This window comes from Vibrio sp. SCSIO 43086 (assembly GCF_051132235.1).
GTDB lineage: Bacteria > Pseudomonadota > Gammaproteobacteria > Enterobacterales > Vibrionaceae > Vibrio > Vibrio diabolicus.
Map to the genome: position 1 here is coordinate 344,864 of NZ_CP072677.1, position 115,343 is coordinate 460,206.

Sequence of the window (115,343 nt, forward strand, 5' to 3'; positions counted from 1 at the left end):
CAGAGCTAAAAGACAAAGATCCAGGTGACATTCGCGTACCTGTTATCGGTGGTCACTCTGGCGTAACGATCTTACCTCTACTGTCTCAAGTGGAAGGCGTTGAGTTTACAGCTGAAGAAGTAGAAGCATTAACGAAACGTATTCAAAACGCAGGTACCGAAGTTGTAGAAGCGAAAGCGGGTGGTGGTAGTGCAACACTATCAATGGGCCAAGCTGCATGTCGCTTTGGTCTGTCTCTAGTTCGTGCTCTTCAAGGTGAAGAAGGCGTAGTTGAATGTGCATACGTTGAAGGCGACGGTGAACATGCGACTTACTTCGCACAGCCTGTGAAACTGGGTAAAGAAGGCGTAGAAGAAGTACTAAGCTACGGCAAACTCAGCGACTACGAAAAGTCTGCACTAGACGGTATGCTAGAAACACTAAATGGCGACATCAACATTGGTGTTGAATTCGCAAAGTAATCTAGAAAGCTCGAATAAGAAGAAAGCCGATCAAAATGATCGGCTTTTTTGATCTTTGGCTTCTCTGCTTCGTAAAATTACTTGATCAAAACAACGTGGTGAAGGAGAAGATGATGGAAGCAAGTCGAATCCGTAAAGGCATGGTTGTTGAGTGCCAGCAGGGCGTAGGTACGATATTGGTGGTCGACCGTGAAGCAGAGACGGTACTGTTGTCGAAACAAGGCTCTGATCAGCAGATTGCGGTTAGCTTTGATGAAATAGAAGATGACCCACAACTGCATGGCGGTAGTGACAGATATTACTAGCGCCTATCACGGCATTAGGTATCAGATACAAAAAAGGAAGAGCTTACTCTTCCTTTTTGTTTTAAGTCTTGCGTTATGGGTTGCTATGATTACTTCGTGCGTTGTACCGCGACATGAGCCAGAGTAATAAGCGCTTGCTTGTATTCAGATTCCGGCAATACTGATAGTTCTTCGATCGCTTTGTCTGCTTCTTCTAGTGCTTTTTGCGTCGTGTACTCCAGAGAGCCGGCCTCTTTCATCACCGCGAGAATTTCTTCTAAGCGATCCATGCCATTGGCCTTCTCAATTGCTTCGCGAATCATGAGGGCATTGTCTGGCGTGGTATTACGCATAGCGTGAAGTAGAGGCAAAGTTGGCTTGCCTTCAGCCAAATCATCCCCCACATTTTTACCCATGTCTTCGCCATCAGAGGTGTAATCCATGACGTCATCAATAAGCTGAAACGCAGTACCCAAATACTTACCGTAATTTTGCATTGCGATTTCAACATGCTCAGGAGCATCGTTTAAGATTGCGCCAATTTGAGTTGCAGACTCAAATAAGCGTGCCGTCTTAGAGTAGATGACTTGCATGTAGCTTTCTTCTGTCGTGTCAGGATCGTTACAGTTCATCAACTGCTGAACTTCACCTTCGGCGATCACGTTTACGGCGTTGCTCATTAGCTTAAGGATCTTCATGGATCCTAGCTCCGTCATCATTTGGAATGAGCGAGTATAGATAAAGTCCCCAACTAACACGCTAGCAGCATTGCCAAATGCAGCATTCGCAGTTGCTTTACCGCGGCGCATGTCTGATTCGTCGACCACGTCATCATGCAGCAAAGTCGCTGTATGGATGAACTCAATAAACGCAGCTGCCATTGTATGACCGTTGCCTTGGTAACCAAGTGCGCGGGCTGACAGTATCGCTAAAAGCGGTCTCAGACGTTTGCCTCCACCACTCACGATATAAAAACCGAGCTGGTTGATTAAAGAGACATCAGAATTAAGTTGGGCTTGAATTGTTTCATTCACTTTTGCCATGTCATCGGCAGTAAGCGCTTGGATAGTTTTAAAATCCATCGTATATCCGGCTGAAGTTAGACCCTGCAAGGCTTATTCGATTTATATAATTGTCGAATAATACACTAAAAAACGTTGATTAATACATTACTAAAGGGCATGATTGCCGCACTTTTCTTTGGCGATTAGCTTTTCGCCAATTTTTTCAAAATATGGCTTGTCATAGGAGCATCTATTCTGTAGAATCTGCGCCCTATTGATGATTAGTTTAGCGCACACCCTCAAGAAAGGCTGTGCGGAAAAAGCGGAGTAAAATATGTACGCTGTTTTCCAATCTGGTGGTAAACAACACCGTGTAAGCGAAGGTCAAACTCTTCGTTTAGAGAAATTAGACGTTGAAACTGGTGCAACTGTAGAATTTGATAAAGTTCTTCTTGTTGCTAACGGCGAAGACATCAAAGTTGGTGCTCCTCTTGTAGAGGGCGGCAAAATTGTTGCTGAAGTTGTACAACACGGTCGTGGCGATAAAGTTAAAATCGTTAAGTTCCGTCGTCGTAAGCACTCTCGTAAGCAACAGGGTCACCGTCAGTGGTTCACTGAAGTGAAGATCACTGGTATCAACGCTTAATCTATTAGGAGAGTTTAACAATGGCACACAAAAAAGCTGGTGGTTCTACTCGTAACGGCCGCGATTCAGAAAGCAAACGTCTAGGTGTTAAGCGTTTCGGTGGTGAATCTGTACTTGCAGGTAACATCATCGTTCGTCAACGTGGTACTAAGTTCCACGCTGGTAACAACGTAGGTATCGGTAAAGACCACACTCTATTCGCTCTTACTGAAGGTAAAGTGAAGTTCGAAGTGAAAGGTCCTAAGAACCGTAAGTTTGTAAGCATCGAAGCTGAGTAATTAGGTTTTTACCAAGTTACTTAATAGCTTTAAGCTGAATTCAAAAGCCCTGCCGAATCGGCGGGGTTTTTTATTTATGGCAGTCGACATATCGAAGTTTCTCGTTTCCACCTTATTTGTGGGCTGGGAGCTTAGATCTGTCATCTGCTAAAATTGTCAGATGACAAAGTAGATTTAATCCACGCACGAAGTAGTCGGAGTAAAAGATGAAGTTCGTAGATGAAGCGGTAGTAAAAGTTCAGGCTGGCGACGGCGGTAGCGGCGTTGTGAGTTTCTGGCGTGAAAAGTTCATCACTAAAGGTGGCCCTGATGGCGGTGATGGTGGCGACGGTGGTGATGTTTATATCCAAGCCGATGAAAACCTTAACACTCTGATTGATTATCGTTTCCAGCGCTTCTACGAAGCGGAGCGTGGTGAGAATGGCCGCGGCGGTAACTGTACTGGTAAACGTGGTAAAGACATTGTTCTTCGTGTACCTGTAGGTACGCGCGCAGTGGATATCCACACAAATGAAATCGTGGCAGAAGTTGCTGAACACGGTAAGAAAGTGATGATCGCAAAAGGCGGTTGGCACGGTCTAGGTAACACGCGTTTCAAATCTTCAGTAAACCGCGCGCCTCGTCAAAGAACATTAGGCACAAAAGGTGAAGTACGTGAAATTCGCCTTGAGCTATTGCTTCTTGCTGACGTTGGTATGCTTGGTCTACCTAATGCAGGTAAATCAACCTTTATCCGCGCAGTCTCAGCAGCAAAACCAAAAGTCGCTGATTACCCATTCACGACGTTGATCCCAAGCTTGGGCGTAGTGAGTGTCGTACCAGAGAAAAGCTTTGTTGTTGCAGACATTCCAGGTCTTATCGAAGGTGCAGCAGATGGCGCTGGTCTTGGTATTCGATTCTTGAAGCACTTAGAGCGTTGCCGAGTGTTGCTGCACATGATCGATATTATGCCAATTGATCAGTCTGATCCGGTGCAAAATGCATTAACGATCATTGATGAGCTAGAGCAATACAGTGAAAAACTGGCAAGCAAGCCACGCTGGTTGGTATTCAACAAAGTTGATTTAATGCCTGAAGAAGAAGCGAATGAGAAGATCCAAGAAATCTTAGACGCACTAGGCTGGGAAGACGAGTACTTTAAGATCTCGGCGATCAACCGCAACGGCACTAAAGAGCTTTGTTACAAACTGGCTGACTTTATGGATAATCTACCTCGCGAAGAGGAAGAAGTGGCTGAAGAAGATAAAGTTAACTTCATGTGGGATGACTACCATAAAGATGCGATGGCGGGGAAAGACGTTATCACTGAAGATGACGACGACGATTGGGATGACTGGGACGATGAAGAAGATGACGGTCACGTTGTCTACGTTCGTGACTAATCAGAACAGTCAAACAATGCCTGTTTGTCTATAATTCATTAAGCCGCAATTTATTTATTGCGGCTTTTTTTGTATCTAAATCATATTTAGATGGTGTGATTTACGGCACAATAGCCGATACGTCGTGATTTTTGAGGGCTAGTTTGGACCTCTCGCGTATGAATGAGCAACACCCTAAAAGGAATTAGACTGATTTATGACTCTAGAAACCGTACCGTCTGGAGAGTTGGCGGTATCCACTCAACGATCTATTTCTCGCCTTGTTGCCCAAGCCGGGCAAATGCTACTCGCTCATGGTGCTGAAAGTACTCTGGTGAGCGATATTATGCGCCGTATTGGCCTTGCTTGTGGGGTTAATGAAGTTGCGGTTGCGCTATCAGCCAATGCACTGGTTGTCACGACGGTAATGGATGGACACTGCATCACCACCACCCGAAGTTGTGCCGATCGTGGCATTAATATGCGCGTTATTACGCAAATTCAACGTATCTGCATCATGATGGAGCGTGGGCTGCTCGATGCAACCATGGCGCAGAAAAAGCTGAACGCCATCAGTCCAGAGCGTTATAACCGCTGGTTGGTGGTGTTTATGATTGGCTTGTCATGTGCGGCATTCAGTCATCTGGCAGGTGGTGATTTGGGGGTATTTGTTATGACCTTTTTAGCATCAGCTGGTGGCATGATCGTTCGCCAAGAAATTGGTCATCGTCACTTTAACCCTTTACTGAACTTTGCAGCGACCGCCTTTGTCACCACCTTAATTTCTGCGCAAGCGGAAATCTACCAAATCGGCAATCTGCCCACTGTTGCAATGGCATCGTCGGTATTAATGCTCGTACCGGGTTTCCCGTTGATTAACTCGGTGGCAGACATGCTGAAAGGGCACATTAACATGGGTATTGCCCGGTTTGTGATGGCCAGCTTACTGACGTTGGCGACGTGTTTGGGCATCGTTGCTGCGATGAGCGTTACTGGAATTTGGGGGTGGGCAATCTAATGAGTTTGTTTGATTTGATGCTTGGACTGCTGAATGACATGTTTTTCGCTGCGATTCCCGCAGTTGGATTTGCACTGGTTTTTAACGTGCCACAAAGAGCTTTAGTGTATTGCGCTGTTGGCGGCGCGATTGGACACGGCAGCCGTTATTTGATGATGCAGTTTGGTATTCCCATTGAATGGGCGACCTTTTTTGCCGCGACGCTAGTTGGGATGATCGGGGTATACTGGTCTCGCCGCTTTCTCGCGCACCCAAAAGTGTTCACTGTGGCAGCTTTGATCCCGATGGTACCTGGCGTGTTTGCTTACAAAGCAATGATAGCCATGGTTGAGATCAACCATATTGGTTATTCACCTGAGCTCGTTGCAACTTGTATGGAGAACTTTCTTAAGGCCATGTTTATTATTGCAGGCTTAGCTGTTGGTCTTGCTATTCCAGGGCTGTTATTCTATCGCCGCAGACCAATTGTATAAGGACCTAACATGATCATTAGTATGATTGCCGCGATGGCCGACAATCGCATCATTGGCAAAGACAATCAAATGCCTTGGCATCTTCCCGCCGATTTCGCTTGGTTTAAGCGTTGTACCATGGGAAAACCAGTTGTGATGGGACGCAAAACCTATGAGTCTATTGGTCGCCCTTTACCTGGTCGCTTGAATATTGTTATCAGCCGTGATGAGACACTAAAGATCGAAGGCGTCACTACCGTAACATCGATTGAGCAAGCTTTGGACGTGGCTGGTGACGTGGAAGAAGTGATGATCATTGGTGGTGGTGCGATTTACGCAGCTTGTCTGCCGATGGCCAATAAACTGTATGTAACACACATTGAAGCCGCGATTGATGGTGATACTCAGTTCCCAGACTGGGGAGATCAATTTAAGGAAACCTACTCAGAAACGTATCAAGCGGATGAGAAGAACGCCTACAACATGCGCTTTACTGTGTTAGAAAAGTAATTCGAGATTAAAACAGCGTAGTTAATACGGTAATGCCGTTCGTATAACAGCGAGCGGCCATCCCGGCCTGCCATCATCCTGAAAGCGACGGAGGAGCGTGATTCAGGATCTTCTATACGAGTACTTTGTTGTCAAAGGTATCTCTATCTACCCGCAGCGTGCGGATATTAGATTCCTAGTCTCGCTAAGGCTCGCTGGAATGACCCTACAGGAGATGTTAGGTGACAGGCATTCTCCCTACGATGGATTATCGACTATTATTCCGTGTTTAACTTAACGCATCCTGAGTAAAGATTTTCTTATCGTCCCAACGGATCATGGTTAGGCTTCCGCCCCAAACACAGCCAGTATCCAGACCGATGATCTCTTCGTCTACATGGCCTTGTAGTGCAGCCCAGTGACCAAATAACACCGTTTTATTGAGGTGAACGCGCTGAGGTACATCAAACCATGGAATAAGTTCGTTACCGGAAACTTGTTGTGGTGGTAGTTTACAATCCATATCCAAACGACCATCGGGGAAGCAAAAGCGCATCCGCGTAAAAGCATTGATAATATAACGGTATCGGTCCAAACCCTGTAGAGAGTCATGCCAGGAATCAGGTTGATTACTGTACATGTTTTTTAAGAGCCAAGGCAGCTCTTCACTTTGGATGATGCGTTCAACTTCGCGGGCACATTTTCTTGCGGTTTTTAGATTCCACTGTGGTGATATCCCAGCGTGACACATCACGAACTCGTCATGCTCGGCCATAAGAGGTTGCTGAGCTAGCCATGCCAATAGCTCTTCTTTATCGGGTGCCGTGAAAATAGGTGCGGTCCTATCTTTGTCTTTGACCTTTTTTATCCCGTGAGCAACGGCGAGCAGGTGAAGGTCGTGATTACCAAGCACCACGGTTGCGCTTTTGCCAAGCGACTTCACAAAGCGTAAAGTTTCTAGTGATTTAGGCCCTCTGGCGACCAAATCACCAGCGAGCCACAGTTGGTCTTTTTTCGCAGAGAAAGAGACTTGTTCTAGTAGTCGCTGCAATTCATCAAAACAGCCTTGAATATCACCAACAATATAGGTAGCCACTGAATCTCCAATTTACTAATTTAAAACATTTGGAACAGCAAGACGAAATGGTTCAATTTCGGTGATGAACTCCTGTCCTTTTTCATCCAGCATTTTGTAGTGCCCTTGCATAACGCCGACAGGGGTTTCTAACGCGGTTCCGCTACTGTACGTGTATTCATCATTGCTTGGAATAAAAGGTTGTTGACCCACCACACCATCACCTTCAACCGTCATTTGCTTGCCATTCGAGTCTGTGATTAACCAGCGACGGCTCACTAACTGCACGGTTTGTTGGCTAAGGTTTTTGATGGTGATGATATAGGCGAAAACGTAGCGTTGTAGCTCAGGATTGGACTGTTCTTCGATGTATTTGGTGTGAACTTGAATTTTGATGCAAGGTTGAATGACGTCCATGTGCACTCCTCAGAAACGTAATATCCCAATAATAATAAGCCAAACCGGCAAGGGTTTGGCTCATTGTTTGAGTTCTTAGTGCTGCGGGTTATCCGCAAGCCAGTTCGCCATCGCGACGAATTGTTCTAGCGTCAGGTTCTCTGGACGCATGCTTGGATTAACACCTAGCTCTTCTAGTACTTCTGTGCTTAACAACGATTTGTAGCAGTTACGAACTGTTTTACGACGTTGGTTAAAGCCTTCACGACAAACGCGATCCAGCAAACGCAGATCTTTCGCAGGGCATGGTAGCTCTTCATATGGCACTAAACGAACAACGGCAGAGTCCACTTTCGGTGGTGGAACGAATGCCGTTGGCGGTACTTCCAGTACTGGTACCACTTTACAGTAGTACTGAGCCATTACCGTTAAACGGCCGTAAGCTTTGCTGCCAGGGCCGGCGGCTAAGCGGTTTACCACTTCTTTTTGCAGCATAAAGTGCATGTCTTGAATATCTTTATGGAATTCAAAAAGGTGGAACATCAATGGTGTAGAGATGTTGTACGGCAAGTTACCGAAAATGCGTAGCTTGTTGTTTGGCTTCACTAATTGAGTGAAGTCAAAACGCATAGCGTCACCCTCATGGATGGTCAACTTATCCGCCAGTTCAGGGTGAGTACGTAGGCGTTCCGCCAGATCGCGGTCCAGTTCGATGACCGTGAATTTATCCACTTCACGACCTACCGGCTCAGTGATTGCACCAAGACCAGGACCGATTTCAACCAGGTTTTGACCTGGTTTTGGGTTAATCGCTGATACGATTCCATCAATAATGTATGGATCGTTCAGGAAGTTTTGACCAAAACGTTTACGCGCTTTGTGTCCTAAATGGACATCATTTCTCATTGTTTCTTCTCTACCAAATCTATCGCATGCGTGAGCGCTGTTCGGAAACTCCCTGTATCCGCTTGACCTGTCCCTGCCAGATCTAATGCAGTACCGTGATCCACCGATGTTCTAATAAAAGGTAGACCAAGAGTAATGTTTACTGAACGACCAAAGCCTTTGTATTTTAATACTGGCAACACTTGGTCGTGGTACATGCCTAAAACAGCATCAGCATCATTTAAATATTTTTCATTGAAAATGGTATCTGCCGGCAAAGGACCGATCAGGTTGATACCTTTTTCTTGTCGAATCTTTTCCAGTGTCGGAGTGATGGTTTCGATCTCTTCACGACCTAAGCAGCCATCTTCACCAGCATGAGGGTTAAGCCCGCAAACGTAAATGTTTGGTTGGGCGATAGCAAACTTTTCTACAAGGTCTTTATGAAGAATATCGATGATTTTTTCTAATCGCTCTTCGGTGACCGCTTTGGACACATACGCTAAAGGAATATGTGTTGTGACCAGCGCCACGCGTAGTCCTTCCGTTGCTAGCATCATGACGACTAGCGGCGTTTTTGACTTCTCGGCGAAAAACTCAGTATGACCACTGAATGCAACACCTGCGCGATTAATCACCCCCTTATGAACAGGGCCGGTGACAATAGCATCAAATTCATCATTCATACAGCCTAAAGCGGCTCTTTCTAGCGTTTTTAGTACATAGTGACCATTCACTTCGTTGAGCTCGCCTGCGACCGCAGGTTCCGATATTTGGATATGATCAACGATAAGCGTGCCTGCTTTTTGTGCTTTAGGCGCTTCTTCTGGATTGTAATCAGACAGTTGGACTTCAATGCCAAGCTGCTTGGCTCTGTCCATCAGCATATTTTTATCGGCGCAGACGACAATTTGGTGTGCCCAATCTTCCTTCGATAAGGCAAGCACTAAGTCTGGGCCGATACCCGCAGGTTCCCCTGCGGTTACGACAATTCTACGAATTGTATTAGTTGTCATTGTTGTCATCCACGATTTCAACAAACGCACTTGCGCGTAGCTCTTGCATCCATGCGCCCGCTTCTTCATTAAATTTACGGTTAAATAGAATACGGTAAGCCTTATTCTTCATCGCTGAGTCAGTGCGGTCAACTTGGCGACGATCCAACACTTCAACGATATGCCAGCCGTGAACGGTTTTGAACGGTTCGCTGATTGAGCCAACAGGCAGAGTTTCTACTTGGTGTTTAAATTCTGGCACGTACAGATCTGGCGTTTGATAACCTAGCTCGCCGTCTTGCGCTGCCGAGCCAGGGTCTTGGCTGTACTGCGTTGCCAATTGAGCGAAAGTGGCTTCGCCGGCTTTGATGCGGCGTACAAACTCATTCAGTTGCTTCTTCGCCCCTTCATCACTCAGAATCACGGTTGGTTTAATCAAAATATGACGCGCATTTACTTCCGTTACCGCAACCGTTTCTAAGCCTTTTACATCTTCAATTTTTAGGATGTGGAAACCGACGCCACTGCGGAATGGGCCAATGATGCTGCCTTTGTTTTGCATTTTGATCTGATCGGCAAAGATGGTTGGCATCTCTTCTTTACGCATCCAACCCCAGTCACCACCTTGTAAAGCTTTAGGACCTTTTGAGTAGGTGTAGGCCATCTCCGTAAAGTCTGCACCTTCGTTTAGCTTTTTCGCTAGCGCTTTTGCTTCTGCTTCTACAGCAGACTTTTCTTTGTCATCAGAGAAGCGCAGTTGAATGTGTCCAATTTTGTATTGAACGGTCGCATTGGTTTCTTGTGATAGTTGCTCAGCAAGGCTGTCGACTTCTGCTGGAAGGATATTAATACGGCGACGAACCAGTGCATTACGGGCTTCTGAAGCGGCGATTTCCTTACGAATTTGTTCGCGGAATTCTGGGTAACTCAAGCCTTCACTTTCTACAGAAGCGGCGAGTTGTTCTACAGATTGTTCATTATTACGTGCGATCTCCGCAATCGCTTGGTTTAAGCGGTTATCGTCAATACGCACACCGATACGGTCTGCTTCTTGGCCTTGCAACGTGTCAATAATCAGCTTTTCAACAACTTGTTCTTTTAACACGCTAGCAGAAGGTAAGCTCTTTCCGCTTTGACGTGCGTTGGCTTGCAGCGTTTTCATCGCTGTTTCGATGTCGCTTTGTAGAATTACACCGTCATTCACGATGACCGCAACCTTATCGATCTCTACTGGTGCTGCAACCGCTCCGCAAGAGAGTAGGGTCGTGAATAAGATTGATTTCCAAATTTTCATTTAAAATTCCGTCAGTATTTTTTGAATAGGCGTCTTATCCATTTAAGACGCCTATTTCGATTAATTGTTCAGATAGAATGGGCGGCCGTACTTAATCGCGTTGTCAGAACCATCCAGTTCTTTGACTGCAGTGTCTTCACGCTGATTGGTCGCAAAGCCTTGAATACCGAAGTTAACGCTAAAGTTATTTTCGTATTCAGGTGATGCGCCAGTGCTGCCGATAGTTTGGTTTTCCCAACCAAGCAATTGGTTGGCGTAAGTCACACCAATGTACCAACAGTCAGACTGGTAACGCAGGCTCGCTAGCCATTCTAGGTCCGCATTTTCATTTAGGTCGTAGTAGTATTGACCACTTGCAGACCAGTTCGGGTTGAACTCGTAGGCCGCTACAATACCTGCTTGTGAAATGCCTTTACGAGTAATTGTGTCTAGGTTTTCGAGAATGATCGTATCTTCGATGTATTCACGCGTGACGTAACGATAGTTACCCTGAATAAAGCCACCGTTAAATTGGTACTCTAAGGTACTGTTCGCCAACTGCATGGAGCTCAAATCGATATCGTATTGAATTCCACCGTGATAGAACAAGTAATCGTTGTAGTTGAAATCAGCTTCAATCGCCCATGATGAGTAGTTGGTGGTCTCATCCGGAAGATTTGGGCTGTTGCTCAGTTTGGTCTTTTTATCGAAGTAGTAAATCTGACCAAATGAAACGTTAAGACGCTCTTTATAGTCATCATCAAAGAAGCGAGTACTCGCACCGTAGCTTAACTGGTTCGCAGAGGCGATTTTATCAATGCCACTGTACTTACGACTGCGGAATAGCCCGTAGTAGTCGGTTTGTAGCAAGGTGGTATCGTAGTTGTAGATATTGGTTTGATCTTCTTCAGGTACGTACAAGTACTGCAGCTGAGGTTCCAGTGTTTGTGTGTAGCCCTTGATCCAACTCGTGTCTCGCTCTAAGTAAAGTTGCGCATGCGTACGGAACTCGGGGATAACACGAGAAACTTCGTCATCTAACTGGTTTTGCAAATTTACATCTGTCAGACCCGTTAAGTCTTGAGAGTAGTACGTGGAAAGCACGCGAGCTTCCGTTGTCCACGTTGCCCATGAATTTGAAAGCGGCAATGTAAGCCCTGGTTCAATATGAACACGGGTCGCATTTGGTCGCGCAGCATCGCTCGTATCGAAGCGGCTCACTTGGCTCTTCACGTCAAAGTTGAGGTAATCTCCCCACAATGGCGTGTAGTAGTTCAAGTCTAACTGAGGAAGCAGGCGATAAGGGCGGTTCTCTTCTTTCAATAAGATTTGGAAGTCGCGAACGGTTAACGAGGCATCCCAGAAATCAGAACGATATTGTACTTGTCCTTCTTGAACCAGTTGACCATCTTCACGGTTACCAATATCGGAGTCGAGATCGAGGAAGTAATCAATATCACTCACTTTTGAGTAATCGACTTTGACTATCCACTGTTTATTGATAATACCGTCGTGTTTAACTTGGTAGCCCCAACGAGACTCGTCTTGATATTTGCGATCGCTATTGAGGTATTCGCCTTTGATTTCACCATTCCCCCAACCATCCGTTAGGTAGCGGAAATCAGTATCGAGTTTTGTTCCGCGCTGCTGCATGTAGAGCGTGGTGAGCGTCATGTCATATTGAGGTGCGATGTTCCAATAGAATGGCACCTCGACTTCCATACCATCGCTAGAACCATAAGATAAAGAAGGGAAGAGGAAACCCGTTTTACGCGTATCTCCAATTGGCATGGTTAGATACGGCACATAGAAAACAGGAACGTCTAACACTTCAAATCGAGGATGGTGCAGCGTCGCCGTCTCTTCATCTTGGTCAACGTCAATACCTGATGCCACTAAACGCCATGAATTGTCGCCTTGAGGACATGATGTAATAGAACCATCTTCGAGTTCATAAACCGACTGACCTGTACGCGCGATGTATGCTGCTGTGCCTCGACCTTGTTGGCAAAGGAACTGATAATCGGTGTTCTCCAGTGAAAACGTGTCTTGGTTGATGTCATTAGTAACACGATCAGATCGAGCTTTGACTTGGCCGTCATTGAAAGTCACGTTGCCTTCGGCAACCACGACGTTATCTTGTTGGTGCAGCGTTACGCTATCTGCGGTGATTTTCTTCTGGCCTTGGGTGACTTGTACATTACCTGAGTACTGAGCTTTGTCACCATTGATGGCTTGCAGGGTGTCAGCTTCTACCACTACTGGGGTATTAAGAGCGTCCTCCTCGCCACTGGTATCGACCAAACATTGATCTGTGGCGGGCATTTCCTGCACACTATCATGGATATTCGCTTCAGCTTGAGTGGTGGGTACAAACAAGGCGGTGCTGATAGAGGCCGCTAAACATGTGCGGGAGAAATGTTGCATTGAATTGAACTTTCCTGTGTCACTACTACTCGATGGCTATAGGGCTTGTTGTACCCTAGCGTAATAGCCAAATGAATCAACTATAGTCGCATTTATCCCAGCGTATTGATTCACTGTGGCATAATGACGACAAAATAGCTGCAAAGATAAGCAGGCGAAATGGCCTAGCCGAAATAAAACTAATTCCATTATCATAAAGGAAATCGTTGCATCCGGCACTATAAGACCGCCGTCGTCGATAAAAATTCATTGATAGAGAACACATAATGCATATTTTTGGCAAAATTCTGGGTGCCTTTTTTGGCTTGTTACTTGGCGGGCCGCTAGGTTTACTCTTTGGCTTATTTATTGGCCATCAATTCGATAAAGCACGTCGCTTGAGTCAAGCCGGGTTCTCTACTGGCGGCTTTGGAAAAGGGCCGAGCCAAGCTCAGCGCCAAGAAGAATTTTTTAAAGCGGCGTTTGCGGTAATGGGACATGTGGCAAAAGCGAAAGGCCAAGTCACCAAAGAGGAAATCCAACTTGCTTCTGCCATGATGGATCGCATGAATTTGCATGGCGAACAGCGCCGCGCTGCGCAAGATGCGTTTCGTGAAGGTAAAGACAGTGACTTTCCGTTAGAAGACGTTCTTGTTCGTGTGAAAATTTCGACAGCAGGCCGCTTTGACTTGTTGCAATTTTTCCTTGAATTACAAATCTCGGCGGCCTTTGCAGATGGCTCAATCCACCCGAGTGAACGAAATGTACTACACAAGATTGCACGTGGTTTGGGTTTCTCTTCTGAGCAATTAGAGCGTCGCTTGCAAATGCAAGAAGCCGCATTCCGTTTCCAAAGCCAAGGTGGTTTTCATGGTCAGCATCAAGGCCAATCTTCTGGTGGTAGCTGGCAACAAGCTTCACAAGCGGATCAACTGGCTGACGCGTACAAAATTCTGGATGTGTCTTCAGATGCCGACAGTAAAACCGTCAAGCGTGCTTATCGTAAACTGATGAACGAGCATCACCCAGACAAATTGATGGCTAAAGGTCTACCACCAGAGATGATGAACGTAGCGAAAGAAAAATCTCAAGAGATTCAAAACGCTTACGATCTGATTAAAAAGGTCAAAGGCTTTAAGTGATTTTGTCAAAATCTAGAAAGTAAAAAGGGCACTTGGTGCCCTTTTTAGCTTTTGGGTTACGGGTGACCAAAAGCGTTGCAAGCTGAACGGTGGCGATAAATTAGTCAGTTTGATTCAAACTCCAATCGTATTCGTACTTCACTTTTCCAGAGAAGTCTTTGTACTGTGGCGCGTACTTCGCGATGTGGTTGAAGACTTGTTTTTCTCCACCAAAGTCCGCTGCAAACCAATCATAAATGGAAGACAGCTGTGCCGTGTTTCCTTGAATGGATACGCCTTTGTTGCTGTTAATAAACGTTCTGGCAGCACTTTCAAGTAAGGCTTCAGTGTTTTCGGCAGTGAATGCTTGAGCTTGTAGGTTAGGGCATCCCAAACTTGCACAATTTACGGCGTAGTGCGTTCTTGGGTCATTCCAAATTGGACGCAAAATTCGATGTTCAATATCGTTTAAAGTTAGATCCTTCCCGTTGACCACGACCACATCGTCTCCCCAAGGCCCAAAGCTAAATAAACCACCTAGCTTGGTGATGGATTCGACGGGATAGTTATCCAAAATAAGATCTACCGTGATGGCGTTGTAAAGGTTCACCCAATAGGCGTATTGCTCTGCTTGGTTGTACTGCAATGGATCGAGTTTTACCAGTCGTCGGATGTACTGCTTTAACTTCGCTTTGTCGGAAGCCGTGACTTTGCTATAGCGGAACAAAGTATTCTCACCTTGTTCAACCAAGTAATTGTCTAACAGTTGTTGCCATTCCTGGTGCGAAATGTGTGTTTGGTTGGCCTGATTCGATTGTTGCCAATACGGCCACAAGTCAGATTTAGGAGCAGCGAACGCTGAGAAAGAAACCAGAGCACACAATAGCAATAACAGACGCTTCATAGAGATACCTTTGAATGAGATATTGTTGATAGTGTAGACCTGCATAAGGCGAAGTTTCTTTCTTGAGGCAATGAAAATAAAAGAAAAAAGGCTGACATAAGCCAACCTTTTTTTGTTTAAATTGCGATTTTAATTAGCTTAAGAAGCTTGGGATATTCGCTTCGTACTCAGCAATCTTATCTTCGTGCTGAAGGGTTAGGCCAATGTTGTCCAAACCGTTTAGTAAGCAGTGACGACGGAACGAATCGATTTCAAAACCATATTCTTTGCCGTTGGCGCGAACCACATTCGCTTCTAGGTCCACTTCCACTTCTGCGCCTTCGTTGGCCTCAACGAACTGGAAGATTTCATCCACTTCTTGCTCAGTCAAACGAACTGGCACCATTTGGTTGTTGATCGAGTTGCCGTAAAAAATATCGGCAAAGCTAGGTGCGATCATCGCTTTTATGCCGTAATCCGCTAGCGCCCACGGTGCGTGTTCGCGAGATGAGCCACAACCGAAGTTTTCACGTGCCAGCAAGATGGAAGCGCCCTGGTAGCGTGGGGCGTTCATCACGAACTCTGGATTTGGCTGTTCGCCAGCATCATCTAGAAAGCGCCAGTCATGGAACAAGTGTTTACCAAAGCCTAGGCGAGACACCTTTTGTAGGAACTGTTTTGGAATGATGGCATCAGTATCAACGTTCGCTGCATCTAGAGGAACAACTAAGCCTGTATGTTGTTTAAAGCCTGACATTTGTTTGCTCCTTAGTCTAGTTCACGAATATCTACAAAGTGACCAGCAATTGCTGCTGCCGCTGCCATCGCAGGGCTCACTAGGTGGGTACGGCCATCACGACCTTGGCGGCCTTCAAAGTTACGGTTTGAAGTAGACGCACAACGTTCATGTGGACCCAAACGGTCGTTGTTCATTGCTAGACACATCGAGCAACCTGGTAGGCGCCACTCAAAGCCCGCCTCTTTAAAGATGACATCTAGGCCTTCTGCTTCCGCTTGCGCTTTTACTTGCTCAGAGCCAGGAACGATAAGCGCTTGAACGTGAGACGCGACTTTGCGACCTTTCGCGACTTCCGCCGCTGCGCGCATGTCTTCGATACGTGAGTTAGTACAAGAGCCAACGAAGACTTTATCGACGTTGTAATCAGACAATGACTTGCCTGCTTCTAGACCCATGTAAGCCAGAGCTTTTTCTGCCGATGCTTTTTCTACTGGGTCGGCAAAACTTTCTGGGGCTGGGATTGGTTGGTCTACCGCGATAACTTGTCCTGGGTTAGTACCCCAAGTGACTTGTGGTTTGATATCCGCTGCGTTTAGTGTCACGACCGCATCAAACTGGGCATCATCGTCAGTTTTTAATGTCTTCCAATATTCTACAGCGGCATCAAAATCCGCACCTTGAGGTGAGAACTTACGGCCTTTGATGTATTCGAATGTAGTTTCATCTGGCGCAATCAAACCGGCTTTTGCACCTAACTCAATCGCCATATTACATACGGTCATGCGACCTTCCATTGAAAGGTCAGTGATCGCTTCACCACAGAATTCAACTACGTAGCCTGTACCGCCTGCTGCTGTCGTTTCACCGATGATTGCTAGCACAATGTCTTTCGCAGTAATGCCCGGAGCTACTTTGCCTTTCACTTCGATCTTCATCGTTTTAGCACGCGCTTGTTTTAGCGTTTGAGTTGCTAATACGTGCTCAACTTCAGAGGTACCAATACCAAATGCTAGCGAGCCAAATGCACCGTGTGTAGCCGTGTGCGAGTCACCACAAACAATGGTCATGCCCGGTAGGGTAATACCAAGCTCTGGGCCCATGACGTGCACAATACCTTGGTATTTGTGGTTGATGTCGTAAAGCGTAACGCCAAACTCTTCACAGTTTTTCGATAGCGTTTCCATCTGGATACGTGCCATCTCACCGGATGCGTTAATGTCTTTGGTGGTGGTCGAAACGTTGTGGTCCATAGTGGCAAAAGTTTTGCTGACCTGACGCACTTTACGACCTTTTTCACGCAAGCCATCAAAAGCCTGCGGAGACGTTACTTCATGTACCAAGTGACGGTCGATGTACAAGATAGGGTTTTCCCCTTCTGCTGCGACGGCAACGTGTGCGTCGTAGACTTTTTCGTATAGTGTTTTGCCCATTGTTTGCTTCCTTTCCTCGTTATCCTTGTTGCTTTGTTTTAGCACCAATGACTTAGAGGTAAGTCATTGGTGGATAGAGGATTTAGTATTTATTATGAATCTGTTCTGTATTACGAGTTTAAGATGTACTCAGCAATCTTATCGCCCATTTCAGACGTTGAGAGTGCCGGGTTGTCGCCTGCAAGGTCGCCTGTTAGCTCGCCAGCTGAAAGTGCTTTCGACACCGATGTTTCAATGTCTTGTGCTGCGGCTTCTTCGCCAAGGCTATAACGTAGCATCAGTGCTGCTGATAGGATCTGAGCCACAGGGTTAGCAATGTTCTTACCTGCGATATCTGGTGCACTGCCACCTGCTGGTTCGTACAGACCGAACTTACTTTCGTTAAGGCTTGCTGAAGGCAGCATACCCATTGAGCCAGTGATCATTGCGCACTCATCAGAAATGATGTCGCCGAAGATGTTTGAACATAGCATGACGTCGAACTGTGCTGGGTCTTTGATAAGCTGCATGGTTGCGTTGTCGATGTACATGTGTGATAGCTCGACATCTGGGTAATCTTTCGCGATTTCTTCGACCACTTCACGCCATAAGATTGAACTTTGTAGAACGTTCGCTTTATCGATAGAGCAGACTTTCTTGCGACGCAAACGAGCAGATTCAAAGGCGATTTTTGCAATACGTTCGATCTCAAATCGGTGGTACACCTCAGTATCAAACGCTTTTTCTGTCGCGCCTTCGCCTTCACGGCCTTTTGGTTGACCGAAATAGATACCACCAGTCAGTTCACGGACCACAACGATGTCAAAACCACGGCCTGAGATGTCAGCACGAAGTGGTGAGAAAGCTTCCAGGCCTGCGTGGATTTGCGCTGGGCGTAGGTTACAAAACAGTTGGAAGTGTTTGCGTAGTGGTAGTAGGGCACCGCGTTCAGGTTGGTCATTTGGTGGCAAGTGTTCCCACTTCGGACCGCCAACTGAACCGAATAGGACTGCATCAGACTCTTCACACGCTTTTACTGTGCTTTCTGGAAGTGGAGAGCCGTGATTATCGATCGCGATGCCGCCTACATCATGCTCGTCACGCTCAAACGCAATACCGTGCTTCTTTTCGATAGCATCCAATACCTTGTGTGCTTGCGCCATTACTTCCGGGCCGATGCCGTCACCTGGTAGGACGGCAATTTTGTATGATTTGTCTGTCATGTTAATCCTTTAAGTTTTCTAATTTTGAGCTTAATTATTTCAACGAGCGTGTTCTTTCCTGAGCCATGTAGCTCGGTTGTTATTACACAGTCGCAATCTTTTTCTGCTTCATTTCTTCGATTTTGTCTGCACGGTGGATGCTATTAATAACGTGCAATAGTGCTTGACCGGAAGCCTCAACGATATCGGTAGAAACGCCCGTGCCGTGGTATTTACGACCTTTGTAGTTGGCAATGATGTCAGCTTGACCCAAACCATCTTCACCTTCGCCTTTCGCGGTTAGGTCGAATTTATCCAGTACGATGTCGTAGCCTGTCACGCGGTAGATACACTGGTATAGCGCATCAACTGGGCCATTACCGACTGCCGCTTCACACATTTCTTCATCGCCACATTGCATTTTGATGCTGGTGGTGGCCATTACGCTGCCCGATTGCACGCTTAGGTAGTTCAGTTTGTAGAAGTCATCTTCTTCACGCAGGTTCGAGAAGTGCATTAGGGCCTCTAGATCGTAATCGAACACTTGGCCTTTGCGGTCGGCAAGTTTCAAGAAGTCCGCGTATAGAGCGTCTAGGTTGTACTCGTCCTCGTTGTATCCCATGGTGTCCATGTGGCTCTTCACGGCTGCGCGACCACTACGGCTGGTTAGGTTTAGTGCTTGGTTTTTAAGGCCAATCGACTCAGGGGTCATGATTTCGTAGGTATTCTTATTCTTTAACATGCCATCCTGATGGATACCTGAAGAGTGGCTAAAGGCATTTGCGCCCACAATCGCTTTGTTGCTCTGAATTGGCATGTTGCATAACTGGCTCACCAATTTACTGGTGCGGTGAATTTCATCATGTTTAATGCCAGTGTGAACCCCCAAGAACTCTTGACGCGTCTTGATGATCATTGCGATCTCTTCAAGAGAACAGTTACCTGCTCGCTCACCAATGCCATTGATGGTGCCTTCTATCTGACGTGCGCCGGCTTGAACGGCGGCAATAGAGTTGGCAACTGACATCCCCAAGTCGTCGTGACAGTGAACGGAGATGATCGCTTTATCAATGTTTGGAACGCGGTTGAAAAGGGTTTGAATAATGCCACCAAACTCGCTTGGTACTGTGTAGCCAACGGTATCTGGAATGTTGATTGTGCTCGCACCTGCATTGATGGCAGCTTCTACCATGCGACATAGGTTGTCGATAGGAGTACGACCTGCATCTTCACAAGAAAACTCGACATCATCGGTGTAGTTACGCGCATGTTTAACGGCGTTGACCGCCATTTCAAGTACATCGTCGTAGCTGCGGCGTAGTTTGTCTTCTACGTGAATGGTGGAAGTGGCTAAAAACGTGTGAATACGGAATTGGTCGGCCACTTTTAATGCTTCAGCGGCGGCATCAATATCTTTCGCAACGGCACGCGAAAGGGCACAAACTCGACTGTTTTTGATGTTTTTTGCAATGGTTTGTACCGACTCGAAATCACCAGGTGAAGAGATTGGGAAGCCAGCTTCGATAACATCAACGCCGAGTCTTTCCAGCGCATAGGCAATCTGCAGTTTTTCTTTAACCGTCAAGCTTGCTGACAACGCTTGCTCGCCATCACGCAATGTGGTGTCGAATATAATGACCTGATCGTTCATGTTTGCTTCCTTCCTGATTTCTGCACTTTCGTGCAAGTTAATCGTTTACTTCCAGTATTTAGATATAAAAAAACCCGCATTCTCATGCGGGTTCTTAGAAATTGGTGTGGTTATTTTTCTTCCACAGCCTACCCGCGCGAACTGGTCACGATCAGGAGGAGGCTAAGCAGAATAGAAAAATGAGCTGACATAGTTGTTAAGCTTTCCACATAATTAAGTTAACAAATTAGTACCGCACTCCATGGAGCGCGTCAACCCTAAAGTCGATTTTTTATTCATATCGGATGAGTCTTTTCATTTACTCGAGAAAAATGATGCGCTAAGTGAAACTGCATGGTGCGATAGAAACGTGCTAGAAGAGGCATGTTCTCATCAAGTTTGCGACGTTTCATTATCAAAACAAGCATTGGGATTGCGACTTGTCACACAAAGGTCCGAATTGTTTGGCAAAAGTTTTGAATGACCATTTATAGTAGTGCAGTTGCACTAGGTAAAAAGAAGGGGTAAGGAATAATGAGGTTAGCAAAACAATTTGGACGTTCAGCCGCAGTATTTACTCTGGTCAGCTTATCGGGTTGTCAGCTGTTTCAATCTCAAACCTATATGGCAGAGATTTCCCCTGTTGCTATTAATGATCACTCGCAGAGCGTCATGGTTATCAATGATCAAATGGATCGATTCTTGAGCTACGAGGGACGTGAATCGTTTTTGAATCAAATGCTCGTTGCTCTTGAGTCGGACAGTCGAGATAAATTTAAAGGCAAAGATCCGGAAACCTATTCGTGGTGGAAGATCCGAGTGCAACCTAGTGAGAAACAACAAGCGGAAGTCTTCCGACCAACAGCTGACGGTGTGGATACCTCAAACCCAGTAGAGTTTATGGATGTCTCTTACCGCTCTAAGACCACATTAAACCTACGCTCCAAACCGAGTCTTGAAGGGGCAAAGCTTGGCGTATTATCGAAAGGGGAGGTCTTTAATGTGCTAGCAAAAGTGGTTGATCAACCTTGGTTTCTCGTTGAACAGAAAGGAGTGATAAAAGGTTATGTCCATAAGGATTATGCGCGCAGTAATGTGATAAATCGTGACATTTTATCTACTCAGCCTAACCCTCTACTAGAGCCTAACTCGAGTAAAACGGAGCAAACGAGTATAGAGCATGAACTGTCGGGAAACTATACTTGCCGCTCACTGAGCTATGAGCTTACAAAAGATGGCGACATGACGACGGGCTCTTTGCGCGCCTGCCGCAAGAAGAGAAAAGTCTGGTATATAGACACCCCTCAACCGCAACCATCAAACCCTTCTTAATGTTCTATTTTTATGGTTATGCCCAATAGATAGATTATTGGGCACACTCTAATTTGGCATTTGTCATTAATTGTCCAAACTCCCGTCATGCAGTTGTCACCTAAACCTCCTACTTTTCACACAACGGCGTTGTCAAAGTAAGGAAAGGCCACATGCGAACCATAGAGACAATTACACAGCCAATTGCAACCATTGCTAAGTTTGATTTAGCGCTCTCTAGTGTTTGTCTTAAGCACCGTTTTAATCAGCAAGTTGCCAACATCAGCAAAGGAGTCTCCCACAGTGGTGACGGACATCTGTACTTGGTGCTAGGTTTATTAGCTTGGTATTTAGATAAAGAGCAGGGAGTCTGGTTTTTACTGGCGGGTTTACTTGCTTTTGCTATCGAGTTGCCAATTTATTGGACACTGAAAAACAGTTTTAAGCGTCGTCGCCCTGAAGAACTCAGTGCACTCCTTCCTGCTTTTATTACCCCATCAGATCGCTATAGCCTTCCTTCAGGGCATACCGCCGCAGCGTTCGTGATGGCGACGCTGATTGAGCACTTCTATCCGAGTTTAGGTATTGCAGCATTCTTTTGGGCAAGTTTAATCGGAACTGCGCGAATCTTATTGGGGGTGCACTTTTTTACCGATGTCATCATTGGTGCACTGCTAGGTAGCCTTTGTGGTGGATTAGCGATTGCGATGCTGGGAGGCTAATTGATGAAAATCTTATACGGTGTTCAAGGTACAGGAAACGGACATATTGCGCGTGCGAGGGCGATGAGTCATGCGTTTAAAGAGCACGATGTTGAGGTCGATTTTTTGTTTTCTGGACGAGCGCCTGAAAAGTACTTTTCAATGGAAGCGTTTGGCGATTATCAGACTCGCCGAGGCTTCACCTTTATCACTGAAAAAGGCTCAGTGAACTATGCGAAAACAGCATTGAGTAACAATTTAGTGCAATTTTGCAAAGAAGTTAAACAGCTTGATTTGTCGTCCTATGATCTCGTGCTCAATGATTTCGAGCCTGTTACGGCATGGGCGGCAAAACAACAAAATAAGCCGTCGATTGGTATCAGTCACCAAAATGCTTTCCGTTATCCAGTGCCGTTAAAGGGAGCGAGTTGGTTAGACAAATCCGTCATTGAATACTTTGCGCCTTCTCAACACCACCTCGGTTTGCATTGGCATCATTTTGACCAGCCTTTGTTGCCGCCAATTGTACATACCGTCGATAGCCAAGCGGAAAATGACGATTTTGTTTTGGTTTACCTACCGTTCGAATCCATTGAAGACATCTCGGATTTACTGTTCCATTTTAACCAGCAAGCGTTCATCTGTTATCACCCCGATGTGATCGAATGTGAGCAAGTGGAAAACATAGAATTACGCCCTTTATGCCACAGCAACTTTCAGCATCATTTGCATCGGTGTAGTGGTGTCATTGCCAATGGTGGATTTGAGCTCCCTTCGGAAGCTCTGTCTCTAGGGAAAAAATTATTGCTTAAGCCACTCGCAGGTCAGTTTGAGCAACAAAGCAATGTCGCGACCTTAGAAGACTTAGGACTTGCGATGTCGATGGAGAGCTTAGACATTTCCGCAGTACGCCAGTGGCTAAAGGAGCAGCAAGCCGAAAGTGTGAAATATCCAGATGTTGCTCAGGCCATTGTTCATTGGGTATTGCAAGGCGCGTGGGATTCACAAGCGGAGTTATCCAAACAGTTGTGGGAGCAAGTTGATTTCCCAAGTTACGTGTCGAACATTTAAGTACGTTGTTCTAAGTATATTATTCCTTCCTATTTTTGACACGATTTTGTTGCAGCCTTTCAATCTAGAAGGCTGCATTTTTATTCTTTCTCTTTCATTTCTATTCAATGTGTATTTGCTGATAATTTGACTGATAAGTGCAAATTTCACTCAGAGATATAGTCGTCATCTGTTGGTTTACCCTCGACTAATAACTAGGATAAATGCATGCGTGTGGTGACCATCCGTCTCATCAATTTGCTAAATACTTCCTCAAAGAATGCGCTTTTACGTGTTTTATAGTTTTTTATGTTTTTATCAAGCTATTGTTATTTAAAGGGTAAATACCTAATCGGCTAAAATTTACTGATTAAATATCAATCTAGTTGCGAAACCGCAATCGATTAGTTGATAGTACAGTTCGAGCCGGAAGTATCCGGACAGCAAATATAATAAAAAGTTAGGTTATCTATTCGTAAAATGATTCGAATCCAGCCGCCGTCTTTTGTGCGAGATGGGATTCTATTCGTTATGAATTTAATGAACAAAGTTGACGATTACAAAAGAGGCGCACTCAATGTTAGAGAAGAAAGATGCGATGAGCGCAATTGCTAGCTACCGTATGGAAAGCACTTTGCGTGGTGTAGATTTAAACCTACTGACTGTATTTGATGCTGTGATGCAAGAGCAAAATATTACTCGTGCAGCACATAACTTAGGCATGTCTCAGCCGGCAGTAAGTAATGCCGTGGCACGCCTAAAAGTGATGTTTAACGACGAGCTGTTTATGCGTCAGGGCCGTGGTATTCAGCCAACGCAACGTGCTCGTCAATTGTTTGGTCCAATTCGCCAAGCATTACAGCTGATTCGTAATGAACTTCCTAGCTCCGTATTCCAACCAGAATCTTCGACTCGCTTATTTAAGCTGGCGATTTGCAGTCCTTGTGACATGCGTTTTGCTCCGAAGATCATGGCAAAAGTGAATCAACAAGCACCAAACGTTCAGCTTCACCTAGATGCAGAATTTGACCGTCTGTTGTCTGAGCGTATGCGCTATCAAGAAATTGATTTCGTGATCGATTATGCTCGCTTTGATGAGCAAGGTTTCTCAAGTACTGAAATCTTCAAAGATGAATTAGTGGTTATCGCGTCAAAAACACACCCACGCATTCAAGGTGGTGTAACGGCCGAGCAACTGCTTAACGAAAAACATGCGAAGTTATCGAAAGTGCACGGTCAACGCAGCTTCTCAGAACAAGCATATCGTGAACTGGATTGCCAAGCCGCGTACGAAGGCTCTAGTCTAAGCAACCTACTATATGTGGTAGGTCAATCTGAGCTTGTGACTATCGCGCCACGTTGGATGGCAGAAAATGCGGTAAACAGCGATCAGCTGCAAATTCTAGACTTCCCATTTGCAAACAAGGAAATCAGCGGCTTCTTAAGCTGGCATGAATCAAGTGAAAAAGATAAAGGCCACATTTGGCTGCGCGATCAACTGATGATCACTTGTGGTGAAGTGGTTGCCGCAAAATAAGATGACGTTTGGTCTTATCGGTTAAGACCATATTGGTAATCATCAATTTTTACAATTCATTGGTCCCCGAGAGATTTTTGTCTCTCGGGGCTTTTTGTTTTAGCAATCAACAATCGAAACAGTAAGTTAAATAGAGTAATCATTCAGCAGTTTTGGGTATGTTCGCGACGTATAAGTGATAGTTGTCTCTTATTAGTGATAAGTTTGATACTGGTCAGTTGCGTTTTAGCAAGCCGTGAGTACACTTGTTCGCTCAATTAGCTTACGCCTGTAAGCCAAAAGGTAAGTAAAAGAATGGCCAAGTTAGATTTTCATATCGTTAAACGTATTCGTGAACAAATTGCGAACGGTGGTACACGCGTTGCGCTCAAGCATAAAGTGGGTGAGGAATGGCAAGGTATTACGTGGACGCAATTTGGTCAGCAAGTTGATGCTTTATCACTTGCACTTTTGGCTCAGGGATTAGGAGTCCAAGATAAAATCGGCATTTTCTCGAACAACATGCCGCAATGGACGATTGCTGATATTGCAGCGCTACAACTACGCGGCGTAACAGTACCTATTTACCCAACCAATACCGCCGCTCAGTCGGCGTACATCATTGACAACGCAGACGTCAAAGTGCTGTTTGTTGGTGAGCAGCCACAATTTGACGCAGCAGTGAGCATTTTCGACCAGTGCGAGCAGTTAGAGCTCATTGTTGCAATGTCTGATGATATCGAACTTGGCGAGCATGATTTCGTTATCTCTTGGCAAGCATTTGTCGCCAAAGGCGATACTACATACCAAGTTGAATTGGACGCACGTTTAGAGCAAGCAAAGGAAGATGATCTACTCACGCTGATTTACACCTCTGGTACCACAGGTCAACCGAAAGGTGTAATGCTAGATTACGCAAACATTGCGGCGCAATTGGAAGGGCACGATCAACGCTTGAGCCTTTCTCAAAGTGATGTGTCACTGTGTTTCCTTCCGCTGTCACACGTATTTGAACGCGCTTGGACCTTTTATGTATTGTACAAAGGGGCGACCAACTGCTATTTGCAAGACACCATGCAGGTACGTGATGCACTGAGCCAAGTGCAACCTACCGTGATGTGTGCCGTGCCGCGCTTCTATGAGAAGATCTTCTCTGCGATTCACGAGAAAGTGTCTCGCGCGCCAATTCATCGCAAGATCATGTTTACTTGGGCTGTGAACATGGGCGCAAAAATGGCCGCTTGTCATCAAGAAAAACGTCAGCCATCGCTCATGCTGCGCAAGTCATATGCCCTGGCGGATAAATTGGTTCTGAGCAAGCTGCGAGCGTTACTTGGTGGACAAATCAACTTTATGCCGTGTGGCGGTGCAAAGTTAGATGAAACCATAGGCCGATTCTTCCACGCGATTGGTATCAATGTGAAGTTAGGTTACGGCATGACTGAAACCACGGCGACAGTATCGTGTTGGGATGATAAGTGCTTTAACCCAGACTCTATTGGTATGTCGATGCCTGGCGCGCAAGTGAAGATCGGTGAGAACAACGAGATTCTGGTGCGTGGTCCAATGGTGATGCGTGGCTATTACAAAATGCCAGAAGAGACCGAAAAGACCTTTGATGAGCACGGTTTCCTAAAAACTGGCGATGCGGGTTACATTGATGAAAATGGCAACCTGTTCATCACTGATCGTATCAAAGAGTTGATGAAAACCTCTGGCGGTAAATACATCGCTCCACAAATGATTGAAGGGGCGATTGGTAAAGACCACTTCATCGAGCAAATCGCGGTTATCGCGGACACGCGTAAGTTTGTCTCGGCGCTGATTGTGCCGTGTTTTGATTCTCTTGAAGAGTATGCGAAAGAGCTGAATATCAAGTATCACGATCGCGTTGAATTGATTAAGCATCACCAAGTGGTCGAAATGCTTGAGAAGCGTGTTAACGATCTCCAAAAAGAGTTGGCAAAGTTTGAACAGGTGAAGAAGTTTAAACTGTTACCAAGAGCTTTCTCTATGGATGATGGTGAGTTAACGCCAACTCAAAAACTGCGTCGTAAAGTCATCAATGACAAATACCAAGATGAAATTGAAGAAATGTATAAGGAAAAGTCAGAGAAAAAGTAACTTAAGCTGACTTAGATTTTATATTGATGAAAAAATCCCCAGTGATGTGATTGCGCATTACTGGGGATTTTTGTTTGTGTTGATTCTTTCTATTTTGCGCACCAAATACAGCTATTTAGCACCCTATACTTAAAAGGTTCTGAAATAATGTTCTTTTTTTGAACGTTAAATTTTTAGGTTGTACTGTGAAATGAGGTATGTGTGGCTGCTATTCCTACTAACATTCTAATTACTAGCATCTTGTTCAAAAAGTAGACCAATCTCTCATTAGACCCGTTGATAATAAAACGTTACATTTGTTGGGTAACCTTGCGGGATGTTATGACGAACGCAAGACATAGCCGAAAACGTGGAAGTATTTCGATTAGGCTACGAATAAGACCTAGACTATGTAAAACCAGACCAATCCGTTGACCTTACGGTGAGGAAACTGGCTAAGGAGAGCAATTATGACAGCAATGTTGTCAGGCGCAGAGATGGTGGTTCAATCTCTGATAGAAGAGCACGTAGAGCAGATCTTTGGCTACCCAGGTGGCTCCGTTTTGGATATCTACGATGCACTGCATGCCAAAACCGATCAAATCAAACACGTACTTGTAAGGCATGAGCAAGCCGCCACTCATATGGCAGATGGTTACGCTCGCGCTACCGGTAAACCGGGTGTCGTACTGGTATGTTCAGGTCCGGGCGCGACCAATACCATTACTGGTATTGCCACGGCTTATATGGACTCCATCCCAATGATCGTTATTTCGGGTAACGTACCTAATAGCCTAATTGGTAATGATGCTTTCCAAGAATGTGACATCGTTGGTGTCTCTCGCCCAGTGGTCAAACACAGCTTTTTAGTGAAAAAAGCGGAAGATATTCCTGAAACGATCAAGAAAGCGTTTTATATCGCGACCACAGGTCGACCTGGTCCAGTAGTGATTGACTTGCCGAAAGATGTAATGAATCCGCAAATCAAACTGCCTTACCAATACCCAGAAACGCTTTCAATGCGTTCTTACAAGCCGACGACGTCGGGTCATAAAGGCCAGATTAAAAAAGCGCTTAAATCGCTATTAGAAGCGAAAAAACCAGTGCTTTATATCGGTGGTGGTGCTGTGATTTCTGGCGCTCATGAACATATTTTAGAGCTCTCCGACAAGCTGAACCTTCCAGTAGTCAGTACGTTGATGGGACTAGGCGCATTCCCTGGAACACATAAAAACTCACTGGGCATGCTGGGTATGCACGGTACTTACGAAGCCAATATGGCGATGCATGAAGCGGATCTCATTTTTGGTATCGGTGTGCGTTTTGATGATCGCACGACGAACAACCTTGAAAAATACTGCCCAAACGCAAAAGTCATGCATATTGATATTGATCCATCATCGATCTCGAAAAACGTGAAGGTGGATTTACCTATCGTAGGCTCTGCGGAAAAAGTGCTCACAACCATGCTTGGCCTGCTGGCAGAGCAAGAAGGTGGGAACGATGAAGATGCCATCACCGCATGGTGGGATGACATTCAGGTGTGGCGTGACCGAAATTGTTTGGCTTATGAGAAGTCACCAGAGCGAATTAAACCACAGCAAGTGATTGAAACCTTGCACAAGCTGACCAATGGTGATGCGTATGTTGCTTCTGATGTGGGTCAGCACCAGATGTTTGCAGCACTTTACTACCCATTTAACAAACCACGCCGTTGGATCAACTCGGGTGGATTGGGCACTATGGGATTTGGCCTTCCGGCTGGTATGGGTGTTAAGTTTGCCATGCCACAAGAAGAAGTCGTAGTTGTTACGGGTGATGGCAGTATTCAAATGAATATCCAAGAGCTTTCGACAGCCATGCAATACGACATTCCAGTGAAGATCATCAACCTAAACAACCGATTCTTAGGCATGGTAAAACAGTGGCAAGACATTATTTATCAAGGTCGTCACTCTAATTCTTACATGAGTTCTGTTCCTGATTTTGCAGCGATTGCAGAAGCTTATGGTCACGTCGGTATTCGTATCGAAACGCCTGATCAGCTCGAAGAAGGGCTACAAAAAGCGTTGGATATGAAAGATCGTCTGGTGTTTGTGGACATCAACGTAGACGAAACCGAACACGTATACCCGATGCAAATCAAAGGTGAGGGTATGGATAAAATGTGGCTAAGCAAAACGGAGAGAACTTAATATGAGACACATTATTTCACTGCTATTGGAAAACCAACCGGGTGCGTTGTCTCGTGTTGTTGGTTTGTTCTCTCAACGTGGTTACAACATTGAATCTTTGACGGTATCACCGACAGATGATGAAACGCTGTCGCGAATGAACATTACCACGACGTCTGATGAGATGCAGTTGGAGCAAATTCAGAAGCAGTTACACAAATTGATTGATGTGCTGAAAGTACAAGAAGTCACCGAGTATGAGCACATCGAACGTGAACTGATGATGGTGAAAGTGAAAGCCAGCGGTTTTGCGCGAGCAGAAGTGAAACGGACGGCAGACATCTTCCGTGGCCAGATCGTGGATGTCACTGCTGCTCAATACACTGTACAACTTGCGGGCACGAGTGAAAAGTTGGATGCCTTCATTCAAGCGATATCTGAAGTAACTGAAGTCGTCGAAGTTGCTCGTAGTGGGGTAGTGGGCATTGCCCGAGGTGAGCGCGCACTCAAACCGTAATTATCTAATTGCATATAGAAAAGCCACTTAATCTAAGTGGCTTTTTGTTTAGAAAATAACAATTAATGATATAATTGTCGTTTTAGTAAGCATTATAGGCAGTAGACGCGTGAAAATACCTAAGCGAGTCGGCACATTGTTGGCGACAGCACTATTTTTTAGTGCGCTCACTGCAGTTTACTATTATCAGAAATATCTGACGTTATTAGAGAGTAACGTTGAGAATACCGCTCAAGAAGCATTACACCAACTGGCTTATACTGGTCGCGAATACAACAATATTCAGGATCAAATTGAGACGATCAGCGATCTTCTCGGTCACAGCCAAAGTCTTTACGACTATCTACGTCAGCCGAACCGAGTCAACCTTTCTATCTTAGAAGATATGTGGATCTCGGTTGCGATCAACCAAAAGCTATATAAACAAATTCGTTTTCTTGATATTACCGGTCAGGAAAAAGCACGGATTAATTACGATTTCAAAACGGGTATCGCTGCACCCGCCCTCAAATTACATGACAAGTCAGAGCGGGATTATTTTCATTACGCGCAAGGTTTAGGTAATGATGAAATTGCGTCGTGGGGGATTGAACTGGAGCGGGAAAATGGTGAGCTTGTTTACCCTTATAGCCCTTCATTGCGTATTCTGATGCCGATTTCTCTCAATGGGAAACGCGAAGGGTATCTTGTTCTTAATGTTGATATTGAGTATTTATCTTCTCGACTCAACTACTCACCGGTGCGGGATTTTCATATTGAGTTAATTAAAAGTGATGGCTTTTATATCGCGAGTCCTAAGTCATCACGCTTGTACGGCAACATTATTCCAGCTCGTTCTCAATTTAATTTTGGCCGGATGTATCCCAACATTTGGCGCACGATGATCTCAGAAGTTTCGGGCTATGAGTACAACGGCTCGAATTTGATAGCATATAGCACGATCCAATTTGTTTCTAGTGAGCCACTTCATCTGGTTATTGATCTTACCAATGAGCAATTACTATCTCGATCTCAGCGAGATATTGATGACTTAATCCAAGAAGCGTTTTTTGTATTAAGTTTGGTGTTTGGTTTTACTTTACCAACGACCGCGCTAGCCCTGCACTATCGACGTCATAGTATGGAATCGAAGTTAGCTCGGGCTGCACTTGATGGCATGACTGCGGTGATGATCTCAGATGCGTCGCATCGAATCATTATGGTGAACCAAGAATTTGAAAACATGATGGGCTATTCCACCAAGCATACTCAAGGCTGGAATGCGCATAATCTAATTTTCTTACCGGAAGATCTCGAGTCGACCCTCAATATTTGGAATAAGCTTGCGAACGAGCACGTTTGGGAAGGTGAGGTTCGTTGTCGAACCAAGTTTAATCACGTATTTACCGCCATTATGCGCATTCAGGCAAACTTAACCAAGTCAGGTAAAGTAAGCTATTACATCACGTCGCTGGTGGATATTTCCGAGCAAAAAGAGCTGGAAGAAAAGCTACGCAACCTCAGTGAAAAAGATGGTTTGACGGGCTTGTGGAACCGTCGAAAATTTGAAGAGCAATTAGCGCAATATGCCGGGATTATTGAGCGTTATCCTGACAGTCCCCCTGCATGTTTGGCGTTGTTTGATATTGACCACTTTAAGCGCATTAACGATGAACTTGGGCACGATGAAGGGGACAAAGTGATTTGCAGTGTCGCTGAGACTCTTCTTAAAGAGGTGCGCAGTACTGACTTTGTGTCTCGCGTCGGTGGTGAGGAGTTTGCGGTGATCATGCCGCATACCACACTCGAAGAAGCAGAAGTTGTATTGAACCGGTTACGTGTGGCGGTTCAACTGCGCAGTGATAGAGCTATTACCGTTAGCGCTGGGTATAGTGATTTAACTTCAGATCGCACGCGCACTTATAAATGTGCTGATATTGCCTTGTATGAATCCAAAAGTGCAGGGCGTAACTGCGTATCACTATGTCATAGTTTCGATGATATTGCTTAGCTCTTTTTCAAAAACAAAAAATCGGGGATAGACCCCGATTTTTATGCTTATTTTAGCCTCAGCGTTATTCGCTAGCCAGTATGCGATATTGGTTGTCGATGGCCGCTTCGATACACTGCATTGACTGTCTCAAATAACGCTCTAGATAACCTAAAGCATCCTGGCTCTTTTTATCTAACGACGTCTTCATCAGCATTTCTTGCTCATCGATATTACAGTGCCCTGGGTTTCCAGTACCTAACATTTGCATAGCAAAATATTGGTAACGCTTAATTTGCGTGAGTAGATCGCGGAAAAAACCAAACATATTGGCAGAGCCAGCGCCTTCAAACAGCGCAGTAAGAAACTGATTATGGCGTTCTTCCCATTCCTTCCAGCAAAAGCTTTCGCCAGATTTAGAGCGGGATAACTTGTGATAAGCGGTTAGGACGTCCAGTTCCCAATTTTCATCGCCAATCACAATTGCTTTATTTAGTAGGCATGCAGAGACCATTTGTAGGCTTTCGTACAAGTCATTCAACTCATCTTTACATACAGGTGCAACCCAGCAGCCTTTTTGCGGCTCGAGTTTGACGTATTTGCTCCACGATAACTGCACCAAAGCTTCGCGAATGGGTGACGCTCCTACGTTGTACTTCTCTTTGAGTTCCGCAACCACGAGTTTTTGACCCGGTTTAAGCACGCCATCGAGAATATCCTGACGGATCATTTTTGATACTTTGTCGGTAAGAGTGGGACTGGACACATACACCTCATAGAAATTTTAATCGTGACGACAAAATTAAACAGTACGCAATTCTGCGCATGGTGAATGATACAGTTAGGCTATTATTAGAGCAAGAAAGCCATATAAAAAAAGAGGGCATAAGCCCTCTTTATCAATTAACTGAAGTATGAAAAGTTCAGTCTTATAGTACGTGTACAGAAGCTGTGTTCGTAGTACCTGAAGCGACTAGAGCACCAGAAACCATCACTACGATGTCGCCTTTGTTACCTAGACCAGATTCTAGAGCAAGCTCTTTACCTGCTACGTAGAATGCGTCAGTGCTTTCGATAGAATCAACAACAACTGGCGTCACACCTTTAGTTAGAACAAGTTGTGCTGCTGTTTTCTTGTTCGTTGTTAGTGCTAGGATGTTTGCAGTTGGGAAGTATTTACGTACTGAACGTGCAGATTTACCACCTTCAGTTGCAACTACGATAAGTGGAGCAGCCAGTTTTTCAGCTGTGTCTACCGCGCCTTTACATACTGCTTCAGTGATGCGAAGACGTGGGCTGTCTAGACGAGAACCTAGCTCAGCTTTTAGCGCTGAATCAGTACGGTTCGCGATTTGAGCCATGATAGTTACCGCTTCAACAGGGTACTTACCTTTAGCAGTTTCACCAGAAAGCATTACTGCGTCAGTACCGTCCATTACCGCGTTAGCAACGTCGCCTGCTTCCGCACGAGTAGGACGTGGGTTGTTGATCATAGAATCAAGCATTTGAGTTGCAGTGATAACCATCTTACGTGCACGGTTACACTTCTCGATCATCATTTTCTGAGCGAAGATTACTTCTTCAGCTGGGATTTCAACACCTAGGTCACCACGAGCAACCATGATGCCGTCAGAAAGCTCTAGGATCTCGTCGAAGTTATCAACACCTTCTTGGTTTTCGATCTTAGAGATGATGTGGATGTTCTCGCCGCCGTTTGCAGCAAGTACTTCACGGATTTCTTGAACGTCAGAAGCTTTACGGATGAAAGAAGCAGCTACGAAGTCAACGCCTTGCTCACAACCGAATTTAAGGTCGTTTTTATCTTTTTCAGATAGAGCAGGTAGGTTTACAGAAACGCCAGGAAGGTTCACACCTTTGTTCTCGCCTAGTGCACCGTTGTTAAGTACTTTACATTTAACTTCTGTTTCAGTCTTAGAGATAACTTCCATCTCGATTAGACCGTCGTCGACTAGGATAGTGTTACCTACGTTTAGGTCTGCTGCGAAACCTGCGTAAGTTACTGCAACTTTATCTTTGTTACCTACAACTGAAGTGTCAGTTGTGAAAGTGAATTCTTGACCAGCTACTAGATCAACGTCGTTGCCGCCTTCTAGCTTGATAGTGCGGATTTCTGGACCTTTAGTATCTAGAAGAATTGCTAGTGGTTTGCCAGTAGCTTCCATTACTTTACGGAAGTTCGCGATACGAGTGCCGTGTTCTTCGTAGTCACCGTGAGAGAAGTTAAGACGCATTACGTTCATGCCTGCGTTCACTAGCTCAGTTAGCTTCTCTACAGATTCAGTTTTAGGGCCAATCGTACATACGATTTTGGTCTTTTTCATGGAAGATACTCTCCGGTAAGTATAGTTACAATTTGAAAGTCGGTTGTTTACTCTGAAGTTAGGGCGTTATTGATGACATTTAGTGCCTGTCACCCACCGATTTTTCGCCTCATTATCAGTACTTCAGATTCTGAAAGTCTTTCACCAAGTTTAGTCATTTTATGACTAAAAGATCGGCGATTTTGGTTACCTTTTTGTGACTAATCCCACTTTATATGCAGAAAGTTGCAAAAAAATAGCCTTCAATTCTGTAATTTTTTTTCTTTTCGGTGGCGAATTCTACCACTGAATGAATCCAATATCACTGTTTAAGAATTGTCTTAGGACAAGGTTTTATCGAGAAATATTAATTTTTTGGATCGAAATAAATGGACTTAAAAGTTTCGGTTTGACTATAATAAGTTTCACATCGAAACTTAAATTCAAAACGTAAATGTCGAAACGAAACACTCAACTAAGAAGACACGCCATTTCTAACTTGGTTTCTGAGCTAGGAGAAGTCAGCGTTGACGAACTCGCTCAGAAATTCGAAACCTCAGAGGTCACGATTAGAAAGGATTTAGCTTCTTTAGAGAAAAATGGCCAACTTCTACGCCGCTACGGCGGTGCGATTGCTATCCCAACAGAAGTCATTCACGAAGAATTGAGCGCTAATGTTTCGACTCGAAAGCTAAACTTGGCAAAAGCAGCGGCATCACTGATTCGAGACCATAATCGCATCGTGATCGACAGTGGCAGTACGACGGCTGCGTTGATTCAACAGTTGAATGACAAACGTGGCTTAGTTGTCATGACCAACTCGTTGCATGTTGCTAACGCCCTTAATGAATTAGAGAGCGAACCAACACTGCTGATGACTGGCGGGACTTGGGATACGCACTCAGAATCTTTTCAAGGCAAAGTAGCCGAATCTGTGTTACGAGCTTACGACTTTGACCAGCTATTTATCGGTGCGGATGGCATCGATCTCGAACGCGGCACCACAACATTTAATGAATTGGTTGGTTTGAGTAAGGTAATGGCGGAAGTGTCGCGCGAAGTGATCGTCATGATCGAATCGGAAAAAATCGGTCGTAAGATCCCGAATTTAGAGCTCGCTTGGCATCAAATTGATGTGCTAGTGACGGATGCTGATATTCAGCAAGAACACAAAATACAGATTGAACAACATGGCGTGAAAGTCATTTGCGCCTAATCTAATAATGTAACCAGTTTCATATTTCACTTCCCTCTGAATACAGGCCTTTGCTTGCTGCCTCTATCTGAAACATGGCTAGGGAAGAACAAAACTACAAACGGAGATAAACACATGTGTGGAATCGTAGGTGCAGTAGCACAACGAGATGTTGCAGAAATTTTGGTTGAAGGTCTACGCCGCTTAGAGTACCGCGGTTACGACTCAGCTGGCGTTGCTGTTGTTGATGGCGAGTCAAACCTAACGCGCGTTCGTCGCTTGGGTAAAGTGCAAGAATTGGCTGATGCAGTAGAAGAAGCAAAAGTGATCGGCGGAACGGGTATTGCACACACTCGCTGGGCGACGCACGGTGAACCATCTGAAGTTAATGCACACCCACATATGTCCGGCGATATTGCTGTTGTACATAACGGTATTATCGAAAACCACGAAGAGCTTCGTGAATTGCTTCAATCTCGTGGTTACGTGTTTGAATCTCAAACGGATACAGAAGTTATCGCACACATGGTTGAGTGGGAACTTCGCACTTCAGAAACGCTACTAGAAGCAGTACAAAAAACAGCAAAACAACTTGAAGGCGCATACGGCACGGTAGCGTTGGATCGCAAAGATCCTTCACGCATCGTAGTTGCACGTTCAGGCAGCCCGATCGTAATTGGTTTTGGTGTGGGTGAAAACTTCCTGGCTTCTGACCAACTTGCGCTACTGAATGTAACGCGCCGTTTCATGTACCTAGAAGAAGGTGATGTGGCAGAAATCACTCGCCGTGAAGTTACTGTGTTTGACGCAACGGGCGAGCTGGTTGAGCGTGAAATCGTAGAATCTAACGCAGAACATGATGCTGGCGATAAAGGCCAATACCGCCACTTCATGCAAAAAGAAATCTATGAGCAACCTAAAGCGTTGATCAACACAATGGAAGGCCGTATCACGGCAGACTCCGTTGTAACTGATGCGATCGGTGTGCATGCGGCAGACATTCTAAGCAAAGTAGAGCACGTACAAATCGTTGCGTGTGGTACGTCTTACAACGCAGGTATGACAGCGCGTTACTGGTTTGAAGACATTGCTGGCGTGAGCTGTGATGTAGAAATTGCGTCTGAATTCCGTTACCGCAAGTTTGTGACTCGTCCAAACAGCCTATTGATCACGTTGTCTCAGTCTGGTGAAACCGCCGATACGCTAGCAGCACTTCGTCTTGCGAAAGAGAAAGGTTACATGGCGGCGATGACCATTTGTAACGTAGCAGGTTCTTCTTTGGTTCGTGAATCAGATTTTGCGTTCATGACTCGCGCTGGTGTTGAAATCGGTGTCGCTTCAACCAAAGCGTTCACGACTCAGCTTTCTGCACTATTGATGCTGGTTACGGCGTTAGGTAAAGAGCAAGGTCGCGTCAGCAAAGAGAAAGAAAAAGAGATTGTTGAAGCGCTACACGCACTTCCTAAGCAAATCAACGCGGCACTTTCTTTCGAGAAAGACATTGAAGCACTAGCGACGGATTTCGCAGACAAGCACCACACACTGTTCCTAGGTCGTGGTGAATTCTATCCAATCGCGATGGAAGCGTCTCTAAAATTGAAAGAGATCTCTTACATCCACGCAGAAGCTTACGCGGCGGGTGAACTGAAACATGGTCCTCTAGCGCTGATTGATGCTGACATGCCTGTTGTTGTGGTTGCACCAAGTAACGACCTACTTGAAAAGCTAAAATCAAACGTTGAAGAAGTACGTGCACGTGGCGGCCTTCTATACGTATTCGCAGATGCAGACGCAGGCTTCGAAGGCGATGAAACAATGAAGATCATCACGATGCCTCACGTTAGTGAAATCACGGCGGCGATCTACTACACCATCCCAATGCAGTTGCTGTCATACTACGTAGCACTGATCAAAGGTACGGACGTAGACCAACCACGTAACCTAGCGAAAGCGGTAACGGTTGAGTAATTACGCTTAACAGCAAAAATCCCAAGCGGCACATGCGAGAGTATGTGCCGCTTTTTTTTGTCTTATTCTAAGCGTAATGGAACGCTCAAGAGCCTTCGCCAGTAGGTTACTTTCATGACAAAAATGTCATTTTGTTGAAAGGGTGGTGTCAGAGGCGGTGTTCAATAATGACCTCATTGAAAACAAGCACTCAAAGGTTAACAACATGAACGCAATCAAAACTGCTCTTTTTGTAACGGTAATGGCAATGACTAGCGCATCTGCATTCGCTCAACCACTTTTCACTGGTGGCAACTACGTGAGCCGCGAAGAGATGAAAACCATCTCAGTTACGCCGACAGCAACGTCAGATGAGGCTTATCAACAGGCACTGTCTGAACTCAATTCACTTAAAACCATGTCGGCTCGTGAACTGAATAAAGAGCTCAATATCCTGACGTTTAATGTGAAGTCTCGCAGTACGCATTTAAAAGATGGTGGCTTCGTGACCGTGCAAGAACGCATGAATGAAGATGGTCAGTTGGAATATTTGGGCAAAGTGAATGTCAAAGTGCATTATGCCGAACGCGATAACAATCGATAATGGTTTGCCAATCGGGAAGAGTATGGTGTGGTTCACATCATACTCTTTTTCGATCTTTATACTGGGATTTCATCCTCCCGCTAACACACTAGGTAAGTGAACTTGAAAATATTGATCGTCGAAGATGAGCACAAAGCCGGAGAATATCTGCAAAAAGGTTTGATTGAATCTGGGTATGTGGTGGATTTGGTGCATGATGGGGTCGATGGGCTTTATCACGCTACCAGTGAAGAATATGACTTAATCCTCCTCGACATTATGTTGCCTAAACTCGATGGTTGGCAGGTGCTTAATACATTGCGCAGTAGTGGGATTCACACTCCAGTGATCATGCTGACAGCGAAGGAGCAAGTGGAAGATCGCGTGCGCGGTTTTGAGCTGGGTGCCAATGACTATGTGGTAAAACCTTACGCGTTTGCAGAGCTACTGGCGCGTGTTCAAAACGTATTTCGTCATCATATTGCCGCGCAAGTGGTCGCATCGCCGCAAACATTACGTGTGGCAGATTTAGAACTTGATATGATCAAACGCGTTGCCACGCGCGCGGGGCAGTCGATGTCGCTTACCGCCAAAGAATATGCCCTGCTTGAGTTGTTGATGCGCAAAACTGGCCAAGTACTTTCACGTACCACCATTGCGTCGTTAGTGTGGGATATGAACTTTGACAGCGATACCAATGTGATTGATGTGGCGGTCAAACGTCTGCGTAGCAAAGTGGACAAACCGTTCGATAGACCACTGATTCACACTGTCAGAGGGATGGGCTACAAACTCGAAGAGAGTCGTGATGCCTAAGTTCTCGCTGCCTTTTTCCATGAAAAACAAGCTCGTGCTGATGTTTGTTAGTATGACGTTTGTGACCTATTTTTCTTTGGCTTTCATCCTACAGTACGCCATTGAGCGCCACTTTTATTCGCAAGATTTCAGCTATATTTCCAGTAAGTTCAATGCCATTGAGAACGAGTTAAAACGCTCGCCAGAGGATGTGTTCAAGCAAGCGAATAACAGCACGCTCTACATGTGGGTGTTTGAAGGCAAGCAGAACGTCTATCAGAATTCGAGCCTGACGATTCCTCAGAACCGAGCCTACAGCATTAGCTCACCTCAAGTTTTAAATCACGAGCGCTCCATCGAATGGAGTGAGGACTCGCTGAATATTCGCGCGTTTGCGTTTCAAGCTGGGGAGTATCAGGTGGTGCTCGGCATGAGTATCAACCACCATATTTTGTTTTTGGATAAGCTCGACTGGATTTTGTTTTGGGCGCTCGGTTTGGCGTTTGTGATTTCTTCCGCGTTGAGCGGTTGGATGGTAAAACGTGGGTTGAAGCCGATTGTGCGATTGAATCAGCACATTCAACAGATATCACCAGAGCAGATGGGCATTCGTCTCGACCCCGATTCGTTGCCAATAGAACTGCGCGAGTTAGCCAACAAACACAACGCGATGCTCGATAGGTTGCAAACTGGTTTTCGCCGCTTGAGCGAGTTTTCTTCTGATATAGCACATGAGTTAAAAACGCCACTCACCAACATTACTACGCAAAATCAGGTCATTTTAGGTGCGTGTCGAACGTCTGAAGAGTATCAGGATGCGATTGCCTCAACGTTGGAAGAACTCAACCGCATCACGAAAACCATCAACGATTTGCTCTACATTGCCAAGGCTGAAAACAAGCTCATTCATCGTCATGACGAAGTGTTTGCGGTGCAGGAGGAAATTGACCGCTTGGTCGCGTATTTTGAAATATTGGCCGAAGATGCCGAGGTGCGAATCGTGAGTTCAGGCGACGGTCAGCTCTATATGGACAAAAACATGTTTGAGCGTGCGGTGGGCAATTTGCTCTCCAACGCGATTCGTCATGCGTATGCTGATTCAACCATTGTGATTGACGTTCAAGAGGTTGATGAACAGGTGACGATATCGGTCAGCAACCAAGGTGATACCATTGCCGAGCAAAACTTACCGTACCTTTTCGACCGTTTTTATCGCGCAGATAAGTCTCGCCAACATGTAGGTAGCGTCGGTGCAGGGCTAGGTTTATCGATTACCCAATCTATCGTGCAAGCGTATGAAGGACAGATAAAAGTAACATCAGATAAAGACAAGACGCGGTTTGTTATGATGTTGCCATCGGCAGGTGTCAATGGAAGTGATAAGTCAGTTGAAGCATAAAAGGCAAGCCTTGGCTTGCCTTTGGAGACTTAAACTCGTTTGAAGTTATTTGGGTTATTGACCCAGTTGATGAGCGGTTAGGATTGCAGAGTAGACATTTTCTGCCGTCACTGGGAATGGCATATTGTGGATGGTTTCTCCCTCGGCCGTTGAAGCTTCGGCGACCTCGCGCAACTTATCGTGATTAAGCTCTTTAACGCCCATATCAAATAAGTTGGTTGGTAGACCTACCGATCGGCAGAAGGCGAGAACCGTATTAATCTCTTCCATCGCTGCGTTTTCTAGCACCAGTTGAACAAGTGTGCCGAACGCGACTTTCTCACCATGATAGAGATGATGACACTCTTCAAGCTTAGTTAGGCCGTTATGAATAGCGTGAGCACCCGCTAGACCACTGCTTTCAAAACCGATACCGCTAAGGTATGTATTGGCTTCAATAATGTTTTCTACCGCTTTGGTGCTCACACCATTTTCTACCGCAGCTTTTGCTTTTACACCATCTTCAAGCAAGGTTTCATAACAGAGCTTCGCAAGAGCTTGCGCTGAACGTGTCGCTAAACCACCAGCCATTGTTGCCTTACCAGAGGTCATGTTGGCTCTGGCTTCAAAGTAGGTGGAAAGCGCATCGCCCATCCCTGATACCAGTAGGCGAACTGGGGCTTTGGCGATGACTGATGTATCCATGATGACCATGTCTGGGTTTTTAGGGATCATCAAATATTCTGCAAATTCACCTTCAGGCGTGTATATAACCGCAAGCGCTGAGGTTGGCGCATCCGTCGAGGCAATCGTAGGAACCACCACGACAGGAATTTTGGTGTAAAACGCAACGGCCTTAGCTGTATCTAAGGTTTTACCACCACCAATACCGACAATGACATCGTGTTTTTGAGTCGCACAAATGTCCGTGATGCGTTCAATCTCAACGCGCGAACATTCGCCACCAAAAATGTTCATAGTGAGTGGAAGCTTTTCGTCAGCAAAACTTTGTTTGACGTCATCACCAACCAGGTTAGTCACGAACTCATCGGCAATGACTAACGGACGTTCACCCAATGTTTTCACATAGTGAGCGATAGATGTAAGTACTTGTTCACCTTGGACGTATTTGCTTGGGCTGATAATAATTTTGTCCATAATTCAAACCTTTAACCTTTTTTATGTGTGTTTTGGACTGCAATGAAAATCCATTGTAGCGATAAGGTTTATATTAGGTTTGGTGAGGTAAGTGGTGAAGGATATCTCTGGTTTTGTTCCATGCTTTATGACCTCTGTGTCAAACCGACTGTCAGAAGTAATAAGCATCACCATGCTTTATGGCGCCGATCACTATTCAAGCGAATTCGTCGTTTTTCGTTTCATATTGAAACAAAAATACCGAAGTTGTTGTTTCAATATGAAACGGATTGATTTTTGTTGAGCACGTTTTTTCTCTGTTTAAGATGAATTCATGCCCTACATAAAAATATAAATGGAATGAGATAGAACGATGAAAAAGTTAATTAACCAAGTCGATGATGTTGTATTGCAGCAAATGGAGGGCCTAGCATTGTCCCGCCCTGAGCTAAAAGCCAACTACGAGCCTCGTTACATGTGGCACGAGGAAACGCCGGGGCAAGTGGCATTGGTTTCTGGTGGTGGCTGTGGTCATGAACCTTTGCACGCAGGTTTTATTGGTAAAGGCATGCTGACAGGTGCCTGCCCTGGTGAGGTATTTACTTCACCTACGCCTGATCAAATGTACGAATGTGGTAACCAAGTGAATACTGGTGAGGGCGTGCTGTTTATCATTAAAAACTACACCGGCGACGTGTTGAACTTTGAAACGGCCGTGGAGCTCCTTCATACCGATGGCATCAAAGTTGGGTCGGTGTTGGTGGATGACGATGTTGCAGTCAAAGACAGCCTGTATACCGCTGGTCGCCGTGGCGTCGCTGGAACGGTATTGGTTGAGAAGTTAGTTGGGGCTGCCGCGAACAAAGGTTATTCGTTGGAGCAATGTGAAGCACTGGCTCGTCGCGTTAATAATCACTGTCGTTCATTTGGCGTGGCGCTTAATGCTTGTGTTGTGCCAGCGGCGGGTAAACCATCTTTTGTTCTGGAAGATGATGAAGTGGAGTTTGGTGTTGGTATCCATGGTGAACCAGGTATCAAGCGAGTGAAATACACCGACGTCGATACGTTAGTGGATGAAATGTTTGCTGAAGTTGCTGAAAACACACCTTATCAGCGCACTTTGCGTATTTGGAATCGTGACGAAGGTGAATGGGATGAAGTGGAATCCAGCATTGAGCCTTTTGCTGCTGAACACGACTACATTGTGATGGTGAATGGTATGGGCGGTACGCCAACTTCAGAGCTTTACGGAGTGTACCGCCGTCTTGCTCATAACTGTGAGCAAGCAGGGTTCCGTATCGTGCGTAATATGGTTGGTAACTTCTGTACATCACTCGATATGGAAGGCGTTTCAATTACGTTGCTGAAGGCAGATAAAGAGATGTTGGAGCTGTTTGATGCTCCTGTCGATACGGCCGCGATCAAGTGGTAACAGGGGGGAGCAAACATGCAAATTGAAAAACAACATATCGTTCACTGGTTAGAGCTATGTGCAAAAACGTATCAAGAGAATCAAGATTTTCTGACCGACCTTGATCGTGATATTGGTGACGCAGACCATGGTCTCAATATGAACCGAGGCTTTAAAAAAGTCGCGGAAAAACTGCCGCAATTTGCGGACCAAAATATCGGCAGCATTCTCAAGAATACGGGCATGACCTTGCTTTCTAGTGTCGGTGGGGCAAGTGGCCCGCTTTATGGCACGCTGTTTATTCGCACGGCTGCCGCTGTCGGAACTCGAGAGCAATTAACGTTTGAAGAGTTGGTGGATGCACTAAAAAGCGGTGTGGATGGCGTGGTGTCTCGTGGTAAAGCGGAACTGGGTGATAAAACCATGTGTGATGTTTGGTTACCCGTTTTAGTTAGCGTGAAGGCATCGTTAGAAAATGGTATGAGCGCTGACCATTTATTGAATGAAATGGTTGAGCTAGCAGAAACGAACGCGGTTGCCACGATTGAAATGTTGGCGAAAAAAGGGCGAGCAAGCTATTTAGGTGAACGTAGTATTGGTCACCAAGACCCCGGCGCAACCTCTTCTTTGTTAATGATTAAAGCACTACAGCAGGCAATAGCAGGTAATTAAGATGGTGGGAATTGTAGTTGTATCTCATAGTCGTCGCCTTGCGGAAGGGGTGGCCGAACTTGCCACCCAAATGACGCAAGGCAAAGCCAAGCTTGCGATTGCGGCTGGGATTGATGATCCAGAGAACCCGATCGGAACCGATGCCATAGCCGTGATGGAAGCGATTGAGCAGGTACATGATCAACAAGGGGTTGTTGTGTTGATGGATCTTGGCAGCGCGTTGCTTAGCACGGAAATGGCTCTGGATCTGATTGGTGATCATGTGAGGGAAAATGTCACCCTTATCTCGGCCCCCATTGTTGAAGGGACCATGGCGGCGTCGGTGGCTGCTGCTGCCGGGCTACCTTTATCGACGGTAGTCGAAGAGGCACAGAATGCGTTAAGCGTAAAACGGGAGCACCTTGGTGATCAGCCACTAACATCCGCTGAGATAGCGCCAGTATCAGAGAACTTTGAGCAAGAACGGACATTTGATTGGGTAGTGCAAAATCCGCATGGATTACATGCTCGTCCCGCTGCGGCCATTGTTGGTGCACTCGCGCCTTTTGACTGCCAATTATGGTTGAAAAAAGGCGAGCGCCGTGTAAACGCGAAAAGCTTAAACAGCATTGCGAAACTTGGTGTTCGTAGCCAAGAGACGATCACGCTGTGCGCACTCGGCTCTCAATCTAGTGAAGCAATCAAGGCATTTGAAGCCTTAGCTAGTGAGCACTTCGGAGAAAAAGATGCGGTTGAGCAAGGCATTATCGAACCTGAAGAAAGCTCGGATACTTTGCTCGATGATATGGCCTCAAGTCAGATTGAAGGTGCTGTTGTTGGTATTCGAGTCAATGACGGTATCGCTACTGCTCCAGTTGTCCTTTTTACTCATGAAATGCCAGCAGTGCCTGAACGTGATTTCCAAAGTGAACAAGATGAAATTGAACGGGTTAAGCGTGCGATAGGCGTGGTTGTTCAACATTTGCAGGAGCAAGCGAAGCAGCCGAAAGGGGAAATATTTTCTGCTCATAGCATGATGCTCAGTGACCCAGAGTTATGGGCATCGGTTGAGTCGCGAATTCAAACGGGCATGATAGCCGAGCAAGCTTGGGTAGAATCACTGCAAACGTTAGCCGACGAGTTTCGCCAGGCTGAAAGTCAGTACATGCGGGAACGCGAAGCTGATGTGCATGATATCGCACGCCAAGTTATGGTTGAAATGACAGGCGTAACGCCTAATGCCATCGACATTCAGGAACCGAGTATTTTGTTGGCCCGTGACCTGATGCCTTCTGATGTGGCCGGGCTTGATAAATCGAAAGTGCTTGGTATCTGTTTGAGTGAAGGAGGGAAAACCTCTCACAGTGCGATTCTTGCTCGTGCGATGGGGATTCCAGCCATCGTTAAAGCTCAGGGCTGTCTTGATGCTGTGTGTGCTGGTCAAGTGGTGACTATTGATGGCTTCCGAGGACATTTATGGTTCTCTCCTTCAGATGCCGTACAGCAGGAATTAGAAGCTCAGCAAATTGAGTGGCAAAGCATCCGACAAAGTGCACTAGCGAGTGCTCAGCAAGCCGCAGTCACCTGTGATGGTGTCCATATTCCAGTATTCGCCAATATTGGTGGACCGAAAGATATTGATGATGCACTAACATCAGGAGCTGAGGGCGTTGGTCTATTCCGGACTGAGTTTCTATTTCAAAACAGTGATGAGTTGCCGACTGAGGAAGCGCAATATCAAGTGTATCGTGATATTGCTGCCGCACTTGGCGATAAGCCACTTACGATTCGTAGTCTAGATGTTGGCGGTGATAAGCCTTTAGCCGCTTATCCTATGCCAGCGGAAGATAATCCATTTTTAGGTCTGAGAGGGGTGCGGTTGTGCCTTCAACATGAGTCATTGTTTACAGCCCAACTTCGAGCCATTCTGAGAGCCTTTCACGAGCAACCGAATATTCAATTGATGATACCGATGGTGGCTCAGGTTGAAGAAGTGAGAAAAGTAAAAGCGCTGTTGGCGCATCAAGCAAACCAACTCGGCTTGGATGCGACTCATTTGCCTGTCGGTATTATGATTGAGGTACCCGCCGCGGTATTAAATGCTGATGCGTTAGCACAAGAAGTCGACTTTTTCTCTATTGGCACCAATGATTTGACTCAATATGTTATGGCTGCCGATCGAGGCAACGCCGCCGTTGCTGAATTAGTGGACTACTTTGAACCATCGGTACTAAAAGCCATTGAACTCACTTGTGCAGCAGGCGATCGCGCGGGCATACCGGTCAGTATGTGCGGTGAGATGGCAGGCGATCCAAATGCCACAGAAACATTGCTTCGCGTGGGGTTGCGAAAATTCAGCGCCAGTTCGAGTCTGCTACCGGGACTAAAAGCGCAGATTCGTCAGTTGTCTGTTGATGTTTAATCGACATCTTGTCGTTAGTACATCTATACCGGCGTGCTTACGCCGGTCTTGCTTTTGTTGTGGGACTCACTCTTGGCTTAATACAGCTTCATTTGTTCCTGCAGCCCAAACTTATTAATTTTTCTCCATAGGGTCGTGCGGCCAATTTGCAATGCTCTCGCCATATCATGCATTTTGCCATCACACTGATTCCAAGCCTGAACGATAGCTCTTCTCTCGGCTTCTTCTAACGTGATTACTGGCGTATTTTCTGCGGTATGGCGAGAATTCAGTTTAATGTCTTCAGGAATATCGTTCAGCTTGATTAAGTTGGAACTGCGGTTCAGCAAGATTCGCTCAGTTCGGTTTCTTAATTCGGAGTTATTACCTGACCAACGAAAATTCATCAACGCTTCCAGTGCGACTGGCTCTATCGAGATCGTCACATTGTGGCGGCGTTCATAATGGCTGATAAGCTGCTGGACGAGAAATTCAATGTCTTCTTTACGCTTTCGTAGTGGTGGAATATGTAGCTCGTTCGAGGAGATTTCATAATAAAGTTGCCGACCAAATGAGCGCTGAATTACATACTCGCTGATCTCTGAAGCGGTGCTGGTAATAAGTTGAAAGTCTACGGGGATCAATCGCAAACTGTCGCTGCGGCTGACGAGCCCAGTTTTTAACAACTTAAGTAGCACGGCTTGTAAATCGGGTGACAGATATTCCACCTTTTCCAAAAAGAGCGTGCCGCCATGGGCGAGTTCAAACTTAGAGGGCATGCCTTGTCCCTCGTCGTATCCCAGAGTTTCTTTGACCAGTTGCTCTGTATTGATGGAGCGGCAGTTGAGCGTAATGAACGGCCCTTCTTTGTAGGTGCTTTCGTTATGAATCGCCATGGCGAGAGTGGCTTTTCCTACACCTTCTTCACCTGTAATTAGAATCGGTGATTTGGACTTTATGGCCCGTTTTGCCACGGTAATGACGTGCTTCATTTTTCGTGAAATAACAGGCAAAGTGCTGAATGTATAGCGCGCACTGCCACCTATTTGTTGTTGAGCAAGTTCGCGAATTTTATCGATGGGGTGCAAAAACAATAAGTGCGTGCCGTCGTTGAGTGGACGCAAGGTAATGATCGCTTCAACAAACTCGCCACGAACCTCTACCGTTGTGAGCTTGCGGTTGATGCTTGCACCCGACTCAAGACTATTGAGGACATTCGGCGGGAAACGTAAAACAGAAAAGACTTCTTTATCCAAAACCTGACTGGCTTCAATGTTTAACAAACGCTCTGATTGATGATTTACCATGGTAATACGGCTTTCTTCATCCCAGGCCAGAAGGCCATCATCCATGCATTCTAACGTTGCGTTGTGCGCACAAGTGAGGCGGTTAATGTTTTCTTGTTCCGACTGAATATGGATTTGCAAACTGACTTCTTTCGCGCTCGACGCGATGATGACTAAGTTTTCTTTCTTATAGCTCTCTGCTTTTTTGAGAAGGCATGTTGTGCCGCGTAACTTGCCAAACTGGTCGAAAACAGGCGCAGCTACAGAGGCATAAGGATGTAAGTGGCGATTGAAATGTTCTGCTGCGTAAACTTCACACGGGATATGAGTACTAATACAGAGATTGACCGCATTTGTGCCAATTTTCCCTTCAGACAGAAAACAGCCTTGTTTAATACCGAGCGCCTGCATCTCTTGTTGCATTGAGTCATGTCCCACAACAGATAGAACGCAGCCGTTGCCGTCAGTCACCATCAATAGCAGGTCTTCGTCTCCTAGCATGTCGTAAGTGTCTTCAAGTACGGTCGTGGCGCATTCGATGAGGTGCTCGTTGCGTTTCATCAGAGATGAGAAGGTAAATCCAGAGGCAATATGTGGCTTTGACCAGGTGTAAGGACTGCATTGCTTTATGCAACGCTCCCACGACTCAAGTACGGGAGTGCGGGAAAATTCTGGAGATACCCAATGGTGTTTCTGGAAAAACGCCCATTTGGTTTTAGTGTCTTCGATTGAAAGCATGCCATACCGTTTCAATACCAGCGATAGATTGGTCTGATATTACAGAGACATACGAATATGGACTGTGATGGCTTTCACGCACGTCATACAGAAAGGATACGCAAAGAAAAGAGGCTAGTAGAGAAGGCGTTCCTTGCCGGAGGTTGGGTTAAAAAGGGCTGTCCTTGCCCAGTTCATTGCAAATTTCGACAATGGCGAGCGAGAGACCTGATTTTATTATTTGTTGCTGGCGTTGAAGTTGGAGTTGATAAAACTCAAGGTCGATGTCGTCATCAGGTTCGTTGACTTCTAATTGCACCATGCCCATTTTCTTTACCAGATGTAGCTTTTTGATTGGCTCTAGAATATTTGGATCAGTGAACTCGTAGTCGGATGCATCGCTATTGAGTCGGTTTTTAAGCTTAATGATGTCTTCAATATCATGATAAATATCGTCTGGGAGTACGCCTAAGCCAAATAGGAGTTTCAAACGAACGGAGAGATCGCCCAGCGGTCCGGAGTCTTGCAGTAGGGGACCAACAACCGATTGCACGGCGAAGTTATCTTTACGAAAGATCCTTTGTATTAGCCCGTCGATGGAATCGTTGAACACATCGACTGCTGCAATAAAAAAGCCTCGTACCGATGGCGCGCTGTTTAATCGTTCAATGATCTCGGTTTCGTTGATGTTATCTGCCATATACTGAGTAACTGTTTAAAATTATATTTATGGGGAGCAGAGCTCCCCTTGATTCGATTAAAGCTGGTGGTAAATCACTTCGATTTGATCCACTTCAACACTGTCTTCAGCCAGGCCAGTGTACGTTGCTAGCGTTTTCTTTACGCCCACGGCTTTTAATGAGGTTTGTAGTTCCACCGCTTGTGGGTCGGTGTCGTTGGTGTATTTCAACGCCGCCGCGATCCCTTTCAAAAGTGTTTGATTTTCAGTGCCATACTCAATTGTACCGAGTAATGGCTTCACTAATCTATCATTTGCACCCAATTTACGAATTGGTTGTCGTCCAACGCGATCCACTTCATCCACTAAATATGGGTTGGCAAAGCGTCCTAGGATCTTTTCGATGTAAGCGTTGTGCATGTCACGGTCGAAGCCGTAACGTTTGATAAGCACTTCACCACTTTCGTGCATTGCTTGTTTTACTTCGGCATGAATGCTTGGGTCTTCAATTGCTTCACGAATGGTACGGTGCCCTTTCAAACAACCTAAATAAGCGGTAATGCAGTGACCTGTGTTTAGGGTGAACAGCTTACGTTCTACGAATGCCATTAGGTTGTTGGTTTTTTCCATGCCAGCAATGTTTGGGATGTCGCCCTTGAACTGTTGCTCATCGACAATCCATTCGCTGAAGCTTTCAACAGTCACTTCCAATGGGTCATCGTTGGCGGCTTCTGCTGGTGGTACTATGCGGTCTACCGCTGAATCAACAAAGCCAACCAACTCGTCTGCCTTTGTGTGCAGTGATTCATCCAAGTGTTTGTACACCTCACCTTTTAGGTGTGTGGTACCACGCACCATATTTTCACAGGCGATGATGTTAAGTGGCGCGTCATTGCCAGCTTCAAAACGTTTGGCGATGCCTTTCGCGATGGTTTTCGCGATGATATCTAATACGTTTGGACCGACCGCTGTGGTAACTAAATCGGTTTTGACGATGCGATCAATCACGTCATCACTGGCTGAGTTTACGGCTGTGACGTGGGTAACAGTGTCGATTTGGCACTCGGTGCCCACGACTTTCACTTTGTATTCTTGTTTGTGGCTGAGCTGGTCTACCAACGGCGCATCAACGTCAGCGAAAGTGACCTCGACTTCTGCGTCTGCTAAGAGTTTACCGATGAAACCACGACCGATGTTACCTGCACCAAAATGAACTGCGTTTTTCATAATTCTTACCTACCAATATCTGAAAATGTTGACTTACGAAACTAGGGTGAGGCCAACCGCATAGGGGGTGACAGCTGACCTCATTTGCCTCAGGAGCAAATTAAAGGAGTAATTAAGCCGCTTGCTGGCCGCCAAGGATGTTAAGAATTTCTTCTACATCGTTGGTGCTGGTTAGCTTCTCAATTGCTTCCGGCTCATCGAGCGCGTTCGTTATGGTGGTGATTACCTGGATGTGCTCATCGTTCTTAGCGGCAATGCCGATAACCAGTTTCGCGACATCGTCGTCATCTTCAGTAAATTGGATACCCGATGGGTATTGGCAGATTACAATGCCAGTTTTCTTCACGCGGTCTTTCGCTTCTACGGTGCCATGAGGAACCGCGATAGACTCGCCAAGGTAAGTTGGAACCAACGCTTCACGCTCAAACATCGCGTCTACGTATTCTGGTTCTGCGTAGCCAAGTTCAACCAATTTGTTGCCCGCAAAGCGAATGGCTTCTTCTTTGTTGGCTGCTTTCAAACCTAGGTGAATGTTCTCACGCTGGATTTGGAATACCGACGTTTGCTGTGGCTCAAAGCAGTCGTCGTTCGCCGCCATGACTGACACTTTCACCATTTGGTCGTCATTGGCTGCGGATTGGTTTTGTGCTGCCAGTAACTTGGTGACTAGCTGGTTATACATTTCGCTGTCTAGGAAGTTCGTCAATGAAATGTGGTGTGCGTTTGGAGCATGTTTACGTGCACGATCCGTTAAGTCTTTATGAGTAATCACGATATCTGCACTCTCTGGTAAGCTGTTAATGGCAAGGTTGGTTACGTGGATGTTCAGACCTGCGTCTTGAACCTTTTTGCGTAGCATGCTCGCGCCCATTGCGCTAGAGCCCATGCCCGCATCACAAGCGACAATAATGCTTTGTACTGTCGCTAGGTCTACGTCACCTTTGCTTTGGCTGTTTACCACCGCATCGTTTTTAGATGCAGATTTCATGTCTTTCATTTGTGATGTTGCTTTTTCTAGTGCTGCTTCATCACCGTCTTCTTCTGTTGACGTTTGTGTCTTCATTAGCAGTGCTGCTACGGCGAATGACACACCTGTTGCTGCTGCGATAGACGCTAGTACACCAACGATTGAACCTTTCTGAGTCATCAACAAGATTGCGAAGATTGAGCCTGGTGATGCTGGAGAAACGATACCTGCGTTAAACATAGTTAGAACGAATACGCCCGTCATACCACCTGCGATAGCCGCAAGGATTAGGCGAGGGTTCATTAGGATGTAAGGGAAGTAAATCTCGTGGATACCGCCGAAGAAGTGGATGATGGATGCACCACCTGCCGTTTGACGAGCCGTACCTTTACCAAACACCATGTAAGCCAGCAGAATACCTAGACCAGGACCTGGGTTCGCTTCGATCAAGAAGAAGATCGATTGACCAGTTTCAGACGCTTGCTGAATACCCAGTGGAGAGAAGATGCCGTGGTTGATCGCGTTATTTAGGAACAGGATCTTCGCTGGCTCAACAAAAATAGAAGTCAGTGGCAGAAGGTGCGCTGAAACAAGGAAGTTTACGCCTGCTGCCAATGCGCCTGAAAGCACTTTGACAAATGGACCGATAAGGAAGAAAGCCAAAATGGCGCACAGCATACCAATGATGCCCGCAGAGAAGTTGTTCACCAACATCTCGAAACCGCTTTTTACTTTACCGTCGATGTAGTTATCGAATTTTTTGATAGCCCAGCCGCCCATTGGGCCGACCATCATTGCACCCATAAACATTGGGATGTCGGTACCGACAATCACGCCCATAGTTGTGATTGCACCAACGACCGCGCCGCGATCGCCGCCCACTAATTTACCACCGGTGTAACCGATCAGTAGTGGCAGCAAGTAAGTGATCATAGGACCAACCATGGAAGCTAACGTCTCATTTGGTAGCCATCCGGTTGGGATAAATAGAGCAGTGATAAAGCCCCACGCGATAAACGCGCCGATGTTAGGCATTACCATGTTTGACAGAAAACGACCAAAATTTTGTATCTTGATCTTGGCATCTGGTGATATCATAACAATTCCCCGTTCGATGTTCTGATGAATATGTTGTCGTAAACGGTTCGCCAAAACCGCTTGTTTGATTGCTTAGTACCCAATCAATTTACCACACATTTTCCAATTGGAACTGACGACGGGTTTTTCGTGATCAACCCCCGCATTTCTTCGGATGAAAAGCATTTTTTAAGTGATGATGATCAATTAATTGATATGTAACTTAATAACAAAAAATGACTTTCAAATCTGTCAATAAAAATATTAGTGATCAATTCGACCTTCTGACAAATATAAAATTAAAATTCATTGTGATTAAGATCACCTTTAATTTCTTTTTCAACTCAAATTAAATACTCGAAATGATCAATGTCACATTTTGTTTGACGTTAGGTTTGATTGAAAATGTGATCTGTGACTATTTTGAGGTTTTGTGAAAGTTTATAACGTGAACGTTTGTGCGATGTTGGCGTTTTGTGGATTAAAGCTTGAGATGACTGGCCTTTTTGCGATGAGTTTAACTAAACACTTTGTTTTTAATGTCTTATGGGTAAATAACGCATCACGCTGCTCGCGTTGTGTTGTTTAGAGCGATTTTGAGCAGCGCGATACCTCCGACGACGGTTAATTATTCAGAGCTAAATACTCGCGCGCGTTTTCACTGCCCATGTAACGTGCAAGCGTTTTCTCAGGCACATCGCGTAAATCCACCATAATCAATCCATCCAGTGCGTTGTTAAACGCCGGATCGACGTTAAAACACACCAACTTACCATTCAAACTCAAATATTGGCGCAGTAATACCGGAACGCCTTTGCCTTCGTCAATTCGAGCGATCACGCGAGATAGCAACTGTAAATCTCCCAATGCGGTTAGCATGCTGGTATTCCAGTTTAAGTTGGTTTCTGGCAGTGGATTTGACGGAGTGACGTATTCGGCGCAGTCGTTGTCGTAGTGGTGTAGGGTCATCGATTGTGCCAGCAACTGACGCGCGGTATGGCTGTAATCGTTGCTGATGCTCACTGGGCCAAACAAGTGCGTGTATTCGGGATGTTGATGGACAAAAGTCGCTATGCCTTTCCAGAGTAAGAGTAGGGCACTCATGCTTTTTTGATATTGCTCGGCAATCACAGAGCGACCCATTTCAATCGACTTGCCCATTTGATCGAGAAAGCCTTGGTCATAGTTGAATAAGGTGCGCGAATACAATCCTTCTACGCCATATTTCGCCAATAATTGATCAACTAATCCAAGACGGTAAGCACCTACCATGCATTGGTTCTCACGATCCCACACAAATAGGTGCAGGTAATCATGATCGAAATGATCGATGTCTATCGCTTGTCCAGTCCCTTCGCCAACTTGACGGAAATTATGTTCTCGCAAGCGGCCAATTTCATGCAGGAGAGATGGGATCTGCTGCGCGCTGGCGCAATATACGTCGAACTCGCCACTTTGAAGCAATTGGGTTTCTGACGGTAAGCTGTGCAGCTCTTCAAGCAATTGGCCTATGGGTAACCCTGCTGCAATAGGTAAGAGATCATTGTCTGAGACCGTTTGCTGAGTGGCACTTACATCGCGGTTAAGCAGGTAGGTGTTAAGCCTCAGATAATTGACGACCTGATCATCGTTGAGGTTATTGAGTTCTTTAAACTTGATTGCTTGCCCAAAGGACAACTCAATGGTTTTTGCGCTCTTGTTGAGCAGCTCTCTTCCTAACATCAAGGTGCGTAAAAGAGGGTGGATTTTACCTGCCATGTAGAAGCGTTTTGAGTTCTGCCCACGAATGAAGACGGGAACAGTGGCGGCTTTGTTCTTACGAATTAACGCACTGACACTGCGGCTCCATTCTTTGTCTTCTAAACGCTGTTGTTTGGCATCCACTAACTGCGACACTTCACCCGCAGGGAAAACCAATAACAAGCCGCCATTCGAAAGGTGTTTGTTGGCTGCTCTGAGGGCCTTCATATTCGATTTGACGGCGTCTTTGCCTTCGAATACGTCGACACCAATAAAAAGTTGGTCGAGCTCTGGTACGGTTTTTAGGTACTGATTCGCTAAAATTTGGATATCGTCTCGTATCATCAATAGTAGCTCGGCGAGAATCACGCCTTCAACACAACCGAGAGGGTGATTCGCCACAATGACGGTTGCGCCTTGCTTTGGCACTGCGTCGAGCGAACCATGGGCAATGCGATAGTCGATCCCCAAAATATCCAGCGTAAATCGCAAGAAAGTTTTGGTATCCGCATTCACGGGGCGTTGGGCGTAGAATTTATCGAGCTGACTTAAACCTGTTGCCCATTCTGCAACGTTTTCACCAATGCCAAACGGCGTTTTACGAGGGAGACGAAAAGGGGTCGAACTATCCATATTTACCTCAGCGTACAAGTGGCTGATCGGATAGTAGAAATTACAGATGACAGTTCAGAGACAAATCCATGAGCCTTTGGTGACAAACTGGTGAAGCTTTGTTGACCAAAGGCGAGGGGATAGGGACGTATTAGCGTTACGTTTTGTCGCCAGCAAACATCAGGATACTCAGAGAGTTGAGCGTTTCACCGAGACTTTCTAGTGAGCTCAAGACCTGTTTGGTCGGCTCATTGTCTAGCAGAATGCGACCATCAAAGCGTTTCCCTTCGCATTGATCTTCATCGCACATACCCGCTTGGGGTTCTTGTGTTGAGTTGTCATCCATTACTAAGTCGTCAGTACTCAAACAAGCCGTTGAGACAAATAATCCGCTCAGAACTACCAGCCATTTTATTTTCAACATAATCTTAAAACTTACAATAAAACGCCGTTCAATTGTAATTTATTCTATTTACCATTTCGAACGATATGACAAAAACTTGGCTTTAGGTCGCCATTTTCTGGCCATAGTTGAGCTATGTTATCGATACGACGAATTGTTACTTTTGGCGAAATTAGGGGGATGAATGGAGAAGATTTCCAATAGAGCGTCAATATGGCTCGGGCTGTGTCTGATAATTGGTTTAGGAGTATTGGGCTTTTTTATTCAGCAAACGGCAGTCAAATACAAAGCCTATGAACGAGTGGTAACGGTAAAGGGATTGTCTGAACGAGAGTACTCTGCCGATACAGTGATCTGGCCAATTCAGTTCACCTTAGCGAGTAATGATATGGGGGCTATGTTTGATGACATCGATCAGCAAACGCGTTTGATTCTGGATTTCTTAAGTGCCAAAGGGCTCCCTGAAACGAGCGTTTCCCTTTCTTCTCCTGCTGTCATTGACCGAAAAGCACAGCAATACGGGAGTGAGCAAGATATCGAGTTTCGTTATTTAGCCTCGCGGACGGTTACGGTTTATAGTCAAAGTGTCGATGTGGTTCGAGCGGCAATTAATGAGATTGGTGAGCTAGGAAAACAAGGCGTACTGCTGAATCAGGACCCGTACGCGAACCGCATTGAGTACAGCTTTACTAAGCTAAATGATGTAAAGCCAGACATGATTGAAGAGGCGACCAAAAACGCCCGCGAAGTGGCGCAAAAGTTTGCCAAAGACTCACAGAGTTCACTGGGTAAGATCAAACGTGCCACGCAAGGGCAGTTCTCGATTTATGACCGAGATAGCAACACGCCTTACATTAAGAAAGTACGAGTGGTCTCAACAGTTCAGTATTACTTATCGGATTAAAATAATAGTCAAAAAGCCGCTCATCGTGTGAGCGGCTTTCGATAAGACGAGAGCTATAGGATAGGATTAATATCTTGCTCTGTATGCTCACCTTCGACCACATCAACAGGTGTGTAATGTTGATAAATCAGGAAGCCATCTTCTGATGTTTCATGGTTATCTGGTGTATCAACATACGTGGTACAGGTGTACCCAATACTGTAGGTGCCTGGGCCAATGTAACCAAACTCGTAGCTGTAGGTTGTATTACCTTCTTCGTCTTGCGATTCATTCACGTTAGCTACTGCAATTGGCGCTTGGAGTGGTTCCATCGTGCCCATATCGCCCATGGTTGAGCGATCCATCGAACCTGCGTAAAGATAGACTGAGTGAACGGCAGGAACGTCATTTATTGCATTTGATGCTGCACTGTCTGCTTCACACGCTTGATACTGAATTTCGCTGACTTCACCACCGATATGACCTGATTCTGATGCGTTTACTAAGCTTACCGCATTAGAGTTCATGTTCATGTAATCTTTGCCTGTTGGATCTGCCAGGCCTTTACGCAAATCAAACTCGACAACATAGCTATTATGACCAGTATGAACTTTTACATACTGACCTTTTTGCGAAAACTTCAAGCGACCTTGATCGCTCGTATCTGGTTTAAAACCAAAACAGCTGCCTCGGCTAGGCACAACTAAGCCTTTGATGTTGCCGTCTGTCTTCTCTACGTATGACAGCGTTGTATCGTTTAATTGTTTGCCGTCTTTAGCGTACACACACATAGCATAATCACCAGGAGCGATGTCTTGCTCGCTAATGATCGTTTTAGCGTTACTTCCCTGATATTCCATTAGATCAACTTGGTGTAGTGCTCCATTGTCACTAACATCTAACAGAATATGTTCTCCAGTTTGTTCGCCAGTTTCTGGGTCAAATGGTACAAGGACAACATCTTTAAACGCTAAGACAACTTTGTTGGCATCGTCGACAGGCGCATCGGAAACGCTGAGAGAAAAAGTGGCTGCTTCTGTATCGGATGAAGAGTCGTCGCTACCACAGCCCGTCAATAAAAGACCGCCTGAGATGGCAAGTAAAGGGTAGGTATATTTTTTCATTATGACCTCTTGTTTACACTGCTGATAAATGTAAAAGGCTAGTCTCAAAGTCGAGAAATGATGTCATTGTATTGTGATAGAGAGGTCAATCTTCAATGGCGCTATATACAAGTCCTTTTTTATAAAACTAAGTTCTTAACTGTGATGAGGGGAGTTTGATGATAGTCAAGCTGGCTTCGTTCTTATGAGCGTAAGTTAGTATGACTTATTGCTAGAAGGAATTAGTATCATGGCATACAAGCACTTTATTAGAGAACTACTGGGTTTAGCGATTGTTGTCTCTGTCGTCTTTGGCGTATTAGGCGTGATGTTAGAGCTCTTTGCACTGACGGCACTTTGGGAGCATCAGCAAACGATAGCCGATGTTTTCTTCCATGAATCTCTCTACTTCATCGTATTTTTAATCCCACCATATTTCCTCTGGAAGTTGATTAACCGTCCTGAATTGGTTTCTGCTGACCAAGCTTATTTGGCAATGAAGTTAGAGGCTGAAAGTCGACAATGAGTCGATTTAGTGAGTAATGAAAAGAAGAGGCTATGAGAAAAAATTAGCCTCTTTTCTATCTGATTCGTGGGCAAAGTATTCGTTGCTTTATTGATTAAAAAGCTGCTTCTATTGTGCCTTTGAACGTACGATCGAGATAATCACGAATTGCTTGAGATTGGTAAATAGAAACGAATTTTTTATACGCTTCATTATTTTTGTCTGCGTCACGAGTAGCGATGACCATGACGGCCAGCGGTGCGTCTTTTGCTTCAAGATAGATACTTTGTTTCTTCGGGTCTAAACCAGAAGACATTACGTAGTTCATTGTAATCGCAGCCGCGTCTACATCATCCAATGTTCGTGGTAACTGGGCGGCATCTACCTCGACGAATTCAAACGACTTTGCGTTTTTTATGATATCAGTTAGGGCGGCTTTATGGCCAACCCCCTGTTTCAGCTCAATTAAACCTGCATCGGCGAGTAGCAACAGACCACGACCACCGTTAGTTGGATCGTTTGGAATTGCTATGCGTGCATTGTTTGGAAGCTCTTGCAATGAGCGATACTTGTTAGAATAAAGTCCCATGCGCATCAGAATGGATTGACCAATCGACACTAATTGGGCGTCATGACTATTGTTGAAGTTGTCTAAAAATGGTTGGTGCTGATAGCTGTTAATGTCGATGCTACCATCGCTAAGCGCGGCATTGGGTGTCACGTAATCAGAAAATTCGATGATTTCTACATTCAAGCCTTGCTTCGCTGCTTCCTTCGCTACTGCTTCAACTACTTGAGCATGAGGCCCTACGGTTGCTCCCACTTTAATGACAGAGTCATCTTTTTCTCCACAAGCACTTAAGCCAACTACTGCCGTGAGGACCAAAGCTAGTTTCTTTAGGTGACGAATACTTTTCATTGTAACTCCATTTTTATTTTAGACGTCCATACGTTTACATGTCCATCCTATCAGAAGTCGAAAAAGGGTCAATGGTTTAAATAGCGAGCAGACATTTTGTTTCCACGACTATATAGAAAGCTTGGTAAGAAGCGAAAAGAAAGAGAGGGTAGAATCGAGGAAGGTAATAAGTTTGAAGTTGTTGACGAGATGAGCAACGAATTACTACACCCACAACTGTACCCAAAGTCAGCAGACACAAAAAAGGCGTAGCAGGTACTAACCTGCTACGCCTTTCGAAATTTGGTGGCCCCTCGCAGACTTGAACTGCGGACCAATCGATTATGAGTTAGCCACTAATACAGAGAGTCTAGGTAAACCGAGGTAAGTTTAGTGTAATTAAAAATAGATTAAAGCATTTACTAAACAGAAGTTTAGCGTAGTTTACGTAAATTAGTCAAAACTAGCGACTGTACCGCTATTGTACCTTTCTCGTGCACTTGTAGAGGCCGTTATTGTTTCTACAAGTGCTCAAAACCTGCATTCAAAAGCTAGAGCTTTTCGAAATGCTTCTAACTTATTTATAGGTAATGAAATTATCACCAGAGCTGTATATAAAAACAGTGTCATGTTATTGTGTTTAGCTTACGTTCAATGTCAGATGTTTAAAAGCAGTTCCTCTTTTGTAATGCTATTTGATACTGAACAGTTTAAAATTCACGGTCATGAAGTTTTCTTGAGAGTCATATATGAAAGCACTTCTTTCGATAAAACCTGAGTTTGTTGAAAAAATCCTTTCAGGTGAAAAATTAGTTGAATACAGAAAAGCTGTTTTCAAGCGCCCGGAAGTTAAGTCGGTAGTCATCTACTCAACGATGCCTGATGGTCTGATAGTTGGTGAGTTCGAGATTGGTCAGATCTTGGCAAAGCCTCCGGAAGAGCTTTGGGAGCAGACTAAAGATGTCTCAGGTATCAACAAACAGTTTTTCGATGAATATTTTACAGATCGTGATGTCGCTTATGCTATCGAGATCAAAAAGTTGAAAAGATATGCGACACCAATCAATCCTTATGAAAAAGAGGAAGGTTTTAAGGCTCCTCAATCATTTAAGTACATAGAACCGTCATCTGAGTTATGTATTAATTGATATGACTAAAGTTCAGTATGCTGGTGGGTAAAATGAAAAAAGTAGTGTTCGTATCAGGTGTACATGGCTCAGGTAAAGGCACTTTGTGTCGCTCTTTGAATGACCTGTCATGTGTCAAAAGCTACTCAGCAAGTGACTTGATTAAAAATAATTCAGATTACATTGAAGACAGTAAGCTTGTAGATAATGCAGAAAAAAATCAAGCGGCCTTAATTCGAGGCATTTCTTCTCTGAAAGAAAAAAAGTTTCTGATAGATGGTCATTTTTGCCTACTCAACAATGATATGGAAATCGTTGACATTGATTATGCCGTTTTCGATGCAATGAATATTTCGTTAGTAGTTTTTGTTGAATGTGATCCTGAAGAGCTTCGACGTCGTTTGATATTGAGAGATAATACAAAATTTTCCGTCGAGCTGCTAAGCTCTTTCCAAAATGCGGAACTTGAACGGGCTAAAAAATTTTGTTTTGAAAGGAATATTCCTTTGATTAAACACTGCTCTGGGCAAGATAATGTTTCACTTATTTTAGAAAAAATTGATAATTTGTAATAACTAAGGATGTTCAATGGCTAGTAGTTTGGGTTTCTGGTTAGACAAAAAGGACTCATATAGTAACAATGGTAATTTAGAAATTAATTCTGAACTCCATATTAATTATTGGGTCTTGCCTAATGAAGGAATAAACTACTTAGATATTGGAGTTAAACTAACAAATAAACCTAATACAGGAAATATAGAATCAAAAATAAAAAGTATTGTATTTTATCTTCCATTTGAAAAGAAACACATAGAATATGATTCAGAGTTAGGAAATGTTGTATGTTCTGATCATGAGCTTTTGTCCGCAATCTTTAACAGCTATGTCACTGAAACTTCTTACATAACAGGTTCTGGTATTCATTCCATATCTTTACCTGATAATAAGAAAATGAAATTCTATACCCAGATAGATCAAGAAAATGGGGATGGAGTTAAAGGTGTTAAAATTAGTGAGTTAAATGATAAGAAGGAGAAAGGCGTTCAAGTTACTTTTCCTATGGATTTGTTTAATACCGAGTTAGAATCTAATGTGCCTATATACTTTAGATTTAGGATAAAAATATTAGACAATAAGGCCATAAATAGAATATCTAATGTTACAAAGTCAAAAGCCCCTACTATATTGGGAGATTTTTCAAAAATAGAAGTGATAGATTTTAGAATAAATGAAGCAAGAAATCTTCCATATAAAATAAGAAAGAAGGTTATCGATTTTCAGTCTATAAATGTTATTCATTTCTTTTTGATTCGTGAGGCTACATCAGAGTTCAAAGTGTCTCACTCAGATTATAAACGTTGTAGGCTGTTAGAGACAGAACTTTGGGATAAATATTTAGGTCTCAAAGATACAAAGTCACAAAAGCTAATTTATCATTGGAAACAGAAAACTGTAGGAAACATTTCTGATGATAACGAGGATTGTGGCTCTAAATCAGAACTATTTATTAATCACTTTTCTGCTTTTGCTAAATTCTCTTCAAATACGATACCCAAAAGAGCCGCAGTAATTGTATTGCTACTCTCTATTATTATAGGTATAGCCTCAGGCTTAGCTACTAACTACATATGGAATGCAACGAGTAGTAGCATGCTTGTTGATGAAAAATTACAAAGCTATGATGTGAGTATACCAAAGCAGTCTGCATCAAATATTACATGTAGCATGTACTGGCCAACCCCGAAATCAGAGAATTTATTGTGACAGGTGTAATAATAAAGCCATCATTTAAAATAGAGTTAGTAGAAAAAGACTTTGATGTATCTAAGATAGCCCCTGCTCTTAAGGATGTGGCTCCACTATATCCTAATTTTAATGTATGGTTTAATAATAAGTTTTTGAGAAACTTTTATATTGGAAATAGAGATGTATTAGTTGCGCATAATGGTCAAGAGATCTGTGGTATTAGTTTGCTAAAGAAATCTTTAGAAGAAAATAAAATATGTACTTTTTATATTATGCCTAAGTTTAAGGGTAGAGAACTTGGAAGTAAATTACTCGAGAAGTCATTGAACTACTTTGATGATAATGAGGTTCTAATTTCTGTTTCTAATGAACGTCTAAGTGAACTATATCCGACTCTTAGCTCAAAAGGTTTTGTCTTAGATAGTTGTGTTGAGCATATGTATCGAAATGAAAATATAGAACATTTCTTTAAAGCCAAATAGAAAGCGCCATATTATAGGCGCTTTCTATGTAATTAAAATAGTATCTTTTTATCTAACTCTGATAAATCTATGATACTTTCAAACTGCTTATCAGATAGGCGCATTACACCCCAATAATCATTGCGATCTAGGCCTGCGATATCGGCTAGTGCTTTTCTATTTGGTCGTTTTGGCAAAGCAGCATTGTATGTGAAGTTAATTACATATATATATTGCTTTTCTCTATATATTTTTCTAAGCTCTTTTTCTGTAAAAACACTAAATTTAATACATTCATCGACAAAGTTATCTTCATCTTTGTACTTATGAATTGTATGAACATCTTCGACAACACATAGTGAAGTGGCTACGCTTCTGTGTTCTGCAGGACCTTGATTATCGTTAGTTCTATAGATTACAACGACGTCACCACGATTAAATTCTAAAACTCCTTTCATTTTACAAATGTAAATTTTATGGATGCTATTGGAGTGAGATATGTCTTTTACAATATTGTTGGATTCATTATGTAACTTAGAGTCAGGGAACAGCTTTGTATGAAAGTTTGGGTAGATACTTAGTAAATACTTTTTGTTATCGCTAGTATTGATGAATGGATAGTCTTTATCAACATCACCGATTTTTTGGCTTAAATCTCGTAACAATACATCTTCGACTCCATTTTTAGACGGTTTCGTGCCATACTTTTTAAAACCATACTTCTCGAACAAAGATACTAAGTACTGGTGCTTATCTCCAAACACAGTTACATAAATATCATCAACTTTTGGGTCGTTTGCTAGAGCGTAGTCGAAAATTTTCTTTAAATATCTATCTCCACGGCGTGTTTGCTGTGGGTTAAACTTAAAAGTCCCTACTTTCATATGCTGAGTGTTTGGAAGCAGTGGTACCGTATCGTCTCCAGGGCCCTGTTCAAATTTACAATATAAAAATCCTTCGATGGTACCTGCGGTGTTGTATAGGACTAGAGCGTTATTGTCAGATTTTTTTTTGAACCAATCTGAAAACTCTTCATAATCCTCTTTTAAAGTTTTAAAAAATGCATCTTCAAGGTTTATATCTGCAAAGCGTTGGATTTTTAAGTTGTCCATGACTTCTCCTAGCCCATGTTGGAACGTCAATTTTTAAGAGTGCTTTATATTTAGTGAGGATTATCTTTCCTCTCGAATTTTACTATCGCATCTTTGCCTTTATGATTGTTTAGTTGCTAGTCATCATACTTGACGAAAAATAATAAGGTTAGCATCATGCTTTCCTGATCTTTGTGACAAACACCCCTTTTACTTATGGAGGGATAGTAATAATTACTAATTGAAGTTGTCTTTACGCCAGTGACCGCGCTGGTCTTCCTGTTTACGTCTCCTCAGTTCCTCTCTGGCCCATTTTGAAGACTCCTGCATATCTTTCCTCAAATCTTCAAGTTCAGTATTTGTGAGGCGCCTTGGCGGCTCTGTATTGGGTTCTTTTCTTTTCATGTTACCTCCATTGATCAAGTTACGTTGATCTCAGTGGTTTAATTCATTCCCTTCCTGGTGTTCAAACCATCATCTCACCATATGCACTAATGCTCAATAAACAACCTATGTTGACAGCAGGTGACTAAGTTACCAATGAGGGAGTCCAGAGGGGCTTGCCCCTTTGGGCATAGCGCAGCGTAAACTTTCAAAATCTAGTTTAAAAAATTTATTCATGGCGAGGTACGAGACATGAATAAATAAGTGATAGCTCTTAACCTTTAGGTTAATGAAGTAACCACTTGTTATATCAGCTCCTTTTATCAACTCTCACTTTGTTGTTTAACTACCTCTATATTGAATTGATGCCGCCTTAATATCTAATGAGCGCTATGGTATTAGGAGGAAGAAGGAGCATTTACATTAACAAGTTGATGGAGGTTTGAGCAATTATGTAGGGATGTATGCTTCAGGCGTGAGGAATCGCCCAAAGCTAATTGGCTTAAAGATAAGAGGTGGTTACTGGAATTGTGGGGATCTGTCGTCGAATGAAATTAGCGCAGTATCAAATTGGCCTCGCGCAGAGTTAGTTTGTGTACTTTCCTCTGTTATCGCTCGGACTCGTTTCTTTTTCGCTAGTTTACTAGCATAAGTTGGCCAAACATTACAACGACCGGACTTTTTCAACCGTTCCAAGGCGTAGTTCCTCTGCTCGTCAAGCCAGCCTGATTTTAAGTTAAGTTCTTTCATTAACTTCATTGTTAGCCACTTTAATCCAGCTGTGCCACGTATCTGACCTTCTTGGTTACGAATATCCATGTTGGCGCTATTAAGGTAGCCAGCTTGAGTCAGTTTATCGATATAACGAAACCAGGTAGATTCGGGCATTACTTCGTCATACATTTTTTCGTATCGTTTAATCATTGCTCTATGTTTGACAGGATCATTAAACGTAGCCTTTGGTACTCCAATGCGGAACGTTGCCCAATCCATATAAGTGATTAAAACAGTCAGTACTCGAAAGGCTTTGATTCTCACACGGCGCTGCATATCTCTATGGGGGCTAATCAATGAGTTTAGTGATTTAAGGACAAAAGGTTTATCTTGAAAGTGCTTTAATTTATCGATGAGGCGACGCGTCGCCTCAGGTACACTCCTTTGCTTCACGACTCGTAAAACAATACGTACTTCAGGAGAGTAGCCTTTGTTTGCTGTCGTCTTTGTGTTCTTGCGTGACATGATATCAGTCCTCACAAGATATATGGGGTAGGGTGAAAAATGAGCACTTTATATCTTGAAAGCGTGCACTATAATGAGTAACTGTCATGTTATACCTCTATGGAAGGTGTAATGTGAAAATGTGGGCCGGTGTTGCGAGCACCGGCCTATGTGTCTTGATTATTTGCGTTACTTGAACGGCCAGTCTCTGGTTTTGTTGGTTTGCTTATTTAACGACATCATTCCTCGATACGCCTTGTTTGCCACTTTGTTTTGAACCCCTTCCAGGACGTCAGCTAAACGATAAAGCTGCTTACTGTATTTGGTTGAGTGTGCCCACTGACCAGCAAAATAAAATGCGAGCATCACCAGGAACATGACTGCGAAAAATGCTCCAAAGTCTGTCCAGTTTTGAGGTGGGAAATGCAAATCCATTGTGATTCTCCTATCTGATTTTGTGTGAAGGCATCATTAAATGTCTTCTTGGTTACTTTGAGTTTTGATTGTTTCAGCCAAGCGGCCTCCCGCAGTTTGACTGATACGGTTACGTGCAATATCTCCAATACCTTTAGCTAGGTTTACTCCTGCCCCTGCTGCAATTCGTCCTGCTTTAGCCGTGGATGCGACAACGCTGTTTGAGTTCATTTGCATTCCTGATGCATGGGCGAAGGGGGTGTCACCTGTGCCAGGGTCTTCGGATGTTGTAGAAGAGTCGCTACCAATAGAGCCTGTCATTGAATCGAGCATTTCAGAATTGGACGCTGCCTTGAACGCAGCTTGCAGAGCCGAGGCTCCTCCCAACGTTCCCATAGCTGCACCAGCAGCCATGCCACCTGTAGCCATTGCGGCTCCAGCCATCGCGCTAGCACTCACATTTCCTGAGCTAGTAGCAGATCCTGAGCCTGGTATTAAGCTCGCGACTACATTGGGTACGGAGTGAATAAGTAGCATTAGAACTACGGATACTACGAAAATAACCAGTAGTTCTTTCATTGAGGTGTTTGCTGACAGCTCAGCATAAAAACTATCCATAATTGACATAGCGACGCCGATCATTAACGTCATAGTCATAAGCTTTAAGGCAATGCTGAGCACACTACGAAAGTAATTGATGGCAATATCAGAGGTCCATTTTGAGCCTCCAAACCCCAGTACAAAAATTCCAGCATAAGTAAGAACCCAAGCGGAAACTAAAGACAGTAAGACATTGGCTGCTACAACCGTCATACAAACCAAAATTAACAAGGTAATAATGAAAATTGCTAAGTTATCAAAGGGGCTTGTATAGCTATAGGCTTCGCTCGATTTTGTAATAATGTCGAAAGCGATGCTGATCGGCTCTGATGGAGTTAGCTCACGAGGTAATCCTGCTGCTTGAGCGCCAATTATTCTGAGTGAATCTATGATAGAAGCGGCAAACTTAGGACCGTTTCTAAGCAGCCATAAGAAGAAACCGAAGGTGATAATGAAGCGGGTAAACTCGGCAAAAAACTCTCTTATATCTGCCTGTTTTAGTAATAGATTCCCTCCTGTCCATACAAGTGAGATTGTCCCAAGCAACCAAAACAACCAGCTTGCATGATTAGTTATCACGCCTGCCCAAGAGCTGCTCACGGTCAGAAAGTGAACTGCAACTTCATCTAGTACACCGTTAGTTTCGATTGTGGCATTAGCGGGTGTTGAAATTATGGCTAGCCACGAGAGAGTGAATAATCGAAATATCATCATTAGAAACCTTTATTTTGGCTACGTTCTGTTGGCGTACCCATGTCCCATAAGCAACTTTCCGACTGCGTTGAGTCGGATGACTCACAATCAATTTTTCCTACGTCTGTGGGCTGTTCACAGCCACTTAAAAGTAATAAGCAGCTGAGATATAAATGCATCGATATGAGTGTTCTCATGGCTAAAACTTCCTGTTTTTCGAACGATCTGTAGGTGAGTCAAAATTAAAAAGTTCTTCATGTGCAGCTTGGTGTCGGGCTTTCTGATCGGTTTCGGCTTGTATTTGTGTCGCGACAGCGTTGTATTGAGCGGTCATCAGACTACGTATCTGTAAGAGTTGACTGCTTTGTTGGCTAGCAAATTGGTTCGCATATTGAATCGCTTCTAGTTGCCCCTCGGCTCCTTGAGCTTGTCGTTGTAGCCTTTCTAATTGCTTGGCGTCGTTTTGTAAGGCGTTAAATTGCTGACTAATCCCCTTGATTGCTGCTTTACTTGCAGACACTTGTGACTCGGAGGAAATTCGGTGACTTTCCTTCATAGCAGCCCACTCTGTATCACTGCATCCTTGAGCTGAAAAACACGGAGAGTTACGGTAATAAGAAATGTCTTGAAACTTACCAAGGTAGCTATCTAGGCTACCAAGTTGGTTTTGATAGTAGGCGAGTGTATTGGTCGCCTGGTTAAGCTCATTTATCGTCGCTTGAGCTTGGTCCCAGATGTACGAAGCTGGTGCCACTGTGTTTTTTAGTTGGTTTTCATACTGCTGAAGTTGCGTTTGGTATTGTTGGATTTGCTTTGCGGTTTGGGTTACCGACTCCATTGCGGAAAGTATGTTGTGAGGCAGATTTAGGCCATCAGCGACTGGAATCCCCGACCAAGTGGGACCAACATAACTCCAAAACATCCCAATAGTTAGGACGTGAATTTTAGCCGCTAAAATTTTCCTTCTAAGTTTCATTGCGATTTCCTTAACTGACGGTGTGAAGTGTTTATCGACTTCGACTTTTTCTAGATTGTTTTTCTTGTTTCTTTGCCATTTCAGCTATCAAACGAGCTTTACGCTGTTCGTATGCTGAATGTTCTTGAATTTGTGGCTTCTCAAATCGCAGAACAGCAAGCTGAGAGAGAGTACTGAGCTTATTTCGCCTAATTATTGGGGGAGCCTTGCCAATAGGTGAGATATCACGACGCTGGTTGTTCCTCGTTACATCTTGATTGGAAGAGAGTAATGAGAGCCGCCTTTGCTCTAATGCTTTATCGCTAAAGGTCATAGGTAGGCGGGTATCAACCGCTGCACGAACCACGTAAGCCTTAAATGTAGGGGAGCCGTCAACGCTGATTTGGTTGCCATATCGTGCCATTGTGATTTTTAGTGCTTGGACTATGGATTCCTTATCCGCTTGGCCCGATACCTGAAGACGTTGACCATCATCACGTATTGCTCCGTTTTTGGAGCGAAACAAAATGGTTCCAGTTTTGGTAATAGAATCAATAACGCTTGTGAAGTTTGTTTGTTCTTGTCCATTGCCTTGTAGAGTGTTGCCGTCTAGCGTTTGTGCTGCTTCTCTTGCTCGCAATGCGGCCAAAGCGTTCTGGTCACCCTGATGGGCTTGATGTTTTAACCAATCGGCCCAAGTTCTTTTGCTATAAGTTTTGTAGATTGCTTGGCGATCGTTTTGGTATTGCTGTTGAGCTAAAGCGAAGTTCTTTTGAAGTGCTTGGCTGGATTGGGCATACAGTAAGCGCTTAGTAAACTTACCGCTATTGGTGAGTTTTATTGCCATGCGACGTACTTTGCCTTGCTTCTTGGCATTTAGAACTTGCTGATTTTTCTTTTGACGAAGTATCTCTAATGCGGTGGCTCTATTAGTTGCAAGGCTCTTTTGCTCTTTCTGATACCTAGTGTAAAGCTCCGTTGTATCTATTCGAGTCTGAACAGGTTTTTTTTGGTAACTGCGTTTTGAGCTGGACTTATTATTAATAGTTTGGTGTGGCTGAAATGCGCCGAAGCGGGACTCCAACTTTGGTTTGGATAAATTGCGATCCAACGTACTAGCCTTTATCGTGACTCCAGTGTCAGATGAAATCACCAAACCATTGCCTTTTGCTGAAAGTGTTAATCCGTTTTGGCATAGAGTCGCGTGTAGCTCAGACCATGTTTGAGCGGCTTTTATTTCGTTTATACACTCACGCTTAATCCATCCAATTAGGCTTTCAATACCGGAGTGACGTTCCATATCAGCAGCGCGTGCTGCACTGCGATTTTGATTGGGGATGTGATTGTCTTGTTGTAGTCCAAATGCTTTTTCTAATCGTTCACATTGCTCTGCAAGCGTACGATGTGAATAGTACGGCTCATGAATGGTATGGCGTGATGGATGAATCTTATTGATCGCCACGTGAACATGCAGATTGTCAGTATCATTGTGAACGGCACTGATACGTTGGTGTTCACCAAAACCTAAACTTTCACATATACGCTCTTCGATTTTAGAAAGAACATCAGAATTAACTTGTTCTCCAGCACGGAAGCTAATAATCAGGTGGTAAGTCTTATCACCTTTCGCTCTAGTATTTGTTTGCTGAGTGGCCAATACCTCGCAGATCGCATCTCTAATTGAATCTGCATCGCAGTTAGTCAGTCGCACCTGACCTAACCGATGTTCTTTGCTTTGGGTATCAGTGAGGTAACGGACTAAGCCTGAAAAATCGGACTTATTCGATGAACGCATTGGGATGTGTTTAGCAATCATGGCTAGGACCTTTGACTAAGAATAGATTCCATGAGCTCGCTCATCTGAGCTTTGGTTGAATCGATGTGATTTAATACTGCTCTAATGGTAGGTGTGCCGATTTGAGCGGCCTTAGCATCATTAGTTAGCCAAAGCTTTAGTAACCCACCAAGTCTGCCAAGATCACCATTAACTCTAACTAGTTCACGTACTTGCTCTGCATCAACGACACTTTTCACTTGGCGTCCTTGTCCAATTCGTCGTAGATAGGTTGAAACACTGAGACCAGCTTGTTTGGCATTAACCTCAATCGCTTCACGTTCACTAGGTAGGCAGTAGACTTTAAGAGGACTTGTGTTCTTCCTAGTGACTTTTTCTTCATGCTGCATTACGTGTTCTCCTATCGAATCTTCTATCACTGAATTGATCCCGCAGGGCAGGATTACCGTTGAGCGCCGCAGGTGCGAATAAGGGAAGTGAAGAGTCATCGCTATGCTTGCATAGTGGGACTCCTTCACACATCCTGCCCGCAATATCGCCCACATCAGTTATCAATAAAGGGAGGCGCTACCGCACTGTTATCACGCAATTGCGTAGGAATAGACGCAAAATGGCGCGAAAAAGGCCAAAAACAGACAAAGTGGCATGGCAGTTGTGCTCTAGTTATGCTTTAACTGCGATATAGCTGCGTATGCACAGTGTTTGAATATATTCATATCAAGTCCTCTTTATTTGGCTGGGAATTAAAAGAAAAACCGTTTATGTCACGAGAGGTTTTCTGCTTTTCTGATTTCTCTTTTTCGGGGGGAGTAGCCACTGAGGTTTGTGTGATGTATTCCTTCACATAACGCAGGAAAGTCTCGTAGCGAAATGCGATGAGATTTCTTTCTGTTAGGTAAGTCCAAATAGTTTTTAAGTTGTAACCAGCGTTAATTGCTTCCTCTACATCGGTTTTAACGCCAAGAAAAGTTGCAAGTACTTCTTTCTTATTTGGAGGACGGTTGTTTTGTTGTCTTTGAATAACCCAAGCCTGTAGTTCTTTCACGTAATTAGACATATCAAGCCTCCATGTATTGGGAAGATGCTTGGTCAATCAAATTAGCTATATCGGAAACTTTAAAGTAAACACGTCTACCTATTTTGACTCGGTTTGGCTTGAGTTGATTTGCTAGTTCACAGTTAGTCCTAAGAGTAATTCTAAATCCTTCAGGGCTGCGATGTAGGATCTCCGCAACTTGAGAAAACGAAAGCAGCGGTGAATTTCCATATTTACTGTATAACCATTCTTCAGTCGTCATTTTGATCTCCTTAGTGGCATTTTTCATGTCTGGAATTACTGCTATCCAGTGCTCTTTTTAACAACGAAGTCTTACACGATTCTTGGTGACATAATTTAGATAACCATAAGATCGATTTGTCGTCAATTGCGCTTAAATTCTCTTAAATTACTTTAACTTCGCGTAATTTCGACAAAGTATAGCTATACCTTTGGTGTTGGATTTTGTATTTTTTAAATGTTTTTAGTGAATTTTTAGCCGCTAAAACGCACCGGGCTGAGGTATTGATTTCGGTATATCGAAAATAAACCTCTTATTAATGGTTATGTTTATTTAGTGGTTTGTTTTTATTGGAAATTAAAATCGTCACTTTTGTAGATTTATGGGGTGGTGACAGGTTGTGTATATTAAGTCTGGGGTGAAGTAGGTGAGTTGATTGATACTGTTAGTAGAGAAAGAAAGGTTGTTGTTGTAAGTACATAAAGTTATTAACCTAATTTTTTTATTGCTAAATGTTCTAACTCATTATGGTGTTTGTGACATTTATGAGAGGTGTCTAGCGAGAACCTTATTGACATTTGAGGGGCGATTTATTGACACTTGGGGGGCGGTGATTACAAGGAAGTTATTTTTTATCATATGGTTATGTGGTTTCTTTACCCTTTAACCATAATAATAACCTATTATTAGAGGTTAAAATTAGCGACATTATCGTAAGGAAATAAAGATTGTCGTTTTTTGCATACGTAGGATTATGCGGTTTGCGCAGGCGGTACCGTATAGAAAGCGTTATATAATTGAGGCATTTAATGGAAATTTGTCGAATTGAAAGCGTAGACCAGTATATCGAGTCATTTTGTGACTATATCGATGATTATCGCCGAAATTTGAATAAGCAGGGTATTTGGCTTTTTCTTGCTACGCTAGGTATCTGGAGTGTTGAACCTGTGTACCTTCAGCAAGTCGCAATGTTTATTACCTTTACGATATTTTCGTCAAAGTTGTTTAAAGAATGGAAAGAAGAAGGTGCCCATTTCACATTTAAATCCGCAGCAGAACTTGTCGAAAATAAAATTAACTGCTTAGCAAATGAAAGTGAGAGGGAGTTTTTCCACCAAGTTTTCGCTCTTAAAAAAGAAAGGAAACTCAATGTAATGCTAGCTCTCAAAGAGACCTATGTGTACGTCCTGACTTTCTTGTTTTTTGTAATGTGTTACTTCGAAATGTTCCTATGGAAAATTATATAACGTTTAAGGTGTTACGATACTTTTTCTTATCTGAACTGATGCCACTAAGTCATTTGAGCTAAGATGGTTTTGTCCAGCCCCTTCACTGTAGGGGCTTTAAATTCTTGCAATTTCTAACACATGGTCTTTCTATATCAGAGGGCACTAGAAAATAGTTTCGATTTTTATGGAAATAGACAGATAGATTTCGTTCGACTCTTCTTGGGTGGGTAGTTTAATAAAATCAATGCTATGGATTTAAAAAGGATGACATAATGAACTCAATGTACATCTAGAAAAGGGGGGAACTATTTTGGGTGACCTGATAACGAAACTTGGAACTCGAATTTTAATATCAGATAAATCTAAGCGAATTCAAGGACTGAGGAAAATTGCTGAACCTCTTTCAGAACAGCACATTCAACAAGCTGCCACAAAGTTCGACACTGTGAACGGAGAGACAAGCTCTTTTAAAGATTCTACTAATTTCGATGTGATCATTGATACCAAAAGGTACCCGCCAAAGGCCATACTCGGCATAGCACTGTCAGATTATTATGGCGTAGATATTCTCCCAGAACACTTTTCGGGTGGTGAAAAGAGTAGTTGCTTTCGGATACTCTGAGACCTTGGCTTTGAAACTGTTGATAAAGAGGGGACTAACCCTAAACGTGAAAACGAAGTATTTGATTACTCTAGTTTTACGGTTGGAGAATTGCACACTAAGTTAGAAGCATTTGAGCGTGCAGGTGTTTGGGTTCCTAATCATGCTCGTGATATTCCAGGGCCAACCAGATTTAGCAATTGTGTTGTTTGTTACTCTGGAGAAAGAACGCAAAGAGCTTGAGCATAAGTACGACGATAAGTTTTTCCTTGGCGGTAGTATGTTTCAATGGGAGTCTCAAAACAAAAATACACCAGACACACCTCATATGATGATGATTATTGATGGGGAGCCAGTTGTACTTTTCGCTCGTGTTCACGAAAAGATTAAAAGCAAATCACAGCCATTCACGTATGTAGGCCAGTTAGGGTATGTAAAACATAGTTACCCTATTGATAGTAAAGACAATCCTGTTGAGGTGATTTTTGAGGTGTCGGAGCATCAAAATCCTGCTAGTGATACGTTGTCCGATTTGTACGAATGGTCACCTGGCATTGACCCTGAAGATAAACCTATTGATATTTCAAGAACCATTCTCAATGAAACTAGTGTACCTACAAGTTCAGTTAAGGCTATTGCTAAGCGTGGTAAAACCAGGGGTACTAAAAAGACTAATTGGGCAGAGCGAGATGAACGAAACAGAAATCTAGGCTTAGCAGGTGAAAAGTTAGTTGTCGAACATGAAATTCAGAGATTAACTGACCTTGGATTAATAGACTTAGCAAAGAGGGTCGAACATGTTGCCATAAGCTCTGATGGTGATGGTGATGGTGATGGTTATGATGTTTTGTCTTTTGATGGCTATGGCGTTAAGAAGTACATCGAAGTTAAGACTACTAAACAGTCAAAGGGGACTGCCTTTTTCATATCGAGAAATGAAGTGGAGGTTTCTAGAGAAAAGGGTGAACAGTACTGGATATATCGCGTCTATGCTCTTAAAGGTAGTTCAAGTAAGGCGAGCTTCTATGCTTTGCAGGGACCAGTGGATAAACACTTCGACCTAATTCCAGAGAGTTATAAAGCACTTCCCAAGTAACCAGTAAATGAAGAAGGATGCATTGTACCTTCAGAGCTAGAGAGTGAGCTGAGCGATTTTAATACCAAATTTAATTCATAGGCTACTAATTTAGCGAAATTACCAACAAGGTTCTGTCCAAAAATGATTTAAGCCATATGAATTGTTGTGGAGATTGGTGGCTAACTATCTTGCACTTACACGTAGGTACTGGCCCCTCAAGTGTCAATAAACCAATCTTATCCATTGAGCACAGCAATGTCACACTGGGCTAATCCTCATTTCATTGACACTTGAGGGGCAGCGTTGGCTAAGCCTTTTTCCCTTTCGCAATCGCGTCCAGTTCTTCAACCTGGTCTTCGGCTCTGAGGTGCGTGTAGCGGCGTAGCATCTGCATTGATTTATGGCCGCTGATAGCGGCGACTTGCTGATCACTTAGCCGGCCTTCACCAAACGGCTAACGCTCTCGTGGCGCAGGTCGTGGAACTTAAAGTCCTGTAGCCCAATTTTGGCTTTAATCTTCATCCATACCTTCTTGATATTATAAGGATGCCGTTTGCCTACCTGAAGGATTCTAACGCCTGGAATGAAACTGGGGCGGTTGTAGCATTACAACTGATTCTTTAATTAGCATCTTGGTTAGCTACCAATGATTGAACCAATGAGCAAAATCAAGTAATCCTATAAGCTAAATTACACGGCCTCATCAATGAAATCTAAACCTGTTAGATCCTCTGAGAAACCAATACCTGTCAGCTTATGTTCGGTCACTAACTCTCGAAGTATATCTGTACAGAATAGGTTTACGGGGCCTTCCTCTACTGACTTGAAGATATATTTATCTTGAGTATCTTCTTCGTCGAAGACTAGTGTTTCCAATCCTATCAATTCACCGTATTCAACTTTGGGAATCGTTAACTGTTTGTTTTCTCTTGCGAATGTCAGTGCTGCATAGAAATACCAAGTTTCACTACCTACATTGATTGGCAAAAACTCTCCACATGTCGACAACTTGTTATGTAAGTAATTGAATGCTTTGGGTGAAAATATGAGGAATGTATTACACCAAATACTTATATCTGGGGTTTCCGAATCTTTCTTGAGAACATCTGCAAACTCCGAATTAACCTTACCCCATATCGGTTGGAGTGATGAATTGTGCGAAGGTTGATGCAGTATGTCTCTTACAAGCTCAAAGTCACCTAATTGTTCAGCTAGGTCACTAGGCAATAATGAAAGAGTTTTAAACTTAGTAGGATCTTCTGTGATTCTATAAACGGTCATGAGCCATTCCAACTTACATCTTTTTTCTGAGTAATCTTTGAAGGGTATTCTCCATCCTTCAAGCTCATTTTAATCCTATTTAACCGAGCTATTACCATCTGTTTTGTCATACCACCAGTCACAAATATTCTTGCGATCCAGTTCTCATAGTTAAATCGATGTATTGAACGGTGTGCCGGTGACTTTGGGTCAACCCAATTCAAGTCGTTGTTCTTTTTGAAGTTCATCATCCAGACCCCATTTCTTGGATCATTTATACCTATTTGGTGCATGTGCAGCTCAAGTCGAGCTGCCTGAATTGCTGTTTTTTTGAACCGACCTTTACCTGGAATAATGTGGTGGGCTTCGTGATTGGTAGTAGGTTTTGGCTCCCCTGCTGCGGTTAGGTTTCTTGCAAGTTTTTGAGTTGGGTGATGTTCTTCTTCCTCAAGCTCTTTCAACTTTTTGCTCTGGTTTTCCTTTACATAATCTCGAAGCTCAGCTTCCATCTCTGTGACTTTGGCATGAGCAATCAATTGTGTACGCTTCATCTTCAAAAACTTTAGATCTCTTTGTTCAGCTTCAAGCATTCGTTTTACTTGCGCTTTGGGTGCGGTACGAGCTTTATTTGTCTTATATTTGGCGTAGAAGTCTTTAACTAACATATCGTAACGATCTAAGGCTAATTCTGCCGCTGATGGGTTTGCAGGACGATTTGAACGATGTCCAGCGATAGATAATCCAGTTTGCATTTCCATACCTATGTGTTGAGTTTTTGATGTAATAACATCGATAGGAAACTGGTTGCAATGTGATTGTCGAGAATTATGACTCAGCTTAAAAAATAAAGAGATAAATGGTAAAGGTCGGGAGGTGTAACTGTGGGGAAACATCAATGTATGCGGTAAATATAGAGGGGAGAGTTATATAAAACTTACTATTAGTTCAGTTACCACTTACCTGAGAAAGCTTCACACAGTTCAAGTATAGCTGCCCCTCATATGTCAGCACTGGTATGTTTATCTTTCTAGTCCCCCAAGATTCAATAAGTCGGGCTTATCAGAGGAGAACAAGCCGGCATTACTCATCTAATAGATATAGTATTGACATTTGAGGGTCGCTTCTACCTATGCTTTTTTCTCTTTTGCAATCGCGTCCAGCTCTTCAACCAGGTCTTCGGCTCTGAGGTGCGTGTACCGGCGTAGCATCTGCATCGATTTATGGCCGCTGATGGCCGCGACTTGCTGATCACTTAATCCGCCTTCTACTAAACGGCTGACGCTCTCGTGGCGCAGGTCGTGGAATTTGAAATCCTTCAGGCCAATCTTGGTCTTAATCTTCATCCATACCTTGTTGAAATTGTATGGACGTCTTTTGCCGTCTTTACCTGGCTCGCCAAAAAAAATCAGGTCAGTATCAATTGGCCGTACCGGATTGTTAATTGCCTGTTTAAAAGATTCTAACGCCGGGAGAGAAAGCGGAACGGTTCTCGGCATGGTGTTTTTGGTTTCAACCAGGAAAACTACACGTTTTTTCAAATCAACTTGAGAGCGGCGCAAAGAGGTTATCTCTGATGAGCGCATACCCGTTTCTAAGGCTATACGGACAATCCAGGTTAACATCGGATTCGAATGTGCCTCAACGGCTTCTAGGAGCTTCAATTCTTCTTCTGGAGTTAAGCGTCGTTCTCGCCCAGAAGGAGGGGAGGGCTTGCGGATATTTTGTACTGGATTAATTGCTAAGCCTATACCCCATTCTTTAATCGCGATGTTGTATAGGTGGCTGAGCAGCGCTAGGTCTATACGAACTGTGTTTGGAGAACGAGGTTTCGGCGCAGGATTCCCTTTGGCGTCGCATCGGTCTAAGCCAGCTAAACGGTCATCACGGTATTTGGCAATGATATCTGGAGTGAGGGCGGCTAGGGAATATTGGCCTAAAGCTTTGATGATTGGTTTGGAATGTCTTGCATCACATGCAGCAGTGGCTGGGCGCTTCGTGGGAGATACTTCAGCTAAATAACGTTGCAGAGCATCTTCTATCGTCATCCGTTCTGAAGAAGAGCGTTTGATATACACGCCACGAACAATTTCATCTTCAGTGCGCCTAGCCCAATCTTCTGCATCGCGTTTGAGGCGAAAAGTTTTAGATGTAGTTGGCCAGCCTGTTTTTCTAATAACAGCTTTCCATGTGCCTGAAGGGGTTTTAACTAAGGTTGCCATAAAAGTACTCCCGAATACTCACTGTACTGATTTTGTACCTCGGGACGTATAGAAAGGCAACATTCAAAAGAGGATAAGCGATAAGTGCTTGATTTGAATGGTGGCCCCTCCCAGACTTGAACTGGGGACCAATCGATTATGAGTCGACTGCTCTAACCACTGAGCTAAGGGGCCTTAATAGGACAACGATTATAGGGGAAGCGTTGCAAGGTGTCTAGATACCAACTAGGGCAATTGCGCTTAGTTTTTATCCACTTAGCACAGTAGATAATAAAAAAGGTGACCTAAAGTCACCTTTTTTGATTTCTAAAAGCTTGTATGCGCTGCGATTATTCGTCTAGGAAGCTGCGCAGAGTCTCTGAGCGGCTTGGGTGACGAAGTTTACGTAGTGCTTTTGCTTCGATCTGACGGATACGCTCACGAGTAACGTCGAACTGCTTACCAACTTCTTCTAGAGTATGGTCAGTGTTCATGTCAATACCAAAGCGCATACGAAGTACTTTCGCTTCACGTGGTGTTAGACCTGCAAGCACGTCCTTCGTTGCCACTTTAAGGCTAGTTGCAGTTGCAGAATCTAGCGGCAGTTCTAGCGTTGTATCTTCGATGAAATCACCTAGATGCGAATCTTCGTCGTCACCGATTGGTGTCTCCATTGAGATAGGCTCTTTAGCGATTTTCAGAACTTTGCGAATCTTGTCTTCTGGCATCTGCATGCGCTCAGCTAACTCTTCCGGTAATGGCTCACGACCCATCTCTTGCAGCATTTGACGAGAGATACGGTTTAGCTTGTTGATCGTTTCGATCATGTGTACCGGGATACGAATCGTACGTGCTTGGTCCGCGATTGAACGAGTGATTGCCTGACGGATCCACCACGTTGCGTAAGTCGAGAACTTGTAACCACGACGGTATTCGAACTTATCTACCGCTTTCATCAGACCGATGTTACCTTCCTGGATAAGATCCAAGAACTGTAGGCCACGGTTGGTGTATTTCTTCGCGATAGAAATTACAAGACGCAAGTTCGCTTCAACCATCTCTTTCTTCGCACGGCGAGCTTTTGCTTCACCGATAGACATACGACGGCTGATGTCTTTAATGTTTTGAACGTTCAGAGAAGTCTCTTCTTCAATCATTTTTAGCTTAGCGATTGAGCGACGGATTTCTTCTTCGTTACGTTTGATCTTTTCAGCGTATGGCTTGTCTGAAGCAAGAACTTCATCCAACCAAGCTTCACTTGATTCATTACCAGTGAACAGCGCGATGAATGATTTCTTCGGCATTTTGCCGTATTCAACCACAGACTTCATGATCAGGCGTTCTTGAGTACGAACGCGATCCATAGCGGTACGCAGCTCATTCACTAGGTGATCAAACTGTTTAGGCGTTAGACGAAACTCGCGGAATACGTCTAGCATCATTTCATTAGCAACGGTTGCTTTCGGGCTGTTATAGCCGTACTCGTTGATTGCTAATTGAAGATTTTGATAGGTGCTGCGTAGTTGGTTGAATTTCTCTAGCGCTAACTCTGGATCGATACCTACATCTTCTTCAGAATCATCTGAATCGTCATCGCTATCTTCGTCGTCATCAACGTCTTCATCGTCTTCTTCTTCTAACTGAGATTCAGTCAGTTCAGAACCGATGTGTGTTGCCGTTGGTGCAGCGGTGTCGTCAGCATCTGGGTCTACAAAACCTGAAATAAGGTCAGTAAGACGCAGTTCTTCAGCTTGAACTTTGTCAAATTGCTCAAGAATGTACGGAATCGTACCTGGGTATTCAGCAACAGACGATTGAACTTGGTTAATACCTTCTTCAATACGTTTTGCGATGTCGATTTCGCCTTCGCGAGTTAGAAGTTCGACAGTACCCATTTCACGCATGTACATACGTACTGGGTCTGTGGTACGACCAATCTCACTCTCTACGCTAGACAGTGCAGCGGCTGCAGCTTCGGCTGCATCTTCATCGGTAATATTTGTGTCATCGTTCAGTGCTAAATCATCAGCATCAGGAGCAGTTTCTACTACCTTAATGCCCATGTCGTTGATCATCTGAATGATGTCTTCTACCTGTTCTGAATCTACGATTTCAGCAGGTAGGTGGTCATTTACTTCGGCGTAGGTCAGATAGCCTTGTTCCTTGCCTTTAATAACAAGTGACTTTAGCTGTGACTGCGGATTGTGATCCATAGACGGTATCCAACTTCGTAATCTGGTGAAGGAATCAGTATGCGAAATGCAAACCACTTACTATAACAAATTAAATCGTTGCTGACTAATTAAACAGGGTTACGCTTTTAAATCTAGCATAAGTGCTAGCAGCTCCCTTTTCTCTTCGGCTGATAAACCGACACTTCTTGCTTTGGCCTGCAGGTTTTCAATTTGTTTTTCTACGCACTGGGCAATAATTTTATCCAGTGAGTCTAAAAATATTTCTTCTTGGTTGTCCTCATCGAGTGGAATGTCCCAACTCGCGAGACGAGACAGAAGGGTCTCATTTTGGCTGTTTCGCCAATGCTCTAATAATTGGCCTGTGTTGATATGGGGATGCGCTTGGCATTTATCAAGTACATCAACAAATAAACTTAGACCAGGAATGGGTAAATCTCTAACGCTAGTTAGATCTGGCACCATACTTACGTATTGTGGGTTTTGAATCAGTAACGCGATCACTTCTCGCATCGGCGTTCGCTTGATTTCTTTATGAGGTTGAGGCCTTTTATCCTCTTTACCTTGTTTTGAAATTAGCTGCTGTAGTTGGCGTTCATCAACCAAACCCAAACGGCGGCCAAGCAGTTCTCTCAAGTATAGTCTTAAAGTGCCGCCAGGGACTTTGTCGATGAGAGGAACAGCAAGGGTACTCAGCTTTGCCATGCCTTCTTTCGTGCTCATATCGACTTGCTGAGTCAATGAGCTGAACATGAATTCAGACAAGGGCATCGCATTAGACACTTGTTGTTCAAATGCTTGTTTTCCGTTTTGTCGGATATAAGAGTCGGGATCTTCTCCATCCGGCAAAAACATGAATTTTAACTGGCGACCATCAGTTAGGTAAGGCAATGCATTTTCCATGGCACGCCACGCTGCTTCACGGCCTGCGCGGTCACCGTCGTAACAACATACGACAGTGCTTGTTTGCCTGAATAATACTTGCAAGTGATCGCCCGTTGTAGAGGTACCCAATGAGGCAACGGAATAATCTACGCCATATTGAGCAAGCGCGACAACATCCATATAGCCTTCAACCACTAAAATTTGTGGTGGCTCACGGTACGCTTGTAGTACTTCATAAAGGCCATACAACTCTTTACCTTTATGAAATATCGGGGTTTCAGGTGAGTTGAGATATTTCGGTGTCCCATCACCTAATACTCGACCACCAAAGCCTATCACTCGGCCGCGTCTGTCTCGAATAGGAAACATCACTCGACCACGGAATCGGTCGTAGCGGTTGCCTTTGTCGTTTTCGATCAACATGCCGCCTGTGACGAGCATGTCTTGGTTTTCTTTATTCTGGCCAAAGTTCTTACGAACTAAGTCCCATTCATCAGCCACATAGCCGATGCCAAACTTCTGGACTATTTCACCAGACAGGCCGCGATCTTTTAGATACTCAATCGCCACTTTACTTGCTGGCTGCTTGAGTTGGTTACGATAAAATTGAGCAATGCTGCCCATTAAGTCGTATAGATTACGTTTTTCACTGCTGCTTGCTTGTGGGCCTGACTGGAACGAACCATTACCGCCACTACGTTGTTCGCGAGGAACATCTAAGCCCAAGTATGAAGCGAGTTCTTCAATGGCTTCGACGAATTCTAGCCGGTCGAATTCCATCAAGAAGTCGATGGCATTTCCGTGCGCACCACAACCAAAACAATGGTAGAACTGCTTTTCTTGACTGACGCTGAATGACGGCGTCTTTTCGTTGTGGAACGGGCAGCATGCGCCGTAGTTTTTGCCTTTTTTCTTAAGTTTCACACGTGCGTCGATGATATCGACAATATCAAGTCGAGCTAGAAGGTCATCGATAAAACTGCGAGGGATGTGTCCAGCCATAAAACCTAACAAAAAAAGAAGATGATGAGTGGAGTGAATGCTTTAAAAGAATAAGCGTGTTGCTCACTTATTTCATTCCATTCATCCAGATACAAACAAGCCGTGCGTTCCAAAGGATAGCACGGCTTGCTGCAATTGGGTGGGGTATCTTAAGCCAGTTTAGCGCGAACTAAACCGCTTACTTTACCCATATCTGCGCGCCCTTGAATTTGCGGTTTCAGAACGCCCATTACTTTGCCCATGTCTTGCATGCCAGCTGCGCCAGATTCAGCAATCGCGTTCTCGATAAGAGCCGCTACTTCTTCGTCTGTCAGTGGTTGAGGCATAAAGTCCTCAAGAACGGTAATTTCTGCTTGTTCCGCATCAGCAAGATCTTGACGACCCGCTGCTTCATACTGCGCTACAGAGTCGCGACGTTGTTTAACCATTTTGGTCAATACTGCAAGAATGTCGTCATCGTTCAGAGTGATCTGCTCGTCAACTTCACGTTGCTTGATTGCTGATAGGGCTAAACGAATAGTACCAAGGCGTAATTTGTCCTTGGCTTTCATCGCTAATTTTTGCTCTTCTTTGAGTTGATCAATCAGAGCCATAACTAAATTCCTTTTGGAGCTCAGTTATTAGTACAGGCGAACGCGACGAGCGTTTTCGCGAGCTAGCTTCTTAGCGTGACGCTTTTGAGCTGCTGCTTTAGCGCGTTTGCGAACTGTAGTTGGTTTTTCGTAGTGCTCACGACGACGCACTTCAGAAAGGATACCTGCTTTTTCGCAAGAGCGCTTGAAACGACGTAGAGCAACGTCGAACGGTTCGTTTTCACGTACTTTAACTACTGGCATATGCCTTTCACCTCAGGGGTTATTCGTTAACGCTGGCATTCAACAGACCAAATCACAATTGTTTGGTCTCTTACCAGCTTGATCAAAAATGGTGCGGAATTTTAATCCGATCACAACTACTTTGTAAAGCCTTTTGTCGATTATTGTCTGTACAAAATTTGTTTGCAGCACCAAGGCGAGGTAATATGACGCCCAAATTTCCTCTATACAGAAAGCATACTGAGAAAACCATGCGCATTATCGGTATTGAAACCTCTTGTGACGAGACTGGCATCGCGATTTATGACGATGAAAAAGGTCTGCTGTCACACAAGCTTTACAGCCAAGTAAAACTGCACGCAGATTACGGTGGTGTGGTGCCTGAGTTGGCTTCACGTGACCATGTAAAGAAAACCATTCCTCTTATTAAAGAGGCACTAAAAGAAGCGAACTTAACTTCGAAAGACATTGATGGTGTCGCGTACACCGCGGGGCCGGGTCTCGTTGGTGCACTATTAGTGGGCGCTACTATTGGTCGCAGTATTGCTTATGCTTGGGGAGTGCCAGCGGTACCTGTTCATCATATGGAAGGTCACCTGTTGGCTCCAATGCTGGAAGATAACCCACCGCCATTCCCGTTTGTGGCAGTGTTGGTGTCGGGTGGTCACTCGATGATGGTCGAAGTGAGAGGCATCGGTGAGTACAAAATTCTGGGTGAGTCGATTGATGATGCGGCGGGCGAAGCGTTTGATAAAACAGCGAAGCTAATGGGGTTGGATTACCCAGGTGGCCCACTGTTGTCTAAACTAGCAGAAAAAGGCACGCCAGGTCGCTTTAAGTTCCCGCGCCCAATGACAGATCGCCCTGGCTTGGATATGAGTTTCTCTGGCCTGAAAACCTTTACAGCAAATACGATTGCTGCGAATGGCGATGACGAGCAAACTCGCGCAGACATCGCACTGGCATTTGAAGAAGCCGTGTGTGCAACATTGGCGATTAAATGTAAACGCGCGCTTGAGCAAACAGGCATGAAGCGTATTGTTATTGCTGGTGGTGTGAGTGCTAACCGTCGTTTACGTGCAGAGTTAGAGAAGCTAGCGAAGAAAGTTGGCGGCGAGGTTTACTACCCACGAACAGAGTTCTGTACGGATAATGGTGCGATGATCGCTTACGCTGGTATGCAGCGTTTGAAGAATGGCGAAGTGGCCGATATGTCAGTAGAGGCTCGCCCACGTTGGCCGATTGACCAACTGACGCCAGTCGCTTAATCAAACTTATGCGGTAGGTTTGAAATAGATTCACAACGATAAAGGTCTCTGCTCATCAGAGGCCTTTATTTTTAGCTATTCAATGAAAAGCTTCGTTTACACTCTGACTGATGCGAGCAGTTCGGTATCGTTTCAGTGATAGGATGGTGCGGAAGAATAAGAAATGGATATAACAATGAATAAGTTTGAAATTGAAGGTCAGCAACTTGCTTACCTTGATAAAGGTGATGGTCCAGTATTACTGTTTGGTCACAGTTATTTATGGGATAGCCAAATGTGGGCGCCACAAATTGAAGTTTTAAGCCAGTCATATCGTTGTATTGTGCCAGATTTGTGGGCACATGGTGAGTCAGAAGCAGCCCCTACATCGACACAGTCATTAGTTGATTATGCACAACATATGTTGGCGTTGATGGATCATTTGGACATTGAAGAGTTTTCGGTGGTGGGCTTATCTGTTGGCGGCATGTGGGGAGCGGAGCTAACGGCTCAAGCGCCGCAACGTGTGAAATCACTGGTATTGATGGATACCTTCATTGGTTGGGAGCCAGAAGTTACGTATAAAAAGTACTTTGCAATGCTTGATACCATCAGCCAAGTCCAAGCGGTGCCTGCGCCAATTATTGAAGCCGTTGTGCCGCTGTTCTTTGCCAACAACGTCGATCAGGATAACCCTGAGTTGGTCGCTTCATTCAAACGCAGTTTAGAAGACCTCAACGGTGAGCGTGCGGTTGAAGTAGCTCGCATGGGGCGCATGGTGTTTGGTCGCCGTGATGTGATTGAAGATTCGGAAAAATTCGCTCTGCCGACGTTAATTGCGGTGGGCTGTGAAGATAAGCCTCGCCCGGTTTTCGAATCGTATTTAATGAAAGACTGTATCACGGGCAGTGAGTTGGTAGAAGTTCCGCAAGCGGGACACATCAGTTGTTTAGAACAGCCGGAGTTCGTCAACCAAATGTTGTTGAACTTCCTGAATCGAGTCCATGCATAACCAATGCATCCCTCTTTAAACGAAAAACTCGGCATTAAGCCGAGTTTTTTTGTGTCAGTTTCTTCTCTCCGATTTTTGGCTCGTCGCCAGACAAAAGCCGACGAATATTTTGATGATGCTTAAATACGATTAAGCAACACAGCATAGCAACAGGTAACGTGTATTGCGGTTTAAACATCCAAGTATAAAACGGAGTGACCAAAACCGTGACGAGAGCCGCTAACGATGAATAGCGGAATAGCGCGGCTACTGACAGCCAAGTTAACATCACCAATCCTGTTAAGTCCAAACCAATCGGAGCGATAGCGCCAAGCGCGGTTGCGACACCTTTTCCGCCTTTAAAGTGGAAAAAGATGGGGTACATGTGGCCAAGACAGGCGGCAATGGCGATGACGCCAAGAATGATAGGGTCGATACCAAGAAAGTATCCGCCCCATACGGGGATGGTGCCTTTGAGCATATCGCACAACAAGACTGAAACAGCGGCTCCTCGTCCGCCAATACGCAATACGTTCGTTGCTCCAGGGTTGTTGGAGCCTACACTGCGTGGATCTGGCAGTTTTAAGAGTCGACAGATCAAAACCGCACTGGAAACCGAACCCAGTAAATAGGCGGCCATTGTCATTATCAGTGCCAGTGCGTCCATAGAAGTCCTTGATGGATTGGAATTTAATGCTCGGTTCCCGCGTAGTTGCTATCATACCTCGAATTCACATAATGCAGAAATCCTCACTGTGATAGAGCTTGCATTATGTGATTTCTTGTATATAAAGATGCTTTCGCAGTTTATACCTAAGTAACATTGTGATGACCCAAGTAAATGTTACTTAGGTATAGAATACTACGATCAAATTACCCCTCACGGGTATCCGACCTCTGTAATAGAAGGACATAAGATGGCTCTGGATAAAGTTTTTATTGAACAATTAGAAGTAATCACCACGATTGGCGTGTACGACTGGGAACAACAAATTAAACAAAAGTTGGTTCTGGATATCGAAATGGCGCACGACAACAAGCCTGCGGGTAAAAGCGATGATGTGCAAGATGCGTTGGATTATTCACAAGTGAGTGAGGCGGTACTGAGCCATATTGAAAATGGTCGTTTTCTGTTGGTTGAACGTGTAGCCGAAGAAGTGGCAGAGCTTATCATGCAGCGTTTCTCTGTGCCTTGGGTGAAAATCCGTTTAGCAAAACCTGGTGCCGTGCCACAAGCTCGCGCTGTTGGTGTCGTGATTGAGCGAGGTCAAGCATGATCACCACCTATATCGGTGTTGGTACGAATGTAGAAAGAGAGCAACATGCGCTCGCTGCGTATCAGGAGCTGCTACAGCTTGGAGAAAGTCTCCTCGTATCGCCGGTATATGAATGTGAACCTATTGGCTTTAGCAGCCAGAACTTCTACAACTTTGTCGTTGCAATGCGTACCGAGTTGTCATTAGAAGAGTTGAGTCATCAGCTACGTGAGATTGAATTTAAGTGGGGACGCGAAGAAAATGCGCAAAAGTATCAGGATCGAACACTGGATCTCGATATAGTGTTGTTCGGTGAATGTGTCTCCAAGAAAAAACCTGAGCTACCTCGCAGTGATATCTACAAATATCCTTTTGTCACAAAGCCTCTGTATGATCTCGAACCTCAATTAGTGATCCCAGGCGATGGACGCACAGTCGCAGATATTTGGCATGCAATGCAGCCTGTCGATTCACTCAAACCTGTTTCTTTTTCATTTTTAATTTGAGTTGTTTACATGAGTTATTTTGAAGCCTTTATTCTGGCTCTGATTCAGGGTCTGACAGAGTTTTTGCCTATTTCGAGCTCTGCCCATTTGATCCTGCCCTCCGCCATTTTGGGATGGGAAGACCAAGGTCTAGCTTTTGATGTTGCTGTTCACGTCGGTACATTAATGGCGGTAGTGATCTATTTTCGCCATGAAGTGATCACTCTGTTCCAGGCATTATTTGCTTCGATCTTTAAAGGAGATCGGAGTAAAGAAGCAAAACTTGCTTGGATGATAGTGATCGCCACGATTCCAGCTTGTGTGTTTGGCTTGTTGATGAAAGACATCATTGAAGTGTATCTACGTAGCGCTTATGTCATCGCGACCACAACGATCGTATTTGGTTTGTTGCTTTGGTGGGTAGACAAAAACGCTAAGTTGGTTGCGGATGAATACCAAACGGGTTGGAAGAAAGCCGTGTTTATCGGTATTGCCCAAGCCTTAGCGATGATTCCTGGAACGTCGCGTTCAGGGGCGACCATTACGGCTGCACTTTACCTAGGCTTTACTCGAGAAGCGGCTGCGCGCTTTTCATTTTTAATGTCGATCCCCATCATTACATTGGCTGGTAGCTACTTGGGCATGAAGCTAGTGACCAGTGGTGAACCTGTCCATATTGGTTTCTTGCTGACTGGTATCATCACATCGTTTATCAGTGCGTACATCTGTATCCACTTCTTCTTAAAGATGATTTCACGCATGGGCATGACACCGTTTGTGATTTATCGTCTGATTCTAGGTTTCGGCTTGTTTGCGTTCTTGCTTAGCGCATGATAACGCGACGGATTGGCAGCTTGCTTAACCGCAAGCTGCATACCTAAACCACAACGTCATTCTGAACAGCGACGAAGGAGCGAGGTTCAGAATCTTCTCCTCTTAGTTTCTTATGGCGTTGGCCATTTCTAAAACTTCCCTGCGTGCTGATGTTAGATTCCTAGTCTCGCTAAGGCTTGCTGGAATGACCTGGCATGAATACAATTCGGTTAATTAATCTGAGCTCAGATCATTTATTCAAAGCGACTCTTACCGCTTCAATCCGTCTCTTTTCTTGTTCATCACGTATTGCCGGGCCTTTAAATCCATCCTTAATGATGCTCTGAACATCTACGGCGGCTGCGGCTTGATAAGCGTGGGTAAAAATCTCAGCTTGAGGATAAGGCTTCTCTTCTAACCCTTTTCGACCTGCATGGTCAGCCTGACAGCATATTAAAATATCTTCTAAGCGTTCAGCTTTGCGCCACACATCGAATTTGTTGAGTATTTTTATGATGGTTTGCGGCTTTAACTCTGCTGCGCGATGGATATTGGAGTGCTGTTCGCACACCATCAAGGCTAAATCACGAAACTCATTCGGCACCCGGACACGCTCGCACAGCTTTTTGATCAGTTTTAACCCTGTATGACAATGCATTTTGTGGCTTGGCCATTCGCTCTCTGGTGTCACCCCTTTGCCCAAATCATGCACTTGGGCGGCAAATCTGACGGGGAGTGAGTCACTCAGTCTTGCAGCTTGCTTTGCTACCATCAAAGTATGGATGCCCGTATCGATTTCTGGATGCCATTTTTCTGGTTGAGGTACGCCAAATAGTGCATCAATTTCAGGTAAAACAACGGCCAATGCACCACAATCTCTTAGAATCGATAAGAAGATATCAGGGCGAGGGGTGGAGAGGGACTTATGCCATTCTTGCCAAACACGCTCGGGAGTCAGTGTGCTCAGCTCCCCAGACTCTGCCATGTGGCGCATTAAGCGCATGGTTTCGTCGGCAACCGTAAAGTTTAGATCAGCAAGCTTTGCTGCGAAGCGAGCGACACGTAAAACGCGTAGAGGGTCTTCGACAAAGGCGTCTGAGACATGGCGTAGCAGTTTATCGTTGAGATCTTTCTGGCCGCCGTAAGGATCATGGAGCTTACCTGCATCATCCATTGCCATTGCATTAATGGTTAAATCACGACGAATTAAATCTTCTTCTAAGGTGACACTTTGATCAAAGAAACACTCAAAGCCAGTGTAACCAGAGCCTGATTTTCTTTCTGTTCGCGCAAGTGCATGTTCTTCTTTGCTTTTGGGGTGCAAAAATACAGGAAAGTCTTTACCAACGGCGGTGTACCCTTGGGACAGCATCGTCTCGGGAGTCGCACCTACGACCACCCAGTCGTTGTCATAACTATCAATTCCGAGCAATTTATCTCGAACTGCGCCACCTACTAAATAAACTTGCACGAATTACCTCTTAATTTATTGATATGCCGTTGGACATTGTAGCAAGCAATGGTACTTTTCTTTACTCCCGAGAGTAGATGCAGCTATGTTTATATTATATCTGACTATTCCCTGGTGGTTTTTTAGCTGGAGAGCCTAATGTATAAGGACTTTTTTGGGTTTGTAGAACAACCATTTTCGATTGTTCCAAACTCGCGTTATTTGTATTTAAGCCAACGTCATAAAGAGGCAATCACACATCTCCAAGCCGGGCTAGGCGATGGCGGTGGTTTTGCTATGCTTACTGGCGAAGTGGGTACAGGCAAAACGACCGTCGCAAAAGCGATGCTGGCGAATTTAGGTGATAACACCAAAGCGGGTCTGATCCTAAATCCCACGTTTTCGAGTCGAGACTTGCTCGAAGCTATTTGCGATGAATTCAAAATTACTTACCCGCCAGATGCAAACCTCAAACAGCTAAACCAAGTGATTCACAAATACTTGCTGCGTAATTATCGTTCAGGCTGGCAGACATTGCTGGTCATTGATGAGGCTCAACACCTTGCTGCCGACGTTTTAGAGCAGTTACGTTTGTTGACCAACTTGGAAACCGATACCAGAAAACTTCTCAAAGTGTTGTTGGTCGGACAGCCTGAATTACAGCGGTTATTACAAACGACGCAACTACGCCAGCTTGCTCAGCGGATTACTGGGCGTTATCACTTGTTGCCGTTGGATGAAAAAGAGACAGAAGATTACATCGCGTTTCGATTACATACGGCAGGTGGTGACCAGCAACTGTTTAATCGTGCTTCTTGTAAACTCATTGCCAAATACAGTCACGGCATCCCGCGCTTGATTAATCTTATCTGTGATAAATCTCTCAACATCAGTTATCACCAAGGTAATGTGGTGGTGGATAAGCAAACCGTTCAGCAGGCCTGTGAAGAGGTGATGCAGTTTCAGGCAGATATTTATCAGCAAGATAAAAAAGAGCGCCGTACTTTCCGCTGGCCTGCTTGGGGCTCTGTTACGGTGGGTCTTATTGCTGCATTAGGTACGGGGTGGGCGGTCGTTAATTATATGCCAGCTCAAGCAACGTCAGTGTTGGCGCAAGTGACCGCACCAAGAGAGGAGCCAACGCCAATAGTCGTCAACCAACAATTGACAGATGATCAGCGTGACTTATTGTTAGCACAAAAACAGTCGAATCTCGCCGTGAATGATTTGTATCGTTTGTGGGGTTATCAAGCATCGGTTCGCGACAATCTTTGTTTATCAGAACCCCAATCGACCATGCGTTGTGAGCGTAAAATGGCGACCTGGCCGCTGCTGATGCAACAAAATCGCCCTGTGATTTTGGAGTTGAATTATCAAGGTGATGTTGGGTATGTCATTTTGTACGCCGTCGGTAATGACAAAGTCGAAGTGCTCAATGGCAAGCAGCGTCTGCGTCTGCCTATTTCGTGGCTAAAGCCGATGTGGCAAGGCAATATCATTGAACTGTGGCAAGCGCCGTTGAAAGAGACATTACGTTTAGACATGGAAGGCCCTGCGATCGAAGTATTAGACCGATTATTAGCAGAAGCGGTAAGTGAGCCACTGCTTGAAACGTCTATTTTTGATGGTGCGATGAAAGAGCGAGTCGAGTTATTCCAACGTTGGCAAGGTATCGGGGTCGACGGCATTGCAGGTAAGCGGACGCTAGATCGTCTTCAACAAAACGTGCAGCCAGATGCGCCTCAACTGGCACGAATCGAGAAGGAGGACGCATAATGTCAGCCATGAAACATATTGGTTTGTTCTTGTTGCCGATCACCGTTGCTGCAATCGGAGTTGCTTGGTATTTAGATCTCCTTACGCCTCATGCTGAAGCTAGTACTTCCGCCCCTAAGGCTAAGATGGAAGCGGAACAACCGTTCAAAGCATTGGACTATCCTGAAACTACTCAGTTGGCGCAATTGCCAAGAGAGTGGCCAAGTGCAGAGCTGTCTCGTGATTTTGGTACGTTTGCAACATCTGATGAATACGTGAGTAATACAGCAAACAAAGACGAGATAGAAACATCTGTATCAACTCAAGGCACTTCAGTAGTTGAAGAGGACCTAGGTTTGTCTCTGGATGATCTTGACTTGTCCTCATTATCTCCTGATTTGGCGCGAAAGGTCGAAAATGCGTTATCCCGAGATGATGCGCCTTCACCACAAACGGTGCGCGTGAACGATTTAGAGCGCAACGCTCACCAATGGCAAGGGCGTTTACCTGCGCTCAATTTGCAAACTCACATGTACGCCAGTGATGAAAATCGCCGCTGGGTGAAAATTAACAATGTTGAATATCATCAAGGAGACGTTGTTGATGGGCAGGTCACATTAAGAGAAATACAACCGCAAGCGGTGATTGTCGAGTTCCAAGGTGAGCAAATTCGTATCCCAGCGTTGTATGAGTGGAAAGGGTAGCCGTTTTTTATAGTAAATCATCAAGCCAGCGAGGTCATGTCGCTGGCTTTTTTGTTTCTCATAAGGTCTTTTTTCATCTATTTGAGTGATGATTTTTAGGGACTCACACAAGCTAAATATAGCTTGTGTGAGTCGTTTAAATTACATCAATATCAGTCATGTATTAGTAGAATGACTCCAGTCAGCGTTGTGTAAAAAAACGCCACATTGACGAACTTCGTCATCACGACCTGGTCCACGTTAGACCCCATGAAATAACAGGAGTCTACACAGAGACACATGCGTATTCTGATTTTTTCTTTAAGTGTTGTTGCGTCGTTAAGTTACGCAGCAAAGCCTACCCCTTTCCCTATAACACCAGATAATAACGGACAAGATTTTATGGTCAGCGCGACCAACCTTTACGTGAGCAGCACTGGTTATTCAATATTGAAAGAGGGCGGGAACGCCGTTGATGCCATGGTCGCGATGCAGATGGTGATGTCTGTGGTTGAACCGGATATGACGGGAATTGGCGGCGGTACTTTCGCGCTGTTTTATCAACATGACAAGCAGAAGTTTTTAGCCCTTGATGGGCGAGATGAAGCGCCGTCTAGCGCTCACCCTGAGATGTTTATTGAAAATGGGAAAGCACTCAGCCGCGATGAAATTTTGGGGCCTCGCTCCGTTGCAGTGCCGGGCACCTTACGTCTGCTTTATTCCACTCATGAGCAATACGGCAAATTACCATGGTCTGAGTTGGTTCAACCTGCGATTAAGCTCGCGCGTGATGGGTACGCGATGAATAGCTATACCTATGATATCGTCGTGCGAGAGCAAACGCGTTTGGCTCGCGACCCAGAAATTAAAGCCTTGTATTGGCAAGATGATGAAGTGAAGCCAACAGGGACGTTAATTAAGAACCCTAAAATGGCTGAGACGCTAGAGAAAATAGCTCAGCAAGGCGATCGCTATTTGTATGGTGGTGCACTTGGTCAACATATTGTTGATACGGTGAATAGTCGTATTAACGATCAGCATGAGAAATTGTTGTTAGAGGACTTTAAAAACTATCAGGTGAAATCTCGCGATATTATTGAAAGCGATTATCGAGGCAACAAAATCGTTTCGTTTGGTTACCCGGCCTCTGGCGGTGTGATGGTTGCTCAAAGTCTGAAATTGCTGGAGCCGTACGATATATCTCAGATGGCATTAACTGATGTAGAGCCTTGGCGTTTAATGACCGAGGCGATGCGCTTAGCAAAAGCTGATCGTATTGCGTATGCAGGAGATCCGGATTATGTGGAAGCACCAGTTGAACAATTGTTATCTAAAACCTATTTGGACCAGAGACGTGATTTAATCCCTGATAATGGCACCTCGAAAGAGAATCCAAAAGCCGGACAGATAACGCAAACTCAGTATGCTCAATATCAAGGCTTCGAGAGCAAAGATACAGGGCATATTTCTATCGTTGATAGGGAAGGTAATGCGATTGCTATGACCAGCACCGTTGGCACGGGAATGGGCTCGGGTGTCATGGTTGATGGCGTTATCTTGAATGCACAAATGGCAAACTTTTCACCTCAACCAACGCTTAACGGTAAGCCTACTCAAAACTCGATTGAAGCGGGTAAGCGTCCACGCTCAGCCATTACGCCATTAATGGTGATGGACAGTGATGGCAATCTGCGCTTAGTGGTCGGCTCGCCGGGCAGTTCGCAAATTCCGGGGTATGTACTCAAAACCGTGGTTGGGGTGCTGGATTGGAAGTTATCAGCGCAAGAGGCCATTGACCTACCAAATATCCAGTATGGCACCAAGATAGATCGCACTAAGCCGTATGACCCAACAGGCTTGCTGGTGGAGAAGAAAACCTTCGCAGAAATGTTGGTGCCGGAGTTTATGGCGCTTGGCTACCCAGTACACGTTATTCCAGTAGTAAGTGGTTTGAATGCAATTGAGCTAAAAGATGGCAAGCTTTATGGCGCAACGGATCGTCGTCGAGCGTCTAGTTCAATGGGGGAGTAGTGCAGATTTCCGTAAAACTAAGCAAACAAAAAAGCCAGTCGAATATCGACAGGCTTTTGCATTCTTTTTTATAGATAAAAGGGCGAAGGACTTATGCCCAACCCGCAGGTGAACGTTTTCTACGAGGCATGACATGCGGAAGAATCAAACCAAATAGCAAACCTAAACCTGCAACACCGCCGCCATAAGTGAAGTACTTAAGCAGCATGTCGTCTTTTTGTGTATCCAGTTTAGCGCGCAGCTCTCGGTTTTCTGTTTCAACAGAAGTAAGCTGGTCGCTGATCTCAGAGTATTTATTCTCAAGTTCGGAAATTTGTTGGTTGCGCGTTTCTAGAGAGGTAACAAGGCCGGCTTTCTCTGCATCAGAAGTTTTACGAGCGTTAGCAAGCTGCTCTTTCACTTCTGCTAGCTCTTTCTCAATGCGAGGAAGGCGAATCGCCATGCTTTCTTGGTTTGTCACAAACTTGCTTTGTACCCAACCAGTACGACCGCGGTCATCACGAACTTGCGTATAGCCAGTATCTCGGTTGGTTTTAATCAGTTGTACTTTAGAACCGGCATTAACACTACCAATAATACGGTAGGTGTTATTTGGACCTGAGTGCATAAAAGTGAAGAGGTCATCAGAAATATAACGGTCTGCTGCTAGGGCCGCTGGCGCTGCTAGCAAAGTAAACAAAACCGTGATGATTAGTTTTTTCACAGTAAATCCCTTAACGATTTTTCTTGGAGACAGCGTTGGCACCGAATGATTGGAGCCGGAAATAGACGAATAGTATGCAGTTTCAAACTTCGGTGCAACAAAGAAGGGAGGCAAAGCCTCCCTTTCTGTGCGTTTGAGTCAATAATGACAAAGCGCTTACATTCTATTGACGAGTGTCTTAAGCGAACATCGCTTGAAGTCCGTAGAAGAATACAACGGCCAATAGCGCACCTGCTGGTAGTGTAACGATCCATGATGCCACGATGTTACGAACTACGCCCAGGTTTAGTGCCGCGATACCACGAGCAAAGCCAACACCGAGAACCGCACCAACCAATGTTTGAGTGGTTGAGATTGGCAGACCAGTACCAGAAGCTAGAACAACAGTACAAGCGGTTGCTAGCTGAGCTGCAAAACCACGGCTAGGAGTTAGCTCAGTGATGCCTGTACCAACGGTTGCCATTACTTTGTGACCCAGTGTCGCAAGACCGACCACGATACCAATACCACCAAGAGGTAGAATCCACCAAGCGATGGTGCTTTTCGTGCTGATTTCGCCCATATGTTCAACAGTCGATACTACAGCAGACAGTGGACCAATGGCGTTTGCAACGTCGTTTGAACCGTGTGCAAATGCCATTGCACAAGCGGTGATAACCATCAGAACGCTGAAGATACCTTCCACGCCAGAAAAGCTGCGGTCTTCTTCGCGATTAGCGAATTTTTTCTGGATGTATACGTAGCCGCCAACCATCACGAGTGCTGAAACTGCTGCTGCCCACATCCAAGCTTCGCCATTGGTTAGGTGAAGACCAACGTGTTTTAGACCTTTTTTGATAGTTACAAGTGCAATCACCATTGTTGTGATGAACATGTAAACAGGAACAAAACGTTTGGCGTTGAATAACGGGTTCTCAGTATCAAAAATCAGACGTTGTGCGCTGACAAAGATAACGTAAGCAAAGAAACCTGAAATCACTGGTGTAATAATCCAGCTACCAACAATGCCTTGAACGCTGCCCCAGTCAACCGCTTCAGTACCTACTGATACGCATGCAAAACCAATGATTGCACCGATGATTGAGTGAGTCGTAGATACTGGCCAGCCCATGTAAGAGGCAAGAAGTAACCATGTACCCGCAGCCAAAAGAGCAGACATCATACCGTAGACAAGAACGTCAGGTTGACTAGCAAATAAAGAAGTTTCGATTACACCTTTACGGATAGTGTCGGTTACTTCACCGCCTGCAAGGTAAGCACCTGCAAATTCGAAGATCATCGCAATGATGATAGCTTGTTTTACGGTTAGCGCTTTTGAACCTACTGATGTACCCATCGCATTAGCAACGTCGTTCGCGCCAATACCAATCGCCATCATGAAACCAAAAATCGCTGCAACAATAATCAGGACAGTGCCGTAGTTCGCAAGGATATCCATCGTAATACCTAGTTGTTTTATAACAAGCGGAACAAAATTTTACGCGCGCCAAACCATAAGACGATGAAAATAGTCATCGTCCCTATGACACGTGTTCATTATGCTCTTCGTTATGTCGTTAACTTTATGTTTTAAGATCGAGATAGCATGACTTCCAAACGAGCACCTACGCGCTGCGCTTGGTCGGCAATACCACCTACCCATTCAAGAATCTTGTACAAGAACATGACATCGATAGGGTTCATGTCAGACTCAATCGCCATCAACTGTTGACGAAGTTCAATCTGCATAGCATCGGTATCATCTTCGATGACATCTAATTGATGAATCATTTCAGCGACGAGCGTCACTTCACGACCTTTGAAGCCGGTTTCTAGCAATTCATCAAGTTCATTGATTACCTTTTGCGCCTGATCGGCCGCATCAAGACAACGTTGAACGTAAGCGAGGAAGTTTGGTTGGAGAGCCTCAGGAATGACAAGTTGACGACCATATACACGGCCAGCAATGTCTTTTGCCAGGTTTGCAAGTTTGTCCTGCTGAGTCAGAAGCTCAAGCATGTCAGTACGGTCTACTGGCATGAACAAACCGCGAGGCAGTTTTAGACGGATTTCACGTTTCAGCACGTCCGCTTCTTTCTCTAGGTGAGAAATTTGTGCACGGATTTCAGATGCTTTTTCCCAGTCACCCTTTGAAGATACTTCAAAGAATTTCACCAAGTGTGAACAACATTCGTTGACACACACAACGTGGCGTTGCAAAGGCTTAATTGGGGACTTTGCAAATAACCCCATAATTGTATTTACTGGCATGGTCATTCAACCTAATAACTATAACCTTAAAAAAACATACACCATTTCTGAGTGCTTGGCGAAATGTTGAACGATGGCTATAAAGGCGCGCATGGTAACGCATTAAATCGCTCATTAAAACTGTTTTAGATCATCATTCCGGCGATATTTCTCTCTTGCCGTGCGAGAAATTACGCAATATCCTGTTTCTATCTGCTTTGAAAGGTATAGCTATGGAAACCGAAATAGAACTGAAGTTTTTTGTTTCTCCTGAATTTTCAGAAACTTTAAAAGAAAAAATTTCTGAGACAAAAGTACTTCAGCATAGTTGTCGTGACTTGGGTAACACCTACTTTGATACCGCCGATAAATGGCTGAGAAAGCACGACATTGGTTTAAGAATTCGCCGTTTTGATGATGTATTCGTCCAAACCGTAAAGACAGCAGGACGCGTCGTCGCAGGCTTACATCAAAGACCAGAATACAATGCTGAGCACACTAGCGACGAGCCTAATCTGTCGCTTCATCCTGTAGACATTTGGCCGCCAGGTAAAGAGGCAGCAACGCTGCAATCTGAGCTTATGCCGTTATTCTCGACCAACTTCACACGTGAACAGTGGCTGATTGGCATGCCAGACGGTAGCCAAATAGAAGTGGCGTTTGACCAAGGTACGGTCGTCGCCAAAGGTGAAGATGGGGAAGAGAAACAAGAACCGATTTGCGAAGTTGAACTGGAACTTAAATCGGGCCAAACCGATGCCCTATTTACACTAGCACGTAGCTTTTGCGAGCAAGGTGGCATGCGTTTGGGTAACTTGAGTAAAGCGGCGAAAGGCTATCGACTTGCAAGTGGCTATGCAGGTGATGAAGTAAAATCGTTGGCGCTTGTGGACAGTAGCCCGACGGATACCGTTGAATACTGCTTGATCAACTCTTTAGAACACGCCCTATCTCACTGGCATTATCACGAGCAAATTTATGCTGAGCGTGACAATGTGGAAGCGCTACGTGAAATCAGCAATGCCATTCGTTTTATTCGTCAAACATTGACCATTTTTGGTGGTGTTGTCCCTCGTCGCGCGAGTGCGATTCTGCGCCAAGAGCTTAAATGGTTGGAAGAAGAACTGAGTTGGTTGGATGAGCATGCACACCTTGAAGAGCTCTTAGATGACAAAGGCAATGTGCTGCGTAAGTTGGATGCGCGTAAGTTCTTAGTATCTGAGTTGACTCAGCAGTTACAAGAGCTGCCAAGCCGTGAAGAAGTGCTAGGGTTGCTCAATTCCGCGCGTTACACCGGGTTATTGCTGGATCTTAGTCGCTGGATCTTAGCGCGTGGCTGGCAGCCGTTTCTTGATGAAAAAGCGCGCGAAAAAATGGCAAGTAATATCATGCCGTTTTCAGTCACTCAGCTCGATCGCACTTGGGCAGAACTAATGGAAGCTTTCCCAGCAGAGCGCGACCTGACGGCGCAAGAGTATGTTGATCAGCGCTATCGCTTGCTGCGTAACCTCTATACCGGTATTGGTTTCGCGAGTCTATATAACTCGGATGAGCGTAACAGCTTCCGTTTGCCATGGGCGGATCTGGTGCATGGTATTGATGATCTGCTAATGCTGAACCACTTACTTCCGTTGGTTGATATGTTGGAAGACGCAGAAAAAGAGCAGTTAGAACGCTGGTTGCACCGTCAAGAGCGTTCAATTTTGCATGCAATGGATCAAACCCGAGCGATCAGTGTAGAAGTTCAGCCTTATTGGCGTGAATGATCACCTTGAGTACCTGTACAAAAAATAGGACCGCATGGTCCTATTTTTTTGTCTTTGTTTTGCTTTGTTGCAGCTCTTGTTCTATGAAGTCGAGTCGTTCTAGTATTTGCGCTTGTTGGCTTAGGAGCTGCTCGAGCATACGTTCTTTATTGATTGAGCTGTGCGTCTGTTGTTTCGTCGGGGCGGTAAGAATAGAGGTGATAAGACCCGAAATCATACCAAAGATCCCCACACCACAAACAATGATGATGACGGCTAAAAACTTTCCTACTGAGGTCACCGGGTAATGATCGCCGTAACCAACGGTTGAGATCGTTACGAATACCCACCACAAAGCATCGGCGCCAGTGCGAATATTTGCTTCTGGGTTTTTCGCTTCGATAAACAGCATGGCACTAGAACCGAGCGTAATGAGGATCACCATCAACAGTAATATTGAGGCGACCGTGGTTTCGCGGCGGTTCTCTTTGAGCTGATGCAAAATGAACTTCGACGAGCGCAGTACTAATACCACTCGAAGAATATGAAAGATACGAGCAAAGCGCAGTGGCTCTATTAATGGGATGCTCGCCACGAAATCTATCCAATGGCGTTTAAGAAATAACCACCGATCTGTGGACCGGATCAAATCAATGGTGAGCTGTAATAGAAAAATACTACAGATTATGAAATCCAGACCGATAAGAACTTGACGGGTTTCGTGATCGATCGGGAAAAACAACAAGCCAGAGATCACAAATAGTGCCATAAAAGACAATATTAGTGACAACAGGCCCATCGGTCGTGTGCTGTCTTTGATATCATTGTTTTTCATACGAAGCTCGAAATAAATCGCGTAACCACGCTAAACGCGAACATAACTATAAGTAATATAAAGATTATAGATAAAGACTATATAAGACTCGGTGGAGAACTGACAATGGAAAAGCTGGCATTTAAGCCATGGGAAAGGGTCATATCCGACATTCGACTGGTTCCTAAAATGGTCATGTTGATGGTCTTCAGTACTGTCCTGATAGTGGCAAAACAACTGTGGGACGCGAACACCTTTTACGATTCACTTTTAGCGGCGACACAAAACGCGCAAGTTGCCCAACAGCATTACGAAGCATACTTAACGCAAGTTGCTTGGCAAACCGCCTTATTGATTGTGGTTTTTGTCGTGCTCTTATTAGCGGCGGCTAGAGTGATGCTGCGTCAAACGCAGTATCTGAGCGACGCAATCAAACTGATGGCGAGCAAGAACCTCTCCGTGCCATTTGGTATGGATTGTAAAGATGAATACGGAGACGTGGCACGTGAATTAGAAAAGACACGTCGCCAATTGCACGATGTGATTCAAATGCAAATTAATGCTTCTGATGAGTTATCCACACTCACGGAAGTGATGACGCTGAGCATGTCGGAAACGAAGGAGTCGGCGCAAGAAGAGTTTAACGAAATTGATCAACTTGCGACGGCCATGAGTGAAATGTCGTCGACGGTACAAACCGTCGCGGAACATGCCCAGACGGCGTCTTCTCTTACAGAGCAAGCTTCCGCACAAGCGATTTCTGGTCAACAGTTCTTGCAAAGTACGATGGCGAAAATGAGTGAACTCTCGTCGGACATCGCTTCATCGGCACAGGCGGTTAACCAGGTCGAAGAACGTGTTGAATCCATTGGTAGTGTTGTGGGTACGATTCAAGGTATCTCTGAACAAACTAACCTGCTTGCACTGAATGCGGCTATTGAAGCTGCGCGAGCTGGCGAGGCGGGTCGTGGTTTTGCGGTGGTTGCAGATGAAGTTCGTAACCTTGCACAGCGTACACAACAAGCGACGGTAGAAATTCAAGAGATGATTGCTCAGCTGCAAACCAGTGCAGAATCTGCTGTAGAACTCATGGAGAAAAGCGTAGTGGAAGCGGCCGATGGAAACGAGCTGGTTTCTAATGCTGGATCTGAGCTCGATGGTATTGTTGGGCAAGTGACGCAAATCAATGACATGAACTTCCAAATCGCGACGGCGTCTGGTCAGCAAAGCAGTGTTGCAGAAGAGATGAGTCAAAACCTCACCAATGTACGTGAGCTGGTGGAAGCCTCGGTTGTGGTTGTGACAGAGCTGCTAGAAACTTCTGAAATGATGCAAAATAATGCTGGCGAGTTAGATAAGAAGATCAAATCTTTCCAAGTTTAATATTCCATCCAGAACTTTTGATAAAACGCCCACAAACCTTTTGTGGGCGTTTTTATTTGCTTTAAGTCTGGTATAAAGAATGAGTTACCGTGCTTTTCAAACAAGGAAGAAAAATGCAGCTGCCTTCGCCACTGATTTCTATCGCTGAATCTGCCGTACAAAATGCTCAAGAGGCAGGTTATTTTCCCCTTTGGCCAGATGAGATTGCGCAGCAATTTCGCTATGTGGCGGGCTTAAGCCAGTTTATTACCGAAGCCATTCATCGCGATGAAATTTTAGCCCGTGAGTTGCCAAGCATGTTAGCGCAACCAAGTCGTCAGGAATCTTACCGTTCACGTCTTGCTGCACTGTTGGGACAATGCCCGGATGAGATGTCTGGTCATCGCGTGTTGCGTCAGTTTCGCAACCGAGAAATGGTGTACATTGCGTGGAAGGATTTCACGCATGCATGGTCGCTAGAAACGTCTTTAAGCCACTTATCCGAGTTGGCTGAAGCGATGATTTTTGAAACCTATCAATGGCAATATCAAGCGTGTTGTCAGGAGTGGGGAACGCCGACGAGTGAGGAAGGTGAAGTTCAGCCGATGTTGATTATCGGCATGGGGAAACTGGGTGGTGGCGAGTTAAACTTTTCTTCCGATATCGATCTAATTTTCACGTATCCAGAAAACGGTGAGACACAAGGCGCGCGCCGCAGCATTGCCAATGCCCAGTTCTTTACTCGTCTTGGTCAACGCATCATCAAAGCGCTCGACCAACAAACCTTCGATGGTTTTTGCTACCGCGTCGACATGCGACTGCGTCCATTTGGAGAAAGTGGTCCATTAGTCATGAGCTATGCGGCACTAGAGGATTACTATCAAGAACAGGGACGTGACTGGGAGCGTTACGCGATGATCAAAGCTCGAGTGATGGGGTGCGAAATGTACCCGCAATACCAAGAGCTACGCCAAATGCTGCGTCCTTTTGTTTTTCGTCGCTATATTGATTTCAGTGCGATTCAGTCTTTGCGTCGGATGAAATCGATGATCAGTAGTGAGGTTCGCCGCCGAGGTTTGAACAACAACATTAAGTTAGGCGCAGGTGGCATCCGAGAAATTGAATTTATCGCCCAAGTTTTTCAATTAATTCGAGGGGGGCGCGAGCCTTCTCTTCGTAATCGAGGGTTGTTGGAAACGCTGCAAGGCATTGAAGAGCTGGCGTTACTCACTTCGCAAGAAGTCAGCAGTCTAGAAGTCGCATACAAGTATTTGCGTCAATTAGAAAACTTGTTGCAAGCGATGGCGGACAAGCAAACCCAGACGCTGCCTGATTGCGAAACCGAACGCTTAAAGCTCGCTACCGCGATGCAAATGACCTCTTGGGACCAACTGATTGAGCAAACTCAGCAGCACATGGCGAATGTCCATCAAGTATTTGAGTCGTTAATTGGTGATGATGAAGAAGACGAGGGTACTACGGTTGCTCGTCATTTTCATGAGTTATGGGATATGGCGAACAAACAAGATGTGCTTGAACATATCTTGCAGCAGGATATTCAGGTTGAAGACTTTGCTTCATGCGCGAAAACCATCATCAACTTTAAAACCGATCTGGCTAAAAAAACGTTAGGACCGCGTGGACGCGAAGTGTTAAACCGTTTGATGCCGAAGGTGTTTGATGCGGTGTTTGCCCACCCTGATGCACAGTTTGGTTTACCGCGAGTGCTGCATTTACTGCACAATATCTGCACTCGTACGACTTATCTGGAGTTATTGGATGAGCATCCAGCGGCTCTAGTACAGCTCGTGCGTTTGTGTACCGCAAGCCCAATGATTTCAGAGCAGCTATCTCGGTATCCGATCTTACTCGATGAGTTGATCGACCCTGCACAGTTGTACAATCCAATCCCATTAGACAGTTACCGCACAGAGCTGCGTGATTATCTGGCCCGTATTCCAGAAGATGATATGGAGCAGCAAATGGAAGCGTTGCGTCAGTTTAAGCAAATCTGCATTTTACGTATTGCGGCGGCGGATATTGCTGGTGCATTGCCGGTGATGAAAGTGAGTGATCACTTAACCTATTTGGCGGAAGCTATCGTTGATGCTGTGGTCAGTCAGGCTTGGTTGCAAGTGTCCGAAAAATACGGCGAGCCAACGCATGTGAAAGATCGTGAAGGGAAGGGTTTTGCCGTCATTGGTTATGGCAAAGTCGGTGGCTGGGAACTCGGCTATAACTCCGACTTGGATATCGTCTTCATGCATGACTGCCCAGTCAATGTCTATACAGATGGAAAAAAGGAAATCGACGGTCGTCAGTTCTACCTTCGCCTAGCGCAGCGCATCATCCATATTTTCTCGACTCGCACCGCTTCCGGCATTTTGTACGAAGTCGATACCCGCTTGCGCCCATCTGGCGCGTCAGGTTTGTTGGTTAGCCCAACCGATGCGTTTGACGATTATCAGCATCAAGAAGCCTGGACATGGGAGCATCAAGCACTTGTGCGCGCGCGCTTGATTTACGGCGATGAACCCCTTGCCATTGCATTTCACAATACGCGACATGATGTGTTGTGCAAAGCGCGCGATCGGGCGGAGCTGAAAAAAGACGTTGTCGAAATGAGAGAGAAAATGCGCGGTCATCTTGGGGGGAAAAAGCCCGGCCGTTTTATGCTCAAGCAAGACGTGGGAGGGATTACAGATATCGAATTTCTCGCTCAGTACTTAGTGCTCAACTATAGTCACGATAAGCCGAAATTAACGCGTTGGTGTGATAATGTGCGCATCTTTGAAACGCTCATTGCACAAAATGTCATGGACGAAGACCAGGCAATGCAGTTGATACGTGCCTACACGACAATGCGAAACGAAATACACCGACGAAATCTACTCAATTTAGATGCTGATGTGGTGGAAGATAAGTTTGTTGCCGAAAGGGAGTGGGTAAAACAGGCTTGGAATCAGTGGTTCAGTTAAGACCATATATTTAGCCTCGATAAGGGCTGTGATAAACTCACTTCGATTTAATTTTTGGAGACCAATAATGAAACCAATTCTACCTGATTACAACAGCGCTGGTGTGCTCATCATCGGTGATGTCATGCTAGATCGTTACTGGTATGGCCCAACCGGACGTATTTCTCCTGAAGCGCCGGTTCCTGTTGTAAAAGTAGAAAACAATGAAGAGCGTCCTGGTGGTGCTGCGAACGTTGCGATGAATATCGCATCATTAGGTGGCCATGCTCACATTGTTGGTCTAACAGGGGAAGATGAGCCTGCAAAAGTGCTGACGGAGACGCTGAGCTCACTCAATGTGAAGTGCGATTTCGTTGCACTGCCTGATTACCCAACGATTACGAAGCTTCGCGTAATGAGCCGTGGACAACAGCTTATTCGTCTCGACTTCGAAGATAAGTTTGAAAACACGGATTCTGCACCTGTGCTATCGCGTATGGATGCCGCTCTGCCAAACGTTAAAGCCGTGATTATGTCTGACTACGCAAAAGGCTCGTTAGAGCATGTTCAGGCATACATCCAAAAAGCGCGCGCAGCAAACATTCCAGTTTTCATTGACCCTAAAGGTGCGGATTTTGAACGCTACCGCGGAGCAACACTCTTAACACCAAACATGAAAGAGTTTGAAGATGTCGTTGGCAAAGTAAAATCAGACCAAGATCTGGTTGAAAAAGCACTTCAGCTTGTTGAAGAGTTTGATTTTGAAGCGCTACTGGTTACGCGTAGTGAAAACGGCATGACGTTGATCCGCCGTGGTCAAGAGCCATTCCACCTTCCGACTCAAGCGAAAGAAGTGTACGACGTGACAGGGGCTGGTGATACGGTGATTTCTGTACTTGCAGCTTCAGTTGCGGCGGGTAAATCCTTCGAAGAAGCGTGTGCACTAGCGAATGCTGCGGCAGGCGTTGTTGTTGGTAAGCTTGGTACCTCGACCTTGTCTGAAATTGAACTAGCAGAAGCGGTACATGGCAGCCAAGACACGGATTACGGTGTGATTTCAGAAAAAGCGCTGATTGAAGCAGTGAAAAAAGCACGTGCACGTGGCGAGAAAGTCGTTATGACAAACGGCTGCTTTGATATTCTTCACGCTGGGCATGTTTCTTACCTCAATCACGCTGCAGAACTTGGTGATCGTCTGATTGTTGCGGTGAATACCGATGAATCAGTGAAGCGTCTTAAAGGGCCTGGTCGTCCTGTGAATCCAACCGATCGCCGCATGGCGGTATTGGCAGGTTTGGGCGCTGTGGATTGGGTTGTACCATTTAGTGAAGATACGCCGCAACGTTTGATCTCGGAAGTTCTGCCAAGCTTGCTAGTAAAAGGTGGTGACTACAAACCAGAAGAGATTGCTGGTGGTAAAGAAGTCATTGCTGCAGGTGGCGAAGTTCGTGTATTGAACTTTGAGGATGGTTGCTCAACCAGTGAAATCATCAATGCAATCAAAGGTGGTAAGGGCTAAGCCTACGATTTGTTGGCATTGAAACGCTATTTGTTTGTAAAAGGTCGCCAAGTGCGGCCTTTTTGATACTTGATGTTCTGAGATACTTTTCGTCTCTTAACTGCAAGCAATAAAAAACGCCAGCTGATAAATCAACTGGCGTTTTTATTTATTGAGAACTGAAGCATTCAGTCAGCAATTATTTTGCTGCTTTCAAACCTGCATCAACGTCTAAGATGTCTTGTTCGCTTAGCGTACCAACGGCTTGGCGTAGCTGAAGAACACTTAAGATGTAGTCGTAACGAGCGTTCGATAGGTTTTTATTCGCATCGTATAGACGACGAGTTGCGTCTAGCACGTCAACGATAGTACGAGTACCCACATCAAAACCTGCTTCTGTTGCTTCTAGTGCAGAGCGCGCAGAAATAACGGCTTGCTCATAAGCACGTAGTGCGCCGATAGAGGCGTTAATGTTGTTGTTTTGTGCGCGAACATCTTTTACTACGCTACGGTATTGTGCTTCAAGATCTTCACTTGCAGCCACGTACGCGTATTCAGCCTGTTTGGTTTGAGAGGTGACGTTACCACCCGTGTATAGCGGCACCGCAAGGTTCACACCGATATTGAAGTTGTCTGTGGTGTTGTCACGAGAGCTATGAGACGTATCACCGTAGTTGTAACCACCGTCTAGAGACAGCGTTGGTAGATGACCAGAACTTGCTAGTGAAATATTGTCACGTGCGATATCTTGAAGAATACGTGAAGATAGCAAGGTCAGGTTTTTGGTTTTTGCTTCGTCAATTAGTGATTCAGCAGGCACGGTCGATGGGCTAGCAGTGAAGCGGCGAGTATCTAAGATGTTGAGATCTTTGTGCTCTTGACCAGTGATTTCACGTAATGACTCGTAGCTGTTAGTTAGTGCGTTTTCTGCTAACACTTCATCCGCCAGTACTTGGTCGTACTGAGCTTGCGCGTCGTGTACGTCAGTGATCGCAGATAAACCTACTTCAAAACGCTGTTTTGTTTGCTCTAGTTGACGACCCACTGCGGCTTTTTCTGCACGGACGAAGACAAGGTTGTCTTGTGCGCGTAGAACTTCAAAATACGCTTGTGAAACACGAAGAATTAGTGCTTGTTGAGTCGCAGCGTAAGTTGCGTCTGCTTGGCGAGCACTTTTCTCGGCGGTATCTAGCGAGATCCAAGATGCGCGGTTGTAAAGTGCTTGTGAAAAGCTAACACCAGCGGTTAGAGCGTTGGCATCGTTTGATACGTCATTGACTAGATTTGAGTCGTATTCAGTATCGCCACGAGTTAAGTTGTAACCTGCTGTTAGGTTAATTTGTGGTAATAGAGCACTACGGCTTGAGGTGATTGCTTCGAAAGCTTGGTCACGTTGTGCTGCTACACTGAGCAATTGTGGATCATTTTGTTTTGCTAAGTCGTAGATTTCAGCCAAAGAGTCTGCGAACGCAGACGTACTCATGCTACCTAGCGCTGCACTGATAAATAGTGGAAGCAATTTTTTCATTTTCTATTCCCGCGGTCAATAGATTGGTTAATTCTCAGTAGTTTAACTCAATTTGCACGATATTTACTCTAAAGTTTGCACTTTTTTACACGTAATTATCCAGTTGTGCAATAAATTTTCACCAAAGACTTAAATTAATTTGTAACTATTGTACAAAAAGTTGAGCCAAGTCCTTTGAGCAAGCGAATAACAATGAGTAAACTACAAGATTCACTCAGAGAGGTGTCGAATGCAACAGTGTGACAAACAACAAAAGGATTTTACTTCGCAAGATGTAAAAGTCATCTCGAAAGAAACCTTATTTGAAGGCTTTTTCAAAATGGTGAAATATCGCTTTCAGCATAAGCTATTTGCTGGAGGTTGGAGCGAGGTTGTCGAACGAGAAATGTTCGAGCGTGGTCATGCTGCAGCGATGCTTCCTTATGATCCAAATACGGATCAAGTGGTTATCATTGAACAGATTCGAGTAGGAGCCTTAGAGCATCAACACCCATGGCAGCTAGAGATTGTCGCGGGTATGATTGACCGTGATGAATCAGCTGAAGCCGTCATTCGCCGAGAAGCTGTCGAAGAGGCGGGGATACAAGTGGGGCGTGTTGCGCCAGTCACCTCTTATTATCCTTCTGCTGGCGGTTGCTCGGAAAAGTTGGACGTATTTGTTGGTGAAGTGGACGCATCTAAAGCGCACGGCATTCATGGTTTAGACTATGAGAATGAAGATATTCGCGTACATGTTTTGAGTCGTGAGCAAGCATATCAATGGGTGAAAGACGGAAAATTTGAAAATGGTGCGTCGATTATTGCGTTGCAATGGTTGCAATTAAACCATCAAGAGTTGAAGTCACAGTGGGGGCAACCCCAAATGGTGGAGAGTAAGTAATGGCACAAGTGGCTGAAAAACAGAGGTATCATGTTGATTTAGCGGGTCTAATGAGAACCTATGAGACCAACTACGCTAAATTGAACGCCTTATTGCCTGCTTCTGCCGAAGTTGGGGATGTACGCTGCTATCAAGCGGCGAACATGGTTTACCAACTGACCGTGAATGAAATCACAAAATACACCACAGTTGTTGAGATATGTCAGAGTGATGAAACGCCAGTGTTTCCTTTACCGACGATGTCTGTCAGGCTTTATCACGATGCGAGAGTAGCCGAAGTATGCTCAAGCGGAGAGTTTTCTCGCATAAAAGCTAAGTATGATTATCCCAACGACCAACTGATGCAGAAAGATGAAAAGCATCAACTAAACACATTCCTTGGTGAATGGCTGACGTTTTGTTTACGAAGTGGTATCAGTAGAACACCACTTGCCTTCAATTGATCGTCACGTCACTAAAGGAAAATAACAAATAACGATATAGTGGACGAATCAGGTTTTCATTTTGCAATCATCTAGTGACAGCATCAAACTTTTACAAATTACGGATACTCATCTGTTTGCTGCCGATGAGGGAAGTTTGCTGAGCGTAAAAACGGCCGATAGCTTTAACGCTGTTGTTGCTGATGTTTTACGCCGCAACGTGACGTTTGATTACATCTTGGCGACAGGGGATATTTCCCAAGACCATAGTGCAGAATCTTACCAGCGCTTTGCCGAAGGCATTGAACCGCTAGAGAAAGACTGCTTTTGGCTGCCTGGTAATCATGACTACAAGCCCAATATGGGCAGTGTATTACCTTCGCAACAAATCAAAGCGGCAGAGCATGTATTGCTTGGCGCGCATTGGCAGTTGGTTCTTTTAGACTCGCAAGTTGTTGGCGTTCCCCACGGACGCTTGAGTGATCAGCAGTTAGCGTTACTCGAAGAAAAGTTAGCAGAACACCCAGAAAGGCACACACTTGTGTTGCTGCATCACCATCCATTATTGGTGGGAAGCGCGTGGCTTGATCAACATACCTTAAAAGATGCCGAAGCGTTCTGGCAGGTTGTCGATCGTTTTGATAACGTGAAAGGCATTCTCTGTGGTCATGTTCATCAAGACATGAATGTGCTTCATAATGGTATTCGAGTGATGGCAACACCCTCGACGTGTGTTCAGTTTAAGCCCAACTCGGATGATTTTGCCCTCGATACGACTTCGCCTGGTTGGCGTGAACTGCAGTTGCACGCTTGTGGTGAGATTACGACCCAAGTGGGCCGACTTCCTGACGGCCAGTTCCAACCAGACTTCTCTTCTAACGGATACTAACGCGCCCGAGCTCTATGTTCGGGCTCGCTTTTTTGTGCGAGATATCTATGAGTAAACCTTCACTTCTTCTGTATATCCATGGTTTTAACAGCTCCCCACTTTCAATGAAAGCCAATGTGATGAGAGCATACTGCGAGCAGCATCGTCCTGATATCAAAGTGATTGTTCCCCAGTTACCTTGTTATCCTCAACAAGCGGCGAAAATGTTGTTGGATATCATCGAACAATATAAAGACGATTATAACATTGGTCTGGTGGGCAGCTCATTAGGCGGCTTTATGTCAACGTGGCTAAATGACAAGTTTGGATTTAAAGCGGTTGTGGTCAACCCCGCGGTTAAGCCCTATGAGTTGTTAGTAGATTATTTGGGTGAGCAAACTAACCCTTATACGCACGAAACCTATACACTTGAAGCTTGTCATATTGACGAGTTAAAAGCTCTTGATGTACAAAGCATCGCGTCGCCACATTCTTTCTGGTTGTTGCAGCAAACAGAAGATGAGGTTTTAGACTATCGACAAGCGGTAGATAAGTTTGCAGACGCTAAGCAAACAGTAGAACAAGGCGGTGATCACAGTTTTGTAGGCTTTGAGCGTTATCCTGCACAGATTATCGAATTTCTAGAACTGTAATTCGAAAGCGATTGGAAAAGGCTCATAGTTTTTATTGATATATCCAACCGTTTCTTGACATGGGCGGTATGCTTTCCGACTATGTTTTGCCAAAAGATCTTAAGGGTCGAGGACCCTGGCTACTTTGTTATGCATCATGTTTACAAGCACTTAGTGATGTGAACAGGGTGGCTTTTTCGTTTCCTGAGTATGGGTTCACCCATTGGTGATATTCAGGCAACAAGTAAACTTTGAGAATAATTCCGTATTATGACTGAACAATATAATGCTGGTGCCATTGAAGTACTGAATGGCTTAGAGCCAGTACGTCGCCGACCAGGGATGTATACGGATACAGCGCGCCCAAACCATTTGGGCCAAGAAGTTATCGACAACAGTGTCGACGAAGCGCTAGCCGGACATGCCTCAAAAGTACAAGTCATCCTACATGCCGACCAATCACTAGAAGTGATCGATGATGGTCGAGGCATGCCTGTTGATATCCACCCTGAAGAGAAAGTGTCAGGCGTAGAGTTAATCCTATGCAAGCTGCACGCAGGTGGTAAGTTCTCTAACAAAAACTACCAATTCTCTGGTGGTTTGCACGGGGTAGGTATTTCGGTAGTAAACGCGTTGTCAAAACGCGTTGAAGTAACCGTTCGTCGTGATGGCCAAGTGTATGAAATTGCATTTGAGCACGGTGATAAAGTCTCTGACCTGACCGTAACCGGCACATGTGGTCGTCGCAATCGCGGTACCAGCGTGCATTTCTGGCCTGATGCGAAGTACTTCGATTCGGCTAACTTCTCTGTTACGCGCCTAGTCAATAATCTGCGCGCAAAAGCGGTTTTGTGTCCGGGTTTAGAAATTACATTAACCGACAAAGTTAATGGTAAAGACTATAAGTGGTACTACGAAGACGGTCTTAAAGACTATCTTGCGGAAGGCGTAAAAGGCTACCCAGTTATTCCTGAAGAACCATTTACTGGTGAGTTCTTGGCGGATACCGAAGCGGCAAACTGGGCGGTAATTTGGCAGCCAGAAGGTGGTGAGATGATCACCGAAAGCTACGTTAACCTGATCCCAACCGCTCAAGGTGGTACGCACGTTAATGGTTTACGCCAAGGCTTGTTAGAAGCGATGCGCGAGTTCTGTGAGTTCCGTAATCTATTACCTCGTGGCGTGAAGCTAACGGGTGATGACGTTTTCGACCGCTGTTCTTACGTGTTGTCGGTTAAAATTCAAGATCCGCAATTTGCAGGCCAGACCAAAGAACGTCTGTCCTCTCGTCAAACCGCGGCATTTGTCTCTGGCGTAGTCAAAGATGCGTTCAGTCTTTGGTTGAACGAAAAGCCTCAGCTAGCAGAGCAATTGGCAGAAGTCTGTATCGCTAACGCGCACCGTCGTATGCGTGCAGCGAAAAAAGTCGTACGTAAGAAAGTGGCGTCCGGCCCGGCACTGCCAGGCAAGTTGACCGACTGTTCAGCACAGGACTTAAGTCGCACTGAAATCTTCTTTGTGGAGGGTGACTCTGCGGGTGGCTCGGCAAAACAGGCTCGTGACCGTGAATTTCAAGCCGTGATGCCACTGCGTGGTAAGATCTTGAACACGTGGGAAGTCTCTGCTGACCAAGTATTAGCATCTCAAGAAGTACACGATATTTCAGTGGCTTTGGGGATTGATCCTGACAGCGATAACCTTGAGGGGTTGCGCTACGGTAAGATCTGTATCCTTGCCGATGCGGACTCGGATGGTCTTCACATCGCAACGCTGCTTTGTGCTCTATTTACTCGTCACTTCCGCGCACTAGTGGAAGCGGGTCATATCTATGTGGCGATGCCGCCTCTGTATCGAATCGACTGCGGGAAAGAAGTGTTCTACGCCCTCGATGACGATGAAAAAGATGGCATTTTAGAGCGCTTGTCGAAGAAGAAAGCCAAAATCAACGTGCAACGATTCAAAGGTCTGGGTGAGATGAACCCACTTCAGTTGCGTGAAACCACCATGGATCCGAACACGCGTCGCTTAGTGCAGCTAACCATTGACGACTCTACGGCGACCATGGAAATGATGGACATGCTGCTGGGCAAAAAGCGTGCAGATGACCGTCGTTCTTGGCTACAAAACAACGGCGACTTGGCAGAGGTGTAACGGATGTCTACAGAAATTACCTACGATGGCGTCGAACAGTTGCCAATGCGCAAGTTCACTGAAGACGCTTATCTGAACTACTCGATGTACGTAATCATGGACCGCGCCTTGCCATACATTGGTGATGGCTTAAAGCCGGTTCAACGACGCATCATTTATGCGATGTCAGAGCTTGGTCTCTCTGCATCAGCAAAATACAAAAAATCTGCACGTACCGTTGGTGACGTGCTAGGTAAATACCATCCGCACGGTGATTCAGCGTGTTACGAAGCGATGGTATTGATGGCTCAGCCATTCTCTTACCGCTATCCATTAGTGGATGGTCAAGGTAACTGGGGTGCGCCAGATGACCCGAAATCATTCGCGGCAATGCGTTATACCGAAGCAAAACTGTCTAAGTTTGCTGAAGTATTGCTAGGCGAACTGGGTCAGGGTACGGTCGAATGGCAACCTAACTTTGATGGCACAATGAAAGAGCCACAAATGTTGCCAGCACGTCTGCCTCATATCCTGCTTAACGGTGTAACCGGTATTGCGGTTGGTATGGCAACAGACATCCCACCGCACAACGTTCGTGAAATCGCAGATGCGACTATTCATTTGATCGACAACCCGAAAGCAGAACTGCCGGACGTGATGCAGTATGTTAAAGGTCCGGATTACCCAACAGAAGCAGAAATCATCTCGCCGCAAGCGGATATTGAGAAGATTTACCGCAACGGTCGCGGCAGCATCAAGATGCGCGCGGTGTGGCATAAAGAAGGTTCTGATATCGTTATCACCTCTCTGCCACACCAAGTATCGGGTGCAAAACTGCTTGAGCAAATCGCCAACCAGATGCGTGCGAAGAAGCTACCAATGGTTGACGATCTTCGTGACGAGTCGGATCACGAGAACCCAACGCGTATCGTTGTGGTACCTAAGTCAAACCGCGTCGATTGTGATTTGTTGATGAACCACTTGTTCGCATCAACGGATCTTGAGCGCAGCTACCGCGTTAACTTGAACATGATTGGTTTGGATAATCGTCCTCAAGTTAAAGGTCTGGTGCAAATTCTGTCAGAGTGGATTGAGTTCCGTCGCACGACCGTACGTCGTCGTCTACAACACCGCCTAGACAAAGTCATGGCTCGCTTACACATTTTGGAAGGTTTGTTGGTTGCTTACCTAAACCTAGATGAAGTGATTGAGATCATCCGTACCGAAGATGATCCTAAAGCGGTATTGATGGCACGCTTCGGTATTACCGATATCCAAGCGGATGCGATTCTAGATACCAAACTTCGTCATCTAGCCAAGCTAGAAGAGATGAAGATTCGTGGTGAGCAAGACGAGCTAGAGAAAGAGCGCGAGAAGCTAGAACAGCTGCTCGGTTCTGAGCGCCGTCTAAACACACTACTGAAAAAAGAAATTAAAGCAGACGCAGAGAAATACGGTGATGACCGTCGATCTCCATTGGTTGAGCGTGCAGAGGCAAAAGCGCTCACTGAACGTGATCTTGTTCCAAGTGAACCAATCACGGTTGTGCTTTCTGAAAAAGGTTGGATTCGTCACGCGAAAGGCCATGACGTGGATGCAGAAGGCTTGAACTATAAGTCGGGTGATAAATACTTAGCGCATGCGCGAGGTAAGAGTAATCAGCCTGCGGTATTCCTAGGCAGTGACGGTCGAAGTTACTCTCTGGAGTCGCACTCGCTGCCTTCTGCTCGTAGTCAAGGTGAGCCGATTACCGGTCGTTTGAATATTACGGCTGGTAGCAGTATTCGCCAAGTGATCATGAGTGAAGAAGATCAGCTGTGGCTGGTGGGCTCTGATGCAGGTTACGGCTTTGTATGTAAAGGTGCTGACTTGCTGTCTAAAAACCGCAGTGGTAAAGCGCTGGTCACTTTGCCGGCTAACTCTGAGGTCATGACGCCAAAAGCGATTGAAGATTTAGATTCTGATGAAATCTTAGCAATCACTAACCAAGGTCGCATGCTGCTGTTCCCAATCAAAGACCTGCCACAACTGGCGAAAGGTAAAGGGAATAAGATCATCAATATTCCTGCTGCTAAAGCAAAAGAGCGAGAAGAAGTACTATCTCACTTAATGTCTTTACCAAAAGGTGCATCGTTAACGCTGTACGCGGGTAAGCGAAAGTTGGGTCTTAAACCGTCTGACCTTGATAACTTCCGTGGCGAACGTGGTCGCCGAGGTGGGTTATTACCAAGAGGTTTGCAGCGAGTCACTCGCATTGAAGTTGAGCTGGATGATTCCGATACGACGGAAGCACCGAGCGATAGCGAGTAACGCACAAATAAAAAATCCCAGCCAATGGCTGGGATTTTTTATGCTTCTTGCTTGTCTTCGGCAATGGTGACTTTCAAGCTCATCTCTTTTCCTTTGCGAATGATGCCGACGTCCACGGTGGTGCCAGGACGTAAATCGGTGACGATATCCATGACGCTCTGACGCCCTTGCACTTTATTGCCATCAATACTGATAATGATGTCCTGCTTTTGGAAGCCTGCTGCATTGGCTGGACCATTTGGATCAATACCAAGCACGACAATACCACCTATGTGTTCATTTCCAAGTAGGCGAGCAGTGACCGCATTAATGTCTTGGCCGTCGATACCAATATAGCCACGAATCACGCGACCATCAGCGATGATTTTCTGCATGATCTTGCTGGCTAGTGGCGCAGGGATCGCAAAGGAAATACCGTAAGTTTCTAAATCAGTCGCTTGTTGGAAAGAGGCGGTATTGATGCCGACGAGCTCACCTTGTGTGTTCACTAGAGCACCGCCAGAGTTGCCCTCATTGATGGCGGCATCGGTTTGAATGAATGCTTGGCGACCGTCGCTAATCGATGAGCGTCCTGTTGCTGAAATAATGCCGAACGTTGTGGTTTGTCCAAGGTTGTATGGGTTACCGATGGCTAGGACCACATCACCCACTTGTGGCTTGTAATTAGAGTTCAGAGGAATAACAGGTAAATTTGAACCTTCGACACGCAGTACGGCAATGTCTGTGCGTTTATCCGTTCCAACTAGCTGAGCCGCTGCGGCTCTACCGTCTTGTAATGCGACAACAATTTGGTCTGCTTGAGCAACCACATGGTAGTTGGTAATGATGTAGCCTTTCTCACTGACAATGACACCTGAACCCAGACCTTGAGTCGAGAGTTTACTGCGATCATTTTCAACATATTTACGGCTGTAGATGTTTACTACGGCAGGTGCTGCTCTTCGCACCGCCTGATTAAATGTCAACTCAACGGACGCGATATTAACAGGTTGCGGATCTAGCGCGGCAGGAATTACGTTGTTGCGCAAAGATGGTACCGCCAGTAATACCACTGCGGCAGTAGCCAAGCCTAAAAAGACAGAACGTAATAAAAAGCTGAGCATATCCTCTCCATGCATGAGCGCCAAAATGGCATAGAAGATGAAGAATAGCATTACATTGAAAAATAACAAAAGGGCAGCACGGAATCGTGCTGCCCTTTTCATTAGCTATTGAGCGATAAGGAAAAGTATTCGAGGCTTATTACTCGATGCTATGCATCGAAAACCTTATTTCCTATTACTTTGAAAGTGACTAACGAATAACAAGATAAATAGTACGTTCGCCACGCTGAATATTCAGAGCCAATACGCCTTTGTGCTTATCCACGATTGCACGAAGCTCAGCAAGGTTTTTCACGCGCTGACGGTTTACACCGATAATGATGTCCCCTTGTTGTAATTGATATTGAGCAGCCGGAGAGTTATCTGCAACGCTCGATACTTTAACGCCTTGAATTGCATCACTTGGTGTCGTATTGCTTAATTCCGCACCCTTGAGCCCTTCGTGTAATGTTTCGGCTTTGGCTTTCATATTTGTAGATTCGCCAAGCGTTACATCAAAGGTTTTATTCTTACCATCTCGAACCACACCTAATGTGATTTCTTTTCCTGCGCCCAGCGTTGCTACTTTTGCGCGGAGCTCTGAGAAAGTATTAATCTCTTTGCCGTTTACCGATACAATTACATCACCGGCTTTCAATCCAGCTTTATCGGCTGCGCTGTCTGGTACGACTTGGCCAATAAAGGCCCCTTTACTCGACTCGTAACCCAATGCATCAGCCAGCTCAGAGGTTACTTCACCGCCCTGTACACCCAACATGCCGCGTTTGACTTCACCAAACTCTAGAATTTGCTCGGTGAGGTTTTTCATCATGTTGGACGGAATCGCAAAGCCAATCCCCACGTTACCGCCGTTAGGGCCTAAAATCGCAGTATTAATACCGATCAGCTCACCATTAAGGTTGACCAATGCACCACCAGAGTTACCGCTGTTAATTGCGGCATCGGTTTGGATGAAGTTTTCGAAGTTTTCAACGTTTAAGCCACTACGGCCTAACGCTGAGACGATGCCCGACGTCACGGTTTGACCGAGTCCGAATGGGTTACCAATCGCAACCGTAAAGTCACCTACGCGAAGTTTGTCGGAATCTGCGACTTTAATTTGCGTTAAGTTTTTCGCTTTTTCTAATTTAAGCAACGCAACATCGGCCATCTCATCTCCGCCAACGAGCGTAGCGTCATACTCGCGACCATCATAGAGGCGAACTCGAATCTCATCCGCGCCCTTGATTACGTGGTAGTTAGTGACGATATGCCCTTTTTTCGCATCAATAATGACACCAGAACCTAAACCTCTGAACGGGCGCTCGCGCCTTTGCTCCATCGGAAAGTCCGGTCCAAAGAAGAATTGAAATTGTTCGGGAATACGGCTGGTTTGTACTTGTTTGCCTTCTACAGCAATACTCACAACAGCAGGGGTTACTTTCTCAAGCATGGGCGCCAAGCTAGGTAACTGTTGGCCATCCACATTTAAAGGTAATGCGGCGGTGGCTTGAACTGGCGCAATAATAGAGCCCAAACTCAGAGATAGAACGGTGAGCGCAAGCAGTGGTTTTTTCATCCAATAACTCCTCTTGAAACATGTCTGCCAAAAAGAAATATCCGAACGGTTAGTTCACTTTGTTAATAACTAATATAGGGCCTAGTTCGGATAATCAAAGGGGGAGGCAGTTCACATCCAAGTTAGAGCAAAGGTAAGAAGAAAAAGTTCAAAAAAGGGCCGATACAAATGTATCGGCCCTAGTAGGTAGAGGTAAGAGAAGGTTATGATGCTTTTGCGGTTACCGCTTCGGGAGCATTAATGATTTCTTTCTCTTGATCCTTTAAAAGACCCGTTGCGCCATTGGCGTAGTCTTTTGGCTGTTCGTTAAACTCTGGTTGATCTTCTGCAATAGCTTCAGAAGACATTGCCGTTTTCTTATCAAACGGGTTGTCTTGCTCTGGCAAGTTTGGCAAAAGCTCAGAAGAGGTCTTAGCCATATGTTGGTACAGCTTGGTGTAATCTTTACCTAGTGTATCCAACATTTCTGCGGTTTGTGCAAAATGATCGACGAGCTCTTGACGTTGTTGCTCTAGTTCAAACTTGGCCGCTTCAAGTTCTTTCTGCACAGACTTTTGTTTCTTGTATTCAGGGGTGGTTAGTCTACTAATGACTACGCCTACGATTGTACCGACCAGCAAACCCACAATGGCATAAATCCAAGGCATAACTGCTCCTTATAGTTGTTTTAACAAGTCTTTTACTACTTAGTTACACGCGGTGCTAGTCCATGTTACTATGGCTTGAACAGCCGATAAAGAAAAATAGCAGTATGTCTTCGGGGACTGATAACTACTTCTCTCTATTCTCAAAGTTGACCCCGAGGTAACCCTTTTCCCAGTACCTCTATACGACTTAATACGATGACACCACTACAACAATATCAAAAAGACATAGCAGAACACGGGTTTCAGCGTGATGAAGCTCAGTATCAAGCGGTCGTTGCATTAGATAAGCTTTACCATGCTATCGTTGAATTTCAGTCAGCTCCTGTGCCCCAGCTTTCCAAATGGCAAAAGCTCATGGGGAAAAAAATCGACATGCCTGAGCCCCCAAAAGGTCTTTACTTTTGGGGAGGAGTCGGACGCGGTAAAACGTACCTCATGGATGCGTTTTTTGATGCTTTACCAACCCAAAGAAAAATGCGCGTACACTTTCACCGCTTCATGTATCGAGTACATGATGAGTTGAAGCTGTTAGGTGATGTCGAAAATCCGCTAGCAAAAGTAGCGGATAAATTCAAAGAAGAAGCGGATGTGGTTTGCTTTGATGAATTTTTTGTCTCTGACATTACGGATGCGATGATCCTTGCAACGTTACTCCAAGAGATGTTCAAGCGGCAGATGATCCTAGTCGCGACTTCAAACATCGAACCGCAGAACTTATATCGTAATGGCTTACAAAGAGCGCGCTTTTTGCCTGCAATTGATATGATTTTGGCACGCTGTGGCGTGTTGAATGTTGATAGTGGCGTTGATTATCGCTTAAGAACGCTTGAACAGGCCGAAATATACCATTATCCACTTGATGAACAGGCCAACATTAACCTCAACAAGTATTATCAGCAGCTGACGGGCGAACGTCAGATCGTCGCTCATCAAATCGAAGTTAATCACCGTCAGCTTGAGG

102 protein-coding genes and 1 tRNA gene (2 of these 103 running past the window's edge) are annotated in these 115,343 nt (G+C 44.9%); 52 read left to right on the forward strand and 51 right to left on the reverse strand.

Annotated features, from left to right (window positions below):
* Both mdh and J8Z23_RS01670 read left to right on the forward strand, forming a co-directional pair.
* On the forward strand, positions 1-461 hold the final stretch of the coding sequence (mdh, locus tag J8Z23_RS01665; protein WP_005392300.1) for a malate dehydrogenase. It extends 475 nt beyond the left edge of the window; only the last 461 of its 936 coding nucleotides appear in the window; the start codon falls outside the window, past its left edge; its stop codon occupies positions 459-461.
* Between the two features lie 113 nt (positions 462-574).
* Entirely contained in the window at positions 575-766 is a 192-nt protein-coding gene (locus J8Z23_RS01670) for a hypothetical protein (protein WP_005392299.1), read from the forward strand.
* A gap of 89 nt (positions 767-855) precedes the next feature.
* On the opposite strand, the gene ispB is transcribed toward J8Z23_RS01670, so the two are convergent.
* The gene (gene ispB, locus J8Z23_RS01675; protein ID WP_005392297.1) at positions 856-1,827 is read right to left on the reverse strand and encodes an octaprenyl diphosphate synthase; all 972 of its coding nucleotides are present in this window, start codon (positions 1,825-1,827) and stop codon (positions 856-858) included.
* Between the two features lie 256 nt (positions 1,828-2,083).
* Here ispB and rplU point away from each other — a divergent pair, with 256 nt between their 5' ends.
* From rplU to folA, 6 genes are all read left to right on the forward strand, one after another.
* The gene (rplU, locus tag J8Z23_RS01680) at positions 2,084-2,395 is read left to right on the forward strand and encodes a 50S ribosomal protein L21 (RefSeq protein WP_005383096.1); all 312 of its coding nucleotides are present in this window, start codon (positions 2,084-2,086) and stop codon (positions 2,393-2,395) included.
* Between the two features lie 20 nt (positions 2,396-2,415).
* Entirely contained in the window at positions 2,416-2,673 is a 258-nt protein-coding gene (gene rpmA / locus J8Z23_RS01685; RefSeq protein WP_005383095.1) for a 50S ribosomal protein L27, read from the forward strand.
* A 206-nt stretch (positions 2,674-2,879) separates the two neighbouring features.
* Positions 2,880-4,055, forward strand: coding sequence for an Obg family GTPase CgtA (cgtA, locus tag J8Z23_RS01690; protein WP_005383091.1), 1,176 nt, complete (start codon positions 2,880-2,882; stop codon positions 4,053-4,055).
* A 196-nt stretch (positions 4,056-4,251) separates the two neighbouring features.
* Positions 4,252-5,052, forward strand: a complete 801-nt coding sequence (locus J8Z23_RS01695; protein WP_301569218.1) for a threonine/serine exporter family protein — start codon at positions 4,252-4,254, stop codon at positions 5,050-5,052.
* Positions 5,052-5,525, forward strand: a complete 474-nt coding sequence (locus tag J8Z23_RS01700) for a threonine/serine exporter family protein (protein WP_434634637.1) — start codon at positions 5,052-5,054, stop codon at positions 5,523-5,525. Before J8Z23_RS01695 ends, J8Z23_RS01700 begins: the two co-directional genes overlap by 1 nt.
* A 9-nt stretch (positions 5,526-5,534) precedes the next feature.
* On the forward strand, positions 5,535-6,014 hold the full coding sequence (folA, locus tag J8Z23_RS01705) for a type 3 dihydrofolate reductase (protein WP_005392293.1): 480 nt from the start codon (positions 5,535-5,537) through the stop codon (positions 6,012-6,014).
* Between the two features lie 268 nt (positions 6,015-6,282).
* Here folA and apaH read toward each other — a convergent pair whose 3' ends face one another.
* The 6 genes from apaH to lptD form a co-directional block, all read right to left on the reverse strand.
* On the reverse strand, positions 6,283-7,089 hold the full coding sequence (gene apaH / locus J8Z23_RS01710; protein ID WP_170892324.1) for a bis(5'-nucleosyl)-tetraphosphatase (symmetrical) ApaH: 807 nt from the start codon (positions 7,087-7,089) through the stop codon (positions 6,283-6,285).
* A gap of 15 nt (positions 7,090-7,104) precedes the next feature.
* Positions 7,105-7,485 (reverse strand): Co2+/Mg2+ efflux protein ApaG, encoded by a 381-nt coding sequence (apaG, locus tag J8Z23_RS01715; RefSeq protein WP_005379668.1) that lies wholly within the window; start codon positions 7,483-7,485, stop codon positions 7,105-7,107.
* Positions 7,486-7,560: 75 nt separating this feature from the next.
* Entirely contained in the window at positions 7,561-8,370 is an 810-nt protein-coding gene (rsmA, locus tag J8Z23_RS01720) for a 16S rRNA (adenine(1518)-N(6)/adenine(1519)-N(6))-dimethyltransferase RsmA (RefSeq protein ID WP_005379669.1), read from the reverse strand.
* The gene (gene pdxA, locus J8Z23_RS01725; protein ID WP_301579944.1) at positions 8,367-9,365 is read right to left on the reverse strand and encodes a 4-hydroxythreonine-4-phosphate dehydrogenase PdxA; all 999 of its coding nucleotides are present in this window, start codon (positions 9,363-9,365) and stop codon (positions 8,367-8,369) included. The genes rsmA and pdxA overlap by 4 nt, the downstream gene beginning before the upstream one ends.
* On the reverse strand, positions 9,355-10,638 hold the full coding sequence (surA, locus tag J8Z23_RS01730; RefSeq protein WP_006742728.1) for a peptidylprolyl isomerase SurA: 1,284 nt from the start codon (positions 10,636-10,638) through the stop codon (positions 9,355-9,357). The genes pdxA and surA overlap by 11 nt, the downstream gene beginning before the upstream one ends.
* 60 nt (positions 10,639-10,698) lie before the next feature.
* The gene (gene lptD, locus J8Z23_RS01735) at positions 10,699-13,044 is read right to left on the reverse strand and encodes an LPS assembly protein LptD (RefSeq protein WP_006742729.1); all 2,346 of its coding nucleotides are present in this window, start codon (positions 13,042-13,044) and stop codon (positions 10,699-10,701) included.
* Between the two features lie 266 nt (positions 13,045-13,310).
* On the opposite strand from lptD, the gene djlA reads away from it, so the two are divergent.
* Positions 13,311-14,165, forward strand: coding sequence for a co-chaperone DjlA (djlA, locus tag J8Z23_RS01740; RefSeq protein WP_005383076.1), 855 nt, complete (start codon positions 13,311-13,313; stop codon positions 14,163-14,165).
* Positions 14,166-14,265: 100 nt separating this feature from the next.
* On the opposite strand, the gene J8Z23_RS01745 is transcribed toward djlA, so the two are convergent.
* The 5 genes from J8Z23_RS01745 to leuA all read right to left on the reverse strand — a co-directional run bounded on the left by J8Z23_RS01745 (position 14,266) and on the right by leuA (position 20,028).
* On the reverse strand, positions 14,266-15,048 hold the full coding sequence (locus J8Z23_RS01745) for a DUF547 domain-containing protein (RefSeq protein ID WP_046874030.1): 783 nt from the start codon (positions 15,046-15,048) through the stop codon (positions 14,266-14,268).
* A gap of 133 nt (positions 15,049-15,181) precedes the next feature.
* Positions 15,182-15,784 carry a 3-isopropylmalate dehydratase small subunit gene (gene leuD / locus J8Z23_RS01750; protein WP_005430484.1) on the reverse strand — a complete coding sequence of 201 codons (603 nt, stop codon included), beginning with the start codon at positions 15,782-15,784 and terminating at the stop codon, positions 15,182-15,184.
* A gap of 11 nt (positions 15,785-15,795) precedes the next feature.
* Positions 15,796-17,196 carry a 3-isopropylmalate dehydratase large subunit gene (leuC, locus tag J8Z23_RS01755; RefSeq protein ID WP_039841408.1) on the reverse strand — a complete coding sequence of 467 codons (1,401 nt, stop codon included), beginning with the start codon at positions 17,194-17,196 and terminating at the stop codon, positions 15,796-15,798.
* Positions 17,197-17,306: 110 nt separating this feature from the next.
* On the reverse strand, positions 17,307-18,398 hold the full coding sequence (gene leuB, locus J8Z23_RS01760; RefSeq protein WP_047009046.1) for a 3-isopropylmalate dehydrogenase: 1,092 nt from the start codon (positions 18,396-18,398) through the stop codon (positions 17,307-17,309).
* An 82-nt stretch (positions 18,399-18,480) separates the two neighbouring features.
* A complete protein-coding gene (leuA, locus tag J8Z23_RS01765) occupies positions 18,481-20,028 on the reverse strand; it encodes a 2-isopropylmalate synthase (protein ID WP_006742733.1) in 1,548 nt (515 codons plus the stop codon).
* Between the two features lie 513 nt (positions 20,029-20,541).
* On the opposite strand from leuA, the gene J8Z23_RS01770 reads away from it, so the two are divergent.
* The 8 genes from J8Z23_RS01770 (at position 20,542) to J8Z23_RS01805 (ending at position 31,369) form a co-directional block, all read left to right on the forward strand.
* Positions 20,542-21,339: an SH3 domain-containing protein gene (locus J8Z23_RS01770; protein ID WP_301659503.1), complete on the forward strand. Its 798-nt coding sequence runs from the start codon at positions 20,542-20,544 to the stop codon at positions 21,337-21,339.
* Between the two features lie 152 nt (positions 21,340-21,491).
* Entirely contained in the window at positions 21,492-22,040 is a 549-nt protein-coding gene (locus tag J8Z23_RS01775; RefSeq protein WP_005392260.1) for a phosphatase PAP2 family protein, read from the forward strand.
* Between the two features lie 3 nt (positions 22,041-22,043).
* Complete coding sequence (locus J8Z23_RS01780; protein ID WP_005392259.1) at positions 22,044-23,090, forward strand: MJ1255/VC2487 family glycosyltransferase; 1,047 nt, start codon at positions 22,044-22,046, stop codon at positions 23,088-23,090.
* Between the two features lie 556 nt (positions 23,091-23,646).
* On the forward strand, positions 23,647-24,606 hold the full coding sequence (gene calR / locus J8Z23_RS01785; protein WP_005379693.1) for a LysR family transcriptional regulator CalR: 960 nt from the start codon (positions 23,647-23,649) through the stop codon (positions 24,604-24,606).
* 294 nt (positions 24,607-24,900) lie between these two features.
* Entirely contained in the window at positions 24,901-26,709 is a 1,809-nt protein-coding gene (locus J8Z23_RS01790; RefSeq protein WP_046874025.1) for an AMP-dependent synthetase/ligase, read from the forward strand.
* Positions 26,710-27,158: 449 nt separating this feature from the next.
* Positions 27,159-28,883, forward strand: coding sequence for an acetolactate synthase 3 large subunit (locus tag J8Z23_RS01795; RefSeq protein ID WP_005392255.1), 1,725 nt, complete (start codon positions 27,159-27,161; stop codon positions 28,881-28,883).
* A gap of 1 nt (position 28,884) precedes the next feature.
* Positions 28,885-29,379, forward strand: a complete 495-nt coding sequence (gene ilvN / locus J8Z23_RS01800; RefSeq protein ID WP_005392253.1) for an acetolactate synthase small subunit — start codon at positions 28,885-28,887, stop codon at positions 29,377-29,379.
* 109 nt (positions 29,380-29,488) lie between these two features.
* A complete protein-coding gene (locus tag J8Z23_RS01805) occupies positions 29,489-31,369 on the forward strand; it encodes a sensor domain-containing diguanylate cyclase (protein WP_005392251.1) in 1,881 nt (626 codons plus the stop codon).
* A 64-nt stretch (positions 31,370-31,433) separates the two neighbouring features.
* Here J8Z23_RS01805 and J8Z23_RS01810 read toward each other — a convergent pair whose 3' ends face one another.
* Both J8Z23_RS01810 and pykF read right to left on the reverse strand, forming a co-directional pair.
* Positions 31,434-32,078, reverse strand: coding sequence for a GntR family transcriptional regulator (locus J8Z23_RS01810; RefSeq protein ID WP_005392249.1), 645 nt, complete (start codon positions 32,076-32,078; stop codon positions 31,434-31,436).
* Positions 32,079-32,277: 199 nt separating this feature from the next.
* Positions 32,278-33,690 carry a pyruvate kinase PykF gene (pykF, locus tag J8Z23_RS01815; protein ID WP_005392243.1) on the reverse strand — a complete coding sequence of 471 codons (1,413 nt, stop codon included), beginning with the start codon at positions 33,688-33,690 and terminating at the stop codon, positions 32,278-32,280.
* 433 nt (positions 33,691-34,123) lie between these two features.
* On the opposite strand from pykF, the gene J8Z23_RS01820 reads away from it, so the two are divergent.
* The 5 genes from J8Z23_RS01820 to J8Z23_RS01840 all read left to right on the forward strand — a co-directional run bounded on the left by J8Z23_RS01820 (position 34,124) and on the right by J8Z23_RS01840 (position 39,588).
* Complete coding sequence (locus J8Z23_RS01820; RefSeq protein WP_005392240.1) at positions 34,124-34,885, forward strand: DeoR/GlpR family DNA-binding transcription regulator; 762 nt, start codon at positions 34,124-34,126, stop codon at positions 34,883-34,885.
* Positions 34,886-34,999: 114 nt separating this feature from the next.
* A complete protein-coding gene (glmS, locus tag J8Z23_RS01825) occupies positions 35,000-36,832 on the forward strand; it encodes a glutamine--fructose-6-phosphate transaminase (isomerizing) (RefSeq protein ID WP_005392238.1) in 1,833 nt (610 codons plus the stop codon).
* Between the two features lie 205 nt (positions 36,833-37,037).
* Positions 37,038-37,415: a DUF3316 domain-containing protein gene (locus tag J8Z23_RS01830; protein WP_021823444.1), complete on the forward strand. Its 378-nt coding sequence runs from the start codon at positions 37,038-37,040 to the stop codon at positions 37,413-37,415.
* A gap of 102 nt (positions 37,416-37,517) precedes the next feature.
* Positions 37,518-38,210 (forward strand): heavy metal response regulator transcription factor, encoded by a 693-nt coding sequence (locus J8Z23_RS01835; protein WP_005480575.1) that lies wholly within the window; start codon positions 37,518-37,520, stop codon positions 38,208-38,210.
* Positions 38,203-39,588, forward strand: coding sequence for a heavy metal sensor histidine kinase (locus J8Z23_RS01840; RefSeq protein WP_434634657.1), 1,386 nt, complete (start codon positions 38,203-38,205; stop codon positions 39,586-39,588). The genes J8Z23_RS01835 and J8Z23_RS01840 overlap by 8 nt, the downstream gene beginning before the upstream one ends.
* Positions 39,589-39,642: 54 nt before the next feature.
* Here the strand turns inward: J8Z23_RS01840 and J8Z23_RS01845 are convergent, their stop codons facing one another.
* The gene (locus J8Z23_RS01845) at positions 39,643-40,725 is read right to left on the reverse strand and encodes a glycerol dehydrogenase (RefSeq protein ID WP_006742744.1); all 1,083 of its coding nucleotides are present in this window, start codon (positions 40,723-40,725) and stop codon (positions 39,643-39,645) included.
* Between the two features lie 352 nt (positions 40,726-41,077).
* Between J8Z23_RS01845 and dhaK the strand changes: the two genes are divergently transcribed.
* From dhaK to ptsP, 3 genes are read left to right on the forward strand one after another with little or no spacing between them, the layout of a single operon-like run.
* Complete coding sequence (dhaK, locus tag J8Z23_RS01850; RefSeq protein ID WP_005383055.1) at positions 41,078-42,136, forward strand: dihydroxyacetone kinase subunit DhaK; 1,059 nt, start codon at positions 41,078-41,080, stop codon at positions 42,134-42,136.
* A gap of 15 nt (positions 42,137-42,151) precedes the next feature.
* Entirely contained in the window at positions 42,152-42,787 is a 636-nt protein-coding gene (gene dhaL / locus J8Z23_RS01855; RefSeq protein WP_005379705.1) for a dihydroxyacetone kinase subunit DhaL, read from the forward strand.
* 1 nt (position 42,788) lies between these two features.
* Positions 42,789-45,188, forward strand: a complete 2,400-nt coding sequence (ptsP, locus tag J8Z23_RS01860) for a phosphoenolpyruvate--protein phosphotransferase (RefSeq protein ID WP_434634662.1) — start codon at positions 42,789-42,791, stop codon at positions 45,186-45,188.
* A gap of 77 nt (positions 45,189-45,265) precedes the next feature.
* Here the strand turns inward: ptsP and dhaR are convergent, their stop codons facing one another.
* The 6 genes from dhaR to J8Z23_RS01890 all read right to left on the reverse strand — a co-directional run bounded on the left by dhaR (position 45,266) and on the right by J8Z23_RS01890 (position 53,896).
* The gene (gene dhaR, locus J8Z23_RS01865; RefSeq protein WP_434634664.1) at positions 45,266-47,191 is read right to left on the reverse strand and encodes a dihydroxyacetone kinase operon transcriptional regulator DhaR; all 1,926 of its coding nucleotides are present in this window, start codon (positions 47,189-47,191) and stop codon (positions 45,266-45,268) included.
* Between the two features lie 148 nt (positions 47,192-47,339).
* The gene (locus J8Z23_RS01870; RefSeq protein WP_012841150.1) at positions 47,340-47,870 is read right to left on the reverse strand and encodes an MltR family transcriptional regulator; all 531 of its coding nucleotides are present in this window, start codon (positions 47,868-47,870) and stop codon (positions 47,340-47,342) included.
* Positions 47,871-47,927: 57 nt separating this feature from the next.
* Positions 47,928-49,076 (reverse strand): mannitol-1-phosphate 5-dehydrogenase, encoded by a 1,149-nt coding sequence (locus J8Z23_RS01875; RefSeq protein ID WP_434634668.1) that lies wholly within the window; start codon positions 49,074-49,076, stop codon positions 47,928-47,930.
* A 112-nt stretch (positions 49,077-49,188) separates the two neighbouring features.
* Complete coding sequence (locus J8Z23_RS01880) at positions 49,189-51,141, reverse strand: PTS mannitol transporter subunit IICBA (protein WP_145473252.1); 1,953 nt, start codon at positions 51,139-51,141, stop codon at positions 49,189-49,191.
* 603 nt (positions 51,142-51,744) lie between these two features.
* A complete protein-coding gene (locus J8Z23_RS01885) occupies positions 51,745-53,493 on the reverse strand; it encodes a lysophospholipid acyltransferase family protein (protein ID WP_434634671.1) in 1,749 nt (582 codons plus the stop codon).
* Between the two features lie 136 nt (positions 53,494-53,629).
* Positions 53,630-53,896 carry a hypothetical protein gene (locus tag J8Z23_RS01890; protein ID WP_041852999.1) on the reverse strand — a complete coding sequence of 89 codons (267 nt, stop codon included), beginning with the start codon at positions 53,894-53,896 and terminating at the stop codon, positions 53,630-53,632.
* Between the two features lie 163 nt (positions 53,897-54,059).
* Here J8Z23_RS01890 and J8Z23_RS01895 point away from each other — a divergent pair, with 163 nt between their 5' ends.
* Complete coding sequence (locus J8Z23_RS01895) at positions 54,060-54,779, forward strand: SIMPL domain-containing protein (RefSeq protein ID WP_006742751.1); 720 nt, start codon at positions 54,060-54,062, stop codon at positions 54,777-54,779.
* 53 nt (positions 54,780-54,832) lie between these two features.
* On the opposite strand, the gene J8Z23_RS01900 is transcribed toward J8Z23_RS01895, so the two are convergent.
* The gene (locus J8Z23_RS01900; protein ID WP_434634674.1) at positions 54,833-55,882 is read right to left on the reverse strand and encodes a DUF4382 domain-containing protein; all 1,050 of its coding nucleotides are present in this window, start codon (positions 55,880-55,882) and stop codon (positions 54,833-54,835) included.
* Positions 55,883-56,111: 229 nt separating this feature from the next.
* Between J8Z23_RS01900 and J8Z23_RS01905 the strand changes: the two genes are divergently transcribed.
* Positions 56,112-56,387 carry a hypothetical protein gene (locus J8Z23_RS01905; RefSeq protein ID WP_005383040.1) on the forward strand — a complete coding sequence of 92 codons (276 nt, stop codon included), beginning with the start codon at positions 56,112-56,114 and terminating at the stop codon, positions 56,385-56,387.
* 94 nt (positions 56,388-56,481) lie between these two features.
* Here J8Z23_RS01905 and J8Z23_RS01910 read toward each other — a convergent pair whose 3' ends face one another.
* Positions 56,482-57,285 (reverse strand): MetQ/NlpA family ABC transporter substrate-binding protein, encoded by an 804-nt coding sequence (locus J8Z23_RS01910; RefSeq protein ID WP_434634677.1) that lies wholly within the window; start codon positions 57,283-57,285, stop codon positions 56,482-56,484.
* Between the two features lie 728 nt (positions 57,286-58,013).
* Between J8Z23_RS01910 and J8Z23_RS01915 the strand changes: the two genes are divergently transcribed.
* The 4 genes from J8Z23_RS01915 to J8Z23_RS01930 are packed head-to-tail and all read left to right on the forward strand — an operon-like array spanning position 58,014 to position 60,619.
* Positions 58,014-58,412 carry an ASCH domain-containing protein gene (locus J8Z23_RS01915; protein WP_025525834.1) on the forward strand — a complete coding sequence of 133 codons (399 nt, stop codon included), beginning with the start codon at positions 58,014-58,016 and terminating at the stop codon, positions 58,410-58,412.
* A gap of 32 nt (positions 58,413-58,444) precedes the next feature.
* Positions 58,445-58,963 (forward strand): ATP-binding protein, encoded by a 519-nt coding sequence (locus tag J8Z23_RS01920; RefSeq protein WP_193303811.1) that lies wholly within the window; start codon positions 58,445-58,447, stop codon positions 58,961-58,963.
* A gap of 16 nt (positions 58,964-58,979) precedes the next feature.
* Positions 58,980-60,155: a hypothetical protein gene (locus J8Z23_RS01925; RefSeq protein WP_434634681.1), complete on the forward strand. Its 1,176-nt coding sequence runs from the start codon at positions 58,980-58,982 to the stop codon at positions 60,153-60,155.
* On the forward strand, positions 60,152-60,619 hold the full coding sequence (locus tag J8Z23_RS01930) for a GNAT family N-acetyltransferase (protein ID WP_193303808.1): 468 nt from the start codon (positions 60,152-60,154) through the stop codon (positions 60,617-60,619). Before J8Z23_RS01925 ends, J8Z23_RS01930 begins: the two co-directional genes overlap by 4 nt.
* Positions 60,620-60,651: 32 nt before the next feature.
* On the opposite strand, the gene J8Z23_RS01935 is transcribed toward J8Z23_RS01930, so the two are convergent.
* From J8Z23_RS01935 to J8Z23_RS01980, 10 genes are all read right to left on the reverse strand, one after another.
* Positions 60,652-61,710 carry an N-acetyltransferase gene (locus tag J8Z23_RS01935; RefSeq protein WP_140338125.1) on the reverse strand — a complete coding sequence of 353 codons (1,059 nt, stop codon included), beginning with the start codon at positions 61,708-61,710 and terminating at the stop codon, positions 60,652-60,654.
* Between the two features lie 216 nt (positions 61,711-61,926).
* Positions 61,927-62,094, reverse strand: coding sequence for a hypothetical protein (locus J8Z23_RS01940; RefSeq protein ID WP_180820078.1), 168 nt, complete (start codon positions 62,092-62,094; stop codon positions 61,927-61,929).
* Positions 62,095-62,592: 498 nt separating this feature from the next.
* Positions 62,593-63,312 (reverse strand): hypothetical protein, encoded by a 720-nt coding sequence (locus tag J8Z23_RS01945; RefSeq protein ID WP_434634686.1) that lies wholly within the window; start codon positions 63,310-63,312, stop codon positions 62,593-62,595.
* Positions 63,313-63,480: 168 nt separating this feature from the next.
* Positions 63,481-63,726, reverse strand: coding sequence for a hypothetical protein (locus J8Z23_RS01950; RefSeq protein WP_029803106.1), 246 nt, complete (start codon positions 63,724-63,726; stop codon positions 63,481-63,483).
* 36 nt (positions 63,727-63,762) lie between these two features.
* Entirely contained in the window at positions 63,763-65,019 is a 1,257-nt protein-coding gene (trbL, locus tag J8Z23_RS01955) for a P-type conjugative transfer protein TrbL (protein ID WP_276427763.1), read from the reverse strand.
* A 178-nt stretch (positions 65,020-65,197) separates the two neighbouring features.
* Positions 65,198-65,974: a P-type conjugative transfer protein TrbJ gene (gene trbJ / locus J8Z23_RS01960; protein WP_434634690.1), complete on the reverse strand. Its 777-nt coding sequence runs from the start codon at positions 65,972-65,974 to the stop codon at positions 65,198-65,200.
* A gap of 31 nt (positions 65,975-66,005) precedes the next feature.
* On the reverse strand, positions 66,006-67,769 hold the full coding sequence (traI, locus tag J8Z23_RS01965; RefSeq protein WP_434634693.1) for a TraI/MobA(P) family conjugative relaxase: 1,764 nt from the start codon (positions 67,767-67,769) through the stop codon (positions 66,006-66,008).
* 2 nt (positions 67,770-67,771) lie between these two features.
* On the reverse strand, positions 67,772-68,137 hold the full coding sequence (traJ, locus tag J8Z23_RS01970; protein ID WP_140081083.1) for a conjugal transfer transcriptional regulator TraJ: 366 nt from the start codon (positions 68,135-68,137) through the stop codon (positions 67,772-67,774).
* A gap of 323 nt (positions 68,138-68,460) precedes the next feature.
* Positions 68,461-68,805 (reverse strand): TraK family protein, encoded by a 345-nt coding sequence (locus J8Z23_RS01975; RefSeq protein WP_434634696.1) that lies wholly within the window; start codon positions 68,803-68,805, stop codon positions 68,461-68,463.
* A gap of 1 nt (position 68,806) precedes the next feature.
* The gene (locus J8Z23_RS01980; protein WP_033906076.1) at positions 68,807-69,046 is read right to left on the reverse strand and encodes a hypothetical protein; all 240 of its coding nucleotides are present in this window, start codon (positions 69,044-69,046) and stop codon (positions 68,807-68,809) included.
* A gap of 788 nt (positions 69,047-69,834) precedes the next feature.
* Between J8Z23_RS01980 and J8Z23_RS01985 the strand changes: the two genes are divergently transcribed.
* On the forward strand, positions 69,835-70,272 hold the full coding sequence (locus J8Z23_RS01985; protein WP_050550076.1) for a hypothetical protein: 438 nt from the start codon (positions 69,835-69,837) through the stop codon (positions 70,270-70,272).
* A 746-nt stretch (positions 70,273-71,018) separates the two neighbouring features.
* Positions 71,019-71,951, forward strand: a complete 933-nt coding sequence (locus J8Z23_RS01990; RefSeq protein WP_434634700.1) for a DUF3427 domain-containing protein — start codon at positions 71,019-71,021, stop codon at positions 71,949-71,951.
* Between the two features lie 672 nt (positions 71,952-72,623).
* On the opposite strand, the gene J8Z23_RS01995 is transcribed toward J8Z23_RS01990, so the two are convergent.
* From J8Z23_RS01995 to rpsU, 8 genes are all read right to left on the reverse strand, one after another.
* Positions 72,624-72,920, reverse strand: a complete 297-nt coding sequence (locus tag J8Z23_RS01995; RefSeq protein ID WP_182039652.1) for an imm11 family protein — start codon at positions 72,918-72,920, stop codon at positions 72,624-72,626.
* 290 nt (positions 72,921-73,210) lie between these two features.
* Positions 73,211-73,945: an AHH domain-containing protein gene (locus J8Z23_RS02000; protein WP_434634703.1), complete on the reverse strand. Its 735-nt coding sequence runs from the start codon at positions 73,943-73,945 to the stop codon at positions 73,211-73,213.
* A gap of 375 nt (positions 73,946-74,320) precedes the next feature.
* Positions 74,321-75,412, reverse strand: coding sequence for an integrase (locus J8Z23_RS02005; protein ID WP_058966373.1), 1,092 nt, complete (start codon positions 75,410-75,412; stop codon positions 74,321-74,323).
* A gap of 98 nt (positions 75,413-75,510) precedes the next feature.
* Positions 75,511-75,586, reverse strand: a tRNA-Ile gene (locus J8Z23_RS02010).
* A gap of 155 nt (positions 75,587-75,741) precedes the next feature.
* A complete protein-coding gene (gene rpoD, locus J8Z23_RS02015) occupies positions 75,742-77,604 on the reverse strand; it encodes an RNA polymerase sigma factor RpoD (protein ID WP_005395986.1) in 1,863 nt (620 codons plus the stop codon).
* 99 nt (positions 77,605-77,703) lie between these two features.
* Positions 77,704-79,470 (reverse strand): DNA primase, encoded by a 1,767-nt coding sequence (dnaG, locus tag J8Z23_RS02020; RefSeq protein ID WP_005379719.1) that lies wholly within the window; start codon positions 79,468-79,470, stop codon positions 77,704-77,706.
* Positions 79,471-79,619: 149 nt separating this feature from the next.
* Positions 79,620-80,063, reverse strand: coding sequence for a GatB/YqeY domain-containing protein (locus J8Z23_RS02025; RefSeq protein ID WP_005395984.1), 444 nt, complete (start codon positions 80,061-80,063; stop codon positions 79,620-79,622).
* A 27-nt stretch (positions 80,064-80,090) separates the two neighbouring features.
* Positions 80,091-80,306: a 30S ribosomal protein S21 gene (gene rpsU / locus J8Z23_RS02030; RefSeq protein ID WP_001145625.1), complete on the reverse strand. Its 216-nt coding sequence runs from the start codon at positions 80,304-80,306 to the stop codon at positions 80,091-80,093.
* Positions 80,307-80,536: 230 nt separating this feature from the next.
* Here rpsU and tsaD point away from each other — a divergent pair, with 230 nt between their 5' ends.
* On the forward strand, positions 80,537-81,553 hold the full coding sequence (gene tsaD, locus J8Z23_RS02035) for a tRNA (adenosine(37)-N6)-threonylcarbamoyltransferase complex transferase subunit TsaD (protein ID WP_046874179.1): 1,017 nt from the start codon (positions 80,537-80,539) through the stop codon (positions 81,551-81,553).
* A 175-nt stretch (positions 81,554-81,728) separates the two neighbouring features.
* Positions 81,729-82,544 carry an alpha/beta fold hydrolase gene (locus tag J8Z23_RS02040; RefSeq protein WP_434634713.1) on the forward strand — a complete coding sequence of 272 codons (816 nt, stop codon included), beginning with the start codon at positions 81,729-81,731 and terminating at the stop codon, positions 82,542-82,544.
* Positions 82,545-82,578: 34 nt separating this feature from the next.
* On the opposite strand, the gene plsY is transcribed toward J8Z23_RS02040, so the two are convergent.
* Positions 82,579-83,190, reverse strand: coding sequence for a glycerol-3-phosphate 1-O-acyltransferase PlsY (gene plsY / locus J8Z23_RS02045; RefSeq protein WP_005379857.1), 612 nt, complete (start codon positions 83,188-83,190; stop codon positions 82,579-82,581).
* Positions 83,191-83,440: 250 nt separating this feature from the next.
* Between plsY and folB the strand changes: the two genes are divergently transcribed.
* The 3 genes from folB to J8Z23_RS02060 are packed head-to-tail and all read left to right on the forward strand — an operon-like array spanning position 83,441 to position 85,098.
* A complete protein-coding gene (gene folB / locus J8Z23_RS02050) occupies positions 83,441-83,800 on the forward strand; it encodes a bifunctional dihydroneopterin aldolase/7,8-dihydroneopterin epimerase (protein WP_005395977.1) in 360 nt (119 codons plus the stop codon).
* Positions 83,797-84,285: a 2-amino-4-hydroxy-6-hydroxymethyldihydropteridine diphosphokinase gene (folK, locus tag J8Z23_RS02055; RefSeq protein WP_012841141.1), complete on the forward strand. Its 489-nt coding sequence runs from the start codon at positions 83,797-83,799 to the stop codon at positions 84,283-84,285. The genes folB and folK overlap by 4 nt, the downstream gene beginning before the upstream one ends.
* A 9-nt stretch (positions 84,286-84,294) precedes the next feature.
* A complete protein-coding gene (locus J8Z23_RS02060; RefSeq protein ID WP_006743204.1) occupies positions 84,295-85,098 on the forward strand; it encodes an undecaprenyl-diphosphate phosphatase in 804 nt (267 codons plus the stop codon).
* Between the two features lie 229 nt (positions 85,099-85,327).
* Here J8Z23_RS02060 and J8Z23_RS02065 read toward each other — a convergent pair whose 3' ends face one another.
* Positions 85,328-86,548 carry a multifunctional CCA addition/repair protein gene (locus tag J8Z23_RS02065; protein WP_434634717.1) on the reverse strand — a complete coding sequence of 407 codons (1,221 nt, stop codon included), beginning with the start codon at positions 86,546-86,548 and terminating at the stop codon, positions 85,328-85,330.
* 138 nt (positions 86,549-86,686) lie between these two features.
* Here J8Z23_RS02065 and J8Z23_RS02070 point away from each other — a divergent pair, with 138 nt between their 5' ends.
* From J8Z23_RS02070 to ggt, 3 genes are all read left to right on the forward strand, one after another.
* Positions 86,687-88,303 (forward strand): ExeA family protein, encoded by a 1,617-nt coding sequence (locus J8Z23_RS02070; protein WP_005395952.1) that lies wholly within the window; start codon positions 86,687-86,689, stop codon positions 88,301-88,303.
* The gene (locus J8Z23_RS02075) at positions 88,303-88,986 is read left to right on the forward strand and encodes a general secretion pathway protein GspB (RefSeq protein WP_005395951.1); all 684 of its coding nucleotides are present in this window, start codon (positions 88,303-88,305) and stop codon (positions 88,984-88,986) included. Before J8Z23_RS02070 ends, J8Z23_RS02075 begins: the two co-directional genes overlap by 1 nt.
* Before the next feature lie 279 nt (positions 88,987-89,265).
* Positions 89,266-90,996, forward strand: coding sequence for a gamma-glutamyltransferase (gene ggt, locus J8Z23_RS02080; RefSeq protein ID WP_434634721.1), 1,731 nt, complete (start codon positions 89,266-89,268; stop codon positions 90,994-90,996).
* A 91-nt stretch (positions 90,997-91,087) separates the two neighbouring features.
* Here ggt and J8Z23_RS02085 read toward each other — a convergent pair whose 3' ends face one another.
* The 3 genes from J8Z23_RS02085 to J8Z23_RS02095 all read right to left on the reverse strand — a co-directional run bounded on the left by J8Z23_RS02085 (position 91,088) and on the right by J8Z23_RS02095 (position 93,949).
* Positions 91,088-91,699, reverse strand: coding sequence for a TIGR04211 family SH3 domain-containing protein (locus J8Z23_RS02085; protein ID WP_434634724.1), 612 nt, complete (start codon positions 91,697-91,699; stop codon positions 91,088-91,090).
* Between the two features lie 178 nt (positions 91,700-91,877).
* Positions 91,878-93,137, reverse strand: a complete 1,260-nt coding sequence (locus J8Z23_RS02090) for an inorganic phosphate transporter (RefSeq protein WP_005395948.1) — start codon at positions 93,135-93,137, stop codon at positions 91,878-91,880.
* A 131-nt stretch (positions 93,138-93,268) separates the two neighbouring features.
* A complete protein-coding gene (locus tag J8Z23_RS02095) occupies positions 93,269-93,949 on the reverse strand; it encodes a TIGR00153 family protein (RefSeq protein WP_031780508.1) in 681 nt (226 codons plus the stop codon).
* A gap of 212 nt (positions 93,950-94,161) precedes the next feature.
* Here J8Z23_RS02095 and J8Z23_RS02100 point away from each other — a divergent pair, with 212 nt between their 5' ends.
* Entirely contained in the window at positions 94,162-95,694 is a 1,533-nt protein-coding gene (locus tag J8Z23_RS02100; protein ID WP_434634727.1) for a CYTH domain-containing protein, read from the forward strand.
* A 40-nt stretch (positions 95,695-95,734) separates the two neighbouring features.
* On the opposite strand, the gene J8Z23_RS02105 is transcribed toward J8Z23_RS02100, so the two are convergent.
* Complete coding sequence (locus J8Z23_RS02105; protein ID WP_182036187.1) at positions 95,735-96,508, reverse strand: potassium channel family protein; 774 nt, start codon at positions 96,506-96,508, stop codon at positions 95,735-95,737.
* A 105-nt stretch (positions 96,509-96,613) separates the two neighbouring features.
* Between J8Z23_RS02105 and J8Z23_RS02110 the strand changes: the two genes are divergently transcribed.
* The 3 genes from J8Z23_RS02110 to hldE all read left to right on the forward strand — a co-directional run bounded on the left by J8Z23_RS02110 (position 96,614) and on the right by hldE (position 102,325).
* A complete protein-coding gene (locus J8Z23_RS02110) occupies positions 96,614-97,870 on the forward strand; it encodes a methyl-accepting chemotaxis protein (protein ID WP_005395942.1) in 1,257 nt (418 codons plus the stop codon).
* 113 nt (positions 97,871-97,983) lie between these two features.
* Positions 97,984-100,827 carry a bifunctional [glutamate--ammonia ligase]-adenylyl-L-tyrosine phosphorylase/[glutamate--ammonia-ligase] adenylyltransferase gene (glnE, locus tag J8Z23_RS02115; RefSeq protein ID WP_434634731.1) on the forward strand — a complete coding sequence of 948 codons (2,844 nt, stop codon included), beginning with the start codon at positions 97,984-97,986 and terminating at the stop codon, positions 100,825-100,827.
* Between the two features lie 67 nt (positions 100,828-100,894).
* Positions 100,895-102,325 carry a bifunctional D-glycero-beta-D-manno-heptose-7-phosphate kinase/D-glycero-beta-D-manno-heptose 1-phosphate adenylyltransferase HldE gene (hldE, locus tag J8Z23_RS02120; protein ID WP_258693414.1) on the forward strand — a complete coding sequence of 477 codons (1,431 nt, stop codon included), beginning with the start codon at positions 100,895-100,897 and terminating at the stop codon, positions 102,323-102,325.
* Positions 102,326-102,503: 178 nt separating this feature from the next.
* Here hldE and tolC read toward each other — a convergent pair whose 3' ends face one another.
* The gene (tolC, locus tag J8Z23_RS02125) at positions 102,504-103,832 is read right to left on the reverse strand and encodes an outer membrane channel protein TolC (protein ID WP_012842165.1); all 1,329 of its coding nucleotides are present in this window, start codon (positions 103,830-103,832) and stop codon (positions 102,504-102,506) included.
* Between the two features lie 229 nt (positions 103,833-104,061).
* Between tolC and nudF the strand changes: the two genes are divergently transcribed.
* The 6 genes from nudF to parC all read left to right on the forward strand — a co-directional run bounded on the left by nudF (position 104,062) and on the right by parC (position 111,074).
* A complete protein-coding gene (gene nudF, locus J8Z23_RS02130) occupies positions 104,062-104,712 on the forward strand; it encodes an ADP-ribose diphosphatase (RefSeq protein WP_012842164.1) in 651 nt (216 codons plus the stop codon).
* On the forward strand, positions 104,712-105,155 hold the full coding sequence (locus J8Z23_RS02135; protein WP_005395930.1) for a DUF1249 family protein: 444 nt from the start codon (positions 104,712-104,714) through the stop codon (positions 105,153-105,155). The genes nudF and J8Z23_RS02135 overlap by 1 nt, the downstream gene beginning before the upstream one ends.
* 61 nt (positions 105,156-105,216) lie before the next feature.
* On the forward strand, positions 105,217-106,023 hold the full coding sequence (gene cpdA, locus J8Z23_RS02140) for a 3',5'-cyclic-AMP phosphodiesterase (RefSeq protein ID WP_005395929.1): 807 nt from the start codon (positions 105,217-105,219) through the stop codon (positions 106,021-106,023).
* A 47-nt stretch (positions 106,024-106,070) separates the two neighbouring features.
* Positions 106,071-106,655, forward strand: a complete 585-nt coding sequence (gene yqiA, locus J8Z23_RS02145; RefSeq protein WP_053808564.1) for an esterase YqiA — start codon at positions 106,071-106,073, stop codon at positions 106,653-106,655.
* A 249-nt stretch (positions 106,656-106,904) separates the two neighbouring features.
* Positions 106,905-108,785, forward strand: coding sequence for a DNA topoisomerase IV subunit B (parE, locus tag J8Z23_RS02150; RefSeq protein WP_006743361.1), 1,881 nt, complete (start codon positions 106,905-106,907; stop codon positions 108,783-108,785).
* A gap of 3 nt (positions 108,786-108,788) precedes the next feature.
* Positions 108,789-111,074 carry a DNA topoisomerase IV subunit A gene (parC, locus tag J8Z23_RS02155; protein ID WP_006743360.1) on the forward strand — a complete coding sequence of 762 codons (2,286 nt, stop codon included), beginning with the start codon at positions 108,789-108,791 and terminating at the stop codon, positions 111,072-111,074.
* Between the two features lie 38 nt (positions 111,075-111,112).
* On the opposite strand, the gene degS is transcribed toward parC, so the two are convergent.
* The 3 genes from degS to zapG all read right to left on the reverse strand — a co-directional run bounded on the left by degS (position 111,113) and on the right by zapG (position 114,382).
* The gene (degS, locus tag J8Z23_RS02160) at positions 111,113-112,177 is read right to left on the reverse strand and encodes an outer membrane-stress sensor serine endopeptidase DegS (protein WP_005395921.1); all 1,065 of its coding nucleotides are present in this window, start codon (positions 112,175-112,177) and stop codon (positions 111,113-111,115) included.
* Between the two features lie 190 nt (positions 112,178-112,367).
* The gene (locus tag J8Z23_RS02165; RefSeq protein ID WP_047009069.1) at positions 112,368-113,735 is read right to left on the reverse strand and encodes a Do family serine endopeptidase; all 1,368 of its coding nucleotides are present in this window, start codon (positions 113,733-113,735) and stop codon (positions 112,368-112,370) included.
* A gap of 203 nt (positions 113,736-113,938) precedes the next feature.
* Positions 113,939-114,382 (reverse strand): Z-ring associated protein ZapG, encoded by a 444-nt coding sequence (gene zapG / locus J8Z23_RS02170; RefSeq protein WP_005395919.1) that lies wholly within the window; start codon positions 114,380-114,382, stop codon positions 113,939-113,941.
* A gap of 195 nt (positions 114,383-114,577) precedes the next feature.
* On the opposite strand from zapG, the gene zapE reads away from it, so the two are divergent.
* Positions 114,578-115,343, forward strand: the 5' portion of a protein-coding gene (gene zapE, locus J8Z23_RS02175; protein ID WP_226421551.1) for a cell division protein ZapE. It continues 338 nt past the right edge of the window; the window shows 766 of its 1,104 coding nt (coding positions 1-766); it begins with the start codon at positions 114,578-114,580; its stop codon lies beyond the right edge, outside the window.

What these genes read in the sequence shown, in the direction of transcription:
- J8Z23_RS01810 (WP_005392249.1), bottom strand. Translation starts at nt 32,078, where the DNA reads ATGATCCGTCAGGATATTCTCGATGGCGTGCTTAAACCGGGTCAAAAA.
- trbL (WP_276427763.1), bottom strand. Translation starts at nt 65,019, where the DNA reads ATGATGATATTTCGATTATTCACTCTCTCGTGGCTAGCCATAATTTCA.
- folA (WP_005392293.1), top strand. Translation starts at nt 5,535, where the DNA reads ATGATCATTAGTATGATTGCCGCGATGGCCGACAATCGCATCATTGGC.
- J8Z23_RS02025 (WP_005395984.1), bottom strand. Translation starts at nt 80,063, where the DNA reads ATGGCTCTGATTGATCAACTCAAAGAAGAGCAAAAATTAGCGATGAAA.
- J8Z23_RS01895 (WP_006742751.1), top strand. Translation starts at nt 54,060, where the DNA reads ATGGAGAAGATTTCCAATAGAGCGTCAATATGGCTCGGGCTGTGTCTG.
- J8Z23_RS02135 (WP_005395930.1), top strand. Translation starts at nt 104,712, where the DNA reads ATGGCACAAGTGGCTGAAAAACAGAGGTATCATGTTGATTTAGCGGGT.
- J8Z23_RS02105 (WP_182036187.1), bottom strand. Translation starts at nt 96,508, where the DNA reads ATGAAAAACAATGATATCAAAGACAGCACACGACCGATGGGCCTGTTG.
- rsmA (WP_005379669.1), bottom strand. Translation starts at nt 8,370, where the DNA reads ATGAGAAATGATGTCCATTTAGGACACAAAGCGCGTAAACGTTTTGGT.
- rplU (WP_005383096.1), top strand. Translation starts at nt 2,084, where the DNA reads ATGTACGCTGTTTTCCAATCTGGTGGTAAACAACACCGTGTAAGCGAA.
- J8Z23_RS01775 (WP_005392260.1), top strand. Translation starts at nt 21,492, where the DNA reads ATGCGAACCATAGAGACAATTACACAGCCAATTGCAACCATTGCTAAG.
- J8Z23_RS01770 (WP_301659503.1), top strand. Translation starts at nt 20,542, where the DNA reads ATGAGGTTAGCAAAACAATTTGGACGTTCAGCCGCAGTATTTACTCTG.
- J8Z23_RS01950 (WP_029803106.1), bottom strand. Translation starts at nt 63,726, where the DNA reads ATGGATTTGCATTTCCCACCTCAAAACTGGACAGACTTTGGAGCATTT.
- J8Z23_RS01890 (WP_041852999.1), bottom strand. Translation starts at nt 53,896, where the DNA reads ATGTTGAAAATAAAATGGCTGGTAGTTCTGAGCGGATTATTTGTCTCA.
- dnaG (WP_005379719.1), bottom strand. Translation starts at nt 79,470, where the DNA reads ATGGCTGGACACATCCCTCGCAGTTTTATCGATGACCTTCTAGCTCGA.
- dhaR (WP_434634664.1), bottom strand. Translation starts at nt 47,191, where the DNA reads ATGCTTTCAATCGAAGACACTAAAACCAAATGGGCGTTTTTCCAGAAA.
- leuB (WP_047009046.1), bottom strand. Translation starts at nt 18,398, where the DNA reads ATGACAGACAAATCATACAAAATTGCCGTCCTACCAGGTGACGGCATC.
- traI (WP_434634693.1), bottom strand. Translation starts at nt 67,769, where the DNA reads ATGATTGCTAAACACATCCCAATGCGTTCATCGAATAAGTCCGATTTT.
- calR (WP_005379693.1), top strand. Translation starts at nt 23,647, where the DNA reads ATGTTAGAGAAGAAAGATGCGATGAGCGCAATTGCTAGCTACCGTATG.
- J8Z23_RS01795 (WP_005392255.1), top strand. Translation starts at nt 27,159, where the DNA reads ATGACAGCAATGTTGTCAGGCGCAGAGATGGTGGTTCAATCTCTGATA.
- plsY (WP_005379857.1), bottom strand. Translation starts at nt 83,190, where the DNA reads ATGGACGCACTGGCACTGATAATGACAATGGCCGCCTATTTACTGGGT.
- J8Z23_RS01925 (WP_434634681.1), top strand. Translation starts at nt 58,980, where the DNA reads ATGGCTAGTAGTTTGGGTTTCTGGTTAGACAAAAAGGACTCATATAGT.
- J8Z23_RS02060 (WP_006743204.1), top strand. Translation starts at nt 84,295, where the DNA reads ATGAGTTATTTTGAAGCCTTTATTCTGGCTCTGATTCAGGGTCTGACA.
- tolC (WP_012842165.1), bottom strand. Translation starts at nt 103,832, where the DNA reads ATGAAAAAATTGCTTCCACTATTTATCAGTGCAGCGCTAGGTAGCATG.
- J8Z23_RS01670 (WP_005392299.1), top strand. Translation starts at nt 575, where the DNA reads ATGGAAGCAAGTCGAATCCGTAAAGGCATGGTTGTTGAGTGCCAGCAG.
- J8Z23_RS01945 (WP_434634686.1), bottom strand. Translation starts at nt 63,312, where the DNA reads ATGTCACGCAAGAACACAAAGACGACAGCAAACAAAGGCTACTCTCCT.
- J8Z23_RS01885 (WP_434634671.1), bottom strand. Translation starts at nt 53,493, where the DNA reads ATGGATAGTTCGACCCCTTTTCGTCTCCCTCGTAAAACGCCGTTTGGC.
- dhaK (WP_005383055.1), top strand. Translation starts at nt 41,078, where the DNA reads ATGAAAAAGTTAATTAACCAAGTCGATGATGTTGTATTGCAGCAAATG.
- ggt (WP_434634721.1), top strand. Translation starts at nt 89,266, where the DNA reads ATGCGTATTCTGATTTTTTCTTTAAGTGTTGTTGCGTCGTTAAGTTAC.
- glnE (WP_434634731.1), top strand. Translation starts at nt 97,984, where the DNA reads ATGCAGCTGCCTTCGCCACTGATTTCTATCGCTGAATCTGCCGTACAA.
- J8Z23_RS01910 (WP_434634677.1), bottom strand. Translation starts at nt 57,285, where the DNA reads ATGAAAAGTATTCGTCACCTAAAGAAACTAGCTTTGGTCCTCACGGCA.
- J8Z23_RS01790 (WP_046874025.1), top strand. Translation starts at nt 24,901, where the DNA reads ATGGCCAAGTTAGATTTTCATATCGTTAAACGTATTCGTGAACAAATT.
- zapG (WP_005395919.1), bottom strand. Translation starts at nt 114,382, where the DNA reads ATGCCTTGGATTTATGCCATTGTGGGTTTGCTGGTCGGTACAATCGTA.
- J8Z23_RS01875 (WP_434634668.1), bottom strand. Translation starts at nt 49,076, where the DNA reads ATGAAAAACGCAGTTCATTTTGGTGCAGGTAACATCGGTCGTGGTTTC.
- J8Z23_RS02000 (WP_434634703.1), bottom strand. Translation starts at nt 73,945, where the DNA reads ATGCAAACTGGATTATCTATCGCTGGACATCGTTCAAATCGTCCTGCA.
- glmS (WP_005392238.1), top strand. Translation starts at nt 35,000, where the DNA reads ATGTGTGGAATCGTAGGTGCAGTAGCACAACGAGATGTTGCAGAAATT.
- J8Z23_RS01990 (WP_434634700.1), top strand. Translation starts at nt 71,019, where the DNA reads ATGCTCGTGATATTCCAGGGCCAACCAGATTTAGCAATTGTGTTGTTT.
- trbJ (WP_434634690.1), bottom strand. Translation starts at nt 65,974, where the DNA reads ATGAAACTTAGAAGGAAAATTTTAGCGGCTAAAATTCACGTCCTAACT.
- J8Z23_RS01980 (WP_033906076.1), bottom strand. Translation starts at nt 69,046, where the DNA reads ATGACGACTGAAGAATGGTTATACAGTAAATATGGAAATTCACCGCTG.
- cgtA (WP_005383091.1), top strand. Translation starts at nt 2,880, where the DNA reads ATGAAGTTCGTAGATGAAGCGGTAGTAAAAGTTCAGGCTGGCGACGGC.
- J8Z23_RS01900 (WP_434634674.1), bottom strand. Translation starts at nt 55,882, where the DNA reads ATGAAAAAATATACCTACCCTTTACTTGCCATCTCAGGCGGTCTTTTA.
- rpoD (WP_005395986.1), bottom strand. Translation starts at nt 77,604, where the DNA reads ATGGATCACAATCCGCAGTCACAGCTAAAGTCACTTGTTATTAAAGGC.
- J8Z23_RS02075 (WP_005395951.1), top strand. Translation starts at nt 88,303, where the DNA reads ATGTCAGCCATGAAACATATTGGTTTGTTCTTGTTGCCGATCACCGTT.
- J8Z23_RS01880 (WP_145473252.1), bottom strand. Translation starts at nt 51,141, where the DNA reads ATGATATCACCAGATGCCAAGATCAAGATACAAAATTTTGGTCGTTTT.
- J8Z23_RS01920 (WP_193303811.1), top strand. Translation starts at nt 58,445, where the DNA reads ATGAAAAAAGTAGTGTTCGTATCAGGTGTACATGGCTCAGGTAAAGGC.
- rpmA (WP_005383095.1), top strand. Translation starts at nt 2,416, where the DNA reads ATGGCACACAAAAAAGCTGGTGGTTCTACTCGTAACGGCCGCGATTCA.
- J8Z23_RS02100 (WP_434634727.1), top strand. Translation starts at nt 94,162, where the DNA reads ATGGAAACCGAAATAGAACTGAAGTTTTTTGTTTCTCCTGAATTTTCA.
- leuD (WP_005430484.1), bottom strand. Translation starts at nt 15,784, where the DNA reads ATGTCAGGCTTTAAACAACATACAGGCTTAGTTGTTCCTCTAGATGCA.
- pdxA (WP_301579944.1), bottom strand. Translation starts at nt 9,365, where the DNA reads ATGACAACTAATACAATTCGTAGAATTGTCGTAACCGCAGGGGAACCT.
- ispB (WP_005392297.1), bottom strand. Translation starts at nt 1,827, where the DNA reads ATGGATTTTAAAACTATCCAAGCGCTTACTGCCGATGACATGGCAAAA.
- parE (WP_006743361.1), top strand. Translation starts at nt 106,905, where the DNA reads ATGACTGAACAATATAATGCTGGTGCCATTGAAGTACTGAATGGCTTA.
- surA (WP_006742728.1), bottom strand. Translation starts at nt 10,638, where the DNA reads ATGAAAATTTGGAAATCAATCTTATTCACGACCCTACTCTCTTGCGGA.
- leuC (WP_039841408.1), bottom strand. Translation starts at nt 17,196, where the DNA reads ATGGGCAAAACACTATACGAAAAAGTCTACGACGCACACGTTGCCGTC.
- J8Z23_RS02005 (WP_058966373.1), bottom strand. Translation starts at nt 75,412, where the DNA reads ATGGCAACCTTAGTTAAAACCCCTTCAGGCACATGGAAAGCTGTTATT.
- hldE (WP_258693414.1), top strand. Translation starts at nt 100,895, where the DNA reads ATGAAACCAATTCTACCTGATTACAACAGCGCTGGTGTGCTCATCATC.
- J8Z23_RS01840 (WP_434634657.1), top strand. Translation starts at nt 38,203, where the DNA reads ATGCCTAAGTTCTCGCTGCCTTTTTCCATGAAAAACAAGCTCGTGCTG.
- folK (WP_012841141.1), top strand. Translation starts at nt 83,797, where the DNA reads ATGATCACCACCTATATCGGTGTTGGTACGAATGTAGAAAGAGAGCAA.
- rpsU (WP_001145625.1), bottom strand. Translation starts at nt 80,306, where the DNA reads ATGCCAGTAGTTAAAGTACGTGAAAACGAACCGTTCGACGTTGCTCTA.
- J8Z23_RS01695 (WP_301569218.1), top strand. Translation starts at nt 4,252, where the DNA reads ATGACTCTAGAAACCGTACCGTCTGGAGAGTTGGCGGTATCCACTCAA.
- J8Z23_RS01870 (WP_012841150.1), bottom strand. Translation starts at nt 47,870, where the DNA reads ATGGCAGATAACATCAACGAAACCGAGATCATTGAACGATTAAACAGC.
- folB (WP_005395977.1), top strand. Translation starts at nt 83,441, where the DNA reads ATGGCTCTGGATAAAGTTTTTATTGAACAATTAGAAGTAATCACCACG.
- degS (WP_005395921.1), bottom strand. Translation starts at nt 112,177, where the DNA reads ATGCTCAGCTTTTTATTACGTTCTGTCTTTTTAGGCTTGGCTACTGCC.
- leuA (WP_006742733.1), bottom strand. Translation starts at nt 20,028, where the DNA reads ATGAACGATCAGGTCATTATATTCGACACCACATTGCGTGATGGCGAG.
- J8Z23_RS02040 (WP_434634713.1), top strand. Translation starts at nt 81,729, where the DNA reads ATGAATAAGTTTGAAATTGAAGGTCAGCAACTTGCTTACCTTGATAAA.
- tsaD (WP_046874179.1), top strand. Translation starts at nt 80,537, where the DNA reads ATGCGCATTATCGGTATTGAAACCTCTTGTGACGAGACTGGCATCGCG.
- traJ (WP_140081083.1), bottom strand. Translation starts at nt 68,137, where the DNA reads ATGCAGCATGAAGAAAAAGTCACTAGGAAGAACACAAGTCCTCTTAAA.
- J8Z23_RS01700 (WP_434634637.1), top strand. Translation starts at nt 5,052, where the DNA reads ATGAGTTTGTTTGATTTGATGCTTGGACTGCTGAATGACATGTTTTTC.
- J8Z23_RS01975 (WP_434634696.1), bottom strand. Translation starts at nt 68,805, where the DNA reads ATGTCTAATTACGTGAAAGAACTACAGGCTTGGGTTATTCAAAGACAA.
- J8Z23_RS02070 (WP_005395952.1), top strand. Translation starts at nt 86,687, where the DNA reads ATGTATAAGGACTTTTTTGGGTTTGTAGAACAACCATTTTCGATTGTT.
- J8Z23_RS01985 (WP_050550076.1), top strand. Translation starts at nt 69,835, where the DNA reads ATGGAAATTTGTCGAATTGAAAGCGTAGACCAGTATATCGAGTCATTT.
- J8Z23_RS01940 (WP_180820078.1), bottom strand. Translation starts at nt 62,094, where the DNA reads ATGAAAAGAAAAGAACCCAATACAGAGCCGCCAAGGCGCCTCACAAAT.
- ilvN (WP_005392253.1), top strand. Translation starts at nt 28,885, where the DNA reads ATGAGACACATTATTTCACTGCTATTGGAAAACCAACCGGGTGCGTTG.
- J8Z23_RS01845 (WP_006742744.1), bottom strand. Translation starts at nt 40,725, where the DNA reads ATGGACAAAATTATTATCAGCCCAAGCAAATACGTCCAAGGTGAACAA.
- pykF (WP_005392243.1), bottom strand. Translation starts at nt 33,690, where the DNA reads ATGAAAAAGACCAAAATCGTATGTACGATTGGCCCTAAAACTGAATCT.
- J8Z23_RS01780 (WP_005392259.1), top strand. Translation starts at nt 22,044, where the DNA reads ATGAAAATCTTATACGGTGTTCAAGGTACAGGAAACGGACATATTGCG.
- J8Z23_RS01745 (WP_046874030.1), bottom strand. Translation starts at nt 15,048, where the DNA reads ATGAAGCGTCTGTTATTGCTATTGTGTGCTCTGGTTTCTTTCTCAGCG.
- J8Z23_RS02095 (WP_031780508.1), bottom strand. Translation starts at nt 93,949, where the DNA reads ATGCCAGTAAATACAATTATGGGGTTATTTGCAAAGTCCCCAATTAAG.
- J8Z23_RS01935 (WP_140338125.1), bottom strand. Translation starts at nt 61,710, where the DNA reads ATGGACAACTTAAAAATCCAACGCTTTGCAGATATAAACCTTGAAGAT.
- J8Z23_RS01915 (WP_025525834.1), top strand. Translation starts at nt 58,014, where the DNA reads ATGAAAGCACTTCTTTCGATAAAACCTGAGTTTGTTGAAAAAATCCTT.
- ptsP (WP_434634662.1), top strand. Translation starts at nt 42,789, where the DNA reads ATGGTGGGAATTGTAGTTGTATCTCATAGTCGTCGCCTTGCGGAAGGG.
- J8Z23_RS02090 (WP_005395948.1), bottom strand. Translation starts at nt 93,137, where the DNA reads ATGGATATCCTTGCGAACTACGGCACTGTCCTGATTATTGTTGCAGCG.
- J8Z23_RS01830 (WP_021823444.1), top strand. Translation starts at nt 37,038, where the DNA reads ATGAACGCAATCAAAACTGCTCTTTTTGTAACGGTAATGGCAATGACT.
- J8Z23_RS01905 (WP_005383040.1), top strand. Translation starts at nt 56,112, where the DNA reads ATGGCATACAAGCACTTTATTAGAGAACTACTGGGTTTAGCGATTGTT.
- apaG (WP_005379668.1), bottom strand. Translation starts at nt 7,485, where the DNA reads ATGGACGTCATTCAACCTTGCATCAAAATTCAAGTTCACACCAAATAC.
- lptD (WP_006742729.1), bottom strand. Translation starts at nt 13,044, where the DNA reads ATGCAACATTTCTCCCGCACATGTTTAGCGGCCTCTATCAGCACCGCC.
- djlA (WP_005383076.1), top strand. Translation starts at nt 13,311, where the DNA reads ATGCATATTTTTGGCAAAATTCTGGGTGCCTTTTTTGGCTTGTTACTT.
- J8Z23_RS02165 (WP_047009069.1), bottom strand. Translation starts at nt 113,735, where the DNA reads ATGAAAAAACCACTGCTTGCGCTCACCGTTCTATCTCTGAGTTTGGGC.
- J8Z23_RS01820 (WP_005392240.1), top strand. Translation starts at nt 34,124, where the DNA reads ATGTCGAAACGAAACACTCAACTAAGAAGACACGCCATTTCTAACTTG.
- J8Z23_RS02110 (WP_005395942.1), top strand. Translation starts at nt 96,614, where the DNA reads ATGGAAAAGCTGGCATTTAAGCCATGGGAAAGGGTCATATCCGACATT.
- yqiA (WP_053808564.1), top strand. Translation starts at nt 106,071, where the DNA reads ATGAGTAAACCTTCACTTCTTCTGTATATCCATGGTTTTAACAGCTCC.
- parC (WP_006743360.1), top strand. Translation starts at nt 108,789, where the DNA reads ATGTCTACAGAAATTACCTACGATGGCGTCGAACAGTTGCCAATGCGC.
- nudF (WP_012842164.1), top strand. Translation starts at nt 104,062, where the DNA reads ATGCAACAGTGTGACAAACAACAAAAGGATTTTACTTCGCAAGATGTA.
- dhaL (WP_005379705.1), top strand. Translation starts at nt 42,152, where the DNA reads ATGCAAATTGAAAAACAACATATCGTTCACTGGTTAGAGCTATGTGCA.